113 protein-coding genes and 1 riboswitch are annotated in these 111,065 nt (G+C 72.0%); of the genes, 58 read left to right on the top strand and 55 right to left on the bottom strand.

Annotated elements, in window-relative coordinates; all coding sequences use genetic code 11:
- The 8 genes from AB0H82_RS26540 to AB0H82_RS26575 form a co-directional block, all read right to left on the bottom strand.
- Positions 1-1,263: TerD family protein (locus tag AB0H82_RS26540; RefSeq protein ID WP_362997095.1), on the bottom strand; the 1,263-nt coding region annotated here is incomplete at its 3' end.
- 92 nt (positions 1,264-1,355) lie between these two features.
- The gene (locus AB0H82_RS26545) at positions 1,356-1,577 is read right to left on the bottom strand and encodes a hypothetical protein (protein WP_362996882.1); all 222 of its coding nucleotides are present in this window, start codon (positions 1,575-1,577) and stop codon (positions 1,356-1,358) included.
- A gap of 68 nt (positions 1,578-1,645) precedes the next feature.
- Complete coding sequence (locus AB0H82_RS26550; protein ID WP_362996884.1) at positions 1,646-2,635, bottom strand: zinc-dependent alcohol dehydrogenase family protein; 990 nt, start codon at positions 2,633-2,635, stop codon at positions 1,646-1,648.
- Between the two features lie 16 nt (positions 2,636-2,651).
- Positions 2,652-3,518, bottom strand: coding sequence for a carbohydrate ABC transporter permease (locus tag AB0H82_RS26555; protein ID WP_362996886.1), 867 nt, complete (start codon positions 3,516-3,518; stop codon positions 2,652-2,654).
- Positions 3,518-4,471, bottom strand: coding sequence for a sugar ABC transporter permease (locus AB0H82_RS26560; RefSeq protein WP_362996888.1), 954 nt, complete (start codon positions 4,469-4,471; stop codon positions 3,518-3,520). Before AB0H82_RS26560 ends, AB0H82_RS26555 begins: the two co-directional genes overlap by 1 nt.
- The gene (locus AB0H82_RS26565; RefSeq protein ID WP_362996890.1) at positions 4,468-5,841 is read right to left on the bottom strand and encodes a sugar ABC transporter substrate-binding protein; all 1,374 of its coding nucleotides are present in this window, start codon (positions 5,839-5,841) and stop codon (positions 4,468-4,470) included. Before AB0H82_RS26565 ends, AB0H82_RS26560 begins: the two co-directional genes overlap by 4 nt.
- 98 nt (positions 5,842-5,939) lie before the next feature.
- Complete coding sequence (locus AB0H82_RS26570) at positions 5,940-6,710, bottom strand: DeoR/GlpR family DNA-binding transcription regulator (protein ID WP_362996892.1); 771 nt, start codon at positions 6,708-6,710, stop codon at positions 5,940-5,942.
- 216 nt (positions 6,711-6,926) lie between these two features.
- Complete coding sequence (locus AB0H82_RS26575) at positions 6,927-7,736, bottom strand: NAD(P)-dependent oxidoreductase (RefSeq protein WP_362996894.1); 810 nt, start codon at positions 7,734-7,736, stop codon at positions 6,927-6,929.
- Positions 7,737-7,956: 220 nt separating this feature from the next.
- Between AB0H82_RS26575 and AB0H82_RS26580 the strand changes: the two genes are divergently transcribed.
- The 3 genes from AB0H82_RS26580 (at position 7,957) to AB0H82_RS26590 (ending at position 11,524) form a co-directional block, all read left to right on the top strand.
- Positions 7,957-8,922, top strand: coding sequence for a 5-dehydro-4-deoxyglucarate dehydratase (locus AB0H82_RS26580; RefSeq protein WP_362996896.1), 966 nt, complete (start codon positions 7,957-7,959; stop codon positions 8,920-8,922).
- Positions 8,919-10,097: a hypothetical protein gene (locus AB0H82_RS26585; RefSeq protein WP_362996898.1), complete on the top strand. Its 1,179-nt coding sequence runs from the start codon at positions 8,919-8,921 to the stop codon at positions 10,095-10,097. The genes AB0H82_RS26580 and AB0H82_RS26585 overlap by 4 nt, the downstream gene beginning before the upstream one ends.
- 80 nt (positions 10,098-10,177) lie before the next feature.
- A complete protein-coding gene (locus AB0H82_RS26590; protein ID WP_362996900.1) occupies positions 10,178-11,524 on the top strand; it encodes a S28 family serine protease in 1,347 nt (448 codons plus the stop codon).
- On the opposite strand, the gene AB0H82_RS26595 is transcribed toward AB0H82_RS26590, so the two are convergent.
- Positions 11,499-12,719, bottom strand: a complete 1,221-nt coding sequence (locus tag AB0H82_RS26595; protein ID WP_362996902.1) for an MFS transporter — start codon at positions 12,717-12,719, stop codon at positions 11,499-11,501. The genes AB0H82_RS26590 and AB0H82_RS26595 overlap by 26 nt on opposite strands.
- 132 nt (positions 12,720-12,851) lie before the next feature.
- Here AB0H82_RS26595 and AB0H82_RS26600 point away from each other — a divergent pair, with 132 nt between their 5' ends.
- From AB0H82_RS26600 to AB0H82_RS26620, 5 genes are all read left to right on the top strand, one after another.
- The gene (locus AB0H82_RS26600) at positions 12,852-13,466 is read left to right on the top strand and encodes a TIGR03086 family metal-binding protein (protein ID WP_362996904.1); all 615 of its coding nucleotides are present in this window, start codon (positions 12,852-12,854) and stop codon (positions 13,464-13,466) included.
- A 113-nt stretch (positions 13,467-13,579) separates the two neighbouring features.
- Entirely contained in the window at positions 13,580-14,371 is a 792-nt protein-coding gene (locus tag AB0H82_RS26605; RefSeq protein WP_362996906.1) for an HAD family acid phosphatase, read from the top strand.
- A 134-nt stretch (positions 14,372-14,505) separates the two neighbouring features.
- Entirely contained in the window at positions 14,506-15,249 is a 744-nt protein-coding gene (locus AB0H82_RS26610; protein WP_362996908.1) for a CPBP family intramembrane glutamic endopeptidase, read from the top strand.
- Positions 15,250-15,263: 14 nt separating this feature from the next.
- Positions 15,264-15,608 carry a PadR family transcriptional regulator gene (locus tag AB0H82_RS26615; protein ID WP_362996910.1) on the top strand — a complete coding sequence of 115 codons (345 nt, stop codon included), beginning with the start codon at positions 15,264-15,266 and terminating at the stop codon, positions 15,606-15,608.
- Complete coding sequence (locus AB0H82_RS26620; RefSeq protein WP_362996912.1) at positions 15,605-16,384, top strand: hypothetical protein; 780 nt, start codon at positions 15,605-15,607, stop codon at positions 16,382-16,384. Before AB0H82_RS26615 ends, AB0H82_RS26620 begins: the two co-directional genes overlap by 4 nt.
- 59 nt (positions 16,385-16,443) lie before the next feature.
- Here AB0H82_RS26620 and AB0H82_RS26625 read toward each other — a convergent pair whose 3' ends face one another.
- The 5 genes from AB0H82_RS26625 to AB0H82_RS26645 all read right to left on the bottom strand — a co-directional run bounded on the left by AB0H82_RS26625 (position 16,444) and on the right by AB0H82_RS26645 (position 21,397).
- Complete coding sequence (locus tag AB0H82_RS26625; RefSeq protein WP_362996914.1) at positions 16,444-17,892, bottom strand: penicillin-binding transpeptidase domain-containing protein; 1,449 nt, start codon at positions 17,890-17,892, stop codon at positions 16,444-16,446.
- Positions 17,893-17,955: 63 nt separating this feature from the next.
- The gene (locus AB0H82_RS26630; protein ID WP_362996916.1) at positions 17,956-18,615 is read right to left on the bottom strand and encodes a response regulator transcription factor; all 660 of its coding nucleotides are present in this window, start codon (positions 18,613-18,615) and stop codon (positions 17,956-17,958) included.
- Positions 18,616-18,673: 58 nt separating this feature from the next.
- Positions 18,674-19,921 (bottom strand): histidine kinase, encoded by a 1,248-nt coding sequence (locus AB0H82_RS26635; protein WP_362996918.1) that lies wholly within the window; start codon positions 19,919-19,921, stop codon positions 18,674-18,676.
- Between the two features lie 222 nt (positions 19,922-20,143).
- Positions 20,144-20,620, bottom strand: coding sequence for a GNAT family N-acetyltransferase (locus tag AB0H82_RS26640; protein ID WP_362996920.1), 477 nt, complete (start codon positions 20,618-20,620; stop codon positions 20,144-20,146).
- 3 nt (positions 20,621-20,623) lie between these two features.
- The gene (locus AB0H82_RS26645; protein ID WP_362996922.1) at positions 20,624-21,397 is read right to left on the bottom strand and encodes an IclR family transcriptional regulator; all 774 of its coding nucleotides are present in this window, start codon (positions 21,395-21,397) and stop codon (positions 20,624-20,626) included.
- Positions 21,398-21,519: 122 nt separating this feature from the next.
- On the opposite strand from AB0H82_RS26645, the gene AB0H82_RS26650 reads away from it, so the two are divergent.
- Positions 21,520-23,052 carry an aldehyde dehydrogenase (NADP(+)) gene (locus tag AB0H82_RS26650; protein ID WP_362996924.1) on the top strand — a complete coding sequence of 511 codons (1,533 nt, stop codon included), beginning with the start codon at positions 21,520-21,522 and terminating at the stop codon, positions 23,050-23,052.
- A 4-nt stretch (positions 23,053-23,056) separates the two neighbouring features.
- Entirely contained in the window at positions 23,057-23,665 is a 609-nt protein-coding gene (locus tag AB0H82_RS26655) for a DUF1349 domain-containing protein (protein ID WP_362996926.1), read from the top strand.
- Here the strand turns inward: AB0H82_RS26655 and AB0H82_RS26660 are convergent.
- Entirely contained in the window at positions 23,662-24,789 is a 1,128-nt protein-coding gene (locus AB0H82_RS26660) for a Gfo/Idh/MocA family oxidoreductase (protein ID WP_362996928.1), read from the bottom strand. The genes AB0H82_RS26655 and AB0H82_RS26660 overlap by 4 nt on opposite strands.
- Positions 24,790-24,852: 63 nt before the next feature.
- Here AB0H82_RS26660 and AB0H82_RS26665 point away from each other — a divergent pair, with 63 nt between their 5' ends.
- The 6 genes from AB0H82_RS26665 to AB0H82_RS26690 all read left to right on the top strand — a co-directional run bounded on the left by AB0H82_RS26665 (position 24,853) and on the right by AB0H82_RS26690 (position 29,404).
- A complete protein-coding gene (locus AB0H82_RS26665; protein ID WP_362996930.1) occupies positions 24,853-25,233 on the top strand; it encodes a helix-turn-helix domain-containing protein in 381 nt (126 codons plus the stop codon).
- Between the two features lie 48 nt (positions 25,234-25,281).
- On the top strand, positions 25,282-25,563 hold the full coding sequence (locus AB0H82_RS26670; protein ID WP_362996932.1) for a peptidylprolyl isomerase: 282 nt from the start codon (positions 25,282-25,284) through the stop codon (positions 25,561-25,563).
- Positions 25,564-25,741: 178 nt separating this feature from the next.
- The gene (locus AB0H82_RS26675) at positions 25,742-26,458 is read left to right on the top strand and encodes a DsbA family oxidoreductase (protein WP_362996934.1); all 717 of its coding nucleotides are present in this window, start codon (positions 25,742-25,744) and stop codon (positions 26,456-26,458) included.
- 31 nt (positions 26,459-26,489) lie between these two features.
- On the top strand, positions 26,490-27,536 hold the full coding sequence (locus tag AB0H82_RS26680; RefSeq protein ID WP_362997097.1) for an aminotransferase class V-fold PLP-dependent enzyme: 1,047 nt from the start codon (positions 26,490-26,492) through the stop codon (positions 27,534-27,536).
- 153 nt (positions 27,537-27,689) lie between these two features.
- The gene (locus AB0H82_RS26685; protein ID WP_362997099.1) at positions 27,690-28,247 is read left to right on the top strand and encodes a sigma-70 family RNA polymerase sigma factor; all 558 of its coding nucleotides are present in this window, start codon (positions 27,690-27,692) and stop codon (positions 28,245-28,247) included.
- Entirely contained in the window at positions 28,244-29,404 is a 1,161-nt protein-coding gene (locus tag AB0H82_RS26690) for a maleylpyruvate isomerase family mycothiol-dependent enzyme (protein ID WP_362996936.1), read from the top strand. The genes AB0H82_RS26685 and AB0H82_RS26690 overlap by 4 nt, the downstream gene beginning before the upstream one ends.
- 172 nt (positions 29,405-29,576) lie before the next feature.
- Here the strand turns inward: AB0H82_RS26690 and AB0H82_RS26695 are convergent, their stop codons facing one another.
- Entirely contained in the window at positions 29,577-30,098 is a 522-nt protein-coding gene (locus AB0H82_RS26695) for a MarR family winged helix-turn-helix transcriptional regulator (RefSeq protein WP_362996938.1), read from the bottom strand.
- A 129-nt stretch (positions 30,099-30,227) separates the two neighbouring features.
- On the opposite strand from AB0H82_RS26695, the gene AB0H82_RS26700 reads away from it, so the two are divergent.
- Positions 30,228-31,289 carry an alkene reductase gene (locus AB0H82_RS26700; RefSeq protein WP_362996940.1) on the top strand — a complete coding sequence of 354 codons (1,062 nt, stop codon included), beginning with the start codon at positions 30,228-30,230 and terminating at the stop codon, positions 31,287-31,289.
- A gap of 76 nt (positions 31,290-31,365) precedes the next feature.
- Here the strand turns inward: AB0H82_RS26700 and thpD are convergent, their stop codons facing one another.
- The 6 genes from thpD to AB0H82_RS26730 form a co-directional block, all read right to left on the bottom strand.
- Complete coding sequence (gene thpD, locus AB0H82_RS26705; RefSeq protein ID WP_362996942.1) at positions 31,366-32,265, bottom strand: ectoine hydroxylase; 900 nt, start codon at positions 32,263-32,265, stop codon at positions 31,366-31,368.
- A gap of 52 nt (positions 32,266-32,317) precedes the next feature.
- Positions 32,318-32,722: an ectoine synthase gene (locus AB0H82_RS26710; RefSeq protein ID WP_362996944.1), complete on the bottom strand. Its 405-nt coding sequence runs from the start codon at positions 32,720-32,722 to the stop codon at positions 32,318-32,320.
- A gap of 52 nt (positions 32,723-32,774) precedes the next feature.
- Positions 32,775-34,046: a diaminobutyrate--2-oxoglutarate transaminase gene (gene ectB / locus AB0H82_RS26715; RefSeq protein ID WP_362996946.1), complete on the bottom strand. Its 1,272-nt coding sequence runs from the start codon at positions 34,044-34,046 to the stop codon at positions 32,775-32,777.
- 94 nt (positions 34,047-34,140) lie between these two features.
- Complete coding sequence (gene ectA / locus AB0H82_RS26720) at positions 34,141-34,692, bottom strand: diaminobutyrate acetyltransferase (RefSeq protein ID WP_362996948.1); 552 nt, start codon at positions 34,690-34,692, stop codon at positions 34,141-34,143.
- A 353-nt stretch (positions 34,693-35,045) separates the two neighbouring features.
- The gene (locus tag AB0H82_RS26725; protein ID WP_362996950.1) at positions 35,046-35,570 is read right to left on the bottom strand and encodes a DinB family protein; all 525 of its coding nucleotides are present in this window, start codon (positions 35,568-35,570) and stop codon (positions 35,046-35,048) included.
- A 238-nt stretch (positions 35,571-35,808) separates the two neighbouring features.
- Positions 35,809-36,909, bottom strand: a complete 1,101-nt coding sequence (locus AB0H82_RS26730) for an aminotransferase class V-fold PLP-dependent enzyme (RefSeq protein WP_362997101.1) — start codon at positions 36,907-36,909, stop codon at positions 35,809-35,811.
- Between the two features lie 88 nt (positions 36,910-36,997).
- Between AB0H82_RS26730 and AB0H82_RS26735 the strand changes: the two genes are divergently transcribed.
- Positions 36,998-38,095 (top strand): amidohydrolase family protein, encoded by a 1,098-nt coding sequence (locus AB0H82_RS26735; RefSeq protein ID WP_362996952.1) that lies wholly within the window; start codon positions 36,998-37,000, stop codon positions 38,093-38,095.
- A 322-nt stretch (positions 38,096-38,417) separates the two neighbouring features.
- Positions 38,418-39,365, top strand: coding sequence for an SCO1860 family LAETG-anchored protein (locus AB0H82_RS26740; RefSeq protein WP_362996954.1), 948 nt, complete (start codon positions 38,418-38,420; stop codon positions 39,363-39,365).
- 475 nt (positions 39,366-39,840) lie between these two features.
- Here AB0H82_RS26740 and cobC read toward each other — a convergent pair whose 3' ends face one another.
- A complete protein-coding gene (cobC, locus tag AB0H82_RS26745) occupies positions 39,841-41,313 on the bottom strand; it encodes an Rv2231c family pyridoxal phosphate-dependent protein CobC (RefSeq protein WP_362996956.1) in 1,473 nt (490 codons plus the stop codon).
- Between the two features lie 75 nt (positions 41,314-41,388).
- On the opposite strand from cobC, the gene AB0H82_RS26750 reads away from it, so the two are divergent.
- Positions 41,389-42,120, top strand: coding sequence for a ZIP family metal transporter (locus AB0H82_RS26750; RefSeq protein ID WP_362996958.1), 732 nt, complete (start codon positions 41,389-41,391; stop codon positions 42,118-42,120).
- Positions 42,121-42,134: 14 nt separating this feature from the next.
- Here the strand turns inward: AB0H82_RS26750 and AB0H82_RS26755 are convergent, their stop codons facing one another.
- The 7 genes from AB0H82_RS26755 to AB0H82_RS26785 form a co-directional block, all read right to left on the bottom strand.
- Positions 42,135-43,592 carry a cobyrinate a,c-diamide synthase gene (locus AB0H82_RS26755; protein WP_362996960.1) on the bottom strand — a complete coding sequence of 486 codons (1,458 nt, stop codon included), beginning with the start codon at positions 43,590-43,592 and terminating at the stop codon, positions 42,135-42,137.
- Positions 43,586-44,194: a cob(I)yrinic acid a,c-diamide adenosyltransferase gene (gene cobO, locus AB0H82_RS26760; RefSeq protein ID WP_362996962.1), complete on the bottom strand. Its 609-nt coding sequence runs from the start codon at positions 44,192-44,194 to the stop codon at positions 43,586-43,588. The genes AB0H82_RS26755 and cobO overlap by 7 nt, the downstream gene beginning before the upstream one ends.
- Positions 44,194-46,266, bottom strand: coding sequence for a putative cobaltochelatase (locus AB0H82_RS26765; protein WP_362996964.1), 2,073 nt, complete (start codon positions 46,264-46,266; stop codon positions 44,194-44,196). The genes cobO and AB0H82_RS26765 overlap by 1 nt, the downstream gene beginning before the upstream one ends.
- Before the next feature lie 34 nt (positions 46,267-46,300).
- Positions 46,301-47,809, bottom strand: coding sequence for a cobyric acid synthase (locus AB0H82_RS26770; RefSeq protein WP_362996966.1), 1,509 nt, complete (start codon positions 47,807-47,809; stop codon positions 46,301-46,303).
- On the bottom strand, positions 47,806-48,783 hold the full coding sequence (locus AB0H82_RS26775) for a cobalamin biosynthesis protein (protein ID WP_362996968.1): 978 nt from the start codon (positions 48,781-48,783) through the stop codon (positions 47,806-47,808). Before AB0H82_RS26775 ends, AB0H82_RS26770 begins: the two co-directional genes overlap by 4 nt.
- 129 nt (positions 48,784-48,912) lie before the next feature.
- A riboswitch (cobalamin riboswitch) is annotated at positions 48,913-48,989 on the bottom strand.
- A 154-nt stretch (positions 48,990-49,143) separates the two neighbouring features.
- Positions 49,144-49,368, bottom strand: coding sequence for a hypothetical protein (locus AB0H82_RS26780; RefSeq protein ID WP_362996970.1), 225 nt, complete (start codon positions 49,366-49,368; stop codon positions 49,144-49,146).
- 12 nt (positions 49,369-49,380) lie between these two features.
- Positions 49,381-50,676, bottom strand: a complete 1,296-nt coding sequence (locus AB0H82_RS26785) for an inorganic phosphate transporter (RefSeq protein WP_362996972.1) — start codon at positions 50,674-50,676, stop codon at positions 49,381-49,383.
- A 309-nt stretch (positions 50,677-50,985) separates the two neighbouring features.
- Here AB0H82_RS26785 and AB0H82_RS26790 point away from each other — a divergent pair, with 309 nt between their 5' ends.
- From AB0H82_RS26790 to AB0H82_RS26800, 3 genes are all read left to right on the top strand, one after another.
- The gene (locus tag AB0H82_RS26790) at positions 50,986-51,672 is read left to right on the top strand and encodes a class II aldolase/adducin family protein (protein ID WP_362996974.1); all 687 of its coding nucleotides are present in this window, start codon (positions 50,986-50,988) and stop codon (positions 51,670-51,672) included.
- A 66-nt stretch (positions 51,673-51,738) separates the two neighbouring features.
- A complete protein-coding gene (locus AB0H82_RS26795; RefSeq protein WP_362996976.1) occupies positions 51,739-52,875 on the top strand; it encodes a hypothetical protein in 1,137 nt (378 codons plus the stop codon).
- 55 nt (positions 52,876-52,930) lie between these two features.
- The gene (locus AB0H82_RS26800) at positions 52,931-54,403 is read left to right on the top strand and encodes a hypothetical protein (RefSeq protein ID WP_362996978.1); all 1,473 of its coding nucleotides are present in this window, start codon (positions 52,931-52,933) and stop codon (positions 54,401-54,403) included.
- A gap of 16 nt (positions 54,404-54,419) precedes the next feature.
- Here the strand turns inward: AB0H82_RS26800 and AB0H82_RS26805 are convergent, their stop codons facing one another.
- Positions 54,420-55,310: a neutral zinc metallopeptidase gene (locus AB0H82_RS26805; RefSeq protein ID WP_362996980.1), complete on the bottom strand. Its 891-nt coding sequence runs from the start codon at positions 55,308-55,310 to the stop codon at positions 54,420-54,422.
- Between the two features lie 229 nt (positions 55,311-55,539).
- Here AB0H82_RS26805 and AB0H82_RS26810 point away from each other — a divergent pair, with 229 nt between their 5' ends.
- From AB0H82_RS26810 to AB0H82_RS26825, 4 genes are all read left to right on the top strand, one after another.
- Positions 55,540-56,439, top strand: coding sequence for a hypothetical protein (locus AB0H82_RS26810; RefSeq protein WP_362996982.1), 900 nt, complete (start codon positions 55,540-55,542; stop codon positions 56,437-56,439).
- Positions 56,440-56,560: 121 nt separating this feature from the next.
- Positions 56,561-58,159: an ABC-F family ATP-binding cassette domain-containing protein gene (locus AB0H82_RS26815; protein ID WP_362996984.1), complete on the top strand. Its 1,599-nt coding sequence runs from the start codon at positions 56,561-56,563 to the stop codon at positions 58,157-58,159.
- 335 nt (positions 58,160-58,494) lie between these two features.
- Positions 58,495-58,716: a helix-turn-helix domain-containing protein gene (locus tag AB0H82_RS26820; protein WP_055550175.1), complete on the top strand. Its 222-nt coding sequence runs from the start codon at positions 58,495-58,497 to the stop codon at positions 58,714-58,716.
- 134 nt (positions 58,717-58,850) lie between these two features.
- Complete coding sequence (locus tag AB0H82_RS26825) at positions 58,851-59,654, top strand: enoyl-CoA hydratase/isomerase family protein (protein WP_362996987.1); 804 nt, start codon at positions 58,851-58,853, stop codon at positions 59,652-59,654.
- Between the two features lie 228 nt (positions 59,655-59,882).
- Here the strand turns inward: AB0H82_RS26825 and AB0H82_RS26830 are convergent, their stop codons facing one another.
- The gene (locus tag AB0H82_RS26830) at positions 59,883-60,632 is read right to left on the bottom strand and encodes a nucleopolyhedrovirus P10 family protein (RefSeq protein WP_362996989.1); all 750 of its coding nucleotides are present in this window, start codon (positions 60,630-60,632) and stop codon (positions 59,883-59,885) included.
- 109 nt (positions 60,633-60,741) lie between these two features.
- On the opposite strand from AB0H82_RS26830, the gene AB0H82_RS26835 reads away from it, so the two are divergent.
- Genes AB0H82_RS26835 through amaP form a run of 5 tightly spaced genes read left to right on the top strand, consistent with a single transcriptional unit; the run spans position 60,742 to position 63,055 of the window.
- A complete protein-coding gene (locus tag AB0H82_RS26835) occupies positions 60,742-61,227 on the top strand; it encodes an Asp23/Gls24 family envelope stress response protein (protein ID WP_362996991.1) in 486 nt (161 codons plus the stop codon).
- Between the two features lie 48 nt (positions 61,228-61,275).
- Positions 61,276-61,461 carry a hypothetical protein gene (locus tag AB0H82_RS26840; RefSeq protein WP_362996993.1) on the top strand — a complete coding sequence of 62 codons (186 nt, stop codon included), beginning with the start codon at positions 61,276-61,278 and terminating at the stop codon, positions 61,459-61,461.
- A 3-nt stretch (positions 61,462-61,464) separates the two neighbouring features.
- Positions 61,465-61,809, top strand: coding sequence for a hypothetical protein (locus tag AB0H82_RS26845; RefSeq protein ID WP_362996995.1), 345 nt, complete (start codon positions 61,465-61,467; stop codon positions 61,807-61,809).
- Positions 61,806-62,471 (top strand): DUF6286 domain-containing protein, encoded by a 666-nt coding sequence (locus AB0H82_RS26850; protein ID WP_362996997.1) that lies wholly within the window; start codon positions 61,806-61,808, stop codon positions 62,469-62,471. Before AB0H82_RS26845 ends, AB0H82_RS26850 begins: the two co-directional genes overlap by 4 nt.
- Positions 62,468-63,055 (top strand): alkaline shock response membrane anchor protein AmaP, encoded by a 588-nt coding sequence (amaP, locus tag AB0H82_RS26855; RefSeq protein WP_362997001.1) that lies wholly within the window; start codon positions 62,468-62,470, stop codon positions 63,053-63,055. Before AB0H82_RS26850 ends, amaP begins: the two co-directional genes overlap by 4 nt.
- 11 nt (positions 63,056-63,066) lie before the next feature.
- Here the strand turns inward: amaP and AB0H82_RS26860 are convergent, their stop codons facing one another.
- The 6 genes from AB0H82_RS26860 to AB0H82_RS26885 all read right to left on the bottom strand — a co-directional run bounded on the left by AB0H82_RS26860 (position 63,067) and on the right by AB0H82_RS26885 (position 68,553).
- The gene (locus AB0H82_RS26860) at positions 63,067-63,822 is read right to left on the bottom strand and encodes an SDR family oxidoreductase (RefSeq protein WP_362997003.1); all 756 of its coding nucleotides are present in this window, start codon (positions 63,820-63,822) and stop codon (positions 63,067-63,069) included.
- A 5-nt stretch (positions 63,823-63,827) separates the two neighbouring features.
- Positions 63,828-65,621 (bottom strand): glycoside hydrolase family 15 protein, encoded by a 1,794-nt coding sequence (locus AB0H82_RS26865; protein WP_362997005.1) that lies wholly within the window; start codon positions 65,619-65,621, stop codon positions 63,828-63,830.
- A 70-nt stretch (positions 65,622-65,691) separates the two neighbouring features.
- Entirely contained in the window at positions 65,692-66,480 is a 789-nt protein-coding gene (locus AB0H82_RS26870) for an SURF1 family protein (RefSeq protein WP_362997007.1), read from the bottom strand.
- A gap of 75 nt (positions 66,481-66,555) precedes the next feature.
- Entirely contained in the window at positions 66,556-66,789 is a 234-nt protein-coding gene (locus tag AB0H82_RS26875) for a hypothetical protein (RefSeq protein WP_079043687.1), read from the bottom strand.
- 86 nt (positions 66,790-66,875) lie between these two features.
- Entirely contained in the window at positions 66,876-67,871 is a 996-nt protein-coding gene (locus AB0H82_RS26880; protein ID WP_362997010.1) for a DEDDh family exonuclease, read from the bottom strand.
- 31 nt (positions 67,872-67,902) lie between these two features.
- Positions 67,903-68,553 (bottom strand): TetR family transcriptional regulator, encoded by a 651-nt coding sequence (locus tag AB0H82_RS26885; protein ID WP_362997012.1) that lies wholly within the window; start codon positions 68,551-68,553, stop codon positions 67,903-67,905.
- Positions 68,554-68,635: 82 nt separating this feature from the next.
- Here AB0H82_RS26885 and AB0H82_RS26890 point away from each other — a divergent pair, with 82 nt between their 5' ends.
- The 6 genes from AB0H82_RS26890 to AB0H82_RS26915 all read left to right on the top strand — a co-directional run bounded on the left by AB0H82_RS26890 (position 68,636) and on the right by AB0H82_RS26915 (position 74,622).
- Positions 68,636-69,433, top strand: coding sequence for an acetoacetate decarboxylase family protein (locus tag AB0H82_RS26890; RefSeq protein WP_362997014.1), 798 nt, complete (start codon positions 68,636-68,638; stop codon positions 69,431-69,433).
- 1 nt (position 69,434) lies between these two features.
- Positions 69,435-70,319: an SDR family NAD(P)-dependent oxidoreductase gene (locus tag AB0H82_RS26895; protein ID WP_362997016.1), complete on the top strand. Its 885-nt coding sequence runs from the start codon at positions 69,435-69,437 to the stop codon at positions 70,317-70,319.
- A gap of 14 nt (positions 70,320-70,333) precedes the next feature.
- On the top strand, positions 70,334-71,626 hold the full coding sequence (locus tag AB0H82_RS26900; protein ID WP_362997018.1) for an amidohydrolase family protein: 1,293 nt from the start codon (positions 70,334-70,336) through the stop codon (positions 71,624-71,626).
- Positions 71,623-72,876, top strand: coding sequence for an amidohydrolase family protein (locus AB0H82_RS26905; RefSeq protein ID WP_362997020.1), 1,254 nt, complete (start codon positions 71,623-71,625; stop codon positions 72,874-72,876). Before AB0H82_RS26900 ends, AB0H82_RS26905 begins: the two co-directional genes overlap by 4 nt.
- A gap of 160 nt (positions 72,877-73,036) precedes the next feature.
- Positions 73,037-73,942, top strand: a complete 906-nt coding sequence (locus tag AB0H82_RS26910) for a sterol desaturase family protein (RefSeq protein WP_362997022.1) — start codon at positions 73,037-73,039, stop codon at positions 73,940-73,942.
- Positions 73,939-74,622 (top strand): lysoplasmalogenase, encoded by a 684-nt coding sequence (locus AB0H82_RS26915; protein ID WP_362997024.1) that lies wholly within the window; start codon positions 73,939-73,941, stop codon positions 74,620-74,622. The genes AB0H82_RS26910 and AB0H82_RS26915 overlap by 4 nt, the downstream gene beginning before the upstream one ends.
- A 21-nt stretch (positions 74,623-74,643) precedes the next feature.
- Here AB0H82_RS26915 and AB0H82_RS26920 read toward each other — a convergent pair whose 3' ends face one another.
- A complete protein-coding gene (locus tag AB0H82_RS26920) occupies positions 74,644-76,137 on the bottom strand; it encodes a S8 family serine peptidase (protein WP_362997103.1) in 1,494 nt (497 codons plus the stop codon).
- Positions 76,138-76,235: 98 nt separating this feature from the next.
- On the bottom strand, positions 76,236-77,783 hold the full coding sequence (locus tag AB0H82_RS26925) for a S8 family serine peptidase (protein ID WP_362997026.1): 1,548 nt from the start codon (positions 77,781-77,783) through the stop codon (positions 76,236-76,238).
- A 338-nt stretch (positions 77,784-78,121) separates the two neighbouring features.
- Here AB0H82_RS26925 and AB0H82_RS26930 point away from each other — a divergent pair, with 338 nt between their 5' ends.
- The 3 genes from AB0H82_RS26930 to moaA all read left to right on the top strand — a co-directional run bounded on the left by AB0H82_RS26930 (position 78,122) and on the right by moaA (position 81,322).
- Positions 78,122-78,520, top strand: a complete 399-nt coding sequence (locus AB0H82_RS26930) for a DUF485 domain-containing protein (protein ID WP_362997028.1) — start codon at positions 78,122-78,124, stop codon at positions 78,518-78,520.
- Positions 78,517-80,154: a cation acetate symporter gene (locus tag AB0H82_RS26935; RefSeq protein ID WP_362997030.1), complete on the top strand. Its 1,638-nt coding sequence runs from the start codon at positions 78,517-78,519 to the stop codon at positions 80,152-80,154. Before AB0H82_RS26930 ends, AB0H82_RS26935 begins: the two co-directional genes overlap by 4 nt.
- A 160-nt stretch (positions 80,155-80,314) precedes the next feature.
- Positions 80,315-81,322 carry a GTP 3',8-cyclase MoaA gene (gene moaA, locus AB0H82_RS26940; RefSeq protein WP_362997032.1) on the top strand — a complete coding sequence of 336 codons (1,008 nt, stop codon included), beginning with the start codon at positions 80,315-80,317 and terminating at the stop codon, positions 81,320-81,322.
- Here the strand turns inward: moaA and AB0H82_RS26945 are convergent.
- Together AB0H82_RS26945 and AB0H82_RS26950 are read right to left on the bottom strand one after the other, a co-directional pair.
- Complete coding sequence (locus AB0H82_RS26945) at positions 81,319-81,561, bottom strand: hypothetical protein (RefSeq protein WP_362997034.1); 243 nt, start codon at positions 81,559-81,561, stop codon at positions 81,319-81,321. The genes moaA and AB0H82_RS26945 overlap by 4 nt on opposite strands.
- A gap of 186 nt (positions 81,562-81,747) precedes the next feature.
- Positions 81,748-82,134, bottom strand: coding sequence for a DUF3099 domain-containing protein (locus tag AB0H82_RS26950; RefSeq protein WP_362997036.1), 387 nt, complete (start codon positions 82,132-82,134; stop codon positions 81,748-81,750).
- Positions 82,135-82,356: 222 nt separating this feature from the next.
- On the opposite strand from AB0H82_RS26950, the gene AB0H82_RS26955 reads away from it, so the two are divergent.
- Positions 82,357-82,632 (top strand): GlsB/YeaQ/YmgE family stress response membrane protein, encoded by a 276-nt coding sequence (locus AB0H82_RS26955; RefSeq protein ID WP_150183375.1) that lies wholly within the window; start codon positions 82,357-82,359, stop codon positions 82,630-82,632.
- Between the two features lie 63 nt (positions 82,633-82,695).
- On the opposite strand, the gene tyrS is transcribed toward AB0H82_RS26955, so the two are convergent.
- From tyrS to AB0H82_RS26970, 3 genes are all read right to left on the bottom strand, one after another.
- The gene (gene tyrS, locus AB0H82_RS26960; RefSeq protein WP_362997039.1) at positions 82,696-83,964 is read right to left on the bottom strand and encodes a tyrosine--tRNA ligase; all 1,269 of its coding nucleotides are present in this window, start codon (positions 83,962-83,964) and stop codon (positions 82,696-82,698) included.
- A 70-nt stretch (positions 83,965-84,034) separates the two neighbouring features.
- On the bottom strand, positions 84,035-85,429 hold the full coding sequence (locus AB0H82_RS26965) for a metallopeptidase TldD-related protein (RefSeq protein WP_362997041.1): 1,395 nt from the start codon (positions 85,427-85,429) through the stop codon (positions 84,035-84,037).
- The gene (locus AB0H82_RS26970; protein WP_362997044.1) at positions 85,426-86,949 is read right to left on the bottom strand and encodes a TldD/PmbA family protein; all 1,524 of its coding nucleotides are present in this window, start codon (positions 86,947-86,949) and stop codon (positions 85,426-85,428) included. Before AB0H82_RS26970 ends, AB0H82_RS26965 begins: the two co-directional genes overlap by 4 nt.
- Before the next feature lie 186 nt (positions 86,950-87,135).
- Here AB0H82_RS26970 and fabG point away from each other — a divergent pair, with 186 nt between their 5' ends.
- From fabG to AB0H82_RS26985, 3 genes are all read left to right on the top strand, one after another.
- Entirely contained in the window at positions 87,136-87,855 is a 720-nt protein-coding gene (fabG, locus tag AB0H82_RS26975; protein WP_362997046.1) for a 3-oxoacyl-[acyl-carrier-protein] reductase, read from the top strand.
- 4 nt (positions 87,856-87,859) lie between these two features.
- Complete coding sequence (gene fabI / locus AB0H82_RS26980) at positions 87,860-88,630, top strand: enoyl-ACP reductase FabI (protein ID WP_362997048.1); 771 nt, start codon at positions 87,860-87,862, stop codon at positions 88,628-88,630.
- Positions 88,631-88,795: 165 nt separating this feature from the next.
- On the top strand, positions 88,796-89,131 hold the full coding sequence (locus AB0H82_RS26985) for a hypothetical protein (RefSeq protein ID WP_362997105.1): 336 nt from the start codon (positions 88,796-88,798) through the stop codon (positions 89,129-89,131).
- A gap of 9 nt (positions 89,132-89,140) precedes the next feature.
- On the opposite strand, the gene AB0H82_RS26990 is transcribed toward AB0H82_RS26985, so the two are convergent.
- Positions 89,141-89,827 carry a FadR/GntR family transcriptional regulator gene (locus tag AB0H82_RS26990; RefSeq protein WP_362997050.1) on the bottom strand — a complete coding sequence of 229 codons (687 nt, stop codon included), beginning with the start codon at positions 89,825-89,827 and terminating at the stop codon, positions 89,141-89,143.
- A 144-nt stretch (positions 89,828-89,971) separates the two neighbouring features.
- On the opposite strand from AB0H82_RS26990, the gene AB0H82_RS26995 reads away from it, so the two are divergent.
- The 4 genes from AB0H82_RS26995 to AB0H82_RS27010 all read left to right on the top strand — a co-directional run bounded on the left by AB0H82_RS26995 (position 89,972) and on the right by AB0H82_RS27010 (position 92,402).
- The gene (locus AB0H82_RS26995; RefSeq protein ID WP_362997107.1) at positions 89,972-91,252 is read left to right on the top strand and encodes an MFS transporter; all 1,281 of its coding nucleotides are present in this window, start codon (positions 89,972-89,974) and stop codon (positions 91,250-91,252) included.
- Positions 91,253-91,295: 43 nt separating this feature from the next.
- Positions 91,296-91,412, top strand: a complete 117-nt coding sequence (locus tag AB0H82_RS27000; RefSeq protein WP_107059069.1) for an SGM_5486 family transporter-associated protein — start codon at positions 91,296-91,298, stop codon at positions 91,410-91,412.
- A 167-nt stretch (positions 91,413-91,579) separates the two neighbouring features.
- Positions 91,580-91,795, top strand: coding sequence for a hypothetical protein (locus AB0H82_RS27005; RefSeq protein WP_362997053.1), 216 nt, complete (start codon positions 91,580-91,582; stop codon positions 91,793-91,795).
- Between the two features lie 88 nt (positions 91,796-91,883).
- The gene (locus AB0H82_RS27010; protein ID WP_362997055.1) at positions 91,884-92,402 is read left to right on the top strand and encodes a histidine phosphatase family protein; all 519 of its coding nucleotides are present in this window, start codon (positions 91,884-91,886) and stop codon (positions 92,400-92,402) included.
- Between the two features lie 72 nt (positions 92,403-92,474).
- On the opposite strand, the gene serB is transcribed toward AB0H82_RS27010, so the two are convergent.
- Both serB and AB0H82_RS27020 read right to left on the bottom strand, forming a co-directional pair.
- Positions 92,475-93,707 carry a phosphoserine phosphatase SerB gene (serB, locus tag AB0H82_RS27015; protein ID WP_362997057.1) on the bottom strand — a complete coding sequence of 411 codons (1,233 nt, stop codon included), beginning with the start codon at positions 93,705-93,707 and terminating at the stop codon, positions 92,475-92,477.
- 422 nt (positions 93,708-94,129) lie between these two features.
- The gene (locus AB0H82_RS27020) at positions 94,130-95,935 is read right to left on the bottom strand and encodes a streptophobe family protein (RefSeq protein ID WP_362997059.1); all 1,806 of its coding nucleotides are present in this window, start codon (positions 95,933-95,935) and stop codon (positions 94,130-94,132) included.
- A 289-nt stretch (positions 95,936-96,224) separates the two neighbouring features.
- Here AB0H82_RS27020 and AB0H82_RS27025 point away from each other — a divergent pair, with 289 nt between their 5' ends.
- On the top strand, positions 96,225-98,825 hold the full coding sequence (locus AB0H82_RS27025; protein WP_362997061.1) for an FHA domain-containing protein: 2,601 nt from the start codon (positions 96,225-96,227) through the stop codon (positions 98,823-98,825).
- 112 nt (positions 98,826-98,937) lie between these two features.
- On the opposite strand, the gene AB0H82_RS27030 is transcribed toward AB0H82_RS27025, so the two are convergent.
- From AB0H82_RS27030 to AB0H82_RS27040, 3 genes are all read right to left on the bottom strand, one after another.
- Positions 98,938-99,636 carry a transglycosylase SLT domain-containing protein gene (locus tag AB0H82_RS27030; RefSeq protein ID WP_362997063.1) on the bottom strand — a complete coding sequence of 233 codons (699 nt, stop codon included), beginning with the start codon at positions 99,634-99,636 and terminating at the stop codon, positions 98,938-98,940.
- A gap of 321 nt (positions 99,637-99,957) precedes the next feature.
- Positions 99,958-101,022: an S-adenosylmethionine:tRNA ribosyltransferase-isomerase gene (locus AB0H82_RS27035; protein WP_362997065.1), complete on the bottom strand. Its 1,065-nt coding sequence runs from the start codon at positions 101,020-101,022 to the stop codon at positions 99,958-99,960.
- The gene (locus tag AB0H82_RS27040) at positions 101,019-101,717 is read right to left on the bottom strand and encodes an SDR family oxidoreductase (protein ID WP_362997067.1); all 699 of its coding nucleotides are present in this window, start codon (positions 101,715-101,717) and stop codon (positions 101,019-101,021) included. Before AB0H82_RS27040 ends, AB0H82_RS27035 begins: the two co-directional genes overlap by 4 nt.
- 229 nt (positions 101,718-101,946) lie before the next feature.
- Here AB0H82_RS27040 and AB0H82_RS27045 point away from each other — a divergent pair, with 229 nt between their 5' ends.
- From AB0H82_RS27045 to AB0H82_RS27060, 4 genes are all read left to right on the top strand, one after another.
- A complete protein-coding gene (locus AB0H82_RS27045) occupies positions 101,947-103,092 on the top strand; it encodes a GAF domain-containing sensor histidine kinase (protein ID WP_362997069.1) in 1,146 nt (381 codons plus the stop codon).
- Complete coding sequence (locus AB0H82_RS27050; RefSeq protein ID WP_362997071.1) at positions 103,085-103,747, top strand: response regulator transcription factor; 663 nt, start codon at positions 103,085-103,087, stop codon at positions 103,745-103,747. The genes AB0H82_RS27045 and AB0H82_RS27050 overlap by 8 nt, the downstream gene beginning before the upstream one ends.
- Before the next feature lie 155 nt (positions 103,748-103,902).
- Positions 103,903-104,148 carry a chaplin gene (locus AB0H82_RS27055; RefSeq protein ID WP_362997073.1) on the top strand — a complete coding sequence of 82 codons (246 nt, stop codon included), beginning with the start codon at positions 103,903-103,905 and terminating at the stop codon, positions 104,146-104,148.
- Between the two features lie 73 nt (positions 104,149-104,221).
- Positions 104,222-104,470 (top strand): chaplin, encoded by a 249-nt coding sequence (locus AB0H82_RS27060; RefSeq protein ID WP_362997076.1) that lies wholly within the window; start codon positions 104,222-104,224, stop codon positions 104,468-104,470.
- 94 nt (positions 104,471-104,564) lie between these two features.
- On the opposite strand, the gene AB0H82_RS27065 is transcribed toward AB0H82_RS27060, so the two are convergent.
- The gene (locus tag AB0H82_RS27065; RefSeq protein ID WP_362997078.1) at positions 104,565-105,353 is read right to left on the bottom strand and encodes a hypothetical protein; all 789 of its coding nucleotides are present in this window, start codon (positions 105,351-105,353) and stop codon (positions 104,565-104,567) included.
- A 121-nt stretch (positions 105,354-105,474) separates the two neighbouring features.
- Here AB0H82_RS27065 and AB0H82_RS27070 point away from each other — a divergent pair, with 121 nt between their 5' ends.
- The 3 genes from AB0H82_RS27070 (at position 105,475) to AB0H82_RS27080 (ending at position 107,769) form a co-directional block, all read left to right on the top strand.
- Positions 105,475-106,272: an ABC transporter ATP-binding protein gene (locus AB0H82_RS27070; RefSeq protein ID WP_362997080.1), complete on the top strand. Its 798-nt coding sequence runs from the start codon at positions 105,475-105,477 to the stop codon at positions 106,270-106,272.
- A gap of 46 nt (positions 106,273-106,318) precedes the next feature.
- The gene (locus AB0H82_RS27075) at positions 106,319-106,747 is read left to right on the top strand and encodes an NfeD family protein (protein ID WP_362997082.1); all 429 of its coding nucleotides are present in this window, start codon (positions 106,319-106,321) and stop codon (positions 106,745-106,747) included.
- An 80-nt stretch (positions 106,748-106,827) separates the two neighbouring features.
- The gene (locus AB0H82_RS27080) at positions 106,828-107,769 is read left to right on the top strand and encodes an SPFH domain-containing protein (protein ID WP_362997084.1); all 942 of its coding nucleotides are present in this window, start codon (positions 106,828-106,830) and stop codon (positions 107,767-107,769) included.
- 28 nt (positions 107,770-107,797) lie between these two features.
- On the opposite strand, the gene AB0H82_RS27085 is transcribed toward AB0H82_RS27080, so the two are convergent.
- The 3 genes from AB0H82_RS27085 to AB0H82_RS27095 all read right to left on the bottom strand — a co-directional run bounded on the left by AB0H82_RS27085 (position 107,798) and on the right by AB0H82_RS27095 (position 109,830).
- Complete coding sequence (locus tag AB0H82_RS27085) at positions 107,798-108,304, bottom strand: HNH endonuclease (protein WP_362997086.1); 507 nt, start codon at positions 108,302-108,304, stop codon at positions 107,798-107,800.
- 166 nt (positions 108,305-108,470) lie between these two features.
- A complete protein-coding gene (locus AB0H82_RS27090; RefSeq protein WP_362997089.1) occupies positions 108,471-109,010 on the bottom strand; it encodes a YbhB/YbcL family Raf kinase inhibitor-like protein in 540 nt (179 codons plus the stop codon).
- 37 nt (positions 109,011-109,047) lie between these two features.
- Positions 109,048-109,830 carry a sporulation protein gene (locus AB0H82_RS27095; RefSeq protein WP_362997091.1) on the bottom strand — a complete coding sequence of 261 codons (783 nt, stop codon included), beginning with the start codon at positions 109,828-109,830 and terminating at the stop codon, positions 109,048-109,050.
- A 161-nt stretch (positions 109,831-109,991) separates the two neighbouring features.
- Here AB0H82_RS27095 and AB0H82_RS27100 point away from each other — a divergent pair, with 161 nt between their 5' ends.
- The gene (locus AB0H82_RS27100) at positions 109,992-110,633 is read left to right on the top strand and encodes a DNA-3-methyladenine glycosylase (RefSeq protein WP_362997093.1); all 642 of its coding nucleotides are present in this window, start codon (positions 109,992-109,994) and stop codon (positions 110,631-110,633) included.
- The last annotated feature ends 432 nt before the right edge of the window (positions 110,634-111,065 follow it).

Here is a 111,065-nt window from a genome sequence, read left to right on the forward strand (position 1 = left end):
CACTTGAGTGCGGTACACAGAGCCCGGCCGAGCGTGGTGCGGAGGCCTGAACGGCGGGCTCGGGCTCACTTCCTGCACCATGCCGCGCACCGTCCGGGACTTGACGAACTGCCCCATTCCGGTCATTTCCCACTCGCCGGTGAACTGCTTGATCAGCTTCGCCATCATGACGCCGGTCTGCGCCTCGGCGTTGGTCAGGTCGAAGCGGACCAGCTCCTCGCCGGTCGCCGCGTCGATCAGGCGGCAGTAGGCCTTGGCGACCTCCGTGAACTTCTGGCCGGAGAACGAGTTCACCGTGAAGACCAGGCCCGTGACGTCCTGCGGGAGGCGGCCGAGGTCCACGACGATCACCTCGTCGTCACCGCCGCCCTCGCCCGTGAGGTTGTCGCCGGAGTGCTTGATCGCGCCGTTCACGATCGAGAGCTTGCCGAAGTAGCAGCTGTCGACGTGGTTGCGCTGCGGGCCGTACGCGATGACGGAGGCGTCCAGGTCGATGTCCTTGCCGCGGAACGCCGGCTCCCAGCCGAGACCCATCTTGACCTGCGAGAGCAGCGGCTTGCCGCCCTTGACCAGGGACACCGTCTGGTTCTTCTGGAGGCTGACGCGGCCCTTGTCCAGGTTGATCTTCCCGGCGCCGGGCGCGGGGGCGGCGGGCGCGGCCGGGGCGGCGGCCGGCGGGGGCGGGCCCTGCACCGGCTGACCCACCGGGGGCGCCATCGGAGCGGCCGGAGCCGCGGGGGCGGCGGCGGGCGCGGCAGGGGCCGGGGCGGGCTCCTCCACCGAGACGCCGAAGTCCGTCGCGATGCCCGCGAGGCCGTTGGAGTACCCCTGGCCGACCGCGCGGGCCTTCCAGGCGCCGTTGCGCAGGTAGATCTCGACGATCACCAGGGCCGTCTCGGAGCCGAGCTGCGGCGGCGTGAAGGTGGCGAGGACCGAGCCGTCGTCGGCGTTGCGGATCGTGGCGGTGGGCTCGATGCCCTGGAAGGTCTGGCCCGCCGCGTCCGGGCTCGCGGTCACGACGACCTTCTCGATGCCGGGCGGCACGGCGGCCGTGTCGACGATGACCTTGTCGGGGGTCGTGCCGCCGCCCGACTGGTAGGTCACGCCGGGTCCGGAGGGCTGGTTGAAGAAGATGAAGTCGTCGTCGGAGCGCACCTTGCCGTCGGCGGTGAGCAGCAGGCCCGATACGTCGAGCCGCACCGGAGCGGCGACGTCCACCGCCACGCGGGCGGCGGTCAGGGGGATGTTCGAGCCGGGGGTCATAGCTGTCATGCCAGGGGTAACGAACGATCCCGCTTTACCGTTCCCTTACCCGGAAAGTGATTTTCCCGGTCCGGTCCGGTTCGCGGTGGGGCTCAGGCGCGGTTGCGCGGATGGGCGCGGGCGGCGCGCTCGTTGCCGCGCTTGTAGTTGCCGGTCCAGCGGGCCATCACCAGCTGCGGGTCGCCACTCGCGATCTCGGCGAGGAACTGTTCGGCGCGGGCGCCGCGGAGTGTCCCGGCGGCACGTCCGCCGTGGGTGATCACGAGCGTGCCGTCGGCGCGCTGTTCGTAGGTGAATCCATGAGGTCTCGGCATGGCCGGAGCGTACGTCCGGCCATGCCGCGCCGGTACCGAATTACGGCACCACCGTCACGGCATCCCCATCACGGCACCACGACGATCTTCCGGCCCTTCCCGGCGGCGAACCGGTCGAGTGCCTGCGGGTACTCCGCCAGCGGCAGCCGGTCGCTGATGAACACGTCGGGGTCGAGCACGCCGCCCGCGAAGAGTTCGGCGGCCCGCTCGTAGCTGTGCAGGACCGCCATCGAACCGGTGATGGTGATCTCCTGGTTGTAGATCCGGTACGGGTCGATGTTCACGCGCGTGGCGTAGTCGGCGACGCCGAACTGGAGGAACGTGCCCGCCTTGGCGACCCGTTCGAGGCCGTCCTGGATCGCGGCGGCGTTGCCCGTCGCGTCGATGACGACGTCCCAGCCCTGCGGGCGGTCCAGGTCGTCCGCGTTCGCCGCCGAACCGGAGACGCCGAGGCGCCGCGCGGTGGCGAGCCGGTCCGCGTTCAGGTCCACGACGTCGACGCTCGCCGCGCCGGTGCGCTTGGCGAGCTCCAGCATCATCAGGCCCATCGTCCCGGAGCCGTAGATCAGCACGTGCGAGCCGAGCCGCGCCCGCAGCACGTCGTAGCCGCGCACGGCGCACGACAGCGGTTCGATGAGGGCGGCGTCCTGGGTACGCACATGGTCGGGGAGGCGTACGCAGTTGGCGGCGGGCGCCACTGCGTACTGGGCGGCGCCGCCCGCGGTGGTCACGCCGATCGCCGCCCACCGCTCGCAGAGGTTGCCCCGGCCGTCGCGGCAGTAGCGGCACTCGTGGCAGTGCAGCGAGGGGTCGACGGCGACCCGGTCGCCGACGGCGAGCGTGCGGACGTCAGCGCCGAGCGCGACGACCTCCCCGGCGAACTCGTGGCCCGGCACGACCGGCAGGGTCGGCGCGAACTCGCCCTGGAGGATGTGCAGGTCGGTGCCGCACAGGCCGCACGCCGCGACTTCGACGACGACGTCGCGGGGGCCGGGGGCGGGGTCGGGCAGCTCCCCGACGACGGCCTTGCCGACGGACTCGATGATGGCGGCCTTCACTTGACGGCTCCCTGGTTCATTTGACGGCTCCCAACGACAGGCCCTGGACCAGCTTGTCCTGGGCGGCGAACCCCGCGGCGAGCACCGGCAGGGAGATCACGAGCGACGCGGCGCACACCTTCGCCAGGAACAGGCCCTGGCTGGTGATGAAGCCGGTCAGGAAGACGGGCGCGGTCTGGGCGACGACGCCGGTGAGCACCCGCGCGAAGAGGAGTTCGTTCCAGCTGAAGATGAAGCAGATCAGGGAGGTCGCGGCGATGCCGGGGAGCGCGATGGGCGCCACCACGCGCGTGAGGATCGTCGGCAGCCGTGCCCCGTCGATCTGCGCGGCCTCGATGACCGGTTTCGGCACCTCGGCGAGGAACGACTGCATCATCCACACCGCGATCGGCAGGTTCATCGAGGTGTAGAGGAGGACGAGCAGCCAGATGTTGTCCAGGAGGCCGGTGTTCTTGGCGAAGAGGTAGATCGGCAGGAGGCCCGCCACGACCGGCAGCATCTTCGTGGACAGGAAGAAGAAGAGCACGTCCGTCCACTTCTTCACGGGCCTGATGGACAGGGCGTACGCGGCCGGGAGGGCGAGGACGAGCACGCACAGGGTCGAGACGACCGACGCCACCGTCGAGTTGACGAGCGAGGGCCAGGGGCTGGCGCCGCCGCCGGAGCCGAAGAACTCCCGGTAGCCGTCGAGGGTGAGCGAGGCGGCGAGCGACGGCGGGTTGGTCGCGGCGTCCTCCTCCGAGTGGAAGGAGGTCAGCGCCATCCAGGCGATGGGCAGGAAGAACAGGATCCCGGCGAGCCAGGCGGCGAGCCCCAGGCCGGCTCCCTTGGCCCCTTTGGCTCCCTTGGTGCGTACGGTGTTCGGTGTGCGTACGGCGCTCATCAGCGGGCCGCCTCCTCACGGAACAGGGACGAGACGACGCGCAGGGCGAAGGTCGCGATGACGAGCGAGCCGATGACGACGAGCACGCCCGCCGCGGAGGCCAGGCCGTTCTCGTGGGCCTGGTAGAAGCTCTGGTAGACGGTGTAGGGCAGGTTCGCCGTGCCGAGGCCGCCCGAGGTGATGGTGAAGACGGCGTCGAAGTTCTGCACGATGTAGATCGAGCCGAGGAGTGCGCCCAGTTCGAGGTAGCGGCGCAGGTGCGGCAGCGTCAGATGGCGGAAGACCTGCCAGTTGCTCGCGCCGTCCATGCGGGCCGCCTCGATCAGTTCGGGGTCGCGGCTCTGCAGTCCCGCGAGCAGGATCAGCATCATGAAGGGCGTCCACTGCCACACCAGGGAGGCCTCGATGGCGAGGAGCGGGGTGTTGGAGATCCAGTCGGGCTGCGCCGCGGAGTCCCCGCCGACCCAGTGCAGCAGGCCGTTGAAGAGGCCGTACTCGGGGTTGTAGAGCACGTGCTTCCACAGCAGCGCGGCGGCCACGGGGACGAGCAGGAACGGCGCGATGAGGAGGGTGCGGACGAGCCCGCGCCCCTTGAACCTCCGGTTCAGGAGCAGCGCGAGCGCGAGTCCGGCGACCAGGCTCACGAGGACGACGGATGCCGTCAGGAGGACGGTGGTCAGGACGGACTTGCGCAAGTCGGGGTCGGTGAGGACCTCGGTGTAGTTGGCGAGTCCGGTGAAGCTGCGGGCGTCCGGGTAGAGGGCGTTCCAGTCGAAGAAGGAGATCACCAGGGTGGCCACGAAGGGCAGCTGGGTCACGGCGATCATGAAGATGAGGGCGGGCAGCAGGGGCGCCCTGGTGGCCCAGGCGCGCAGCCGTCCGGTTCCCGGTGGCTTCGCGGCGGGCACGCGCGCGTGCCTCACGGGGGTGGTGGTGCTCGCGGTGGCGGTCATCGTCCCTCGTACTCCTCGGAGATCTTCTCGGCGAGGTCCTGGGACTTGTCCAGGGCCGCGTCGACGGACTGGCGTCCGGCGATGGCCGCGCTGATTTCCTGGGAGACCTTGGTGCCGAGGTCGGTGAACTCGGGGATGCCGACGAACTGGATGCCGGGCGCGGGGCGGGGCTGCACGCCGGGGTCGCGGGGCCGCGCGCCCTCGATGGCGGCGCGGGTGACGTCCTGGAAGGCGGCGGCTTCCTTGCGGTAGGCGGGGTTCGCGTAGGTGGAGGCGCGCTTGCCCGCGGGGACGTTCGACCAGCCGGTCTTCTCGCCGACGAGCCTCTCGTACTCCTTGCCCGACGCCCAGGAGATGAACTTCCAGGCCTTGTCCGGGTTGTGCGAGGCCTTTTGCATGCCCCAGGCCCACGTGTACAGCCAGCCGGAGCTCTTCGTCCGTGCCACCGGTGCGGGTACGTAGCCGATCTTGCCCTTGACCGGGGACTTGGCGGACTCCAGGGAGCCCGCCGCGGCCGTCGCGTCGTACCACATGGCGGTCTTGCCCTGGGTGAGGTTGTTGAGGCACTCGGCGTAGCCGGACTGTGCGGCGCCTGACTGGCCGTGCTCCCGAACGAGGTCTACGTAGAAGCGGGTTGCCTTTTCGAACTCGGGGGAGTCCAGGCGGGCCTTCCAGTCCTTGTCGAACCAGGTGCCTCCGAAGGTGTTCACCACGGTCGTCAGCGGCGCCATCACCTCGCCCCAGCCGGGCAGTCCGCGCAGGCAGATGCCCTTCATCCCGGGTTCCTCGCCGTCCACGCGGGCGGCGAGGTCCGCCACCTGCTGCCAGGTGGGGTGGCCGGGCATGGTGAGGCCTGCCTTCTTGAAGACGTCCTTGCGGTACATCAGGAAGGACGACTCGCCGTAGAAGGGCTGTCCGTAGAGCTTGCCGTCGTCGCCGGTGAGCGACTGGCGCATGGGCGGCAGGATGTCCTTCTCGTCGTACGCCTGGTCCTTGCGCGCGTACGAACCGACCTCGTGCAGCCAGCCGTTCCTGGCGTAGATCGGTATCTCGTAGTTGCTGAGCGTCGCGACGTCGTACTGGCCCGCCTGGTTGGCGAAGTCCTGGCTGATCTTGTCGCGGACGTCGTTCTCCGGCAGGACGGTGAAGTTCACCTTGATGCCGGTCTCCTTGGTGAAGTGGTCGGCGGTGAGCCTGCGCAACTCCACCATCTGCGGGTTGTTCACCATGAGGACGTTGATGGAGTCGCCGCCTGAACCGGCCCCGCCGGCACCGGCCCAGCAGCCGGCGACCAGCGGGGCGAGCAGCGCCCCTGCGGCGGCCGCGGCGAGCGCGCGCGGCCTCGGCCTCCGTCGGCTCGGGGTTCGCATGAGTGCTCCTGGACGTAGAGGGTCATATCGGGGTGATTGGGGTGCCGCAGGGTGTGCGGAGGCCCGCACCGACCGCAAAAGTGGAGTGGGGAAGGGCGTCAGACGCGGAGGACCTGCGGCCCCAGGAGGGAGTACCGGTGCGCTTCGGAGGCGGGCAGGCGGCTGCTCGTGACGATCGTGTCGAGGTCGCCGATCCCGGCGAACCGGCAGAAGCTCGTCGCCCCGAACTTGGTGTGCACGCCCAGGAACACCGTGCGCCGCGACGCCCTGATGGCCTGCGCCTTCACCTCGCTGACCGCGGGGTCGGGCGTCGTGAGGCCGTGTTCGCGGGAGATGCCGTTGGCACCGATGTACGCCAGGTCGATGACGAACCCGGCCAGCATGCGGGTCGTCCAGTGGTCGACGGTGGCGAGGGTGCCGGGGCGCACCCGGCCGCCGAGCAGCAGGACGGTGACGTTCTCCGCCTCGGCGAGGGCGCCCGCGGTGGCCAGGGAGGCGGTCACGACGGTCAGCGGGCGGCCCGCCGCGGCCTCCGGCAGCGCCTCGGCGGTCAGCTGGGGGGTGAAGCCCTCGTCGACGAAGACGGTCTCGGCGTCGCCGAGCAGTTCGGCCGCGGCGGCCGCGACGCGCCGCTTCTCCGGGACGTGCATGGTCGTGCGGAAGGCGAGGGTGGTCTCGAAGCCCGCGCTCTCCACGGGGTAGGCGCCGCCGTGGGTGCGGCGGACCAGGCCGTGGTCCTCCAGGGCCCGCAGGTCGCGGCGGACGGTCTCCTTGGCGACGCCGAGCTCGTCGGCGAGCGCCGTCACGTCGACGGAGCCGGCGTTGCGGGCCGCGCTGACGATCCGCCGCTGACGTTCTTCCGCGGTCATCGGCGCCACCTGCTTCCCCTGGGTCTCACGGTGCCCGTTCGGGCCCTGTGGGGAAGTTCTACAGCGCGGGCATGGGGGCGACCAGGGGCGCAGCGGGCACGATGTTGCCCGTATGTGCCCGCTTGGCGGGGCGACGGCCTGTGCGGCGGGGCGCGGGCGTGCCCGTTTCCGGGGTCGGGGCCGCCCGTTCGGTGCCCGGTCGGGCGGGTGGCACGGTCAGTACGGCCAGACCGGCGGGTTCGTGCAGAAGTGGCCGCCCAGGTGCGCGTGGTCCGGGTTCGCCGGGTCCAGTTCGCCCTGCTCGGCGATCAGCTTCTCCGCGTATCGCTCGGAGTCGTCCCGCGGTTCGTAGCCGAGCGCCCGCGCCGACGAGAGGTCCCACCAGATGCGGGTGTTGGCGGACGAGCCGTAGACCACCGTGTGCCGCACGTCGTCGGCGGTGAGGGCCGCGTGGAAGAGCCGCGCCCCGTCGTCGGGGCTCATCCAGACCGACAGCATCCGCACGCTCGACGGCTCCGGGAAGCATGACCCGATGCGGACCGAGACGGTCTCGACACTGTGCTTGTCCCAGTAGAACTGGGCGAGGTCCTCGCCGAAGGACTTCGAGAGGCCGTAGAAGGTGTCGGGGCGGCGCGGGGTGTCGACGGGGATCAGCGGGTCGTCGCCCCGGGGGCGCGGGGTGAAGCCCACCGCGTGGTTGGAGGAGGCGGAGACGATCCGCCGGACGCCCTCCTCGCGGGCCGCCTCGTAGAGGTTGTACGTCCCTTCGATGTTGGCCTTGAGGATCTTGTCGAAGGTGGACTCCAGGGAGATGCCCGCGAGGTGGAGGACCGCGTCGACACCGCGCACGGCCTCGCGCAGCGCGTCCCTGTCGGCGAGGTCGGCGGTGACGGCGTCCGGCTCGTCCGGGACCGGGCGCACGTCGAGCAGGCGCAGGTCGTAGCCGTACGCGGGCAGGAGTCCGCGCATCAGCGTGCCGAGGCCGCCGGCGGCGCCGGTGAGCAGGACGGTGCGGGGAGCGGGCATGCGGGTCTCCTCGGGCGGGCGTATGTATGCACGTACAGGATTCACATTCGTGGACAAGCTAAGGATCTCGGACGTGCCGCGTCAAGGGGCCCGCGGAGGGGCTGAATCCGTTCCCGGGCGGGGAGTTCACCGGCTTGACCGGGCGCGAGAGGGCGCCTTAGCGTGGCCGTGTTCAGAAATATGGACGCCAATCAGAAACATGCACGCCAAGGGAGAGCCCGTGACGTCAGCCCCCCTCGCTTCCCGACTCCGCGTCCCCAGCGGGCCGCTGTTCTTCCCGGTCACCGCGTACGGGCCGGACGGCGCGCTCGACCCGGACACCTTCCGCGCCCATGTGCGCGGCGGCATCGAGGCGGGCGCGGCCGCGGTGTTCGCCTGCTGCGGCACGGGCGAGTTCCACGCCCTGACGCCCGAGGAGTTCCAGGAGTGCGTCGCCGCCGCGGTCGACGAGGCGGCGGGCCGGGTGCCGGTGGTCGCGGGCGCCGGATACGGCACCGCGCTCGCCGTGCGGTACGCGCGCCTGGCCGAGGAGGCGGGCGCCGACGGGCTGCTCGCCATGCCGCCCTACCTCGTCGTCGCCGAGCAGGAGGGACTGATCAGGCACTACACCGAACTGGCCGCCGCCACCTCCCTGGACGTCATCGTCTACCAGCGCGACAACGCCGTCCTCACCCCCGGGACGGTCGTCGAACTCGCGCGCACGGACGGCGTCATCGGTTTCAAGGACGGCCTCGGCGACATGGACCTGATGCAGCGCACCGTCAGCGCCGTGCGCGCCGCGGCGCCGGGCGACTTCCTGTACTTCAACGGCCTGCCGACCGCCGAGCTGACCGCCCTCGCCTACCGCGGCATCGGCGTGACCCTCTACTCCTCGGCGGTCTTCTGCTTCGCGCCCGACATCGCGCTCGCCTTCCACCGCGCGTTCAACGCCGGCACGCCGGAGGGGGACGCCACCGTCGACCGCCTCGTCGACGGCTTCTACCGTCCCTTCGTGGAGCTGCGTTCCCTCGGCCGCGGCTATGCCGTCTCCCTCGTCAAGGCGGGCGTCCGGCTCGGCGGCCTGGACGTGGGCCCCGTGCGGCCGCCGCTGCACGAACCGGCCGGTGAACACGTCAAGCGGCTCGCCGAACTCGTCGAACGCGGGCGGGAACTGATCGGCAGTGCGCACCCCGGAGCGGGCGCGTGAAGGCCGCCGCGTTCCTCTACCCCTGGGACGTCGTCGGCGACCCCGACGCGCCCGCCCGCCTCGCCGCCCTCGGCGTCCGTCAGGTCACCCTGGCCGCCGCCTACCACTCCACGCGCGCGCTGACCCCGCGCCACCCGCGCCACCGCGTCGTCACGGCCGCGCACGCCGCCGTGCTCTACCCGCCGGGCGACCACTGGCAGGGCCGTGAGCCGCGCCCGTACGCCGCCGGGGAGTGGGCGCCGGGCGATGCCTACGGAGAAGCGGCCCGGGCCCTGACCGACGCCGGGCTCGACGTGCACAGCTGGGTCGTCCTCGCCCACAACTCCCGCCTGGGCGACGACCACCCGGCGACCTCGGTGGTCAACGCCTACGGAGACCGCTATCCCTGGGCGCCCTGCATCGCGCAGCCCGCCACGCGCGCGTACCTGACCGACCTCGCCGCCGAAGCCGCCGTACGCCCCGGCACGGGGACGCGCGGCACCGAACTGGAGTCCTGCGGCTGGTACGGCCTCGCGCACCTGCACGCCCACGACAAGATCGCCGGCGTCACGCCGGGCGAGGCCGGGCAGTACCTGATGTCGCTCTGCTTCTGCGCCTCCTGCCGTGAGGGGTACGCCGGACAGGGCCTCGACCCCGACGAGCTCGCGGTCGTCGTCCGCCGCGCCCTGGAGCCTGTGTGGCGCGGTGGCGACGAGGGCCAGGACGAGGGCTGGGCGGGCGTCGAGAAGCTCATCGGCGCCGACCGGGCGGCGGCCACGCGCGCGTGGCGCGAGAAAACCGCCCGCACCTTCCAGGAGGCCGCCGTCGACGCCGTCCGCGCCGCGGCACCCCCCGGTTTCCAGGTGCTGCTCCACGCCGACCCGGTGACGTACCACTGCGGTGCGAACGCGGGCGTCGACCCGGCGCACATCCTCTCCGTGGCCGACGGCGTGGTCGTGCCCTGCACGGGCGACGCCCGCCTCCTTGAGCCGTTCGCCGCGCAGGGCCGGACCGGAGCGGTCCTCGCCGCCAACCTCACCGTGGTGAGCGGCATGGGCGGCAGCCCCGCCACCCTCGCCGCCGACGCGGCACGCGCCGCCGGCCTGGGCGCCACCGAACTGCGGCTCTACCACGCCGGATTGGCATCCGACGCAGACCTCGCGCACGTCGCGACAGCCCTGTCGCACAGGGAGTGAACGCCGGTACGATCCGCGCACCACAACCGTCGCTCCTACACCAGGGGCAGACCCCGGACCCGGGGACAGAGGGGGACAAGGTGCGCCACAAGGGGATATCCGCGCTGGTCTGTGCCGGACTGATGGCGGGTGCCGCGGTGCTCGGCGGCGCGACACCCGCCGCCGCGAGCACGCCGGCCGCCGACAGCGGCACGCCGTCCGACCTCCGCGAACGCCTGGAGCGAATACCGGGCATGACGGTGGTCTCCGTAGCGGACAAGGAGGGCCACCCCCTCTACACGCTCACGTACAAACAGCCCGTCGATCACCGCAAGCCCCACGGCGCCACCTTCACGCAGCGCGCCACGCTCTGGCACAAGGCCACGGACAAGCCGACCGTCCTCTACACCAGCGGCTACACCCTCCCCGGCGGCACCGCCTCCCTCACCCGGCTGATCGACGCCAACCAGCTCGCCGTGGAGCACCGCTACTTCGCCGAGTCGCGGCCCAAGGGCCCCGCGGGCGACGACTGGTCCAAGATGACCGTCCAGCAGGAGGCCGCCGACGAGCACCGCCTCACCCGCGCCCTGCGCACCGTCGAGAAGGGCAAGTGGCTGGGCACCGGCGCCAGCAAGGGCGGCATGACCGCGACGTACCACGAGCGCTTCTACCCCGGCGACCTCGACGCCGTCGTCGCGTTCGTCGCGCCCAACGACGCGAACAACCGCGACGACACCGGCTACGAACGCTTCTTCAAGACGGTGGGGACCAAGGAGTGCCGGGCCGCGCTGAACGCCGTGCAGCGCGAGATGCTCGTACGCCGCGACGCGCTGCTCCCCAAGTTCGAGGCGGACGCGAAGGCCAACGGCGACACCTTCGAGGAGACCCTCGGCACCACCGACCGCGCCTACGAGTTCGCGGTCCTCGACCAGGTGTGGAACTTCTGGCAGTCCGGCACCGCGGCCGACTGCCCGACCGTGCCCGACGCGAAGAAGGTCACCGACGACGAGCTCTACGACTGGTCGAAGAAGCACGGCTTCAGCGTGTACCAGGACGAGTCCCTCGGCACCAACGGCTCGGGCCCCTACTACCGCCAGGCCGCCACCCAACTCGGCTGGGCCGACCTGAGATTCAAGCACCTCAAGGGCGTCCGCAACTACCCCGACATCTACCAGCCGAACTCGGTGCTCCCCGCCGCGATGCGCGGCACGTACAACAACAGCACCATCGCCGACGTCGACCGCTGGGTGAAGAACCGGGGCCAACGCATGATGTTCATCTACGGTGAGAACGACCCGTGGAGCGCCGAGAAGTTCACCCCCAGCCGCCACGACTCCCACCGCTACGTGGTCCCCGGCGCCAACCACGGCGCCTCGATAGCCAAACTCCCCGAGCCCGAGCAGACCGAGGCCGTCAAGACCATCAAGCGCTGGGCCGACGTGAAGTAATCCGCCCTCCGGACACCGGCCCCTGGCACCTCAGCAGGGGCGCGGCGATCAGCAGCCGTGCCCCCGCGAGGGCCGGGAGGAGCACGCGGAAGTCGACGCTCTCCACGAGAGCCGCGCCCGCCGCGATGCCGAGGGCGGTCGGGGTGAACATCAGGGTGTTGGCGGTGGCCGCCACCCTGCCGACGAGTGCGTCGGGCGTCTCGCGCTGCACCGCCGTCAGGCCCGCGATCAGCGCGCAGGGCAGGCCGACGCCGTTCGTGAGGCTGCCGGCGAGGACCGCGGCATCGCTCGGCAGCGCGGTCAGCGCGGCGGCGACCCCGGTCAGGGCGATGCCCGCACCGCCGAACCGCCGCGCCCCGAACCGCCGCATCAGCGCCCCCGACGCCACGCCCACCGCGACGGAACCGACGCCCTGCGCGACGTACAGCACCCCGGAGTAGGAGGGGGAGCGGCCGAGTCCGTCGACGACCGCGTAGACCAGCGCGCCGCTGATCCCCGAGCTCAGCATCGTCAGTCCGGCGGCTACGACGAGGGGGCGCAGCCGCTCGTGGCGCCACAGGTACCGCGCCCCCTCCGCGGTCCGCGCCCGCAGGGGCGTGGGGTCGGGCACCGGTACGCCCTCCCGCACCCGCAGCAGCGCGAACATCCCCGCGGCCAGGACGAATGTCACCGCGTCCAGCGCGGCGACCCGCGCGCCCCCGTACGCGGCGAACAGGCCCGCCCCCGCGAGCGGCGCCACCAGCTTCATGCCTTCGTTCGCGGACATCCGAAGGCCGTTGAAGTCGCCCAGCAGGTCCTTGTCGACGGCCGTCGCGACCAGGGCGGCCTCCGCCGCGTCGGTGACGACGCCGCACGCCCCGTACACCACGAGGACGGCGAAGAGGATCCACAGCCGTCCCGCGCTGTCGACGGTGAACAGGGACAGGAGCAGCGCGCCGAGCGCGAGGTTGGCGGCCACGAGGAGCGGTCTGCGGCGGGTGCGGTCGGCGAGCGTGCCGAGCAGCGGGCCGACGAGGGTGGGCGCCCAGAGCACCAACTGGCAGAGCGCGGCGAGCCCGTCGGACCCGGTGAGCTCCTTCACCCAGATCCCCGAGGCCAGCCACAGCGCGGAGCTCCCGAAGCCCGAGACCACCACGGCACCCAGGTAGAGACCCGCGTCGCGGTCCCGCAGGACACGCCCGATCGTCGATGTCATGCCTGGTGATGCTGGTTCCTGAGGTCCCCGCGCCGGTATCGGGAGCTTGCCTTATCGGGCCGCGATGAGTTCGGGTCGTGCGCGGAGTCCACAAGGGGAGACGTACCGAAAGCGCCCCCTCAGGAGGACCCCATGACCGCCATCCCCGACCTGGGCCCGCAGGCCCGCCTCGTGGCACGGATCGCCGGCCGCGTCACGGACGACCGGCTCGCGGCGCCCACGCCCTGTCCCGAGTACGCGGTGCGCCATCTGCTGGGTCATGTGCTCGGCCTCTCCTCGGCCTTCGCACAGGCCGCGCGCAAGGAGTTCGGGCCCGGCCTCGACCAGGACCCGGGGAGCGTCGTGCCGGACATCGGGCCGGGCTGGCGCGACGAGCTGCCGAAGGCGCTCGACGCCCTCGCCGACGCCTGGCGCGACCCGGCGGCCCGGCAGGGCATGACCCGTGCGGGCGGCGTCGACCTGCCGGGCGAGGTCGCGGGGCTCGTCGCCCTCGACGAACTCGTCGTGCACGGCTGGGACCTGGCCCGCGCGACCGGCCAGGAGTACGCCCCCGACGAGGCGAGCCTGGAGGCCGCGAAGGCGCTGCTCACGCCGACCGGGGAGGAGGACGGGGACGGGGGAGGTCTGTTCGGGGCGGCGGTACCGGTGCCGGACGACGCGCCTCTCCTGGACCGGGTCATCGGCCTGAGCGGCCGCGACCCCGGCTGGCGCGGGCGGGAGCAGGGGGATGGACGGGGGCAGAGCTGAGCGCGGTGCAGGTATGGATCAGGTAAAGGGTCGTCCCACGGTCTCCCCACATCCGGGTCGATGCGCGTAGACAGTCCTTGACCTGCCCGAACCCTGATGCGGAGACGCAACACATGCGGAAATCCCTACGCGTGGCCGGCCTGGCCACCGCCTGCACCGTCGCCGGTGCCGCCCTCTACACCGCCGGTGCCGCCGGTGCCGACCAGGCCGCACCGCGGGCCACCGCGGAGCCCCACAACATAGGCCTCCTCGTCGGCGAGATCGACGCCTACTACGGCGCGGCGAAGGGGGCGGACGGCGTGTGGCGGTCCTCGCCCGACAGCCCGTACGCCAAGGACCTGGCCCGCATCCAGGCCAAGGCGAAGAAGGACATCAGGAAGGCCGCGCACCACGCCCGGCACGGCAAGAAGCCGGCGATCGTCCTCGACGTCGACGACACGGCGCTGCTCAGCTTCGACTACGAGAAGTCGACCAACTACACCTACGACAACGACAGTTGGTACGCCTACGTCAAGGAGGCCAAGCGCCCCGCCGTCTTCGGCATGCCGCAACTCGTGAAGTACGCCAAGAGCAAGGGCGTCGAGGTCTTCTTCCTCACCGGCCTCGCCGAGTCGCTGCGCGAGGGCGCCGTGACCAACCTCGCCGGTGCCGGGTACGACACGGAGCTCGACCGCGCGCACGTCTTCACCAAGGACAAGGCGAACCCGCCCGCCTACCTGAAGGACTGCGCGACGCCCGCCGCCTGGAACTGCACCACCGTCCAGTTCAAGGAAGGCACGCGCAAATACATCGAGTCGACCGGCTACAACATCGTCGGCAGCTTCGGCGACCAGGTGAGCGACCTCGAAGGCGGCTACGCCGACAAGACGTACAAGCTCCCGAACCCGACGTACTACGTCGGCTAGAGCCGGACGGTAAGCGTCCCGAGATAGGTTGCATTACTGACTAGATCGCCATACGGTCTAGGTAGCTCAGACGCACAGGGGTTGTGCGGCGTGCGCGTGTACGCCCGCACAACCCCCTCGGGAACGGGGATCCCATGACCATCACCACGGACTTCGCGCCGGACTTCTCGGCACCGTCCACCGCCGTCGCGGCCGCGCTCGCCGCCTATCTGCTGTTCGGCGAGGCCTGGGCAGGACGCCGCATGTACGCGTCGCTGGCCCGGCGCAGGGACACCGAGCCCCGCGCCCTCGTCCGCTACTACGGCCTCGTGCTCGCCCTGTGGTGGGCGTTGGCCGCCCTCGCCGTCGCGGCCCTGCTCCTCTCGCCCGGCACCGCCGCCGCCGACCTCGGCCTCGCGCTGCCCGAGCGGCCCGCCTACGCCGTCGCCGCGATCCTCCTCACCGGCGCGGCCGCGGTCGCCTCCGGACGGCACTTCCGCGACCTCGCCGAGCGCGGCAGGAACGTGCCGGGGCTCTCCGCCATCGAGGCGATGCTGCCCCGCACCCCCGTGGAGCGCAGGCTCGCGATCGCCGTCGCCGTGTCCGACGGCGTCTGCGCCGAACTGGTCTACCGCGGCCTGCTCATCGCCTTCGGCGTCGGAGCACTCGGCCTCGACCTCTACGCGGCCGCGGCCCTGTCCGTCCTCGTCTACGCGCTCGCCGGCTTCTACCAGGGCCGTCGGGGCGTCCTCGCCTTCGCCCTCTTCGGCGCGGTGTTCACCGGTCTCTACTTCGCCACGGGCAGTCTGCTGCTTCCCGTCGCCGTGCACGTCATCCTGTCCGTACGCGATCTGACGCTCCCCGCGCCGGAGAAGCTGCACACCGCGACCGCCGCCTGAAAGGCAGACCCGCAGTGACGACCGACCGCCGCGCCAGCTGGTTCAAAGGCGTACTCGACCTCCTCGTGCTCGCCGGTCTCACCGACGGCGAGAGCTACGGCTACGAGATCGCCAAGATGCTCGGTGCCGCCGGCTTCGGCCAGATCAAGGGCGGCACGCTCTACCCGGTGCTGAACCGCCTGGAGGAGGCGGGCCTCGTCGCCGCGGAGTTCCGCGCCGCCGAGAAGGGGCCGGGGCGCCGCTACTACCGGCTCACCGACGCCGGCCGGGAAACCCTCGGCGAGCAGGGCGGGCTGTGGCTCGCCTTCGACGGATCCGTACGAGAAGTCCTCGCGAAGGCCGGAGTGGAGACACGATGAAAGCACAGCAACCACAGCACGCACAGCAATCGACGAACGCGCGGTACGCGCAGGACGGCTATCTCATCGAGCTCGCCGAGCGGCTGCGGGCGCAGGGCCTGCCCGCCGACCGGGTCGAGGCGACCGTCACGGACCTCGCCGCCCACCTGGAGGAGTCCGGGGCCGAGGACGCGGAGGCCGAGTTCGGGCCCGTCGAGGAGTTCGCCGCGCAGCTGGTGCCCGCCACGGGGGAGCGGGCACCGCAGGCGCCGGACGAGCGGGTGGAGACCTGGCGCTGGACCGCCGACACGTACGTCGACGAGGAGCTCCTGAACCGCTTCGGCGACGAGGGCTGGGAGGTCGAGCGGGTCGACGCCCTCGGCCGCTTCGTCAGCCACCGCGATGTGGCGCAGCCGCAGCGCTGGGAGTACCGGCGCGAGCTGGTCACGCGCGGCCGCGAGGACCTGGACGAGCGGCTCGCCCCCGACGGCTGGGAGCTGTGCGGCGAGTGGATCGTCTACGCCTGGTACAAGCGCCCCAAGGCCGCGAGCATCGGCCCCGCGGCCCGTCTCACGTCCACCCCGCCGGCCCCGGCCCGCTCCCGGTTCTTCAGCCGCAAGTTCTACGCCCTGCTGGCCGTCCTCGCCGCGGCCGTGGCGGTCGCGGGCGCGGCGGTGGCGGCCGACGAGAACGACGCGGCGTCCGGCGCGGGCTTCGCTGCGGGCCTCCTGACGGGCGCGGCGGCGGTCGTGGCACTGGCGTGGGGAGTGTCGAGGTGGCGGGGGCGCCGGGGGTAGGACACGCCCGCGCCCCCCGGGGGGGGCTTTTCGTCCCCCCGGCCGCCCGTCGCCCGCCGTCAGCCCTTGAGCGCCGCCGCCATCATCGCCTTGGCGATGGGGGCCGCCAGGCCGTTGCCGCTGACCTCGTCGCGGGCCGCGCTCGACGACTCGATCATCACCGCGACCGCCACCTCCTTGCCGTCGCTGCCCTTGGCGTACGACGTGAACCAGGCGTACGGAGTCTTGCTGTTGTTCTCGCCGTGCTGGGCCGTGCCCGTCTTGCCGCCCACGACCGCGCCGCTGATCCGCGCGTTCGTGCCGGTGCCCTTCTCGACGACGGTCCGCATCGCGGACTGCAGGCCCTCCGCGGTGGACTCGTCCATGACGCGCTGGGAGTCGCCGTCGTCGTACTTCTCCAGAATGTTGCCGTCGGAGTCACTGATCTGCGAGACCATGTGCGGCTTCGCGAGCACGCCGCCGTTGGCGATGGCGGCCGACACCATCGACATCTGCAGCGGGGTCGCCGTCACGTCGAACTGGCCGATGCCGCTGAGCGCCGTCTGCGCCTTGTCCATGCCGGACGGGTAGACGCTCTTCGCCGCGCGCACCGGCACGTCCAGCTTGTCGGCGTTGAAGCCCATCTTCTCCGCCATCGCCTTCACCTTGTCCTGGCCCAGGTCGACGGCCATCTTCGCGAAGACGTTGTTGCAGGAGTACTGGAGCGCCGTGCGGATGTCGGCGTTCTCGCAGGGGGCCGACCGGTTCTCGTTCTTGAGGACGGTGCGCGTCCCGGGCAGCGTGTACGGATTCGGGCTGCTCGTCGTCGCGTCCACCGAGTCGTAGAGGCCGTCCTCAAGCGCTGCCGCCGCCACGACCAGCTTGAACGTCGAGCCGGGCGGCAGCGGCTGCCGCATCGCGCGGTTGACCATCGGCTTCTCCTTGTCGGTGGTCAGCTCCCGCCACGCCTTCGAGTCCGTGGCACCGCTGATCCTCGACGGGTCGTACGACGGGGTCGAGACCATGCCGAGGATCTTGCCGGTCTTGGGGTCCACGGCGACCGCCGCGCCCTTCGTGTCGCCCAGCGCCTTGTACCCGGCCTTCTGGACCGCCGGGTCGATCGTCGTGACGACGTCGCCGGGGTCGGCCCGCTTCCTGGTGAGCGTGTCGAGGGGGTTCTTCAGACGGTTGTCGGTGCCGTCGAGCAGGTCCTGGTAGATGCCTTCGAGCTGGGTGGCGCCGTAGACCTGGGAGCTGTAGCCCGTGACGGGTGCGTAGAGGTCGCCGTTCTTGTAGGTCCGCTTGTACGCGAGGTCTCCCCCTGTCGTCCGCTCGGAGCCGGTGATGGCCTCACCGCCCACGATGATGTCGCCCAGCGGGGCCGCGTACTGCTCTATCGCTTTGCGCCGGTTGTGCTTGTCGTCCGCGAGCGCCTTCGATTCGTGGAACTGCACCCATGTCGCCCGGACCAGCAGGGCGAGCACAAGCAGCAGTGCGAAGACCGAGGCGTGCCTAATCGTCTTGTTCATCCCGTGGGAGGACGAGCGGAGGGAGGGGTTTCGTTCCCTTGTGGCGTGCTTGCGCCCGATTTCTCATCGAGCCTTCATGAAGCCCGCCTCGTACGCGGCGATCACCGCCTGGGTGCGGTCCCGCGTGCCCGTCTTGGCGAGGACCGACGCCACGTGCGTCTTCACCGTCGCCGCGCCCACCCCCATCCGCCCGGCAATCTCCGCGTTGGTCAGGCCCGCCGCCATCAGCCGCAGCACATCGCTCTCCCGGCCGGTGAGCCGCGCCACCCAGGCGGGCGGCGCGGGCTCGGCGCGGCCGTACTCGGCGGCCAGGGCACGGACGGCCGCGGGGAAGAGCAGCGATTCACTGCGCGCCACGAGCCGGACCGCCTGGACGAGCTCGTCGGCGTCCGCCCGCTTGAGGAGGAACCCGGCGGCTCCGGCGCGCAGCGCCTCGTACACGTACGCGTCGTTCTCGAAGGTCGTCACGACGACGACGCGCGGCGGCCCGGACATCGTCCGCAGGATCTGCTCGGTCGCGCGTATCCCGTCGGTCTCCGGCATGCGGACGTCCATCAGGACCACGTCCGGCCTCAGCTCCCGTACGACGGAGACGGCCTCGGCGCCCGTCGCCGCCTCGCCCACCACCTCGATGCCGGGTTCGGCGGCGAGGATCGCGCGCAGGGCGGTGCGCACCATGCGCTCGTCGTCCGCGAGGACGACCCGGATGTCGTTCGCCGCCATGGCTGTCCCTTCGATGGAGTCGCACGTCAGGTGCAGGTCAGGTGCACGTCAGGTCGGGTCAGTTCAGGGGGAGTCGCACGTCGAGCCGCCACATCCCGTCGGCGGGGCCCGCCTCTGCCGTGCCGCCGAGCAGCCGGGCCCGGTCCGCGATGCCGCGCAGGCCGTGGCCGCCGCCGGGCCGGGAGGCGGGGGAGCGGGGCGGCAGCGGGTTCTCGGCGGTGACGGTCAGGTCGGGGCCTTCCAGGGCGATGAGCAGCGTCACGGAGGTGGCGTCGCCGCCGTGCCGCAGCGCGTTGCTCAGGGCCTCCTGCACGATGCGGTAGGCCTCGCGGGAGACCAGCGGCGGGAGGGCCGCGGGGTCGGCGGCGACGGTGGCCGTCACCCGGAGCCCGGCCGCCCCGGTGCGGTGCAGCAGGCCGTCCAGGTCGGCGGCGAGGGTGGGCGCCGGGGCCGTCGGACCCGCGCTGCCTGCCTCTCGCAGCACGCCGAGGACGGCGTCGAGTTCGCCCACCGTGCGGCGCGTGGTGTCCTCGATGGCGGCCAGCGCCTCCCGCACGAACTCCGGGTCGTGGTCCAGGACGCGGCGGGCCGCGCTCGCCTGGAGCGTGACGGCGCTCAGGGCGTGACCGACGGAGTCGTGCAGCTCGCGCGCGAGCCGGTTGCGCACGGCGAGGTCGGCGGCGCGCTGCTCGGCGGCGGCGAGCCGGTCGGCGGGCGTCGGCCCGAGCAGGCCGGGCGCCCAGTGCGCGAGGAGCCCGCCGGCCGTGGCGGCGCACGCCGCGAGCGCCACGAGCGACGCGCAGCCGATGACCGGGGAGAGGGCCAACAGCCAGGTCTCGCCGAAGACTTCGGGCATCCCGATGCGGCTGTCGGCCAGGACGGCGAAGAACGGCAGCGCGATCAGGACGCCCGCGAGCGGCGGCAGCGCGAGCGACATGCCGCTGATGACACCGCCGAAGCCGAGGTGCAGCGTGAACCACGCGGCGGCGCGGGTGCGGGCGACCCGGGTGCGCGCGGGTCCGTCGGCGAGGGAGTCGGCCGGTACCCCGCACAGCGCCCGCACGGCGGCCACCGACATCGGCCGCGTCAGCGGGAACAGCGCGGTGACCGCGGCGAGTGGCAGCCCGACCGCGAACGCGCTGAGCTGGGCGCCGAGCGAGCCCAGGATCGCCTCGTCGTCGAAGAGCGGCCCGACGGCGACGGAGCCGACGAGGACGTACGGCATGGCGAGGGCGCCGCCGAGGATCAGATGGATCCACCGGCGACGCGCCCTGCGCCCGAACAGGGTGGTGGCCGGCGCCTTCACGCGGCCGTGCCCGCCCGCCGTGCCGGGACACGGGCCATGGGTACGGTGACGATCCCCCCGATGATCATGCCCGCCAGCGTAGGTCTTGAAGGCGGGATGCGGAACGCGGGGCGGGGACGGCGGCTGCGGCATGTCCCCAAGGTCCCGCCGGGGGCCGTCGCGGCACCTCCTGCGCCGGGGCGATCCGGCTCCGCCGCGCGGCGGAGGCGGCGCCGCGCGGAATCAGGCCTCGCGCAGGACGAGGACGACCTCGTCGATCTCCTTGCCGCGCGCCGGGGCGTACCCCCGCTCCGTGGCGGAGAGGCGGAAGCCGCACTTCTCCAGGACCCGGATCGAGCCCGCGTTGTCCGCGGCCGCGCGGGCGTAGAGCGGCCGCTGCGGCTCCAGTTCGAGCAGGCCACGCAGGGCAGCGGTGGCCAGGCCCCGGCCCCAGTAGGCGCGGTCGATCCAGTACGTGACCTCCCGCTCGCCGGGCGCCCCGTACACCCCGGCGCTGCCCACCACGTCGCCGTCGGCGAGGACCGTGCGCACGGCGACGTCGGCCGAGGCCCGCATCTTCGTCCAGTGCGCGTCGAAGGCGTCCCGGTCGGCCGGGTCCTCGGGCGTGAACGCGGCCATGTGGCCGGCCACGGGATCGTTCATCTGCCGGTAGAAGACGGGCAGATCGCTGTCGTGGACTTCGCGCAGGCTGACATCCATGCGTCAGAGCCTACGAGTCGCCAGTGTCAGCCGGTCCCGGGCGTCGAAGAGCGCGTCCTTGACCATCTGTTCGTGCGCGGGCGTGAGCCGTGCCACCGGCACCGAGCAGCTGATCGCGTCGCGCGCGGGAGTGCGGTAGGGGATGGCGACGCCGAAGCAGCGCAGGCCCAGCGTGTTCTCCTCGCGGTCCACCGCGAAGCCCTGCTCGCGGACCGCGCGCAGCTCCTCGATGAGCTTCTCGCGGTCGGTGATGGTGTGCTCGGTGAGCGCGGGCAGCGTCTCCGGGAGCAGCGCGCGGACCTGGTCGTCGGTGTGCGTGGCGAGCAGCGCCTTGCCGAGCGACGTGGAGTGCGCGGGGAGGCGGCGGCCGACGCGCGTGAAGGGCCGCAGGTAGTGCTGGGACTGGCGGGTGGCGAGGTAGACGACGTTCGTGCCGTCGAGCCGGGCGAGGTGGATGGTCTCCGTGGTGTCGTCGGAGAGCCGGTCCAGGGTCGGGCGGGCGGCGGCCACGACCTCGTCGCCGTCGATGTACGAGGTGCCGACGAGCAGGGCGCGCACGCCGATGCCGTACCGCGTGCCGGTGGCGTCCGTCTCGACCCAGCCGAGCTCGACCAGCGTGCGGAGCAGCATGTACAGGCTCGACTTGGGGTAGCCGACGGCCTCCTGGACCGCGGCCAGGGAGTGCATTCCGGGGCTGCCCGCGAAGTACTCAAGCAGTTCCACCGTCCGCACGGCGGACTTGACCTGCGCACCGCCTCCGGTCTCGCCAGCCGACATCGCCCTTGACCCCTTTGAACGCCGAGAAATAGTCTCAAGTCCCCGCCGTTCATCAACGGAGACGGTGTTCAGCATATCGAACAGCCCTGGTGAGTGGCATACGTCTGGAAAGGGAATCCTCGGTGGCAGCAGCACCAGTCTGGAGTGTCGACCCCCGAACCGGGAAGCAGCGCGAGCAGGTTGCGGTGGAAGCCACAGCCGGGGAGGTCGACCGCGCGGTCCGCGCCGCCCGCGACGCCGCGCCCGCGCTCGCCGACCGCGCGGTCCGCGCCGCCTTCCTGCGCACCGCGGCCGACCTCCTCGAAGAGTCGAAGGACCATCTCGTGGAGGCCGCGGACGCGGAGACCGCGCTCGGGCCCGTCCGGCTCGCCGGCGAACTCGCCCGCACCTGCTACCAGTTGCGCACCTTCGCGGACATCGTCGACGAGGGCGCCTTCCTCGGCGTCGTCATCGACCACCCCGACGCCACGGCGACCCCGCCCATACCGGACCTGCGCCGCTACAAGATCCCGCTCGGCGTCGTCGCGGTCTACTCCGCCTCCAACTTCCCCTTCGCCTTCTCCGTGCCCGGCGGCGACACCGCGAGCGCGCTCGCCGCGGGCTGCCCGGTGGTCGTCAAGGCCCACCCGGACCACCCGGGCACCTCCGAACTCGTCGCCTCCGTGCTGCGCAGGGCCGCCGCCGCGCACGACATCCCCGAGGGCGTCCTCGGCCTCGTGCACGGCTTCGAGGCGGGCGTCGAACTGGTCAAGCACCCGCTCGTCGCCGGCGCCGGATTCACCGGCTCCATCCGCGGCGGCCGCGCCCTCTTCGACGCGGCCGCCGCCCGGCCCGTCCCGATCCCCTTCCACGGCGAGCTCGGCTCCCTCAACCCCGTCGTCGTCACCGAGGCCGCCGCCACCGAGCGCGCCGAGCAGATCGGCGCCGGGCTCGCGGGGTCGATGACGCTCGGCGTCGGCCAGTTCTGCGTCAAGCCCGGCCTGGTCCTCGCCCCCGAGGGCGCGGGCGGCGACCGGCTCGTGAAGTCCCTGACCGAAGCGGTCAGCGACACCGAGGCCGGGGTGCTCCTGGACCACCGGATGCGGGACAACTTCGTCGCCGGGGTGCGCGAGCGCGCCGAACTCCCCGACGTGGAGGCCCCCGTGACGCCCGGCGCGGGCGGCGAGCACACCGTCAGCGCGGGCTTCCTGACCGTCCCGGCCGCGCGCCTCGCCGACGAGGGGGCGTACGACCTGCTCCTGGAGGAGTGCTTCGGCCCGGTCACCGTCGTCGCGCGGTACACCGACGCGGCGGAGATCACCGCCGTCCTCTCCCGCCTCCCGGGCAACCTCACCGCCACCGTGCAGCTCTCCTCCGACGAGGCGGCGGGGGAGAGCGGCCGGGGCGCCGAACTGCTCGCCGAGCTCACCCCGCTCGCGGGGCGCGTCCTCGTCGACGGCTGGCCCACCGGTGTCGCCGTCGCCCCCGCCCAGCACCACGGCGGCCCCTACCCCGCGACGACCTCGACCTCGACGTCCGTGGGCGGCACGGCCGTCGAGCGCTGGCTGCGCCCGGTCGCGTACCAGGACACCCCCGAGGCGCTGCTCCCGCCGGAGCTGCGCGACGACAACCCGCTGGGCCTGCCGCGGCGTTACGACGGGCGCCTGGAACACTGACCGCATGGACGTCACCATCGGGCAACTCCCGTTCTCGCTGCGCACGTACGGCCCCGACGGGCACTGGTCGTACGAGGACGGGGTGCTCACCGGCTGGGCGGGCGCCCGGCAGGACCGCTTCGTGCCCCCGACGGGCGAGGCCCTTGAGCCCGCCTCCGACGCGCCCCGCCTCCTCGGCGCCCCCGAGGGCGACTTCCAGCTGATCGCCCGCGTCACGGTCGGCTTCGCCGCCGCCTTCGACGCGGGCGTGCTGTACCTCCACGTGGGCGAGCGGGAGTGGGCCAAGCTGTGCCTGGAACGCTCCCCGGACGAGCCCACCGTCTGCACGGTCGTCACCCGCGGCCGCTCCGACGACGCCAACGCCTTCGTGGTGGACGGCAGCAGCGTCTGGCTGCGCGTCAGCCGTACGGGCTCGGCGTTCGCGTTCCACGCGTCGACGGACGGCGAGCGGTGGACGTTCGTGCGGATCTTCTCGCTCGGCGACGAGGAGACGGCGGGCGCCGCACTCGTCGGCTTCATGGCGCAGTCACCCGTCGGCGAGGGCTGCGTGGTGACGTACGACCACATCGAGTTCCGCCCCAACTGGCCGCAGGGGCTGCGGGACGGCTCCTAGCTGACCCGGACACCGACGCGGGTGCCGGTGGCCGCCGCGCGTTCGATGGCGTCGAGCAGTCGCTGGCGCCGCAGCGCGTGCGCGAAGTCCGGCACCGGTGCGCCGCTTTCGGCCGGGTCGCTACCCAGCATCCGGGCGTACTGCGCCCCTACGTTGTACGCGGGGAGGCCGCGCACGTCGTCGAGCTCGGGGATGTCGAAGTACCGCTCCGGGAGAGGGAGTTCGCGGGTCGCCGTGTCCGCGCCGCGGGCGCCCCGCACGGTCAGCGCGGCCTGCTGCAGATGGCCGGAGTCCCCGGTGATCACCAGGTCGCCCTCCGTGCCGTTGATCTCCCAGTGGAAGTTCGTGCCCCGGGAGAGGCCGCCACGGAAGTGCGCCGAGACGACGGCTCCCGAGTCGAGGCGCCCGATCACCGCGATCTGGTCGTCGACGGTCATGGCGGCAGGGCGGCCCGTGCCCTCCTCGGTCACGACGGGACGCCGGGTCGCCAGGGTCGCCGAGACCTCGGTGAACTCGCCGAGCACCATGGCGACGGCGTCGACGGTGTGCCCGAAGGGGATGGTCAGCATGGACCCGCCGTTCCGCCGGTCCAGGAGGTACTGCCCGGACGGCTCGAAGACGGGGCCCCAGCGCCGCCCCGACGCGACGAGACTGGTCGACAGGACCTCACCGACGTAACCCCCGGCGACGAGATCGCGGACGAACCGCACGGCGGGCGCCGAGCGGGCCTGCAGCCCCGCGAACGTCCGCACACCCGCCCGCTCCGCGGCCGCCGACAGCTCCTCGGCCTCGGCGAGACCGTTGCCGAGCGGCCACTCCGAGAGCACCGCCTTGCCCGCGCCGAGCGCGCCGAGGATCACCTCGCGGTGCAGCGGCACCCGCACGCTCACCACGACGAGGTCGACCTCGTCGCTGCGGACGAGCTCCGCGGCCGAGCCGAAGGCCAGCGGCACCCCGTACTTCTCACCGGCGGCCCGCGCCGAGGCGTCACTGGAGGCGGCCAGGGCGCGCAGCTCGTATCCGTCGAGGCGGGCCAGCGCGGGGACGTGGGAGTGGGGTGCCCAGCCGCCGCGGGCGGAGAGGCCGACGAGACCGACGCGGACGGGTGCGGTGGTTGCGTTCATGAGCGGGACGGTAGGCGGCAGGCCCTGATCACCCGCAAGGGCGCCAACTATATTTTGGAAACCATGACTGGTCAGAACCGTGAGGACACCCGGAACCGGCACGACATCTACGGCCTGCTCTGCCCCGGCCGCGCGGTCTTCGAGCTGCTCGTCCACAAGTGGACGTCCCTCGCCGTCACCGCCCTGGCGGACGGCCCGCGCCGCTTCGGTGAGCTGCGCCGCAAGCTGGAGGGCGTGAGCCCCAAGGTGCTCACCCAGACCCTGCGCCGCCTGGAGGAGCACGGCCTCGTGACGCGCACCGTCCACGCCGAGGTCCCGCCCCGCGTCGAGTACGAACTGACCGACCTCGGCCGCGGCGCCCTGGAACCCCTCGCCCACCTGCGCACCTGGGTCAGGGCGAACACGGGAAGGTTCACGGCCGCGGAGTCCCTGGCACGGGAATGAGCCGTTTACCCTTGGCGGCGTTCATATGTACTCGAAAGGGCGTGACACATGGCTAGGGCCACTGCGCGACACATCTTGGTCGCAACCGAGGCGGAAGCGCTTCAGCTGAAGGAGCAGATCGAGGGCGGCGCGGATTTCGCCGAGCTGGCCAAGCAGCACTCCTCGTGCCCCTCGTCGAGCGCCGGCGGGAACCTCGGCTCGTTCGGCCCCGGGCAGATGGTGCCCGAGTTCGACCAGGTCGTCTTCTCGGCCCCGGTCGGCGAGGTCCAGGGCCCGGTGAAGACCCAGTTCGGCTCGCACCTCGTCGAGGTCACCAGCCGCCAGGACTGACGCGGTGCACCGGGCTGTGCCGCTGAGGCACGGCCCGGTTCCGGCGCGCCCGCGCCGGGCACTTTCCCCGGGAGTCCCGGGAGGGGAATGAGACGCTTCGGTCGTACGTTGACGGACTGAGCGGAGGCACCCTCCGCACCGAACCGCTTCGTACCGTACGACCTGGAAAGAGCCACACATGCGCGTCGAGATCTGGAGCGACATCGCCTGCCCCTGGTGCTACGTGGGCAAGGCCCGCTTCGAGAAGGCCCTCGCCGCCTTCCCGCACCGTGACGGCGTCGAGGTCGTGCACCGCTCCTTCGAGCTGGACCCCGGCCGCGCCAAGGGCGACACGGGCCTGGTGCTGCCGATGCTCATGGGGAAGTACGGCATGACCGAGGAGCAGGCCCGCGAGGGCGAGCGGCGGCTCGGGGAGAACGCGGCCGCCGAGGGCCTCGACTACCGCACCGAGGGCCGCGACCACGGCAGCACCTTCGACATGCACCGCCTCCTGCACTTCGCCAAGGAGCAGGGCAGGCAGGACGAGCTGATCGGGCTGCTCTACCGCGCGAACTTCGCCGAGGAGCGGTCCGTCTTCACGGACGACGAGCGCGTCGTCGAGCTCGCCGTCGAGGCGGGCCTGGCCGAGAGTGAGGTGCGGGCCGTCCTCGCCGACCCGGAGCGGTACGCCGACGAGGTGCGCGCCGACGAGCGCGAGGCCGCCGAACTGGGCGCCAACGGCGTGCCGTTCTTCGTCCTCGACCGCAAGTACGGCATCTCCGGCGCCCAGCCCGCCGAGGTCTTCACCCAGGCCCTGGAGCAGGCGTGGGGCGAGCGGCCGCCGCTCACCACCCTCGCGCAGGCCGACGGCGGCGACGCGTGCGGGCCCGACGGATGCGCGGTTCCGCAGGCCTGAGCCGCCGCATAGGTTGATCTCCATGGAGTCCATGGAGATCGACAACGGCACCGAATTCGCACCCACTTCGACGTACCTGAACACCGCGAGCTGCGGCCTGCTGCCCCGCCGCGCCGTCGAGGCGGTGTGCGCGCTCGCCGCCGAGAACGGTGAAGGACGGCCGGGCGGCGCGGGCGACTTCGAAGTGGTGGACGCCGCCAGAGCCACCTTCGCGCGGCTCGTCGGGGTCGCGGAGGGCCGCGTGGCGACCGGGAGTTCGGTCGCGGTGCACGCCGGGCTGATCGCCGCCTCGCTGCCGCCCGGCGCCGAAGTCCTCGCTCCCGAGGGCGAGTTCGCGTCCATCGTGAACCCCTTCGTGCTGCGCGGCGACCTCAAGCTGCGGTACGCGCCCCTGGACGAGCTCGCCGCGGCCGTCACCCCGGCCACGGCCCTCGTCTCCTTCTCCGCCGTCCAGTCGGCCGACGGCCGCACCGCCGACCTGCCGGCGGTCCGCGAGGCGGCGGCCGCCCACGGCGCGCGCACCCTCCTCGACGCGACGCAGGCGGCGGGCTGGCTGCCGTTCGACGCGGACGCGTACGACTACACCGTGACCGGCGCCTTCAAGTGGCTGCTGTGCCCGCGCGGCGTGTCGTTCCTGACGGTGCGGGAAGAGGCGCAGGAGTCCCTGCCGCCGCTGCACGGCGGCTGGCTCGCGGCGGCGGACACCTGGAACTCCACCTACGGCCCGCTCACTCGACTCGCCCCGGACGCCCGCCGCTTCGACGAACCGGCCGCCTTCCTCGCCTACCACGGGGCCGCCGCCGCGCTCACCCTCGTCGAGGAGACCGGGATCGACGCGATCCACGCCCACGACACGGCACTCGCCGCCCGCTACCGCGCCGGACTCGCCGCACTGGGCCACACCCCCGTGCCCGGCGACTCGCCCATCGTCTCGGTGCCAGGACTCGCCGACCGCGCCCCCGCACTGACCCGCGCCGGCATCCTCACCTCGGCACGGGCGGGACACCTGCGCACCGCGTTCCACCTCTACAACACCGAGGCGGATGTGGACCGGATCCTCGACGTGCTGTCCGGCTGAGGCCTGGCGCGGCGGGCCGCGGGGCGCCAGGCTTGGCAGTACTACGTGGTCGCGCGGCCGCGCGAGGTGGTGGTGCCGGTGGAGCCGTCCTTCGAGAGGCCGGACACGTCCGACCCGCCGTGCGGCCCCGGCCGCCCGCCCGCCGACGCCGAACTGCACCGGCGGCTGGTCTACGGCGACGAGGCGGCCCTCGCCGAGGTCTACGCCGCGTACGGCATGCTCGTGCACCGCGTCGCGACCCGCGTCACCCGCGACCGGAACGCCGCGGAGGACGTGGCGCAGGAGGTCTTCGCCCACCTGTGGACCAGGCCCTACGCGTTCGACGCGCGCCGCGGCAGCCTGCGCGGCTGGCTCTCGATGCTCGCCCACCGGCGCGCCGTGGACTGGGTGCGCGGCGAGGAACGGCACCGCAAGGCCGCCCACGCCGACGAGACGGCGCTGCGGGCGGTCCCCGCGCAGGGGCCCGCCCCCGACGAGGCCATCCTGGAACAGGAACGCTCCCTGCTCCTGCACTCCGCCCTCGCCCGGCTCCCGCTGCCCCAGCAGCAGGTGGTGCACCTCGCCTACTTCGCGGGCCGCACCTACCGGCAGGCCGCCGTCGAACTCGGCATCCCCGAAGGCACCGCGAAGACCCGCCTGCGCACGGCCCTGCGCACCCTGGCCGAGACCCTCGCGGACCCGCCACCGCCCCTGCGAGGTGAACACCGTTGACCGACGACCACGAAGCGGTACGCGAACTCCTCGGCGCCTGGGCCGTGGACGCCCTCATGCCCACCGACGAGCCCGCCCTCACCCGCCACCTGCGAGAGTGCACCCCCTGCGCCACCGAGGCGGCACGGCTCCGCACCACGGTGCGACACCTGGACGGACCCGCGCTGCCCGGCGGGGTGCCGGAGGGGCCTCTCGGGCGGCAGTCCGCGCCGCCCGGCCCTGCGTCGGACGGCACTCTCGGAAGGAAGCCCGCCCCGCCAGGTCCGGTGCCGGGCGAGACCCCCGGACCGAAGCCCGCCCCGCCCAGCCCGGCACCGGGTGAGGCCCCCGGGCGGCACGGGCTCTCCCTCGCCCTGCGGAGTCGCGCCCCCGCCCTGCGCACCGCCCCGCACGCCGCGCCCTACGCCGCCGCCGTCGCCGGACTCCAGGCACTCCTCGCGGAGTTGGAGGAGCGGGCCCCCTGGGGGACACCCGTCGTGCACGACTGGGACGTCCACGACACCGTCGCCCACCTCATCGCCGCCGACGAGCCGCTCGCCCGCCACCTGGGCCTGCCCGCGCGCGAGCCCGCCCCGCGCGTGCCGGACGGCAGACCGTGGCGTGCCGCATGGGAGGCGCGCACCCGCGAGGTGATCCGCCGCGAACGCACCCGTACGCCCGCGCAGACCGTCTCCGCGTGGCGGGTCCAGGCCGCCGGGCTGCTCTCCTCCCGCGCCGCCCACGACCCCGAACTCGCCGCCCGCGCCACGGTGCTGGCCGGGGTGCGCCTGCCCGTCGCCGACCACTTCCTGTCCCGCGCCTTCGAGACCTGGGTGCACGCCGACGACATAGGCGTCGCACTCGACCGCGCCGTGCCCCCACCACCCTCCCCCCACCTGTGGCAGCTGGTACGCCTCGCCGTCCGCATCCTCGGCCCGGCCCTGGGCCCCAAGTCCCCACCCGTCGCCCTCACCGTCACCGGGGACGGCGGGGAGACGGAGTGGGTACTGGGCAGCTCGGACGACCCGGTACGCGCCGAACTCGTCCTGACGCCCGTCGACTTCTGCCTCCTGGTAGGCGGCCGCCGCACCCCGGACCAGCTCCCCCGTGGCACATCGGGCGACGAATCCGCAATCCACCACATCCTGACCAGGGCGTCCTCACTGGCGTGGCTATAGCTGCGCTCCGGGAGGGGCCGGGGGGTCGTGCCCTGTCAGGGGCGCGGGGAACTGCGCGCTCAGCCCCCTCCCACCCGCAGCCGGGCCTGCGGCGACAAGCTCCACGGCGCGGGCGGCGGGACAACGGGGCTCCGGCCCGGCCGGGCAGGACCGGTCCGGAGGTCGTGCGGGGCTAGCCCCGAGCCCTGCGCTCGGGGCAGTCCTCCGTCTCCTTGCACAGGTTCGTCTCCACCTTGGCGAGCAGCCGGAGAAGGTCCGCGCACTCCGTCTCGTCCAGGCCGGCCAGCGTGTGGCCCTCCAGCTCGCCCCACGCGCGCTCCACCTGGGCGAGCAGCCCGCAGCTCGCCGCGCTGGCCTCGACGAGCACGGCCCGCCGGTCGGCCGGGTCGGGGCGCCGCCGCACGTGCCCGGCCTGCTCCAGGCGCTGCAGCATCTTCGTGACCGTGGACGGGTCGAGGTCGACCGCCTTGATCAGCTCGGACTGCCGCACCGGACCCGCGTCCCACAGGTGCATCATCACGAACTCCTGGCCGGGGTAGAGGCCGAGCCCCTTGAGGGCCTTGCCCGCGGCGATGCGGTGCAGCCGGGCCACCCGGCTGACGGCGAGACTGACGGGCCCCGCCTCGGCGACGCCCGATGCCCCGGGCGTACAGACGGGGTCGGCCGAGGGGGCCTGCACGGTGTCGGCCTTCATCACGAGCTCCTGTTGTAGACGTCTTCGAAAACTTTACCTTGGTCGGCCAAGGAATGGGCTACAGTGACTCTCGGCGCGAATCATTGGCCGACCACATAAAACACGGCACAACCCAGCCCGGGAGTTCTGATGACCACCGCATTCGACCCGATCGACCTGTCCGGCGTGCAGCTCGGCAACCGCATCGCCATGGCCCCCATGACCCGCAGCCGCGCCGGTGACGGCGGTGTCGCCACCGAGCTGACCGCCGAGTACTACGCCCAGCGCGCCTCCGCAGGCCTGATCATCACCGAGGGCATCCAGCCTTCTGTGGTCGGCCAGGGATACCCGGACACCCCGGGCCTGCACTCCACCGAGCAGGTCGCCGCCTGGCGCAAGGTGACCGACGCCGTGCACGCGGCGGGCGGCACGATCTTCGCCCAGCTCATGCACACCGGCCGCGTCGGCCACCCCGTGCTGCTGCCCGACGGCCTGACCAACGTCGCCCCGTCGCCGGTCGCCGCCGCGGGGCAGGTCTACACCGCCGAGGGCCCCAAGGACTTCATCGCCCCGCGCGAGCTGACCGGCGCCGAGATCCGCGCCACCATCGACGACTTCGTCACCGCCGCGCGCAACGCGATCGACGCGGGCTTCGACGGCGTCGAACTGCACGGTGCCAACGGCTATCTGATCCACCAGTTCCTCGCGCCCGGCTCCAACCGCCGCACCGACGAGTGGGGCGGCCCGGTCGAGAACCGCATCCGCTTCGCCGTCGAGGTCGCCTCGGCCGTCGCCGCCGAGATCGGCGCCGCCCGCACCGGCTTCCGCGTCTCGCCCGGCAACCCCTTCAACGACATCTCCGAGCCCGACCCGGAGCCGACGTACACCGCCCTGGCGAAGGAGCTGGCCGCGCTCGACCTCGCCTATCTGCACGTCGCGGAGGTGGGCGACGTCCGCGAGCTCACCGTACGGCTGCGCCGGGACTTCGGCGGCACGTTCCTCCTGAACCCGCACACCGAAGGTCCCACCAGCCACGACGCGCTCGCCCTGATCGAGGACGGCACCACGGATCTCGTCACGTTCGGGGCGCTCTTCCTCGCCAACCCCGACCTGCCGGCCCGCCTGAGGACCGGGGGCCCGTACAACACGCCGGACCGGGGCACCTTCTACGGCGGCACCGAGAAGGGCTACACGGACTACCTGCCGCTGTAGGAGCGTGGGACGCACGTACGGCGAGCCGGCCCGGCACCCACGGGGGGTACCGGGCCGGCTCGCCGTCAGCGGCGGGTCACCTCACCGGCGTGAAGTCCCGCGCCCCGATGTACTCGGGCCGGCGCACCGGCGCCGAGAACGGCTCCACCGCCGTGTTCTCCACGCTGTTGAACACGATGAAGACGTTGCTGCGCGGGTACGGGGTGATGTTGTCCCCCGAGCCGTGCATGGCGTTGCAGTCGAACCACGTCGCCGAACCGGCCTCGCCCGTGAACAGGCGGATGCCGTAGTCGGACGCGAGGTGCGTGAGCGTCTCGTTCGACGGGATGCCCGCGTCCTGCATCTGCAGCGACCGCTTGTAGTTGTCCTTCGGCGTGGCGCCCGCGCAGCCGAGGAACGTCTTGTGCGACCCCGGCATGATCATCAGGCCGCCGTTGGTGTCGTGGTTCTTCGTCAGCGCGATGGACACCGACACGGTCCGCATGTTCGGCAGGCCGTCCTCCGCGTGCCAGGTCTCGAAGTCCGAGTGCCAGTAGAACCCGGAGGCGCCGAAGCCCGGCTTCACATTGATCCGGGACTGGTGGACGTACACGTCCGAGCCGAGGATCTGCCGGGCCCTGCCGACGACCCGCGGGTCCGCCGCCAGCTTGCCGAAGAGCTCACTGATCTTGTGCACCTCGAAGATCGACCGGATCTCCTGGGAGCGCGGCTCGACGATGGAGCGCTCGTTCGCGCGCATCGCCGGGTCGTTCATCAGCCGCTCCAACTCGGCGTGGTACACGGCCACTTCGTCCGGGGTGATCAACTGGTCGATCGCCAGGAAACCGTCCCGCTCGAACCCCGCCAGGTCCCCGGGCGTGATCGGCCCTGCCGCACCCGGCTCGGACCACACCACGGGGTCCTTGCGTTCGATGAGCACCTCTTCGGCGCCTCGGGTCGGGTACAGGTCGCTGGTGCGTTCGGGTGCGGTGGTCATGGTGTTGCCTGCCTCTCCTCTCGTACGGCCCTGTTCGGGATGTAGGTCGTGGTCAGACCGCGTCCGGCTCCGTGAGCAGCGGGTACACGCCGTTCTCGTCGTGGTCCTCGCGACCGGTGACGGGCGGGTTGAAGACACACAGGCAGTGGAAGTCTTCCTTGATCCGCATGGTGTGCTTCTCGTGCCCGTCGAGCAGGTACATCGTGCCCGGCGTGATCGTGTACTTCTCGCCGGTCGTGTCGTCGGTCAGCTCCGCCTCCCCCTTGGTGCAGACGACGGCCTCGATGTGGTTGGCGTACCACATCGACGTCTCCGTACCCGCGTACAGGATGGTCTCGTGCAGCGAGAAGCCGACGCGCTCCTTGGCGAGAACGATGCGCTTGCTCTCCCAGGTGCCCGAAGCGGCCTTCACATGCCGGTCGGTGCCTTCAATGTCCTTGAACGAACGGACGATCACGGTGAGTTGGTTCCTTTTCTCTTACGGTGCCGGGGCTCGGTAGCGCGCTCGGTCAGGCGGTCTCGCGGACCGCGCGGGCCAGCGTGCGCAGCCCCTCGTCCAGCTCGTCGGGGGTGATCGTCAGCGCCGGAAGGAGCTTGACGACCTCGCCCTCGGGGCCGGAGGTCTCGATGAGCAGGCCCAGTTCGAAGGCCCGCTTCGCCACGGCGCTCGCGCGGTCCTTGTCCAGGAACTCGATGCCCCAGACGAGGCCGCGGCCGCGGAACTCCTTGATCTCGGCGCGGTTCTCCTCGACGATCGCGGTGAGCACCTGCTCGACCTGCTCGCCGCGGGCGCGGGTCTGCTTCTCCATCGCCGAGCCGTCGGCCCAGTAGGCCTCAAGGGCGGCGGCGGCCGTCACGAACGCCGGGTTGTTGCCGCGGAACGTGCCGTTGTGCTCGCCCGGCTCCCACACGTCGAGCTCCGGCTTGAACATGCAGAGCGACATGGGCAGGCCGTAGCCGCTGATGGACTTGGACACGGTCACGATGTCCGGCGTGATGCCCGCCTCCTCGAAGGAGAAGAAGGCACCGGTGCGGCCGCAGCCCATCTGGATGTCGTCGACGATCAGGAGCATGTCCCAGCGCTCGCACACGTCGGCGAGCTTGCGCAGCCACTCGGCGCGGGCGACGTTGATGCCGCCCTCGCCCTGCACCGTCTCGACGATGACGGCGGCGGGCTGGTTGAGGCCGGAGCCCTGGTCCTCAAGGAGCCGCTCGAACCAGATGAAGTCGGGGGTCTGCCCGTCGAGGTAGTTGTCGAACGGCATCGGCGTGCCGTGCACCAGCGGGATGCCGGCGCCCGCCCGCTTGAAGGCGTTGCCGGTCACGGCGAGCGAGCCGAGCGACATGCCGTGGAAGGCGTTCGTGAACGACACGATCGACTCGCGGCCCTTGACCTTGCGGGCCAGCTTCAGCGCCGACTCCACGGCGTTGGTGCCCGTCGGGCCCGGGAACATGACCTTGTACGGCAGGTCGCGCGGGCGCAGGATGATGTTCTGGAAGGTTTCGAGGAAGGCGCGCTTCGCGGTCGTCGACATGTCGAGACCGTGCGTGACGCCGTCCCGCTCGATGTAGTCGATGAGTGCGCGTTTCAGCACCGGGTTGTTGTGCCCGTAGTTGAGCGAACCGGCGCCGGCGAAGAAGTCGAGGTACTCGTGGCCGTCCTCGTCGTACATGCGGCTGCCCTGCGCGCGGTCGAAGACCGTAGGCCAACCGCGGCAGTAGCTGCGCACCTCCGACTCCAGGGTCTCGAAGACGCTCAGGTCGGGCTGGGTGATGGTCACAGCAGATCTCCTGGGAGATGGAAAGACGTGGGAGGTGGGGGGAGTTACGGGTGTTGCGTGGTGCCGGTGAAGCACGTGGGGGAGGCGAGGGGGCTCAGTAGCCGAGCGGACCGATGCGGTACAGGACCTCGGGCTCGTGCCCGCCGTCGGGGAAGAGCCCCGCGTCGAACAGGACCGTCCGCTCCAGGGACGCGCCGTGGCGTGCCGCGTAGGAGGTGAAGAGCCGTTCGGACGCGGTGTTCCCGGGCGTGATGGTCGTCTCCACCGCGGTCAGCGCACGTCCGGCGGCGACCTTCGAGGTGAGCCCGTCGAGCAGGGCGCCGGCCAGACCGCGGCCGCGCTGCGCGTGGTCGACGGCGACCTGCCAGACCACCAGGGTGTTCGGCCGCTCGGGCCGGACGTACCCGGTGATGAAGCCGACCGGCTCCCCGTCGGCGTCCCGGGCCACGACGGACGTGGCGGCGAAGTCGCGGCACCAGAGCAGATAGCTGTACGAGGAGTTGAGGTCGAGCACCTTGGAGTCACGGGCGATCCGCCAGATGGCGGCGCCGTCGGCGACAACGGGACTGTCGAGTCGCAGCCCCTCCGGCATTTTCAGGAATTTCGCTTGCAGGTCGGTCGGTAGATCGGCTTGTGCAGCGGTCATGCGGATTGAATTTACCGAGCAATTTCTGGAATTGCATCGGGGGAAGGGGTTACATGAGAGCGCTTCATGTGTTATCACGCGGGGGCGTGCGCCCGCATGAGATGGCGCCGCTTTGGGGTAGTTTGGCCCGGATTTAGGGCGCAAAACGGACGCATTGTGGAGTACGTCACACAGATGTAACCCCATGGAGACGCGTCCGAATTACGGTGGTTGGTGCTGTCGAAACCTTAGTGTTTAGGTCTCCGGAAAGCGGGCAGAAGAATACGGGAAGCTGTGCTTGACGAGTTTATAAATAATTCGTGAGAACGTGCGCGGGAATTCAAAGAGGGCGGCAAAGGAGCGGAGCGGTGGATTCACGATCCGGTGAGCCCGTCGATGCGCTCCCTGAGGAGATCGGCGTGGCCGTTGTGCCGGGCGTACTCCTCGATGAGGTGGACGAGTATCCAGCGCAGGCTGACGACGTCCTCGCCGCCCATGACGGCCGCCTCCTCCGCGCCGAGCCGCCCCGTGTCGTCGAGCGAGCGCCCCGCGCAGAGCTCCCGGGCCACGGCGACCTCGCGCTCCCACACCGCGAGCACCTCGGCGAACGTCCTCGACCGGTCGAGCACGAAACCACTGCGGTCCCCGTAGAGCGGCTCGACGTCGCGCCGCGCGAACACCCGCTGGAACCAGTGCCGTTCGACCTCGGCGAGGTGCTGCACGAGACCGAACAGCGAGAGCGACGACGGCTCGACAGCCGTGCGCAGCGCCTGCTCGTCGCCGAGCCCCGCACACTTCAGCGCCAGGGTGGCGCGGTGAATGTCGAGCCAACTCACCAGCATGGTGGGCTCGTCGGCGGTCAGAGCTGGAATGCGGCGGCCGTCCGGGAGCGTGGTCATGGCATGCACGTTGCCATGGGGCGCGTGCACATGGCCATGGGGCGTATGCGGATGGCCGCAGGGGTTTTGTGGGGTGCGGCGCGGAATGCGTCCGGCGCCGCACGGGTTCCGCGCGGGATGCGCGAGCTCCGCGCGGTGCCGGACGGGACGTGTGCGGCGCCGCGCGGGCTGCGTGCCGTGTCGCGGGGTTACGTGCTTTCGTGCGGGCGTGGGTGCGGGCCCGCCTGGGCGGGGAGCGTCAGCTCCAGGCGTCCGTCACCGCGCGGCGGGCCGCCTCCAGGTCGACCGCGAGGCCGGCCTCGCCCATCACGGCGCCCAGGGCGGCGATGCAGGCGTGCACCACACCGCGGGTCGCGTCCGGGCCGTAGTGGTTGACCCTGATCATCTCCTTGGCGAGCGCCCCGCCCCCGGCGACCAGCGGAAGCACCGGGTCCGCGGCGAGCGCCCTGGCCACCAGGTCCGAGGCGTCGACGCCCGAGGGCGCGCGCAGGGTGGTGGCGACCGGTGCCGCGTCCGCGGCCTCGTGCACGTACGGCTCCAGGCCTCCGCCCAGCGCGAGCGCCCCCGCGCGGGTGGCGGCGGCAGCGGTGGCGTGCCGCGCCATGAGGGCGTCGAGGCCCTCCGACTCGATGCGCTCCACGCACGCTTCGAGCGCGAGCATCTCCAGCTGGGCCGGCGCGTGCAGCAGCGCCTTCCTGCCGCCGTCGATCCAGCGCTCCTTCCAGTCCAGGAGCGAGAGGTAGGAGCGGCGCGGCGCCTGCGGATTGGCGGCGATGCGCTGCCAGGCCCGCTCGCTCACGGACACCGCGGAGACACCCGCGGGACCGCCCATCGCCTTCTGCGCGCCGATCACGCACAGGTCGACGCCCCACGCGTCCGGCAGCAGCGGCTCGGCGGCCACCGAGGCGACCGCGTCCAGCATGAACAGCGCGCCGTGCTCGCGCACGACCTCACCGATCTCCGCGACCGGGTTGGTGTTGCCGGTCGCCGCCTCGGCGTGCACCAGCGAGACGAAGTCGATCTCCGGGTGCTCGGCGAACGCCCGGCGCACCTGGTCGGCCGTGACGGCGGTGTGGAACGGCACGGCGAGGTCGACGACGGTCGCGCCGCAGTCCCGCAGCCAGTTCCCGAAGGTCTGACCGTACGGCCCCGTGATCACGTTCAGCGCGGTCGTGCCCGGCCGCGCGGCGCCCCTGATGCAGCCCTCCAGGGGCAGCAGCGCCTCGCCCTGCATGATCACGACGTCCTGCTCCGTGTCGAGCAGGCGGGCCACCCGCGCCTCGATGGCGGCGAAGTGCTGGGCGCTCAGCGGCGCCAGGTCCAGAAAGGGGTGCGTCACAGTACTGCTCACGTCACTGCTCACTTCGCTCACGAGTTCGTTCGGGCTGCGGTACCGAGCGTACCGGCCGCCTTTTAGGCTGCTGCTCATGAGCGATCACGCGGTGCTGCACGTGAAGGGGCGGGTGCTCGTCGGGCCCGATGACGTACGGGACGAGCTGTGGGTGGTCGGGGGGAGGGTGACGTACGACCGGCCCGTCGGGGCGGCGGCGGACGACGTCCGTACGGTCGAGGGCTGGACGCTGCCCGGCCTGGTCGACGCGCACTGCCACGTCGGCCTCGACGCGCACGGGCCCGTCGACGCGGAGACCGCCGAGAAGCAGGCACTGACCGACCGCGAGATCGGCGCCCTGCTGCTGCGCGACGCGGGCTCACCCTCGGACACCCGCTGGATCGACGACCGCGAGGACCTGCCCAAGATCATCCGGGCGGGCCGCCACATCGCGCGCACGCGCCGCTACATCCGCAACTACGCCCACGAGATCGAGCCCGAGGACCTCGTCGAGTACGTCGCACGGGAGGCGCGGCGCGGCGACGGCTGGGTCAAGCTCGTCGGCGACTGGATCGACCGCGAGGTCGGCGATCTGACGGCGTGCTGGCCCCGCGATGCGGTGGCGGCGGCGATCGCGGAGGCGCACCGGCTCGGCGCCCGCGTCACGGCCCACTGCTTCGCCGAGGACTCCCTGCGCGATCTGGTCGAGGCGGGCATCGACTGCATCGAGCACGCCACCGGCCTGACCGAGGAGACCATCCCGCTCTTCGCCGAGCGCGGCGTCGCGATCGTCCCCACGCTCGTCAACATCGCCACGTTCCCGGACCTCGCCGCGGGCGGCGAGGCGAAGTTCCCGCGCTGGTCGGGACATATGCGGCGGCTGTACGAGCGTCGCTACGACACGGTGCGCGCCGCGTACGACGCGGGCGTCCCGGTCTACGCGGGCACCGATGCCGGCGGCTCCCTCGCCCACGGTCTGGTCGCCGAGGAGATCGTCGAACTCACCCGCGCGGGCATCCCGGCGGTCGACGCGCTCTCCGCGACGACCTGGGGTGCGCGGGAGTGGCTGGGGCGCCCGGGTCTCGCGGAGGGCGCGCCGGCGGACCTGGTGGTGTACGAGGCGGATCCGCGGGCGGACGTGCGGGTGCTGGGGGCGCCGCGGAGGGTGGTGCTGAACGGGAGGGTGGTGGGTTGACCTGGGCGTTACGCGTGCTCGGGTGGCTCGTTGGAGTCGCCTCGGCGGGGCGGTCGCGTCAACTCCCGTGGGTGAGGGGTGTGGTGGGCGGGTGATGCTCGGGTGGTTCGGGGGAACGTGCGTGCCGGGAGATTCGAATGCAAGGGCGGATTGTGCCCTTTGGAGTGAACTCACGTCGGGTTGCTGTTCATTCACTCTAAGTGCGTAAAGATTCCCGCGTCGTCCCCCGTCCCAGCGGGACGACGCCATCGGCGCGCACGTGATGTCCCCATGTGGCGTGCGCCGCCGGTGGCCCGCATCCTCTTGTGGGGGTTCCACCACCTTGAACAGCAACACCTTCCGCACGCCTGCCCGCCGCCTCTCCGTCGTCGCCGTCACCACCGCGCTCGCCGCCGGGCCCGCGGCGCTCGCCGGCGCGGGAACCGCGCAGGCCACGGGCGGCGACAGCCACCGGGGCGGGCGCGCCGACGCCGTCGTGCTGCGCACCGGCCTGAACGTCTCCCTGCTCAACAAGACCCTGAACGTCCCGCTCAAGGTCGCCCTCAACGAGGTGCAGGCGCCCGCGAACGCCGAGAAGACCACGCTCACCGCCCAGCTGGACGGGGTCGACGGCGGGCGCCCCTTCAGCGTGCTCCGCGCCGACGTGGCCACGGCGAAGGCGACCGTGCGGGGCGGCACGGCGGAGGGGTACAGCAACGTCGCGCGGGCGAAGATGCATGTGCCGGGGCTGCCGCTGCTCTCCCTCGTCGAGGTCGAGAAAGTCACGTCGAAGGCGGTCTGCGCGGCGGGTAAGCGGCCGGTCGCCGAATCGAATCTGCTGGGCGGCGTGACCGTGCTCGGCAAGAAGGTCACGCTGACGGCGCGGGGGACGACCGAGGTGAAGGTGCCGGGGGTCGGCGAGGTACGGCTCGACCTGTCCAAGACCCACACGACATCACGGACCGCCGCGGCCTCCGCACTGGAACTCACGGTCTCCGTGAACCCCCTGAAGCTGAACGTCGCGGAGGTCACGGGCACGGTGCGGCTGGCCGGAGCGGGGTGCGAGACGCCGTCGCCCGTACCGCCGAAGGACGCCGGGGAGAAGCCGCAGGGTGAGCCGGGGGAGCGGGTGGAATCGGCGAAGCCGACGAAGCCGACGAAGCCGGCAACGGAAGCGAACCTGGCGGAGACGGGTGGCAGTTCCATGACGCCGTACGTGGCGGGCGGAGCGGTGGCGCTGCTGGCGGCGGGCGGAGGAGCGGTGACGTTCAGCCGCCGCAACCGGGGGTAGCGGCGCGGCGGGGCTGCGGGGGGCGCCTTGGGCGGGGGGTCCGCCTGCGGGGCCGGGGCCTGTGCCTGCGGGTCGTCGTGGGTCGGGGTCTGCGCCTATTGCTCGTCTGGGGGGCGGGGCCGCGGGGGTATGTGCGTACTCGCCATCCCTGCGCCACGCCTCAAGTCCATAGGCGCCAGAGTGTGCTCGGTGCTCCGTTCGCACATACCCCCACGTCCCCTCCGGCGCGCTTGCGGCTGCGGCCCGGTGGGGGGCGCGCGGCGCGCGAGCCCGGCAGCACGTCGCAGGGGACACCCACCCACCCCCACTCCCACTCCCACCGAGCGTCGCAGGGGGCGCCCGCCCACCCGCCCCTACCCCCGCAAGACGTCGCGGGGCAAGCGGGTGGGTGGGTGGGGAACATCCGCCGCGGAGCGGCGGGCTTGGGGGTCTACCCGGGTGGGGCGGCGCAGGGGGTGCCCGGCCGCACGGAGGGCTATGGGTGCAGGGTCGTGGTGAGGGCGGAGAGGAAGCGGTTCGAGGTGGGGCGGTCTCTGACGGCCAGACGGATCCAGTCGGGCCCCAGGCCAGGGAACGTGTCGCCACGCCGCACGGCGAACCCCAACTCCCGGAGCCGCTCCCGCACCCCGCCCGCCCCGGGCACCCGGACCAGCAGGAAGGGCCCCTCCGCGGGACCCACCGCGCGGACCCCGTAGGGGGCGAGCCCGGCGAGGCCGGCGAGGAGATGGGCCCGGTCCGCGGCAATGCGGTGCGCCGCATGGCCCGCCTCCGCCAGCGCCCGCGGCCCCACACACGCCCGCGCCGCCTCCAGAGCGGGCGACGAGACCGGCCACAGCGGCTGCGCCAGGGCGAGAGCGGAGATCGTGTCCGGTGCGGCGAGGACGTAACCGATGCGGAGGCCCGCGAGGCCCCAGGTCTTGGTGAGGCTGCGCAGGACGACCAGGCCGGGTATGTCCGTACGGCCCGCCAGCGCCTCCCGCTCACCCGGCACCGCGTCCATGAACGCCTCGTCGACGACCAGGATCCGTCCGGGGCGTGCCAGCGCGGCGACCGACGCCGCAGGGTGGAGGACGGACGTCGGGTTCGTGGGGTTGCCGACGACCACCAGGTCGGCCTCCTCGGGTACGGCGGACGTGTCGAGCCGGAAGCCGTCCTCCTCCCGCAGCAGCACTCGCCCCACCTCGTGCCCGGCGTCCCGCAGCGCCGCCTCCGGCTCGGTGAACTGCGGGTGCACCACGTAGGGGTGACGGACCTTCAGGGCGCGGGCGAGGAGGACGAAGGCCTCCGCCGCGCCGGAGGTGAGCAGTACGCGGTCGGGTGTCAGACCGTGCCGCGCCGCCACCGCATCCCGCGCAGCCCGGCCGTCCGGATAGGCAGCCAGGCCGTCGAGGGACGCGGCGATGACCTCCTTGAGCCAGGCCGGGGGAGTGTCGGAGCGTACGTTCACGGCGAGGTCCGTGAGGTCCGCGCCGTCGTCCCGCACCTCGGCGTCCCCGTGGTGGCGCAGGTCGACCGGGACGGCGGGCGTGCCGGGACGGGCCGCGACCGCGCACGTCGCCATCGGCGGGCGCCCCACGGGCGCCGACTTCCGCTTCGGTACGAGGAGTTCACCGCCGCCCCGCAGCGCCGCCGCCTCCGCCACCGACGGCGTGCCCACCGCGGCCCTGGACCTCGCGGTCGGGTTCGGCACCGAGACCTCCGCCAGGTCCCGCGCCGTGTACGTCACGAGCGGCACACCGAGCCGCGCGGCCGCCCCGACGATCCCGGGCTCCTCGCCCTTCACATCCACCGTCGCCAGCTCGGCGACCGCCGTCTCGGGAAAGCCCGCGTCGCGGACCGCGTCCCGGACCAGGCCGAGCACCTCCTCCACCGGAGCGTCCGCACAGGCGCCGACGCCGACGACGAGTACGACGTCCTCGGCGGACGTCACCTTTCCGGCACGGGCCATGGGGAGTAGGTCCTTTCGTGTGGGGCGGGGGTGGTGGATGTGCGGGACAGGGGGTCAATCGGCTAGCAAGGGGCCATGGCGGTGCTCGTGGCGCTCGGCGCCTTTCTCATGACCCTGGTGGGCGGCTGGACGGCCCGGCGGGTCACCGACCGGCGCCACCTCGTGCTGGGGCTCGCGGGCGGGCTGATGCTCGGCGTCGTCGGCCTCGACCTGCTGCCGGAGGCGCTGGACGCCGCGGGCGGGCCCGTCTTCGGCGTACCGGCGGCCCTGCTCCTCTTCGTCGCAGGATTCCTCGTCGCCCATCTGGTGGAACGTCTCCTCGCGGGCCGGCACGCCGCCCACGGCGCGGAGGAGGGCGGGCACACCAGGGTTCCCCAGGTCGGGCTCACGGCCGCCGCCGCGATGGTCGGGCACAGCGCGATGGACGGCGTCGCGATCGGCGCCGCCTTCCAGGTGGGCGGCGGCATGGGCGCGGCCGTGGCGCTGGCCGTCGTCGCCCATGACTTCGCGGACGGCTTCAACACGTACACGATCACCAGCCTGTACGGGAACGCCCGCCGCAAGGCCGTCGCCATGCTCTTCGCGGACGCGGCGGCCCCGGTGGTGGGCGCCGCGTCGACGCTGCTCCTCACCATTCCGGAGCAGCTGCTCGGCGGCTATCTGGGCTTCTTCGGCGGCGCGCTGCTGTACCTCGCGGCGGCCGAGATCCTGCCCGAGGCGCACCACGACCACCCGGCGCGCTCGACGCTGCTGTGCACGGTGGCGGGCGCGGCGTTCATCTGGCTCGTGGTGGGCATCGCGGAATGAGCGCGCCGGCCCGGTCACGGCGTGCATCTCTCGACGAACCGGCGGGCAACGCCCGGCTCCGCCGCCCAGTGCGTGTGCAGATAGCTGGCGTGCACATTCCCCTGTACGAAGCCTTCGACGCGCCGCTCGGGCCGGTGCAGGCCCCACGCGGGGGTCGCCCCCGCGCCCGGCTCGACCACCGTGCGGTGGAACTCGTGGCCCCGCATCCGCGTCCCCGCCGGTGCGAGCACGCTGTCCGACACGGCCACCGCGTCCCGGTATCCGAGCGTCAGCCGCTCCGACATCCGCGCGACGGCGTCAAGGACCCCGCACATCGGCTTCCCGTCCAGCTCGCGGGAGAGGTAGAGCAGCCCCGCGCACTCGGCGGCCACGGGCGCCCCGGAGAGCGCGAGCGCGGCCACGGCCTTCCTGAGCGGTTCGTTGGCGGACAGCTCGGGTGCGTACACCTCGGGGAAACCGCCCCCGATGACCAACCCGGCCGTCCCGGCGGGCAGTTGCTCGTCGTGGAGGGGATCGAACGGTACGACCTCCGCCCCGGCGGCCGTGAGCAGCTCCGCGTGCTCGGCGTAGGAGAAGGTGAAGGCGGCCCCACCGGCGACGGCGAAGCGCGGGTGATATCCAGCCTGTCCGGCGTTTGAGGACGAACTTGGCGAAGCCGGTGATGTACCGAGCCCCGTGCCGGGGTCCGGGGCGGAGCCCCGGTTTCGGGAAGGGGCGGGATCGGGGAGAGAAGCGCCGCAGGCCACAGCCGCAACCGGATCCCACGCGGCACCTGACAACGAAGGCGCGCTGCGCGCCAGCGCGAGCAGGGCCTCCAGATCACAACCCTCCCGTACCCGCGCGGCCAGCGCCGCCACCGACTCCAACGCCTCGGTCTGCCGCTCCGCGACCGGCACGAGCCCCAGATGCCGCGAGGGAGCGTGCACCTGCGCCGCCCGGCGAAGCACCCCGAGTACGGGAACCCCGGACTCGTCCAGCGCCTCCCGCAGCAGCGCCTCGTGCCGGTCCGAGCCGACCTTGTTGAGGATCACGCCCGCGACCCGCACCTCGGGGTCCCAGGACGCGAAGCCGTGGACCAGCGCCGCCACCGACCGCGACTGCGACGACGCGTCGACGACCAGCACGACCGGGGCCCGCAGCAGTTTCGCGACGTGGGCGGTGGAGGCCAGCTCGCCCTGGCCCGCCGCCCCGTCGTACATCCCCATCACGCCCTCGATCACGGCGAGGTCGCACCCGGCCGCGCCGTGCGCGAAGAGCGGCGCGACCAGGTCGGGCCCGCACAGGTACGCGTCGAGGTTGCGGCCGGGGCGGCCGGTCGCGAGCGCGTGGTAGCCGGGGTCGATGTAGTCGGGCCCGACCTTGTGCGGGGAGACGGCGAGCCCGGCCGCCGCGAAGGCGGCCATCAGGCCCGTCGCGACGGTCGTCTTGCCGCTGCCCGACGACGGCGCCGCGATGACGAGACGAGCTACCACTCGATGCCCCTCTGGCCCTTCTGGCCGGCGTCCATCGGGTGCTTGATCTTGGACATGTCGGTGACGAGGTCCGCGAAGTCGATCAGCTGCTGCGGGGCGTTGCGGCCGGTGATGACCACGTGCTGCGTGCCGGGGCGGTTCCGCAGCACCTCCACGACCTCGTCGGTGTCGATCCAGCCCCAGTGCATCGGGTAGGCGAACTCGTCGAGGACGTACAGCTTGTACGTCTCCTCGGCGAGGTCCCGCTTGACCTGCTCCCAGCCCTCGCGGGCCTTGTCCTCGTTGGTCAACTCGCCCTCGGCGGGGGCGCGCTGGATCCACGACCAGCCCTCGCCCATCTTGTGCCAGGCGACCGTGCCGCCCTCACCCGAGGCGCCGAGGACCTTCAGCGCGTTCTCCTCGCCGACCTTCCACTTCGCCGATTTCACGAACTGGAAGACGCCGATCGGCCACCCCTGATTCCAGGCGCGCAGCGCGAGCCCGAACGCGGCGGTCGACTTGCCCTTCCCGATGCCCGTGTGGACGAAGACCAGCGGACGGTTGCGGCGCTGACGTGTCGTCAGCCCGTCGTCCGGTACGACACTCGGCTGTCCCTGCGGCATTAAGCGGCCCTCCTAGAAGGCGAGTTCATTCCCTGTACGTCCTTGACGAGGCCGGCGATCGAGTCGGCCCGCAGCTCGTCGAGGGTCACGGCCGTGCCGCCGAGCTCGCCCGCCAACTGGCCCGCGAGACCCAGGCGTACGTAACCCGACTCGCAGTCCACGACGACCGAGGCGACCCCGTCCGCCGCGAACAGCCGGGCCGCGCGGCCCGCGCGGGCCACCGGCTCCACACCGCCCGTCGCCCGCCCGTCCGTCACCACGACCACCAGCGGCCGCCGCGCGGCGTCGCGCAGCCGCTCCACGCGCAGCACGTCGTGCGCCTTCAGCAGGCCGGCGGCCAGCGGTGTGCGGCCGCCGGTCGGCAGCGATTCGAGCCGGGCCGCGGCCGCGTCCACCGACGACGTCGGCGGCAGCGCCACCTCGGCGCCCTTGCCGCGGAACGTCACGAGCCCCACCTTGTCGCGCCGCTGGTAGGCGTCCAGGAGGAGCGAGAGCACGGCGCCCTTCACGGCGCTCATGCGCTGCCGCGCCGCCATCGACCCGGAGGCGTCCACGACGAACAGCACAAGGTTGCCCTCGCGCCCTTCGCGCGTCGCCTGCCGCAGGTCGTCACGGCGTACGACGAGACCGGCCCCCGTACGCCCGCGCGCCTTCTGGTGCGGGGCGGCGGCCTGCACCGTCGCCGCCAGGTGCAGCTTGGTGAGGGCTCCGCGAGGGCGGCGCGAGCCCGTCGTGCGGCCGTGTTCGGTGCGCGCACGCGAGCGCCGGCCCGCCGCGCCCTCGCCGATGCCGGGCACGCTCAGCATCTTCGTGCGGAACGGCTCGGCGGCGCGCACGGCCTGCTGCTCGGCGGAGGCGCCGCCCGGGGCCGGGGCGGGCTCCTGCGGGGCCGGGGCCTCCTCGGTCCCGGGACCTTGGCTCTGGGACGGCAGTTCGGGGGAGTCCGGGCCGTCCGGGCCGTCAGCGGGGGGCTGCCCGCCGCCGGGGCCGCCCCCGTCGGGGCCGCCGCCGTCCGGATCGTCGTCGCCCTCCGGCGGCTCGGGCTCCTCGGAAGCCTGGTCGTCCCGCGCCTCCTCCAGCGTCTCGTCGAGCTTGTCCTCGTCGAGGCCCGGCGCGTCGAAGGGGTTGCGGCGCCTGCGGTGCGGCAGCGCGAGCAGCGCGGCCTGCCGCACGTCCTCGCTCTGCACGTCGGTACGGCCCGCCCAGGCGGCCAGCGCCGTCGCCGTGCGCGCCATCACGATGTCCGCGCGCATCCCGTCGACCTCGAACGCCGCGCAGGTCGCCGCGATCTGCCGCAGCGCAGCGTCGCCCAGGACCACCTGGGGGAGCAGCGTGCGGGCCGCCACGACGCGGTCGCGCAGCGCCTCCTCGTCCTCGGCGAAGCGGGCGGCGAAACCCTCGGGGTCGTCGTCGTACGCGAGCCGCCGCCGTACGACCTCGACGCGCTGGTCGGTCTCCCGGGACGCGGCCACCTCGACGGTGAGACCGAACCGGTCGAGCAACTGCGGCCGCAGCTCGCCCTCTTCGGGGTTCATCGTGCCGACGAGCAGGAACCGCGCGGCGTGCCGCACGGACACGCCCTCGCGCTCGACGTACGAGGCGCCCATCGCGGCGGCGTCCAGGAGCAGGTCGACCAGGTGGTCGTGGAGGAGGTTGACCTCGTCGACGTACAGGATGCCGCGGTGGGCGTCGGCGAGCAGTCCGGGCTCGAAGGCCTTCACGCCCTCCGCGAGCGCCCGCTCGATGTCGAGGGCGCCCACGAGCCGGTCCTCGGACGCGCCGACGGGCAGCTCGACCATGCGCGCGGGGCGCGCGGTGGCGCCGCCCGCCTCGTGCGGGCCGTCGGGGCAGTTCGGGTCGGGCGCGGCCGGGTCGCACGAGAAGCGGCACCCGGCGACGACCGGGACCTCCGGGAGCAGCGCGGAGAGCGCGCGCACGGCGGTGGACTTGGCGGTGCCCTTCTCTCCCCGCACGAGTACGCCGCCGACGGCGGGCGATACGGCGTTCAGCAACAGCGCGAGCCGCAGGTCGTCCTGCCCGACGAGGGCGGTGAACGGATACGGGGTACTCACAGAGCCTCCTTGATGCGGTGGTGCGTGGCGGCGCTCACGAGGGCGCTCCGGGCGCGATGAACGGCAGGCCCTCCGGCGCGCCGTTCTCGATCAGGCGCCACAGCGCGTCCGTGTCCGCGTGTTCTTCGATCAGGTCGCCGAGCAGGTCGAGCTGTTCCTCCCGCAGGGTGGCGAAGCTGGTGTCGGGGGCCGGTACGAAGCGGCGGCCGGCCGCGCGGGCGACCTCGGTGAGGAACCGGCGGCGGAACGCGTCGCTCTCCAGCGACCCGTGCCAGTGCGTGCCCCACACCTCGCCGACCCGGCAGCCGTCCAGGAAGGGCTCCCCGCCGGCCACCTCGGCCACGCCGTGGTGGATCTCGTACCCCTCGACGGGTTCCCCGAGCGCCTCGCCCACCGGCCGGGCCAGGGTCTTCTCGCGGGCGAACCGCACCCGCACCGGCAGCAGCCCGAGCCCGTCGACGGACCCGGCCCGCGACTCCACGTCGTCCTCGATGTGCTCGCCGAGGACCTGGAAGCCGCCGCAGATGCCGAGGACGGGCCGCCCCTCGGCGGCCCGCCGCGCGAGGGCGTCCGCGAGGCCGCGCTCCCGCAGCCACCGCAGCGCCTTCACGGTCCCGCGCGTGCCCGGTACGACCACGAGGTCCGCGTCGACGAGCTCCTCCGCCCGGTCCACGAACCGCACGACGACGCCCGGCTCGGCGGCCAGCGCGTCGACGTCCGTGAAGTTGGACATCAGCGGCACCGCGCACACGGCGACCCGCAGCACGTCCTCGCCGACCGGCGGCGCCACCACGGACTCCCGCACCGCACCCCGCAGGGAGACCCGCAGGCCGTCCTCCTCGTCGATGCCGAGCCCGTGCTGGAACGGCAGCACGCCGTACGTGCGCCGCCCGGTGAGCCCGAGCAGCATGTCGAGCCCCGGTTCGAGGAGGGAGACGTCCCCGCGGAACTTGTTCACCAGATAGCCGGCGACGAGCTCCTGGTCGGCCGCGCTCAGCAGCGCCGTCGTCCCGAAGAACGACGCGAAGACCCCGCCGCGGTCGATGTCCCCGACCACCAGGACGGGGAAGCGGGCGGCGCGCGCGATGCCCATGTTCACGATGTCGGTGCGCCGCAGGTTGATCTCGGCGGGACTGCCCGCGCCCTCACAGATCACGGCGTCGTAGCTGCCCCGCAGCTCCTCCAGGCATCCCACGACCGTGTCGAGGAGCGCGGCCTGCCGGCCCCCGTGGTAGCCGCGCGCGCTCATCTCGCCCACCGGCTTGCCCATCAGGACGACCTGGCTGGAGCGGTCGCCGCCCGGCTTGAGCAGCACGGGGTTCATCAGCGCGCTCGGCTCGACGCGGGCGGCCTGCGCCTGCATGGCCTGCGCACGGCCGATCTCGGCGCCCTCGCGGGTGACGAAGGAGTTGAGGGACATGTTCTGCGCCTTGAACGGCGCGACGGACACGCCCTTGCGGGTCAGCCACCGGCAGATCCCGGCGGTGACGACGCTCTTCCCGGCGTCCGAGGTGGTCCCGGCGACGAGCAACCCGCCACTCATGCGTTTCTCCCTGATCTCCCTGACTCGGCCGGCCGCGACCTCGCCGGCCGCAGCGCCCCGCGGGCGGCGACCGCGACGCCGAGAGCCAGCCAGCTCACGCGCCGGGAGAGCCGCACGGCCCGCTCGATGTCCGCCACCCGCACGTCCCGCCCCTTCCCGTTCAGGACGGGCCGGTGCTCGACCCGCCCCGCGTACGAGAGGGTCCCCCCGAGCCGCACCCCCAACGCCCCCGCGAAGGCGGCCTCGACGGGCCCCGCGTTGGGGCTGGGGTGCTTCGCGGCGTCGGAGCGCCACGCCCTGACCGCCCCCGAGGGCGAGTCCCCGGCCAGCGCGGCCAGCGCGGCGGTGAGCCGCGCCCCCGGCCACCCGAAGACATCGTCCAGGCGGGCCGAGGCCCATCCGTAGCGCCGGTACCTCGGCGACTTGTGGCCGACCATCGCGTCCAGCGTGTTCACGGCACGGAAGGCGACGAGCCCCGGCACCCCGCCGAGGGCGCCCCACACGAGCGCCCCCACCACCGCGTCGGACGTGTTCTCGGCGACGGACTCCACGACGGCCCGCGCGATCCCGTCGGCGTCCAGCGCCTGCGGGTCGCGCCCGCACAGATGCGGCAGCCGCTCCCGCGCGACCTCGATGTCGTCGGCCTCCAGCGCCCCGCCGACGGCCCGCGCCTCACGGCCGAGGGAGGTCCCGCCGACCACGGCCCAGGTCGCGGCGGCGGTCAGCGCCACCGAGCCGGCGCGTGACCGGCGTACAAGAGAAGAGGCGAGGGCGGCGGCGCCCGCCGCGCCCCCGGCGCACACCACGGCGTGCAGCGCGCCCCACCCGCGGTGGTCGCGCCACAGCACCCGCTCGACGGCGCCCGCGGCACGTCCGAACGCGGCGACCGGATGGCCTCGGCGCGGATCGCCGAGCAGCAGGTCGCCGAGGAGTCCGGCGGCGGCGCCGTACGCGAAGTCGCGATCGGCACTCATGGGCTCAGCCCGTCGCTGCGCTGAGGAGGGAACTCGTACTCAGGGAAGGAACAGGCAACGGGCGGCCGCGCATGGCGATATGTCCTCACTCAGGGTGTCCGCGCCCTGGTTCGACGTGATCGGCGGCGAGAGTTCCTGGCTCGCGGGGAGCGTCTCTCCCCGGTGACAGTGGCGGGACCGCGCCGGATTCGCACCGGCTTCCTCTTCTGCCGCCGTAGTTGGCCCCGGCAGTCCACCACGCCCCGCGAATGCCCGTCAACTCGCCGTTGACCTGCGGTGGGAGAGTGTGCGGAGCCCCACACGCGAGAGTGGGGTGCGGGACGTACCAGCACGTCCCGCACCCCACCCGAAAACGCTTCGTCAGGCGACGATCAGATAGATCCCGTACGCCACGGCCGCCGCGCACAGCGCGAAGCAGGCGTACGCGCCGGTGCGCGCCATGGCCGCGGAACCGCCGCCCGACGCGGCCGCCGTCTCCTGCTTGGAGAGGCCGACGATGCCGAGGGTGAACAGGCCCACCAGGGCCACCGTCACCGCGAGGCTGACTCCGAAGACGGAGCCGAGAGCTGCCCAGTCGATGCTCATGGTGATCTGTCCTTATACCGTCGCGGGCCTGGCGGGGTCCGCCATGGCGCCGGTCGTGGTGGTGGTCGGGGCCGTGACGGTGGCCTTGACGGACTCGTCCGGGCCGGTCGAGGCGGCCATCGCGCTCGTCGGGGGCGGGGTGACGGCGGCGATCGCGGTGGTCACGACGCCCGCGGGCTCGGCACCGGTGGTGCCGTCGTGGCGGATCTCGTCGTCGGTCACGTTGGTGTGGTCGATGGCGTTGCGCCGCGAGAGCGCCCAGATGACGGCCGAGCCGGCGATCAGGAGCGCGGCGGTGACCGCGACACCCCAGGGGCCCTGCTTGGTGAGGAACTCGGCGCCCGCGCCGACCAGACCGGCGGCCGGCAGGGTCAGACCCCAGGCGACGAACATCCGGGTCGCGGTCGACCAGCGGACCACGCCGCCCTTGCGGCCGAGGCCCGCGCCCATCACGGCGCCGGAGCAGGACTGGGTGGTGGAGAGCGAGAAGCCCAGGTGCGAGGAGGCCAGGATGACCGTCGCGGCGCTGGTCTGGGCGGCGAAGCCCTGCTGCGGCTGGAGGTCGGTGAGGCCCTTGCCCATGGTGCGGATGATGCGCCAGCCGCCGAGGTACGTACCGAGGGCGATGGCCACACCGGCCGAGACGATGACCCACATCGGGGGGTTCGCGCCGGGGTTCAGGACGCCGCCGGTGACCAGGGCGAGCGTGATGATGCCCATGGTCTTCTGCGCGTCGTTCGTGCCGTGGGCCAGCGAGACCAGGCCCGCGGAGGCGATCTGGCCCGCGCGGTAGCCCTTGGCGGTGGCCTTGGTGTCGGTGTTGCGGCCGATCCGGTACGTCAGGCGTGTGGCCAGCGTCGCGGCGATGCCCGCCACGAGCGGCGCGGCGAGGGCCGGGATCAGGATCTTGGTGACGACGGTGCCGCCGTCGATCGACGACCAGCCCATCGACATGACCGCGGCGCCGATGAGGCCGCCGAAGAGGGCGTGGGAGGAGCTGGAGGGCAGCCCCACCAGCCAGGTCAGGAGGTTCCAGAGGATCGCGCCGACGAGCGCGGCGAAGATGACCTCGGTTTTGAGGCCGTCCTCATTGACGATCCCGCCTGAGATCGTCTTGGCGACTTCGACGGAGAGGAAGGCTCCGACGAGGTTGAGCACGGCGGACATGGCCACCGCCGTCTTGGGCTTGAGAGCGCCGGTCGAGATGGTCGTCGCCATCGCGTTGGCAGTGTCGTGGAAACCGTTCGTGAAATCGAACACGAGAGCGGTGACGATCACGATCCCGAGGAGAAGCGTGATGTGTTCCATTTACCCAGGCTTCTGTTGGACGTCAGTGGCATGTGGAACGTAGGCAACCCGGGTGAACGGAAAGTGAACTGGGCCGGGCGTTGCGGTGACCCGAAGTGGAGTGCCCTCACTCCGTATGGACCAGGTGTGCGAAGACGATCGTACGGACCGGGGGCGAGAAGCCCACAAACTGGGCGGAGTGTTGCGCTCCGCCGGGCGGCGGCCACCCCCGCGCGACCCGCCCCGACCGGCTCGGCGACCCGCGGAAGAGATCCTGATCACGCCCGGGCCACCAGCAAACCGGAATCGCCCGGCTGGCAGGATCGCCGCATGACTGAGCAGCGGCGGAACGAGAGTCGGGACGCGGCGGGCGACGCCGTGCGGAAAGCCTGGGCCGAGCTGGTCCAGACGGCCCGCAGGACGGTGGCGGACGGCCTGGTCGTCGGCACCTCGGGCAACGTCTCCGTACGCGTCGGCGGCACCGTCCTGGTCACCCCGAGCGGGGTGCCGTACGACCGGCTGCGGCCCGAGGACGCGGTCGGCGTCGACCTCGAAGGACGCCGGCTCCTCGGCGGCCTCGCGCCGACCAGCGAGCTCCCCATGCACCTCGCGATCTACCGCAACACCTCCGCGGGCGCCGTCGTCCACACCCACGCGGTGCACGCCACGGCCGTCTCGATGCTCGTGCCCGAGCTCCCGGCCGTCCACTACATGACCGGCGCCCTCGGCGGCCCGGTCCGCGTCGCCCCCTACGCCCTGTACGGCACCGACGAGCTGGCCGAGCACATGCTCCGCGCCCTGCGCGACCGCACGGGCTGCCTCCTCCAGAACCACGGAACGGTCACCTACGGAGACAACCTCTCCCAGGCGTACGACCGCACCGCCCAGCTCGAATGGATGGCCCGCCTCTGGCTCACGGCCGCCGCCGTCCCCGGGCACGCCCCGACGCTCCTCTCCCCGGCACAGCTGCGCGAAGCGGAGGAGAAACTGCGGGGCTACGGTCAGCCCGCGGACTGACCCGCCACGTCACTCCGGAGGCATCGCCCACTGGCCCCGGAGCCCCCGGCCCCGGACACTGGGACGGTGCGCCCAGCCAAAGCGACGGCAGCGGCCGTCACCGCAGTAGCAGCCGCCCTGGGGACGGCCGCGGCCGCCATCGCGGCCGGCCGTTTCGCCAGCGACGCCGCCCTCAAGGCGCCCCCTGGACGCCCGCTGCCGACCGAGCCCCGCCTCACCGTGCACGCCACGGCCGCCGGCCAGGTCAGCCTGACCCGCGCCCTCGCAAGCCGCCGCCCCGGCACGTACGGCCTGAGCGGCCCCGGCACCCACGCGATCGTCGGCCCCGTCCTGGAGTCCGCCCCGCACGAGGCCGACACGGTCGTACGCCGCCTCGAAGCGGTCACCCGCGGCTCCCTGGAACCCGGCGACCGCGTCTGGCTCACCCCCCAGGTCCACATCGGGGATCCGCGCACCGCCCTCGGCCTCGACCACGCGGACATCGACATCCCCGGCGAGCTCGGCTCCCTGCCCGCCTGGTTCGTGCCCGGCGCCCGGGACACCTGGGTCATCACCGTCCACGGCCTCGGCACCACCCGCGAACACCCCATGGTCGTCATGGACTTCCTGCACCGCCTGCGGGTCCCGGTCCTCGACCTCGCCTACCGCGGCGACCCCGGCGCGCCCCGCTCCCCGGACGGCCTCGGCCACCTCGGCGAGACGGAGTGGCGCGACCTGGACGCCGCCATCCGCCACGCCGTGCGCAACGGCGCCGAGCGCGTCGTCCTGCACGGCTGGTCCACCGGCGCCGCCATGTGCCTGCACGCCGCGGCCCACTCGGCGCTCCGCGACCGCGTCGGCGGCCTCGTCCTCGACTCCCCCGTACTGAACTGGGAGACCACCCTGCGCGCCCTCGCCGGCGCCCGGCGCACCCCTGGACCCCTCCTTCCGCTTGCGGTCCGCGCGGCCCAAGGCCGCACCGGGCTGCGCGGCGACCGGCTGCCGGCCGCGGCGAACCCCGGGGCGCTGCGGGTGCCGACCCTCGTCGTGCACGGCCCCGACGACGCCGTCGCCCCCTGGGACCTCTCCCGCAGGCTGGCCGAACAGCGCCCGGACCTGGTCACGTTGCACCCGGTGCCGGACGCGCCGCACGGCGCCATGTGGAACGCCGACCCCGCGGGCTACGAAGAGGTGCTGCGCCGCTTCCTCACCCCCTTGCTGTGACGCTGCGCCGTCATTCCGTTTGGGTTTTCGGACCGTCAACAGGAAGACTGCTCCCGTGACGTCCCGTACCCCGCGCGACTCCAGGCTCCGACTTGTCCGCGCGCCCCGCCCGAGGGCCGAAGAGCGAGGAGAGGCCCGGCGCGACGCGACACGACCCCTCTCCGCCGGGCCCGGCGCGATGAGCGACCGCCGCACGCGCCGCCCCGCGCCCCGGCCCCCCGAGGGCACACCCGCCCCCGCGGAGCTGGCCCGCAGCGCCCGCGCCGGCCTCGCCGACGCCGCCCGGGTCGCCCGCTGGGCCGACGCCGCCCTCCGCCCGGGACCCGGCCGCACCGGCGCGGCCCCCGACGGCAAGGGCACGCTCTCCGACGCCACCGCCGAACGGGCCGCCGCCGAACTGGGGCTGACCCCCGCTCAGGTCCGCGCCGACTGGGACACCGCGCGCCTCGCGGGCCTCATCGAGGTGCACGGCGACAGCGCGCGCCCCGGCTGGCGGCTGCGGGCCTGGGACCGCGACGACACCGCCGTGCTGCGCGGCTGGGTCGCCCTCTTCGACGCCTGGTCGCTGGCCCACCCGGCGCCGGACGACCTCGCCCCCGCGGCCGTCGCCGAGACCGTCGAGGCCATGCCGCAGGTCCTCTCCTTCCTCCAGCTGTCCGCGGGCCCCGTCCCCGTGCCGCAACTGCTCGACCTCCTGGACCAGCGGGTCACGGAACTGCGCACCGAACGCTGCGAGATCCCCTACGGGCCCCAGCCCGAGCCCCCGTCCGAGGCCGCCGCCCCGGCCGGACGCCCCCGGGACGAGGCCCCGCTGCCGGCCCTCCTCGACTGGGCGCTGCACGGCCTCGCCGCCGTCGGCGCGCTCACCTACGCCGACGGGCAGGCCACGCTCACCCCGCTCGGCAGCTGGGCGGTCTGGGTCAAGCTGGAGCAGATCTGCGTCGCCGCGCAGAGCCCGGCCGGGCACATCGAACAGTCCGCAGAGGACATGCTGCGCGGCTGCGCCCGGCTCCGCCCCAACGCGGCCCGCGCCGAGTACCGCGCCTGGCTGGCCGCCCGCACCGTCGGCAGCGCCGTCACCGACCTCCTCACCGCAGCCCGCGGCGAGGACGCCCTGCTGCGCGGCCTCGCCTTCGAGGCGCTCCGCGTGGTCGGCGCCCCGGCCGAGGCGGAGGTCAGGGCCGTCGTCGACGAGACCCCCCTGCGGCCCTACGCCCTGCTCTGGCTCGCCGAGCAGGAGGGCGCCGACCCCGAGGACGTCCATCTCGTGCTGACCCGCGAGGAGTCCACCTGGCTGTGGGTCGACACCGCGGCGGCCGTCGCGGACCACGGCGAGGCGCAACTCCTCGTCCGGCACCTGGAGTCGGCGGTCCAGCCCACCGTGCCCGCGCTCCTCGACGAGGTGCGCCGCGTCGGGCACCCCCGCACCGTGCAGGTCCTGGTCGCCCTCGCCGCGGCCCACCCCGACCCGGCGCTCGCCAAGGCCGTGCGCCGCGCCGCCTTCCAGGTGCACACGGGCGGCGAGTAGCCGACGGACGGACGCGTCAGCGGAAGGTGTCGCACTGGGCCATGTCGCCGGTGCGGTAGCCCTGGTAGAACCACTGCTGGCGCTGCTCGGCCGAGCCATGCGTCCAGGACTCGGGGGTGACCCGGCCCTGGAACTTCTCCTGGATCCGGTCGTCGCCCACCGCGGCCGCCGCGTCCAGGCCGTCGCGGATGTCGTTGTCGTCGAGGCTGCTGATCAGCGGCCTGCCCGTGCGGTCGTCGGGGCTGCGCGTCGCGTGCCGCGCCCAGACCCCGGCGTAGCAGTCGGCCTGCAGCTCGACCTTCACGGCGTTGCTGTCGCGGCCCGTGCGCCCGTCCTGGGAGCGTTGCAGGATCCCCGTCAGGTTCTGCACGTGGTGCCCGTACTCGTGGGCCACGACGTACGCCTGCGCGAAGGGCCCTCCGCTGGAGCCGAACTTGGTGCGCAGTTCGTCGAAGAAGCCCAGGTCCAGATAGACCTTCCGGTCGCCGGGGCAGTAGAACGGGCCGACCGCGGACGACGCGGTGCCGCAGGCGGTGCCCACGCGGCTGGTGAACAGCACGGTCTGCGCGGGGGAGTAGGAGGCCCGCCGGCGCTGGAACTCGGGGCGCCAGTAGTCCTGGAGGCTGTTGACCACCGCCACGATGCGGCAGTCCTCCTTGCTGTTCGCGTCCCGCCCCGTGCGGCAGCTCTGCTGCACCTGCGCGAGGGACGACGACGAGGCCTCAGGCTCCTCGTCGCCCGAGGAGAGCCCCAGCTGGTCGGGGCCCACTCCGAAGAAGAGCCCCAGGAGCAGGGCGATGAGCCCGGCGACGCCGCCGCCCACCGTCGCCCGGCCGCCGGGGATCCGACTGCCGCGCACATCCCGCACCTCCGAGGTGTCCAGGTCGGCGTCGTCGTCGAACTGCATGGGCGCACCCCTCTGCCGCGCATCCCGGAACGACATACGCCGCCCCGTGCCGGACCACCGGCCACTTCATCCTGATACGCCCACCCCCACCCGGCGCCGGACGGAGGTCCGAACGGGGGACACGGACCGCTCCCCGCGCCGTGTCGCCCCGCCGCACGAGGCCGTCCCCGCCCCCTCACGGCTACGCTCTGCGCCTGATCCATGGGCAGTGGTACCGAAGGGGGGCGACATGTCCGCTCCACCGCACGACCCGCCCGACCCGCGCACCGGGACCTCCGAGCCCCCGCACGAGCCGCCCGGCCAGCGTGCCGCCGCCTCCGGCCCGCGCGCCGCCGCCACCGAGTCGCACGAGCCGCCCGGCCCGCGCGCCGCCCGCTCCGAGCCACCTCCCGCGCCGCCCGCCCCGGCCCGCCGCGGCACCCGCATCGCCCTGCCCGTGGCCCTCGCCCTGCTCGCCCTGCCGCTCATCACCGCCGCCCACCACTCGCGGCCCGTCCCCTACGGAGACCACCTCACCGTCCACGCGCGCGTGGGGGACACCGCACCCGGGTCCGCCGACGAACCCGGACTGCGCACGAGGGGCCCGGCCGTCGAGGCGTACGACACGGAGAGCGGCGGCCTCCGCTGGACGTACACGCGCGCGGGACGCCGGCCCGTCACCCTCCTGCCCGCGCCGGGGCACGCCTTCACGCTCTGGAACGACGGGTTCGTCACCGACACCGCACGCGCCGACGGCGGCTCCGTGCGCTGGCACCGCGCCATCCCCGGCGCGGGCGGCTGGCTGCGCACCCCGGGCGCCCGCGGCGGCGCCGGCGTCCTGCAGCCGCTCACCCCGGGCGCCCGCATGCTGGCCGTCGTCACTCCGCACCGCATCGCCGCCTACCGCACCGCGGACGGCGACCTGCGCTGGGTGCTGCCCGCCCGCCCCGGCTGCGCCTTCGAACCTGCGCGCTCCGTGCGCCGCGGCGAGGCCCTCCTGATCGCCCAGCCCTGCGCGGGCCCGGCCGTCCCGTGGACCGCCCAGGTGGTGGCGGTGGACGACTACGGAAGGATCGTTCCCGGCCGCACCCCGCTGGGCAACGGGGATCTTGAGCGGGGCCCCGGCGGCGTCGGCGGCCCGGAAAACTAGTTGCGACGGCCCGTTAGACTGGCTGCCATGGCAGCTCCTCTCCTCAGTTGGACGGCATAGCCACCGGTCCCGAGCACCTCAGTCGTCCCACTCGCCGTCCACTCTGTTCAGGAGTACCCCCGTGATCACCGCTTCCGGCATCGAGCTGCGCGCCGGCGCCCGCATCCTCATCGAGAACGCCTCCTTCCGTATCGCGAAGGGCGACCGCATCGGCCTCGTCGGCCGCAACGGCGCGGGCAAGACCACCCTCACCAAGTGCCTGGCGGGCGAGGGCGTCCCCGCGGGCGGCACGATCTCCCGCTCCGGAGAGGTCGGCTATCTCCCGCAGGACCCCCGCACCGGCGACCTCGACGTGCTGGCCCGCGACCGGATCCTCTCTGCCCGCGGACTCGACGTACTGATCCGCAAGATGCGCGAGAACGAACAGCGCATCGCGAGCGGCCAGGGCTCCACGCGCGACAAGGCCATGAAGCAGTACGAGCGCCAGGAGACGGAGTTCCTCACCAAGGGCGGGTACGCCGCCGAGGCCGAGGCCGCCACCATCGCCGCCGCGCTCAACCTCCCTGACCGCGTGCTCGGCCAGCCCCTGCACACGCTCTCCGGCGGTCAGCGCCGCCGCATCGAGCTGGCCCGCATCCTCTTCTCGGACGCCGACACGCTCCTCCTCGACGAGCCGACCAACCATCTCGACGCCGACTCGATCGTCTGGCTGCGCGACTACCTGAAGACGTACCGCGGCGGCTTCATCGTGATCTCCCACGACGTCGACCTCGTCGAGACGGTCGTCAACAAGGTCTTCTACCTGGACGCCAACCGCTCTGCGATCGACGTCTACAACATGGGCTGGAAGCTCTACCAGCAGCAGCGCGAGTCCGACGAGAAGCGCCGCAAGCGCGAGCGGCAGAACGCCGAGAAGAAGGCCGCCGCCCTGCACTCGCAGGCCGACAAGATGCGCGCCAAGGCCACCAAGACCGTCGCCGCGCAGAACATGGCGCGCCGCGCCGACAAGCTCCTCGCCGGCCTCGACGAGGTGCGCCAGAGCGACAAGGTCGCCAAGCTCCGCTTCCCCGAGCCCGCGCCGTGCGGCAAGACGCCGCTCATGGCGGAGGGCCTGTCGAAGTCGTACGGCTCGCTGGAGATCTTCACCGACGTCGACCTCGCCATCGACAAGGGCTCGCGCGTCGTCATCCTCGGCCTCAACGGCGCGGGCAAGACCACCCTGCTGCGGCTCCTCGGCGGCGCCGAGAAGCCCGACACCGGGCAGGTCATCGAGGGCCACGGCCTCAAGCTCGGGTACTACGCCCAGGAGCACGAGACCCTCGACCCGGAGCGCACGGTCCTGGAGAACATGCGCTCGGCCGCCCCCGATCTCGACCTGGTCGAGGTCCGCAAGACGCTCGGCTCGTTCCTCTTCTCCGGAGACGACGTCGACAAGCCCGCCGGTGTGCTCTCCGGCGGTGAGAAGACCCGGCTCGCCCTCGCGACCCTGGTCGTCTCCTCGGCCAACGTCCTCCTCCTGGACGAGCCCACCAACAACCTCGACCCGGCGAGCCGCGCGGAGATCCTCGGCGCGCTGCGCACCTACAAGGGCGCGGTCGTCCTCGTCACGCACGACGAGGGCGCCGTCGAGGCGCTGCAGCCGGAGCGGATCATCCTGCTGCCGGACGGCGTCGAGGACCTGTGGGGCCAGGACTACGCGGACCTCGTCGCCCTCGCTTGATCGAACCAATGATCCACAGCGTATGGATCATTCGGCCGATCCGTGATCCCTCATCTGTGTGAGCTGTCCTCGTACCGAGGTGTGGCATACACGGATTTTCGCGCCGATCTGCGATGAGGCTCGCCTCGTCGCCCGGCACGGCGCTGACCTGGCGGTTCGCCGCGTTCGCCGTTCGATCGCGCGGAACCCGGTGTACGGAATCTTCGACTCCGCTCGTGATGGGCGCCGCCTGAGCGGCAAACCTCGACGTACGGACCTTGTCGAATGGGTGGCCAGGAAGCCCGGAAGGGGTGATCATGAGAAGTCCAGAGCGCACTTCCCATGAGGAGGCACGGGTGGCCGAGACTCTGAAGAAGGGCAGCCGGGTAACCGGCGCCGCGCGCGACAAGCTCGCGGCAGACCTGAAGAAGAAGTACGACGGCGGTGCGAGCATCCGGGCGTTGGCCGAAGAGACCGGCCGCTCGTACGGGTTCGTGCACCGCATGCTCAGCGAATCGGGCGTCACGCTGCGGGGACGCGGCGGGGCGACGCGAGGCAAGAAGGCCGCCGCCGGCTGACGGCGACGGCACGCGGTACCGGTGGTCCGATGGTGGCCACCCGGTCGGTCGGCTGATCGACCGGGTGGTTACTGTGCAGTCACTTACGGGCGCTCCAGTGCGTCCGGCCCGACCGCACACACTCGGAGGCACCCATGGCTTCGTCCGACAGCGAGCTCGCACCGGTTCTCGACAAGGACGGCGTACGCCTCACCATCGACGAGGCCGTCGCCACGGTGATGCTGACCAATCCGGCCAAGCGCAACGCCCAATCTCCCGCGCTGTGGAGGGCGTTGACGGAGGCAGGTCAGCTGCTCCCCGGCAGTGTCCGCGTCGTGGTGCTGCGCGGTGAGGGCAAGTCCTTCTCCGCGGGCCTCGACCGGCAGGCGTTCACGCCCGAGGGCTTCGACGGCGAGCCGTCCTTCATCGATCTCGCACGCGGTGAGGACGGCGTCCTCGACGCCACGATCAGTGAGTACCAAGAGGCCTTCACCTGGTGGCGGCGGAGCGACATCGTGTCCATCGCCGCCGTCCAGGGCCACGCCATCGGCGCCGGCTTCCAGCTCGCGCTCGCCTGCGACCTGCGGATCGCGGCGGACGACGTGCAGTTCGCCATGCGCGAGACCAGCCTGGGCCTCGTCCCCGACCTCACCGGCACCCACCCGTTGGTGGGGCTCGTCGGCTATGCCCGCGCTCTGGAGATCTGCGCCACCGGCCGCTTCGTGCACGCGGACGAGGCCGAGCGGGTGGGCCTCGCCAACCTCGTCGTGCCCGCCGACCAGCTCGACGCCGCCGCCAAGGACCTGGCCGCCGCGCTCGTCGCCGCGCCGCGCGACGCCGTCATCGAGACCAAGGCGCTGCTGCAGGGCGCGACGGGCCGCTCCTACGAAGAGCAGCGCGTCGCCGAGCGCGCCGCGCAGGGCCGCCGACTGCGCGACCTCGCGGGCCTCGGCGACTGACGCACCCGCACGCCTTACCCCACCTCGGTGACGAGCACGGCCACCGAAGGGCGGTCGGGCAGGGCCGGTCGCCGGACGCCGCTCGATGCGCACGGCGCTGCTCCCTCGCCCCCCCAGGCCCCTCACCCCACCTCGTGACGAGCACGACCACCGAGGATGGTCGGGCAGGGCCGGTCGACGGACGCCGCTTGATGCGCACGGCGCTGCTCCCTCGCCCCCCCAGGCCCCTCACTCCACCTCGGTGACGAGCACCGCCACCGAAGGGTGGTCCGGCAGGGCGGTGCCGACCGCCGCGCGGACCGCGAGCGCCACGTCCAGAGCACGGTGATCGCGGTCCGTGGCGAGCTCCACCGCGAGTTCCACGCGCACGTGGCGGCGCGGCAGCGTGTCCGTCGCCGGGCGCTGCTCGATGTGCACGGCCCCGCCGAGCACGCCGGTCAGCCGGGCCACCCCGGGCACCGCGAGGGCGGCCCGCCCGGCGCGCGCCTCGTCGCCGTCGCGGTCGTCGTCGGCTCGCGGCTGCGGATCCTTTTCTGGGCGTACGTCTTCGGGGTTCCTGCCCTCGTCCACGAGCTCCGTGCCCTCGTCGAGCAGGGCCACCACCTTCAGGTCCACCTCCTCGACAAGGAGGCCGAGCCGGTCCGCCGCCGCCTCCGACAGCGCGGCGCGCAGCCGGTCCGCCGCGGCGGGCAGGGGCTCGCCCGCGACGGCCGCGAACTCGCCGGTGATCCGCAGCGGCCCGGGCGGCAGCGCGCTCGGCGGCGCGGGCACGGCCGCGACGTACGCCCTGTCCGGATCGGCCGACGCGACGCGGACCGTGCCGAGACGCACACCGGCGACCCGGTCAGCCATCTGGCGCAACGCGTCCCGCGCCGCGGATTCCGTCACCCACGCGCCGTCCGCCGCACCGCCCAGCGGCAGTACCCGGCCGAGCCGCAGCTGCCGGCGTACCGCCTGGGTCCAACCTTCACCCGTCATGGCTCCACCCTGCCGCATCCCGGGCGCGCGGGCGCGGGGCCGCGCTTAATGTGAGCGGAGAAGCAGCACTCCACGGAGCAGATCCCCTTTCGAAAGGAACGGGACGACGATGAGCGACACCGGACAGCGGAACGCGTCTCAGACGCTGCAGAAGGACTCCCCGAAGGAGAGCGCGGCGAAGTCCGCGACAGGACGGGGCGGCGGTGACCCCGGCGGCCGGGGCCGCACCACCATCGCGGACGGCGTCGTCGAGAAGATCGCCGGGCTCGCCGCGCGCGACGTGGAGGGCGTGCACGCGATGGGCGGCGGCCTCGCGCGGACCTTCGGTGCCGTGCGCGACCGGGTCCCCGGCGGCTCGAAGTCCGTGTCGCGCGGCGTGAAGGCCGAGGTCGGCGAGGTGCAGACCGCGCTCGACCTGGAGATCGTCGTCGAGTACGGCGTATCGATCGCGGACGTCGCGCAGGACGTGCGGGAGAACGTGATCGCGGCGGTCGAGCGCATGACCGGGCTTGAGGTCGTCGAGGTCAACATCGCGGTGAGCGATGTGAAGCTGCCGGACGAGGAAGACGACGAGCCGCAGGGACGCCTTCAGTAGGACGTCCCGCCAAGCGGTCCACAGGCAAGCGATCCAAAGGAGCGCACGATGAGCATGGCCGTGATCGGCATGGTGGCCGGAATGGCTCTTGGCTTCGCCGGATACTTCGGCGGATTCGGGGCGTTCCTTCTGGTGGCCGCCCTGGGCGCCATCGGCTTCGTGGCCGGGCGGTTCCTGGAAGGGGACCTGGAGCCCGGCGACCTCTTCCGCGGCCGCGGCGACCGGGGGCGGTGAGCGGTGGCGGCACAGGTCGCACCCGGAGAGCGCGGCGCGACCCGGATCGCCGACCGCGTCGTCGCGAAGATCGCCGCGAGGGCGGCACGCGAGGCGGTGGACGCGGTCCCGCCCGACGGTTCGCCGCCGCGCGCCACGGTCTCCGTCCGCCATGAGTCCGCCCGTGTCCGCGTCAGCGTCGAACTGGACTACCCCTGCGACATCGGCGGTCAGTGCGGCGCCGTGCGTCGCCAAGTCGCCGAGCGGGTGAGGGAGTTGGCGGGAATGGAGGTGCCCGAGGTGGCCGTCCAGGTGGAGCGGCTGCACTCGGCGCAGGTCCGCGCGGCGGCACAGGGGAGGACACGATGAGCGAACCCGAAGGGGGCGGCACCCGACCGGTGCCGGTCCTCGAACAGTCGGAGGGCGAGCCTGACGAGACGGCCTCCGCGACCGCCTACCGGCCGCCGCCCACGCTCTCCGGCGACGAGAAGGCCTCCCGGTTCTGGTCGCGCCGACGGGTGCCCGCGGCCCTGCTCGCCCTGCTGGTCCTCGGCGCCACCGGACTGCTCCTCTACGACGTCGTCGCCGTCAGGGCCGACCACCCCGCGATGCGCTGGCGCCGCGAACTGGCCCACCAGCTCGGTCAGCGCCCCCTCGACGACACCGCCGTGCTCGCCGGGGCCGCCCTGGCCGCCCTCGTCGGGATCTGGCTCCTCGTGCTCGCCGCGACCCCCGGGCAGCGCGGCCTCCTGCCGATGCGGCGCACGCACGCGGACGTGCGCGCGGGCCTGTACCGCGGCGCCGCCGCCACCGTGCTGCGCGACCGCGCCATGGACGTACCCGGCGTGCAGTCCGTGCGGGTCTGCATGAAGCGCTCCAAGGTGGACGTGCGCGCGGTCTCGCACTTCCGCGAACTCGACGACGTACGCGGCGACCTGGACACCGCGATGGCCGACGGCATCCGTGAGCTGGGCCTCGCGCGCGCCCCCGGCCTCTCCGTCCGTGTGGCCCGGCCCGGCAGAAAGGCGTGAGCGCGATGCTGCGCACGGTCAACCGCGTACTCCTCGCCCTCGCCGGGTTCGTGCTGCTCGTCCTCGGCGGCTCCGTCCTCGCCGTCGGGCTCGGCGCGTCGCCGCCGTCGTGGTGGATCCACGACGGCCGGCACGACGTGCTGCTCAGCGCCGCCGACCGGGTGCAGTGGCGCGACGAAGGTTGGTTCTGGCCCGTGGTCATCGCCGTCCTCGCCGTCCTGCTCCTGCTCTCCCTGTGGTGGCTCTCCGCGCAGTTGCGCAGGCGCCGTCTCGCGGAGGTCCTGGTGGAGACAGGGGACGGCGAGGGCGCGCAGCTGCGCGGCGTGGCCATGGAGAACGTGCTGGCCGCCGAGGCGGAGACGCTGGACGGCGTCGAGCGCGCCCACGCCGTCCTGACCGGCCGGCGCAGCAGGCCCCAGGCCCGCGTGGACGCGGTCCTCGCCCCCCACGCCGCCCCGGCCGACGTCCTCCACGACCTCTCCACCCAGCCCGTGACCCACGCCCGCGATGCGGCGGGCCTGGCGAGCCTGCCGACGACGGTGCGCCTACGAGCCCGCAAACACCACGCGGAACGCGTGAACTGACCGGCGCCCGGTCAGAAGCCCGCCCGGGAACCGCCGTCCACCGGCACCATGATTCCCGTCAGGTAGGACGCGGCGGGGGAGAGCAGGAAGGCGGCCGTGCGGCCGAACTCCTGAGGGGTGCCGTAGCGGCGCAGGGGGATGGTCGACTCGTTCGCGGCGCGGGTGGCCTCAGGGTCGGGGGAGAGGCCGTCGAGCTGGCGCATGCGGTCGGTGCCGATGCGGCCGGGGAGCACGCCGACGACGCGGATGCCCCGCGGACCCAGCTCGTCCGCGAGGGACTTGGCGAAGCCGGCGAGCCCGGGGCGCAGGCCGTTCGAGATCGTCAGGCCCGCGATCGGCTCGTACACCGACCCGGAGAGCACGAAGCCGATGACGCCGTCCTCGCCGAGCTGTGCGGCCGCCGAGCGGGCGAGCCGCACGGCGCCCAGGAAGACCGACTCGAACGCCGCCTGCCACTGCTCGTCGGTGTTGTCCGCGACAAAGCCGGGCGCGGGCCCGCCGACGCTGATCAGCACACCGTCGAAACCGCCGAAGTGCTCGCGGGCCGCGGCGATCAGGGTGTCCGCGGCGGCGGGGTCGGCGTTGTCGGCGGCGACGCCCACCGCGTTCGGGCCGAGCTCGGCGGCCGCCTCGGCGACCGTCTTCTCGTCGCGGCCGGTGACGACGACCTTCGCGCCGTCCGCGACCAGCTCGCGCGCGGTGGCGTTGCCGAGGCCACGGGTGGCGCCGGTGACTACGTAGACACGGTCCTTCAGTCCAAGATCCATGGCCCCTATCCTCCCGCGTCCGCCCCATGGAGCGCGAGGGCTGTATTGACCAGGCCGATATGGCTGAATGCCTGCGGGAAGTTGCCCAGCTGCCGGCCGGACGCGGGATCGTACTCCTCCGCGAGCAGCCCCACGTCGTTGCGGAGCGCGAGCAGGCGGTCGAACAGATCGCGGGCCTCCTCGGTGCGGCCCGTCATGTGCAGCGCGTCGGCGAGCCAGAACGAGCAGGCGAGGAAGGTGGCCTCGCCGCCCGGCAGCCCGTCGATGCGCCGCTCGTCCGCGCTGTAACGCCGTACGAACCCGTCGCGGCCCAGCTCCTGATGGATCGCGTCCACCGTGCCGACGACGCGCGGATCGTCCGGCGGCAGGAACCCCACGCGCGGGATGAGCAGCAGGGACGCGTCGAGCTCGGCGGAGCCGTAGAACTGCGTGAACGTGTTCCGCTCGGCGTCGTACCCGCGCTCGCACACCTCCCGGTGCACCTCGTCGCGCATCTTGCGCCAGCGCTCGACGTCCCCGAGGTTGTCGGCCAGACCGGGATCCTCCTCCAGCGCCTGCACGGTCCGGTCGGCGGCGACCCACGCCATCACCTTCGAGTGCACGAAGTGCCGGCGCGGACCGCGGACCTCCCACAGGCCCTCGTCCGGTTCGCGCCACTTCTCCTCCAGGAACTCCAGCATGCACCGCTGGAGATTCCAGGCGTGCGGACGCGGGGCCAGGCCCTTCGCGCGGGCCATCGTGAGGGAGTCGATGACCTCGCCGTACACGTCGAGCTGCAGCTGGTTCACGGCGTCGTTGCCGATGCGCACCGGGGTCGAGTCCTCGTACCCGGGCAGCCACGGCACCTCGTACTCCGGAAGCCGCCGCTCACCGCATATCCCGTACATGATCTGGAGGTCGGCGGTGTTGCCCGCGACCGCGCGCAGCAGCCAGTCGCGCCACGCCTCGGCCTCCTCCAGATAGCCGGCGGCGACCAGGGCGCCCAGGGTGAGGGTGGAGTCGCGCAGCCAGGAGTAGCGGTAGTCCCAGTTGCGCACGCCGCCGATCTCCTCGGGCAGGGAGGTGGTGGGGGCGGCCACGATGCCGCCGGTCGGGGCGTAGGTGAGGGCCTTGAGGGTGATCAGGGAGCGTACGACCGCGTCGCGGTGCGGCCCGTCGTAGCGGCAGCGCGCGGTCCACTCCTCCCAGTCGGCGAGGCTGTCGCGCAGCGCCTCATAGGGCTCGACGAGGGTGGGGCGCGGCTCGTGCGAAGGATGCCAGGTGAGGACGAATGCCACCTTTTCGCCCGCCTCCACCGTGAACTCGGAGTGCGTGCTGAACCCCTCGCCCCAGGTGCGCACCTCGGGCTCGCTGCGCAGCCACACCGCGTCGGGGCCCGCGACGGCCACGCGGAGCCCGTCGATCCTGCGCATCCACGGCACGACCGAGCCGTAGTCGAAACGGAGGCGGATCGTACTGCGGACCGTCACCCGGCCCGTCAGCCCCTCGACGATGCGTACGACATCGGGGGCGCGGTCGCGCTGCGGCATGAAGTCGGTGACGCGGACGGTGCCGTCCGGCGTCTCCCACTCCGAGTCGAGCACGAGGGTTCCCGGCCGGTACGCGCGCCGGGTGCAGGGGCCCGCGTCTTCCGGCGCGATGCGCCAGTGGCCGTTCTCCTCGTCGCCGAGCAGCGCGGCGAAGCAGGCGGCCGAGTCGAATCGGGGCAGGCAGAGCCAGTCCAGAGAGCCGTCCCTGCCGACCAGGGCAGCGGTCTGGAGGTCGCCGATGAGCGCGTAGTCCTCGATGGGGTGATGCACGCAGAACGGCTTCCCGGGATGAGGCCCCGTCAATCTGACCGCGTGCCGCGGGGATGCGCGGGAGTCCGGCTCAGGCGTTCGCCGGTGTCGCCTCGGGTGCGGGGGCCGCCGCGGCGGCCGCGCGGTCGCGCCGCTCCCTGCGGACCAGCACCACCCAGCCGACGGGGACGCCCGAGGCGAACAGCCACCACTGGACCGCGTACGCCATGTGCGCGCCGATGCTGCTGTGGTCGGGCTCGCCGATCAGTTCGGGGGAGCCGTTGGCCGGCTCGGGCGAGGTCTGCTCGACGTAGCCGCCGAGGACCTGCTTGCCGAGGCTGTCGGCCTGCTGCCCGCTGCTGATCAGCATGATCTGACGGTCCGGCAGGCCGCGGACGTTCTTGATGCCGCTGGCCGCGGACGTCTCGTCGGCCTTCAGGCGGCCGGTGATGGTGAGCTCGCCCTTCGGCGGGGCGGGGATCTTGGGGAAGGCGGTCTGCGGGCCGTCGGCCGGGATCCAGCCGCGGTTGACGAGCAGGACCTTGCCGTCCGCGAGGACGAAGGGCGTCAGGACGTGGAAGCCGACCTCGTCGTCGGAGTTGGTGCGGCGCCGCACGACGACCTCGTGCTCCGTGTCGTACGTCCCCTTGGCGCTCACCCGGCGGTACAGGTCCTTCCTGGGCACCTCGTGGCCGGGAGAGGTGATCTTCTCCGCCGGGACCGGGGGGGCGGCCAGCGCGTCGGCGACCCGCTGGTTCTGCGCGACACGGTTCTGGTGACGGTGCAGCTGCCAGAAACCCAGCTCGACCATCACGGGGATGAGGACGAGGGCGATGAGGGTGAGGATCACCCACTGCCGGGTCAGGAGGAAGCGGTACACCCCACGACCGTACCTCTAGGCCCGTGGGGTGCCTGCCCGGGGGTGGGGTCGGTGCCCGCCCGGCGGCGGGGCCGGTCAGACCTTGTCGATGATGCCCACCCGCCCCTCCGCGCGCGAGCAGTGGGCGCCGCAGTACCAGTGCCCCTCCACCTCGACGCCCTGGCCGATGATGCGGCACCGGCAGTGCTCGCAGATGGGCGCCATGCGGTGGATGGCGCAGGAGAAGCAGTCGAAGACGTGCACCGCGCCCTGCGCGTGCACTTCGAAGGACATGCCGTAGTCGTTTCCGCAGACCTCGCAACGTGCCATGCGCCACAGGGTGGGTCGCCGCGGCGGTGCGGGGCGAGCGGTCGGCGGGCGAGTCGCCCGCAATCACCCGTCTGACGCCTGCTCGGTTACGACTCCGTGGCGGGCGTCACGTCCTGGAGGAGCTGTCCGAAGGCCGCCTCGTCGATCACCGGGGTGCCGAAGGAGCGCGCCTTGACGGTCTTGGAGGTGCCGGAGTCCGGGTCGTTCGTGACGAGGAGGCTCGTGAGACGGGACACACTCGTCGCGATGTGCAGGCCGGCCTCGACGGCCCGGTCCTCCAGGAGTTCGCGCTCCACGGAGGTGTCTCCGGAGAACGCCACCCGCATGCCCTGCTTGAGCGGTTTGCCCGGTTCGTAACGCCCCGGGTTCGGATACGGGCACGGCGGGCGCTTGCGCGAGGGGCGCCAACTGCCCGGCCGGTACGAGGAGGAAGGCGCAGGGCCCGTCGACTGGCGGACGACGCGCGGCGCGCCGTCGGACCACTCGGTCAGCGGGCGGCACTCCAGGAGCGGCAGCCGGACATTGCCGCCCGCCGCCGCGTGCAGGCTCGGGCGGAACGCCTCGGCGAGCACGCGGGCGTCGTCCAGCGCGTTGTGCGCGTGGCGCTGCTCGACGCCGAAGTGCGCGGCCAGGGACTCCAGCTTGTGGTTGGGCAGCGGGAGCGCCAGCTCCTTGGAGAGGGCGATGGTGCACAGGCGTTGGCGCACGGGGGCCAGGCGCTCCGCGCGCGCGTACTCCCTGGCGATCATCGACCAGTCGAAGACCGCGTTGTGCGCGACCAGGACGCGGCCGTCCAGGCGTCCCGCGAACTCCTCGGCGATGTCCTTGAAGAGCGGTGCGTCGGCGAGCATCGAACTGGTGAGCCCGTGGATCCAGACCGGGCCCGGGTCGCGCTGCGGGTTGACCAGCGTGTACCAGTGGTCCTCGATCTCGCCCTGCGCGTCCACGCGGTAGACGGCGGCCGACACTATGCGGTCGTCGCGGGCCAGGCCGGTGGTCTCCACGTCGACGACCGCGTATCCCGTTGGATACGCGGCCGGCCAGGGCACTGCGGACGCTGCGGTCGTGTGGTCTTCGAGCATGGTCCATGAGGATACGGGCCGCGACTGACAGTCAGGGTGCCGGTCCGAGAAGCCCGGCCACCAAAGCCTTGACGGAGGTGGTGAAGAGCGCCTCCGCGTCGACGGGTCCGGCCAGCGCGCGGGCGAGCGCGCCGTCCTGCTCCGCCGCCTGCGCCGTCCACAGCTCGTCCTCGCCGGGGTGCTGCTCGGGGGCGCGTTCGCGGTAGCGCTCGACCAGGACGTGGCCGACGACGTGGACCTGGACGGCGCGCACGGCCTCGGCGGCGCGGGCGCCGCGCAGGCCCGCCTCGTGGACCTCGTGGACGAGGGCCCGCTGGGCGGGCAGGAACATCCGTTCCGTCAGGCCCCGTTCGTGGACCATCGCGACGAGGTGCGGGTGGTCGAGGAGCTGGTGGCGCAGGGCGCGGGCCACGGAGGCGACGCGCTGCGCGGGGGCGCGGCCGGTGGCGCGGATCTCGCCGAGGTCGGCGAGGGTGCGCTCGACGAGGGCGTCCAGGAGCGACTCGCGGTTGCCGACGTGCCAGTAGATCGAGGTGACGGCGGTGCCGAGCTCGGCGGCGAGCGCGCGCATCGTCAGGGCGCGCGGGCCGTGCCGCTTGACGAGGCGCGCGGCCGTGTCGAGAACCTGCTCCCGGTCCAGCTGCGCACGGGACTTCTCTCTGCCCTTCTCTTTACCCTTCACGGACCCTGTTGTAACTGTGTTACAGAACCGCCGCAAGTCCCGGCCGCGGGCCCGAGTCCGCGCTGACGAAGGGTGGTACGACATGGCACGCATTCGCTACGGAGCGCGCGACGAGGCGGAGATCGCCGCCTCGCGCACCGCGAGTTCCCGGCTCCCCGACATCTGGTCCACGGGCGTGGTGGCCGTCTGGGAGAGCGATCCGGACGTGGTCGCGGCGGTCCTGCCGCCGCCGCTGAAACCCACCGGGCGGCCCCTGGTGCGGGCGAGCATCAGCAAGGTCGACCTGCCGGGCTACCCGCTGGGCGCGGGCTCCGTCGCCGTAGCCGCCGAGCACGCGGGGGTGGTGGGCTGGTATCCGCTGGTGATGCCGATGACCCACGAGCGGGCCCTGATCGGCGGGCGCGAGGTCTTCGGCGAGCCGAAGAAGCTCGGCGAGGTGGAGGTCGAGCGCGACGGCCTGGTGGTACGGGCCAGACTCGCCCGGCACGGCATCGCGTTCGTGGAGGTGCGCGGCGCGGTCAGCGGCGCCCTGCCGCTGCCCGCACCGACGCGGAAGACCGACTTCTACTTCAAGTTCCTGCCCGCGGTGGACGGTTCGGGCTTCGACGCGGACCCCGTACTCGTGCACTGCGTACGGAACGAGAAGGTCCGCAAGCTGGAGGCCGTCACCGGGGACGTCGTGCTGCGCGAGTCGATGTACGACCCGGTGGCCGATCTGCCGGTCCGCGCGCTCGTCGAGATCACCATCGGCGAGAAGACCACCGACCAGCAGGGCCGCGTCGTCGAGCGCGTCAGCGCGCAGGCCCTGCTGCCCTACATCCACCAGCGCTACGACGACCCGGCGCAGATCCTCGACGGGCCGCCCGAGGGGAGCGTCTGAGATGGAGCTGCGTGCGGGGCGGGTCGCCGTCGTCACGGGCGCGGCGAGCGGCGTCGGGCTCGCCATGGCGCGGCGGTTCGCGGCGGACGGCCTGACGGTGGTCCTCGCGGACGTCGAGACCGGCGCTCTGGAGAAGGCCGCGACGGACCTGCGGGAGGACGGTGCGACCGTGCACGCGCGCGTGGTCGACGTCGGGGTGCGTGAGCAGGTCTTCGCCCTGGCCGACGAGGCGTACGACAGGTTCGGCGCCGTCCACGTGCTGTGCAACAACGCGGGGGTCGGCTCCGGTGCCGAGGGCCGCATGTGGGAGCACGAGCCGAACGACTGGAAGTGGGCCTTCGAAGTCAACGTCTGGGGCGTCTTCCACGGCATCCAGGCCTTCGTGCCCCGGATGATCGCGGGCGGCGAACCGGGCCACGTCGTCAACACCTCCTCCGGGGACGGCGGCATCGCACCCCTGCCCACCGCCTCCGTGTACGCGGTCACCAAGGCCGCCGTGGTGACGATGACCGAGTCGCTGTACGCCCACCTGAAGGCCGAGCACGCGCGCGTGGGCGCCTCCGTGCTCTTCCCAGGACCCCACATGCTCCGCACCGGCCTGTGGGAGTCGCACCGCAACCGCCCCGACCGGTACGCCAAGTCCCGCCCCCGCAGGACCCCTTACCGCAGCCTCGACCAGTGGGAGGCCGCGATGAGGGAGGCGGGCGAGGAGGTGGAGTTCACGCCCGTCGAGGAGGTCGCGGACTTCGTGGCCGAGGGCATCGCCGCCGGCCGCTTCTGGCTGCTCCCGGCGAGCGAGCACAGCGACCGGCAGATCCGGGCGCGGTCGAGGTCGATGCTCGACCGGTCCGACCCGGCCTACCTGGAGAACTTCATCCTGGACTGAAGGGAGCGCCAGCCATGAGCGCTCAGGACCCGTACCTCATCATCTCCTCCGACTGCCACGCCGGACTCCCCACCGAGGAGTACCGGCCCTACCTCGACAGCCGCTTCCACCGGGACTTCGACGCCTTCCTCGGCGAGCGCGACGCCCGCCGCGAGGAGGCGACCCGGCTCGGCATCCGCAACGACGCGTTCGCCGCCAAGTGGTTCCAGGACAACGAAGAGGGGCTGCGCGGCGGCTGGGACAGCGCCCAGCGCCTCAAGGAACTGGACGGCGACGGAGTGGCCGGCGAGGTCGTCTTCCCCGACGCGGACGCCGTCGACAGCCGGACCGCCGCGCCCTTCGGAGTGGGCCTCGGCCTCTCCGGAGACCAGGACCCCGAGCTCGGCATGGCGGGCGCCCAGGCGCACAACCGCTGGCTGGCCGACTTCGTCGGCGGGCACGCCGAAAACGCGGCCAGGCACTGCGGTGTCGCCCTGTTGCCCATCACCGGAGAGGTCGACCGCGTCGTCGCCGAGGTGTACCGCGCCAAGGAGTCGGGGCTCGGCGCGCTGATGATCCCCTCCATGTGGGTCGACAAGGCGCCCTACCACGACCGGCGTTACGACCCCGTGTGGGCCGCGGCCGCCGAGTGCGCGATGCCCGTGGTCACCCACTCCGGAGCGGCGCCCCGCCACGAGTACGGCGACCACCTCGGGATCTACGTCTCCGAAGTGACCTGGTGGCCCGCGCGGCCGCTGTGGTTCATGCTCTGGTCCGGCGTCTTCGAACGCCACCCGGGGCTGAGGTTCGGCGTCGCCGAGTCCGGCTGCTGGTGGCTGCCGAACCTCCTCTGGTTCATGGACCGCCTCTACCTGGGCGCGCACGGCGGAAAGAAGCTCTCCCCGTTCGCGGAGCTGAAGCGCCCGCCGCACGAGTACCTGGACCGGCAGATCTTCGTCTGCGCCACCAACACCAAGCGCCGCGAGCTCGCCCAGCGGTACGAGATCGGCGTCGACAACATCCTCTGGGGCAGCGACTTCCCGCACCCCGAGGGCACCTGGCCCGACACGCGCGCGTGGCTGAGGAAGACCTTCCACGACATCCCGGTGGCGGAGACCCGCCGCATGCTGGGCCTCGCCGCCGCGGAGGTCTTCGGCTTCGACACGGCGAAACTCGCGCCGCTGGCGCGCCGCATCGGCCCGACACCCGCCGAGCTCGGCCAGGCCGACGACCAGGAAGCCGTGGCCGCCTCCTGGGCGCGCTCGCGCGAGGTGGGCCGCCACTGGCTGACCGACCACGACTTCCCGGTACTGGGGGCCGACGCATGAGCGCACAGGACGGCACCGAGGACCGCTACACCGTCATCTCCGCGGACTGCCACGCGGGCGCCGATCTCCTCGACTACAGGCCCTACTTGGAGTCGCGCCACCACGACGCGTTCGACGCGTGGGCGGCCACCTACGTCAATCCGTACGAGGACCTCCTCGCGGACACCGCCGACCGCAACTGGAACTCGGACCGCCGCGTCGCCGAGCTCGAAGCGGACGGCATCGTCGCCGAGGTCGTCTTCCCGAACACCATCCCGCCGTTCTTCCCCTCGGCGTCCCTGATGGCCCCCGCGCCGACCCGGGAGGAGTTCGAGCAGCGCTGGGCGGGGCTGCGCGCCCACAACCGGTGGCTCGCGGACTTCTGCGCCGCCGCCCCGGGACGCAGGGCGGGCGTCTTCCAGATCCTCCTGAACGACGTCGACCTGGCCGTCGAGGAGATCCACCGGTCGGTGGAGGCGGGCCTGACGGGCGGCCTCATGCTGCCCGGCACACCACCGGGTTCGGGCCTGCCGGAGCTCTACTCGTCGACGTACGACCCGATCTGGGCGGCCTGCGCCGAACGGGGCGTGCCGGTCAACCACCACGCGGGCTCGGCCTCGCCGCCGCTCGGCGAGGAGCCGGCCGCGCGCGCGGTGTTCATGGTCGAGACGACGTGGTTCTCGCACCGCGCGCTGTGGCACCTCGTCTTCGGCGGGGCCTTCCGCCGCCATCCGGACCTCAGGCTGGTCCTCACCGAGCAGGGCTCGGGCTGGATCCCCGGAGTGCTCGACATGCTGGACTACTACCACGGGCGGCTCGTCGCGGCGGCGAGGAGGGCCGGCGGCGCGGACACCGCCGAGTCGAAGTTCGGCGCGGGTCTCGCCGACGCGATGGGCAAGGGCCCCTCCGAAGTGTGGCGCGACAACTGCTTCGTGGGCGCCAGTTTCATGCGCCCCCACGAGGCGGCCCTGCGCGACCGGATCGGTCTCGACAAGATCATGTGGGGCAGCGACTACCCGCACGACGAGGGCACGTACCCCTACTCGCGCGAAGGCCTCCGCACCGCCTACGCCGGCCTCCCCAGGGACGAGATCGCGGCCATGGTCGGCGGCAACGCGGCCCGCGTCTACGGCTTCGACCTGCAACGGCTCGGACGGATCGCCGCGCGCGTGGGCCCCACGGCCGAAGAGCTGGCCGAACCCCTCAAGGAGCCCCCCACCGACGCGACGAGCCCCGTCTTCGCACCCGGAGCTTCGGTACGGGTCTGGTGAGCGAGCGGGGGCCGGGGCAGTGCCGCGCATCGGGTACCGTCCCCGGCCCCCGGTGGGCCGGTTGTTGGCGAGGATCACCAACAACCGCTCCCGTACCGCCGGTAATACTTGTCGGTAACAACCTCTAGTCGTGGGCCTGCGGCCGTTCTACCGTGCACGCATGTCCCCGAACCTGCCCGATGTCGTGCTGTGGTCCATCCCGGCTTTCGTGCTGCTGACCGTCATCGAGATCGTGAGCCACCGGATCCATCCCGATGAGGACGCCGCGGGGTACGAGACGAAGGACGCCGCCACCAGCATCACCATGGGGCTCGGCAGCCTCGTCTTCGACCTGCTGTGGAAGATCCCGATCGTCGCGATCTACTCGGGCGTCTACGCGCTGACACCGCTGCGCGTCCCCGTCCTGTGGTGGACCATCCCGCTCATGCTCCTCGCCCAGGACTTCTTCTACTACTGGTCGCACCGGGGCCACCACGTCATCCGCATCCTGTGGGCCTGCCACGTCGTGCACCACTCCAGCCGCAAGTTCAACCTCACGACGGCACTGCGCCAGCCCTGGACGAGCCTCACGGTGTGGCCGTTCTACCTGCCGCTCATCGCCTGCGGCGTCCACCCGGCGGCGCTCGCGTTCTGCTCCTCGGCCAACCTGGTCTACCAGTTCTGGATCCACACCGAGCGCATCGGGAAGCTGCCCCGCCCCATCGAGTACGTCTTCAACACGCCCTCGCACCACCGCGTGCACCACGCGTCCCAGGGCGGCTACCTGGACCGCAACTTCGGCGGCATCCTCATCGTCTGGGACCGGCTGTTCGGCTCCTGGGTCGCCGAGACCGACCGTCCCGTGTACGGACTGACGAAGAACATCGACACGTACAACCCCCTGCGTGTGGCGACCCACGAGTACGCCGCCATCGCCAAGGACCTGCGGGCGGCCGCGGGTTGGCGGGAGCGGGCCGGGCGGCTCTTCCGCGGGCCCGGCTGGCAGCCGAGCGCTCCGAAGGCTCCCGAGGCGTCCCCGGCGGCCCTGCCCGCCTCCGAGGCGCCGGTCCCGGAGCGGGCGGCGTGACGGGCCGGCCGCCGCCGGGGCTGCTCCTCGGCGCATTCGGCGTCGCCGCGCTCGGCGACCTCGTCGCGCTCCTCGCCGACTCCGGCCCCGGCCACGCCGTCTTCAAGCCGCTCCTCATGCCCCTCCTCGCGGCATACGTCGCCACACGGAAGGGCCCTCGGCTGCTGATCGCCGCCCTCCTCTTCGGCTGGGGCGGCGACACCCTCCTGCTCTTCGACGCCGAGCCCGCGTTCCTCGCCGGGATGGGGTCCTTCGCCGCCGGACACGTCTGCTATCTCGTGCTCTTCAAGCGGTACGGCGAGCGGTTCGGCGAAACCGGTGGGTACGCGCGCAGGGCGGTGCTCGTGGCCGCGTACGCCCTCGCGCTCATCGGCACCGTGGCGCTGCTCTGGCCGGACCTGCCGGCCGACATGCGCGGGCCCGTCGCGGGCTACAGCGTGCTGCTCACCGCCATGGCGCTCGGCGCGACCGCGCTCGGCGTCACGGCGGCCGCGGGCGGGGCGCTGTTCCTGCTCTCGGACACCCTGATCGCGACCGGCGTCGCCGACTGGCCGCAGCTGCCGAGGCCCGACTTCGCGATCATGCTCACCTACCTGGCGGCTCAGGCCCTGCTGACCAGGGGAGTGCTGAGGGCCGGGCGGCTCACGAGTCGCCCGGCCCTCTCCACCGCGAAGCGGTGATGTGGTGCTACTTGAGTGGTGCTACTTGCGCACGGCGTCCAGCGCGTCGGCCATGCCCACGCCGTAGAAGCCGTTCTTGTTCCGGCCGCCCTCGCACACCGCGTCGACCTTGCCGTCGCCGTCGAAGTCGTACGGGTCGGTGCAGGCCATCGCGTCGGCCTGGCGGTGGAGCAGCTCCTTGATCCGCTTGGCCGAGGCGTGCGGGTGCGTCGACTTGAGCAGCGCGGCCACGCCCGCGACGTGCGGCGAGGCCATCGACGTACCGCCCTTGTAGCCGAACTTGCCGCCCGGCAGCGTCGACAGGATCCGGCCGTCGACGGCCGGCGGGTTCGGCGCCTGGTACTTGGTGGAGTCGCCGCCCGGTGCCGTGATGTCGATGACGCCGTCGCCGTAGTTCGAGTACGACGCCTTGATGCCCTTCGCACCGGTGGCGGAGACCGTCACGACCCCCGGAAGCTGCGACGGGAGGTCGAAGCAGTCCTTGGTCTTGATGGTCCGCGGCACCGGAGTGGTGTCGTTGGGACTCGACTTGTCGATGATCTCGTCCTGGGCGAGGTCGGTCTTCGAGTTGCCCGCGGCCGCGACGTTCACCGCGCCCTTGCGCTCCGCGTACTTCGAGGCCCGCCCGACCGCGTCGACCAGCGCCTTCTGGTCGTCGTCCGTCGTGCAGTTGAACAGCCACGGGTCGGTGTAATAGCTGTTGTTGGTGACGTCGACGCCGTGGTCGGCCGCCCACACGAAGCCGCAGACCACGGCCTCCGTGTAGTACAGGCCGGTCTCGGGCTCCGCCACCTTCAGGCTCGCCACCTTCACGCCCGGCGCGACGCCCGTGACACCGGTGCCGTTCTTCGCGGCGGCGACCGTGCCCGCCACGTGCATGCCGTGGTCGCTCTCACCGGCCACCGGCCGCCACGCGTTGTCCTTCTGGACGGGCACGCCGCCCAGACAGCTCGCGGACGCCCGGCGGTCGAAGTTCGGCGCGATGTCGGGGTGCGTGTCGTCGACACCGGAGTCGAGCACGCCGACCGTGACCTTGCGGCTGCCGAGGGAGATCTCGTGCGCCTTGTCCGCCTTCATGGCGGGCAGGTCCCACTGCAGCGGCTCCAGCTCGTCCTGGCCCGCCGAGGCCTTCCCGGCCGCGGCCTTCGCCTCCGCGGCGGTCAGCGGCCGCTCCGACTCCAGGGCGTCGTCGGACTGGGCGGACAGCGGGGCCGTCCGCGTCGCGCCCGCCGAGTCGACGCCCTTCACCTCGCGGATCGTCTTCGCGAAGTCGGGGTTCGCCGAGTGGACGACGATGACGCCGATCTTGTCGTACGCGATGACGACGTCACCGCCGGCCTTGGCGATCGCCTTCTTGGCGCGCTCGGAACTCCCCTTGCCGGGGCGGACGTTCACCACGTAACTCATGGACGTGGCGTCCGTGGCGGCCGACGACGAAACCGACGCCGGAGCGTCCGGTACCGCGGCGGGCCGCGCGGCCGCCGTTCCCGGCAGGAAGGCGACGGCCGAGACCATCGCGACGCCGAGCGGCAGGGCCAGCGCGCGGCGGGAGCGCAGGAAGGCGGCGGCGGATATGTGGGACTTGGTGGACTCGCTCACGTGTCGTCTCCCCGTCACTTCTTCTTCACGGCGTCGAGCGCGTCGACGAGCCCGCTGCCGTAGAAGCCGTTCTTGTGCGCGCCGCCGCTCTCGCAGACCGCGTCGACGTCACCGTCGCCGTCGGGGTCGTACGGCGTGGTGGGGCACTCCAGACGGTCGGCCTGCTTCTTCAGGATCCGCTGCAGCTCGGCCGGGCCCGCCTTCGGGTGCGTGGACTTGATCAGCGCGGCGACACCCGAGGCGTGCGGCGCGGCCATCGACGTGCCGCGCAGCCAGCCGTACTCGCCGCCCGGCATGGTGGAGAGGATGTTGCCGTTCTTCGACGGGGTGTCCGTCGGCAGTTGGTACTTGTCGCCGCCCGGGGCCGTCACGTCGACGACACCCTTGCCGTAGCTGGAGTACGACGACTTGAGGTTCTTGACGCCCGTCGCGCTGGTCGTGACGACGCCCGGCAGCTGGGTCGGCACGTCGAGGCACTCGTGCGGGTCGATGGTGCGGGTCACCGGGGTGGAGTCGTCCGGGCTGGAGTCGTCGACGATCGCGTCCGAGTCCAGGTCGTGGTTGGAGTTGCCCGCGGAGGCGACGTTGAGGGTGCCCTTCTTATGCGCGTACAGCTGCGCGCGGTTGACCGCGTCGAGGATCGCCTTCTGGTCCGGGTCGTCCTTGCAGTTGTACAGCCACGGGTCCACGTAGTAGCTGTTGTTGGTGATCTCGACGCTGTGCTCGGCGGCGAACACGAAGGCGCAGACCACGTTCTCCGGGTAGAACAGCTCGTCGACCGGGTCGGCCACCTTGATGCCCGCGATCTTCACGCCGGGCGCGACGCCCGCGACGCCGACGCCGTTGCGCGCGGCGCCGATCTCACCGGCCACGTGCGTGCCGTGGTAGTGCTCCTTCTTCGCCGGGCGCCAGGCTCCGGGCGACGTGTCGAGCTTGCCGCCGACACAGCTCGCGGACTGCGCGGCCGAGAAGTTGGGGGCGAGATCCGGGTGGGTGTCGTCGACGCCGGTGTCGATCACGGCGACGGTGACCTTCTTGCTGCCCGGGTTGATCTTCGCGGCCTTGTCGGCGCCGATCGCCCGCAGGTCCCACTGGTCGGCTTCCATCGGCTCAGTGCCCGGAGCGGCACTCTTCTTCAGGGCCTTGGCCTCGGCGGCGGACAGCACCTTCGCCTTGCCGTCGTCCGTGGTGGCGGCCGACTTCAGCGGCGCGGTGTGGGTCGCGCCCGCGGACTGGACGCCGCGCACGCCGCGTATTCGCTTGCCGAAGTCCTGGTCCGTGGAGTGGACGACGATGACGCCGATCTTCTCGTGCGTGACGACGACGGAGCCGCCGGCCCTGGCTATCGCCTTCTTGACGTACGCGAGCGTCTTGCGGTCCGTGCGGGTGTTGACGACGTACGCGAAGACGGGGGCGTCCTTCGCGGTCTGCGCCGACACGGGGGCGGGGGACTCGTTCGGGGCCGCGGTCGCGGCGCCGGGCACGAAGCCGACCGAGGCGGCGAGCGCGAGGCCGAGCGGCACGGTGAGTGCCGTACGACGTCTGGAACGCAGATGAGCCATGGGATCTCCACATCATCCGGATACGGAACTGCCCGAACACAGCTGGTGCTCGGGCAGGTACATGACGGGCGTGCAGGGTGAAGCTATCCCCCGAACTCCCAGGCCAGCAATGCCTGTCGGCCGCGATCCGGAAGAAACCGGGCAGCCGGGGCGCGTCGTGCGCCGCCCGGGGACGTTGAGCAGACAACGGAAGCAACATCAACCCCTGTCGGATCACGTCCCGTGGCCTTAGCATCGCCATCCGTGGCTCACGTGATCCGCGTCACGCCGGATGTGAGGCCAGAGAACCCATGGAACAACTGTCCGTCCCCACCCCACCCGCACCACGAGGAGACTCCGTGGCCACCGACGCACCGCCCCCTTCGAAGGGTGGCGCAGGAAAAGAACCCGCTCCCCACGCGCCCTCCACGGAGGAGTTCATCGAGGTGCAGGAGAGCACGGAATTCGGTGAACTGCGCCGCTCGCACCGCTCGTTCGCCTTCCCGCTCACCATCGCCTTCATCGCCTGGTACCTCGTGTACGTCCTGCTCTCCAACTACGCGGGCGAGTTCATGGGCACCAAGCTCTTCGGCAACATCAACGTGGCCCTGGTCCTCGGCCTCGGGCAGTTCCTGACCACCTTCCTCATCGCCTGGTTCTACTCGCGCCACGCGGCGGCGCAGCTCGACCCGAAGGCCGAGGTCATCAAGGCCCGCATGGAGAACCGTCCGCAGAGCCGCCTGGAGGGCGACGCATGAATCCCGCGCACACCGCCGTGATCGACCTGGCGGCGGCGTCCGACGCCTCCGAGCACCGGCCGCTGATCATCAGCCTCTTCGCCGCCTTCGTCGTCGCCACTCTCTTCATCACCGTCTGGGCAGGACGGCAGACCAAGAGCGCCGCCGACTTCTACGCGGGCGGCCGCCAGTTCACCGGCTTCCAGAACGGCCTGGCGATCTCCGGCGACTACATGTCCGCCGCCTCCTTCCTCGGCATCGCCGGCGCCATCGCCCTCTTCGGATACGACGGCTTCCTGTACTCCATCGGCTTCCTGGTCGCCTGGCTCGTGGCGCTCCTCCTGGTCGCCGAGCCGCTGCGCAACTCCGGGCGCTACACGATGGGCGACGTCCTCGCCTACCGCATGCGCCAGCGCCCGGTCCGCACCGCCGCGGGCACCTCCACGATCGTCGTCTCGATCTTCTACCTGCTCGCGCAGATGGCGGGCGCGGGCGTCCTGGTCTCGCTGCTGCTCGGCATCACCAGCGACGCGGGCAAGGTCCTCATCGTGGCCCTCGTCGGCGTCCTGATGATCGTCTACGTCACCATCGGCGGCATGAAGGGCACCACCTGGGTGCAGATGGTCAAGGCCGTCCTGCTCATCACCGGCACCGTCCTCATCACCTTCCTGATCCTCCTGAAGTTTGACTTCAACGTCTCCGACCTGCTCGGCACGGCCGCCTCCAACAGCGGCAAGGGCTCGGCCTTCCTGGAGCCCGGCCTCAAGTACGGCGTCTCCGGCACCTCGAAGCTGGACTTCATCTCCCTCGGCATCGCTTTGGTCCTCGGCACCGCCGGCCTGCCGCACATCCTGATCCGCTTCTACACCGTGCCGACGTCCAAGGCCGCCCGTAAGTCCGTGAACTGGGCCATCGGCATCATCGGCGCCTTCTATCTGATGACGATCGTCCTCGGCTTCGGCGCCGCCGCCCTGCTCAAGCCCGGCGAGATCATCGCTTCCAACAAGGCCGGCAACACGGCCGCACCGCTCGCCGCCATGGAGATCGGCGGCGGTGGCGACTCGACCGGTGGCGCGATCCTGCTCGCGGTCATCTCCGCGGTCGCCTTCGCCACGATCCTCGCGGTCGTCGCGGGCCTCACCCTCGCCTCGTCGTCCTCCTTCGCGCACGACATCTACGCGAACGTCATCCGCAAGGGCAAGGCCACCGAGAAGGAGGAGATGAAGGCGGCCCGCTGGTCGACCGTCTTCATCGGCATCGTCTCCATCGCGCTGGGGGCCCTGGCCCGCGATCTGAACGTGGCGGGCCTGGTCGCCCTCGCCTTCGCGGTCGCCGCCTCCGCGAACCTGCCGACGATCCTCTACAGCCTCTTCTGGAAGAGGTTCACCACGCAGGGCGCGCTCTGGTCGATCTACGGCGGCCTCGTCGCCGCCGTCGGCCTGGTGCTGTTCTCACCCGTCGTCTCCGGAAAGCCCAGCTCGATGTTCCCCGACGCGAACTTCGACTTCTTCCCGCTGGAGAACCCGGGCCTGATCTCCATCCCGCTCGGTTTCCTGCTCGGCTGGCTCGGCTCTCTCCTCTCCAAGGAGGAGCCCGACAAGGGCAAGTACGCCGAGCTGGAGGTCAAGTCCCTCACCGGCGTCGGAGCCCACTGACCGGCATTTGTTCACACGTTCGTAGCGGCCGCGTCGTAGAGTCCTACGACGCGGCCGTACCGTTCCTCGTGGCAAATGGCCCATGGCGTTGTCAGAGGTGTCGCGTAAGGTCGAAGACAGTGGGACCCAAGAGAAGCCGACCGCCGGGGAGGGGGCCGCAGTGCTCATCGACACGTTTGGCCGCGTAGCCACTGACCTGCGCGTATCGCTGACCGACCGCTGCAATCTGCGGTGCACGTACTGCATGCCGGAAGAGGGCCTGCAGTGGCTCGCCAAGCCGGACCTGCTCACCGACGACGAGATCGTCCGGCTCATCCGCATCGCCGTCACACAGCTCGGCATCACCGAGGTCCGCTTCACCGGCGGCGAGCCCCTGCTGCGCCCCGGCCTCGTCGGCATCGTCGAGCGCTGCGCCCGGCTGGAGCCCCGCCCGAAGATGTCCCTGACGACGAACGGCATCGGACTCAAGCGCACCGCCCAGGCCCTCAAGGCCGCCGGCCTCGACCGGGTCAACGTTTCCCTGGACACCCTGCGCCCCGACGTCTTCAAGACGCTGACCCGGCGCGACCGCCACAAGGACGTCCTCGAAGGCCTCGAAGCGGCCCGCGACGCCGGCCTCACCCCCGTCAAGGTCAACACCGTCCTGATGCCGGGGCTGAACGACGACGAGGCCCCCGACCTCCTGGCCTGGGCCGTGGCGAACGACTACGAGCTCCGCTTCATCGAGCAGATGCCCCTGGACGCCCAGCACGGCTGGAAGCGTGACGGCATGATCACCGCGGGCGACATCCTGCAGTCCCTGCGCACCCGCTTCGAGCTCACCGAGGAGGGCTCGGGGGAGCGCGGCTCCGCGCCCGCCGAGCGCTGGATCGTGGACGGCGGCCCGCACCGCGTCGGCGTCATCGCCTCCGTCACCCGCCCGTTCTGCTCGGCCTGCGACCGCACCCGGCTGACGGCCGACGGCCAGGTGCGCACCTGCCTCTTCGCCACCGAGGAAACGGACCTGCGCGCGGCCCTGCGCGCCGCGCCCGACGACACGGCGGACGGCTCGGACGAGGCGATCGCCCGCATATGGAAGCTCGCGATGTGGGGCAAGAAGGCCGGCTCCGGCCTGGACGACCCATCGTTCCTGCAGCCGGACCGCCCGATGTCCGCGATCGGCGGCTAGGACACGCCCCGGCCGTCCCCGTCGGCGGCCTCGCGCGCCTGCCACTCGTCGAGCGGCACGACGTCCTTCAGCATGCCGCGCACACCGAGGAACTGGGAGAGGTGCTCGCGGTGCTCTCCGCACGCGAGCCACGTCTTGCGGCGCTCCGGCGTATGAATCTTGGGGTTGTTCCAGGCCAGTACCCAGACCGCCGAGACGCGGCAGCCCTTGGCGGAACAGATCGGGTTTTCGTCACTCACAGTCGCGTCCAAGTGCTGCGAACAAGGCGACGCCGAGCAGCCACGGGGGGAGCTGCCCGGCGTCGGTCTGTCGCTCCGACGGGGGATGCGGAGCGCGTACGAAGTATGTCATGGGGGACCCGCCGACTGGCACCGGAACTTCACGATTGATCTGAGGTTTTCTTGAGCTTGGCGCAACGTCGACGGTCAGTTCGGCCCGTGCGCGGCGCCGCGCCGCTGGTCGTGAGCGGGGCCCGGGGGATCTTCCGGGACGGATTCCGCGGCGGCGGCCGCGACGGGCGGCGCGAGCATTGGCCGAGAAGGAGCGGGCACGAACGTCGACGGCAGCGAAGGCGGCGACTCCCGGCCGGCGTTGGCGATCACGACGGAGATGTACGGCAGGAGGATTCCGAGCACCAGAGCGACGAGCGCGACGTGCCGCTCGACGTTCCACAGCACCGCGGCGGCCACCACCGACACGGTACGGACCGACATCGAGATCACATACCGTCGCTGCCTGCCCCGCACGTCCTCCGCGAGACCCTGCCGGGCCCCCGTGATCCGGAAGACCTGGCCGCTGCTCTGCTTCCGCATCACATTCCACCGCCCTGTCCGCTGTGCCGGACTCTCCGCGGTACCTGCCCCGGCCCGGCCCCTCAACGTTACGCCGCGGCTGCGCCGCCTACGAGACCGGGGCAGGCCTCTTCTCGGTGCCCCTCCTGCGTCCCGCCACGTATGGACGAGCCCGACATGCGCCGTATGGCGGACGGGTCGAGACTGGCCGTAATGCTCATCTGAGCCGACTAGGAGGCAGCTATGGGCTGGTTGTGGGCCATCATCGTGGGTTTCGTACTGGGGCTGATTGCCAAGGCGATCCTCCCCGGGAAGCAGCACAGTCCTCTCTGGCTGACCACGGTGTTCGGCATCATCGGAGCCGTTCTGGGCAACTGGCTCGCGACTCAGTTCGGCATCAACGAGACCAAGGGCATCGACTGGGGCCGACACGCGCTCCAGCTGGTCGCGGCTCTCGTGGTCGTCGGCCTCGGTGACGCGGCGTACACGATGCTCCGGGGCAACAAACGGCGGGCTTAGCCGCACACGGAGGGGCTGGTCCGCGCGGACCGGCCCCTCTCGCGCTCGCGTGGTGCGGGCGGGTCAGCCCGCCGTGACCTCCACCGCGGCCAGGTTCTTCTTGCCGCGGCGCAGGACCAGCCACCGCCCGTGCAGCAGATCCTCCCGGGCCGGCACCGCGTCCTCGGCGGTGACCTTCACGTTGTTCACGTAGGCACCGCCCTCCTTGACCGTGCGCCGGGCGGCGGACTTGCTCGCCACCAGGCCGACCTCGGCGAGCAGGTCCACGACCGGGCCGAGCTCGGCGACCTCGACGCGCGGCAGCTCGGAGAGGGCCGCGGCCAGCGTCGCCTCGTCCAGACCGGCGAGCTCGCCCTGGCCGAAGAGCGCCTTGGACGCGGCGATGACCGCGGCGCACTGGTCCGCGCCGTGCACCAGCGTGGTCAGCTCCTCGGCGAGCGCACGCTGCGCGGCGCGCGCCTGCGGACGCTCCTCCGTCTGCTTCTCGATCTCCTCCAGCTCCTCGCGGGACTTGAAGGACAGGATCCGCATGTACGTCGAGATGTCCCGGTCATCCGTGTTCAGCCAGAACTGGTAGAACGCGTACGGCGTGGTCATCGCCGGGTCGAGCCAGACCGCGCCGCCCTCGGACTTGCCGAACTTGGTGCCGTCCGACTTGAGCATCAGCGGCGTGCCCATGGCGTGCACGGCGGCGTCCGGCTCCAGGCGGTGGATCAGGTCGATGCCCGCCGTGAGGTTGCCCCACTGGTCGCTGCCGCCGGTCTGCAGGGTGCAGCCGTACCGCCGGTAGAGCTCCAGGAAGTCCATGCCCTGGAGGAGCTGGTAGCTGAACTCCGTGTACGAGATGCCTTCCTGGGACTCCAGGCGGCGGGCCACGGAGTCCTTGGTCAGCATCTTGTTCACCCGGAAGTGCTTGCCGATGTCGCGCAGGAACTCGATCGCGGACAGGCCCGCGGTCCAGTCGAGGTTGTTGACCATCGTCGCGGCGTTCTCGCCCTCGAAGGACAGGTACGGCTCGATCTGCGAGCGCAGCCTGGCCACCCAGTTCGCGACCGTCTCCGGGTCGTTCAGCGTGCGCTCGGCGGTCGGCCGCGGGTCACCGATCTGGCCGGTCGCCCCGCCCACCAGCGCCAGCGGGCGGTGCCCCGCCTGCTGGAGCCGCCGCACGGTGAGGACCTGCACGAGGTGCCCCACGTGCAGGCTCGCCGCGGTCGGGTCGAAGCCGCAATAGAACGTGACGGGACCGTCCGCGAGCGCCTTGCGCAGTGCGTCTTCATCGGTGGACAGGGCGAAGAGCCCCCGCCACTTCAGCTCGTCGACGATGTCCGTCACGGGTCTCGCGTCTCCTCGGATGTACTGGATCCATGTACTGATGGGCTGCACGGACGTGCAGGGTCCGAGGTTATACGCCCTGGCTGACCGAACTCATATTGAAATCCGGGACGCGCAGCGCGGGCATCGCGGCCCGGGTGAAGTAGTCGCCCCACTCGCGCGGCAGCGTCTTCTCCGTGCGGCCCGCCTCGGTGGCCCGGCCGAGGAGGTCCACGGGTGACTCGTTGAACCGGAAGTTGTTCACCTCGCCCACCACCTCGCCGTTCTCGACGAGGTACACGCCGTCCCTGGTAAGCCCGGTGAGCAGCAGCGTCGCCGGGTCGACCTCGCGGATGTACCAGAGGCAGGTCAGCAGCAGTCCGCGCTCGGTCGCCGCGACCATCTCGTCCAGGGAGCGGTCGCCGCCCCCGTCCAGGACGAGGTTGTCGACGGCCGGCGTCACCGGCAGCCCGGTCAGCCCCGCGCTGTGCCGGCTGGTCGTGAGGTGAGCGAGCTCACCGGCGCGGATCCACTCGGTGGCGGCCAGCGGCAGACCGTTGTCGAAGACGGAGGCGTCACCGCCCGAGGAGTGCGCGAGCACGAACGGCGCCGCCTCCAGGCCCGGCTCGTGCGGGTCGCTGCGCAGCGTCAGGGGCAGCTCGGTGAGGCGTTCGCCGAGGCGCGTGGCGCCGCCCGGCTTGGCGAACACCGTGCGGCCCTCGGCGGCGTCGCGGGCCGACGACGACCAGTACTGGTAGATCAGCAGGTCGGCGACGGCGGTCGGCGGCAGCAGCGTCTCGTACCGCCCGGCGGGCAGGTCGACGCGCCGCTGGGCCCAGCCGAGGCGCTGCGCGAGCTCCGCGTCGAGCGCCGCCGGGTCGACGTCCTTGAAGTCGCGGGTGGCCCGCCCCGCCCACGCCGACTTGGTGCGGTCCGGCGACTTGGCGTTCAGTTCCAGGGTGCCGGTGGGCTGGTCGTGCCGCAGCCGCAGCCCCGTCGACGTACCGAGATAGCTCGACACGAACTCGTGGTTCGCGAAGCCGTACAGCTCGCGACCGCCCGCACGGGCCCGTGCGAACGCCTCACCGAGTGCGGGAGCGAAGTCCGCGAAGACCGCGGACGAGGTCTCCACGGGCGCCTCCGTGAAATCGGCGGACGCGGCGGTGCCGGTCACCAGCGGCTGCGCGTCCTCGGCGGGAGCCGCCCCGCGCGCCGCCTCCTCGGCGGCCCGCACCAGCGGCTCCAGGTCGTCGGCGGTCACGGCCGAGCGCGTCACGACGCCGGAGGCGGTGCCCTCCTTGCCGTCGACGGTGGCGATGACGGTGAGGGTGCGGCCGCGGGTGACGCCGTTGGTGGTCAGCGCGTTGCGCGCCCAGCGCAGGTTCGCCGACGACTCCTCGTCGGCGATCACGACGCAGCCGTCGGCGGTGGACAGTTCGAGGGCGCGCTCGACGATCTCGTGCGGCTTGGTGGCGCTGCGGCTCATCGACCGGCCTCCTGCGTGGTGTTCAGAATGTTCACGCCCCGGAAGAGGGCGGACGGGCAGCCGTGCGAGACCGCGGCGACCTGGCCCGGCTGGGCCTTGCCGCAGTTGAAGGCGCCGCCGAGGACGTACGTCTGCGGGCCGCCGACCGCGGCCATCGAGCCCCAGAAGTCGGTGGTCGTCGCCTGGTAGGCGACATCCCGCAGCTGCCCGGCGAGCCGCCCGTTCTCGATCTTGTAGAAGCGCTGCCCGGTAAATTGAAAGTTGTACCTTTGCATGTCAATGGACCATGACCGGTCGCCGACCACATAGATGCCGCGGTCGACGCCCGCGATCAGGTCCTCCGTGGAGAGCCCGCCCGGGTCCGGCCGCAGCGACACGTTCGCCATGCGCTGCACCGGCACATGGCCGGGGGAGTCGGCGTACGCGCAGCCGTTGGACCGCTCGAAGCCGGTGAGCCTCGCGATCCGCCGGTCCAGCTGGTAGCCGACCAGCGTGCCGTCCTTGACCAGGTCCCAGGACTGCGCGGCCACGCCCTCGTCGTCGTACCCGACGGTCGCCAGCCCGTGCTCGGCGGTCCTGTCACCCGTCACGTTCATCAGCGACGAGCCGTACGCGAGCTCGCCGAGCCGGTCGAAGGTGGCGAACGACGTGCCCGCGTACGCCGCCTCGTAGCCGAGCGCGCGGTCCAGCTCGGTGGCGTGGCCGATGGACTCGTGGATCGTCAGCCAGAGGTTGGACGGGTCGACGACGAGGTCGTACGAACCCGCCTGAACGCTCGGCGCCCGCATCTTCTCCGCCAATTGCTCGGGAATGCGCGCGAGTTCGCCCTCCCAGTCCCAGCCGGTCCCCGTGAGGTACTCCCAGCCGCGGCCGGCCGGCGGCGCGATCGTCCGCATCGAGTCGAACTCGCCGGTCGCCCCGTCCACGGCCACCGCGGTCAGCTGCGGGTGCAGCCGCACGCGCTGCTGCGTCGTCACCGTGCCCGCCGTGTCCGCGTAGAACTTGTTCTCGTGCACGGTGAGCAGCGAGGCGTCGACGTGCGCGACCCCGTCGGCGGCGAGCAGCCGCGCGCTCCAGTCGGCGAGCACCCCCGCCTTCTCCTCGCCGGGCACGGAGAACGGGTCGATCTCGTACGAGGAGACCCACGTCTTGTCCGCGTGCACGGGCTCGGCCGCGAGCTCCACCCTCTCGTCGGACCCGGCGGCCTTGATGACCTGCGCCGACAGCTTCGCCATCGCCACCGCCCGCGACGCGACCCGCGCCGCCGCGTCCATCGTCATGTCCACACCCGAGGCGAAGCCCCAGGTGCCGCCGTGCACCACACGGACCGCGTACCCGAGGTCCGTGGAGTCGGACGTGCCGGACGGCCTGGCGTCGCGCAGCCGCCAGGACGCGCTGCGCACCCGCTCCAGGCGGAAGTCCGCGTGGTCGGCGCCGAGCGCCCGCGCGCGGGCCAGCGCGGCGTCGGCGAGAGCCCGCAGCGGCAGCGCCGTGAAGGCTTCATCGATGGAATGAGGCACGGATGTCTCCCTGCTGTCGGCACCGGTCAGGTCAGATCATGTCGCGCCCGACGGCCCGGGGGCCAGGGTTTTCTGTAGGGACCCGACAGCGACTCCTCCGAGCCACTGTCGGTCGTCGATTCTCCGTATCGCGGGAGGTACCGATAGGTTTTCGAGGTACCAGACCGCTATCGAAAGGGTGATCCGTTGAGCCGCTCGGTTCTCGTCACCGGAGGAAACCGGGGCATCGGCCTCGCCATCGCCAGCGCCTTCGCCGACGCCGGCGACAAGGTCGCGATCACCTACCGCTCGGGCGAGCCGCCGAAGGTCCTCACCGACGCCGGCGTCCTCGCCGTCAAGTGCGACATCACCGACGCCGAGCAGGTGGAGCAGGCCTACAAGGAGATCGAGGAGAAGCACGGGAACGTCGAGGTCCTGGTCGCCAACGCGGGCATCACCAAGGACCAGCTCCTGATGCGCATGTCCGAGGAGGACTTCACGTCCGTCCTCGACACCAACCTCACCGGCACCTTCCGCGTCGTCAAGCGCGCCAACCGCGGCATGCTGCGCGCCAAGAAGGGCCGCGTCGTCCTCATCTCCTCCGTCGTCGGCCTGCTGGGCGGCGCGGGGCAGGCGAACTACGCCGCCTCCAAGGCGGGTCTGGTCGGCTTCGCCCGCTCGCTCGCCCGCGAGCTCGGTTCGCGCAACCTCACCTTCAACGTCGTCGCCCCCGGTTTTGTCGACACCGACATGACCAAGGTGCTGACGGACGAGCAGCGCGAGGGCATCGTCTCTCAGGTGCCGCTCGGCCGTTACGCGCAGCCCGAGGAGATCGCCGCCGCGGTGAAGTTCCTCGCGTCCGACGACGCCTCGTACATCACTGGAGCCGTCATCCCCGTTGACGGCGGATTGGGCATGGGTCACTGATCACATGAGCGGAATTCTCGACGGCAAGCGCATCCTCATCACGGGTGTGCTGATGGAGTCCTCCATCGCCTTCCACGCGGCGAAGGTCGCCCAGGAGCAGGGCGCGGAGGTCATCCTGACCGCCTTCCCGCGGCCCACCCTGACCGAGCGCATCGCCAAGAAGCTCCCCAAGCCCGCCAAGGTCATCGAGCTCGACGTGACCAACCAGGAGCACCTGGACCGCCTGGAAGGCCTGGTCCGCGAGGAGCTCGGCGGCCTGGACGGCGTCGTCCACTCCATCGGCTTCGCCCCGCAGGACGCCCTCGGCGGCAACTTCCTGAACACGCCGTTCGAGTCGGTGGCCACGGCCATGCACGTCTCGGCGTACTCCCTGAAGTCGCTCACCATGGCCTGCCTGCCGCTCATGCCGGAGGAGGGCGGCTCGGTCGTCGGCCTGACCTTCGACGCGCAGTTCGCCTGGCCGCAGTACGACTGGATGGGCCCGGCCAAGGCCGCCCTGGAGGCCACCAGCCGCTACCTGGCGCGCGACCTCGGCTCCCGCGACATCCGCTGCAACCTCATCTCCGCGGGCCCGCTCGGCTCCATGGCCGCCAAGTCCATCCCGGGCTTCTCGGACCTCGCGAAGGTCTGGGACACCCGCTCCCCGCTGAACTGGGACATGGCCGACCCGGAGCCCGCCGGCCGCGGCATCGTCGCCCTGCTCTCGGACTTCTTCCCGAAGACCACCGGCGAGATCATCCACGTCGACGGCGGCGTGCACATGATGGGTGCCTGACCCTCGGTCGTACGTCTTCGAGGCCCCGTCTACCGCAGCGTGCGGGCGGCGGGGCCTCAGGCTTTCCGCCGTCACCCGTTCTTTCCGCCGTCACCCGTTCGGCCTCCGGGCCGGGCGGCCGCGGGGGAGTGTCGCGCACTCTGAAGTGTGCGTCTCTCCGGTGCGGTGCCCGTGGCTCTCGCTCTTGTGGTCGCCGCGCCGAGCGCAGCGCCGCAAGAACCTCCCCACGCGCGCGTGGGGCTGGACGCGCGGGCGGAGAAGCCCCGGCCCCGGCCCTTCGGCTCGGAGTGCCGCACCGCCGTCGTCGGCTCCCACGCCGTCGCGTACTGCCACAACCCCTATCCCGAGACCGACCGGGTCCGCCTCCACGTGGAGTGCTACCGGTGGTGGGACATCGACACCGACTCACGGCCCGTCGAGGCGGGACCCGCGATGACGGTGCGCCTCACCGGACGGTGCTGGAAAGAGGTCCGCGCGGTCTGGGTCAGCCACGAGAAGTGAGCCGCCGCGTCAGCCGCCGGAAGCGAGCCGCTCCGGGCGGCACATGAAGGGGTAGCCCGCCGCCTCCGAAGCGGCGGCCTCCGCGTCGCCCGCGCGGATCGCGTCCACCAGGCGGGCGTGGTCCATGTGGGTCTCCGGGGTCAGCTCCTCGCCGATGTCCTCGCGCAGCCAGTCCCGCAGCACCTCGCCGAGGTCCGCGTACATCGCCATCATGACGTCGTTGTGCGACGCGGCGACGACAGCCATGTGGAACGTCGCGTCGGCCGTCACGAACGCCTCCGCGTCCCCGGACGCCCAGGCCTCCTCGCGGCGTGCCAGCAGCGCGTCGAGCTGCCTGAGGTCGCGCTCGGTGCGGCGCTCGGCGGCGAGCTTCGCGGCGCTGGACTCCAGCGTGCTGCGCAGCTCGGCGATGTGGCGCGGGTCCGCGTCGGCGAACCGGCGCTGCATCACACCCGCGAGTTCGCTCGTCGCCACCACGTAGGTCCCGGAGCCCTGCCGGATGTCGAGCAGGCCGTTGTGCGCGAGGGCGCGCACCGCCTCCCTGACCGTGTTCCTGGCCACGCCCAGCTGCTCGACCAGCTCGGGCTCCGTGGGGATGCGGGAGCCGACCGGCCACTCGCCCGACGAGATCTGGTTGCGCAGCTCGGAGATGACCTGCTCCGAGAGCGCCGAACGGCGAGGGGTGGTCAGCGGCATGACGCTCCTTCGTGCGAGACCTGTGGGTGAGCGGTGCCCGCGGTGCGAGCCGTGCGCCGTGTGAGCAGTGTGACGCAAACGATTGGACAGCCAATCATCCCATGATTCTATGATGGCCTTATGGCTAGCGAGGAAACCGGGACGATGACGCCGACAGCAACACCCCCGACGCGTACGGGAGCGACCGAGAAACAGGCCCCCACGCGCGCGTGGGCGACGCGACTCGTCGTCGTGGGCATCGTCTTGGCGGCCATGAACCTCCGCCCCGCCATCACCAGCCTCGGCGCCCTCCTCGAAGAGGTGCGCGACGGCCTCGGCATGAGCGGCACCCTCGCCGGACTGCTCACCTCCGTACCGCCGCTCTGCTTCGCGTTCTTCGGCGTGATGGCGCCCCGTCTGGCCCGGCGCTTCGGGCCGAGCGCGGTGGTGTGCGTCGGCATGGCCGCCATCGCGTCGGGCCTGGTGATCAGGCCCTTCATCGGCGGCACCGCGGGCTTCCTCGCGGGCACCGCCCTCGCCCTCGCGGGCATCGCCGTCAGCAATGTCCTGATGCCGGTCATCGTCAAGCGCTGGTTCCCCGACCGGGTCGGTTCCATGACCGGCCTCTACTCGATGGCCCTCGCGTTCGGCACCTCCATCGCGGCGGCCGCCACCGTGCCCCTCACCGACGGCCTCGGCGGACACTGGCAGACCGGCCTCGCCGTGTGGGCGGTGCTCGCCGTCGTCGCCGTCGTGCCGTGGATCCCGCTCGTCCGCGACCGCGGCACGGCCGCCACCGAGGCCCCCGAGCACATCAGCCCCGCCGTACGCCAGGAGGACGCGGGACTGCGCATCACCCACAGCCGCACCGCTTGGGCGCTCGCCGTCTTCTTCGGCCTGCAGGCCACGGCCGCCTACATCACGATGGGCTGGATGCCGCAGATCTTCCGCGACGCGGGCGTCCCCGCGAGCGAGGCGGGCGTGCTGCTCGCCGTCACGATGGCCATGGGCGTGCCCCTGGCGTTCGTCATCCCGAGGGTCGCCACCCGCCTGACCAACCAGGGCCCGGTCGTGATCGTCCTCGGCGCCTGCGGACTCGCCGGCTACGCCGGCCTCTACCTCGCCCCCGCCGGCGGCGCCTGGGCCTGGGCGCTGCTGCTCGGCATCTCCAACTGCGCCTTCCCGCTCGCCCTCACGATGGTCGGCATGCGGGCCAAGAGCAGCGTCGGCGTGGCCAAGCTGTCCGCCTTCGCGCAGAGCACGGGCTATCTGATCTCGATCCCCGGACCGCTCCTCGTGGGCGTGCTCTACCAGCACAGCGGCGGCTGGGGGCTGCCGATCGCGCTCATGGCGGCCCTGATGGTGCCGCAGATCGTCATCGGTACGCTCGCGGGCCGCAACCGCACGGTCGAGGACGAGGTGGCGGCCAGGGCCGCGAAGGCCTGACCCCGGCGGCGGGCGGGCGGGCAAAGGGTGCGAGACTGGCCGTATGCCCGTCCTCGACCCGAACCCCCAGAACGGCCAGAAGAAACTGCTCATCGTGCTCGGCGCGATGCTGGCCATCACCGTGATCATCGGCATCATCGCGTCCATCGCGTCGCCGTGAACCGGCCCCCGGCGGGGTGATGGTGGGGCTGGCACCCCCATCCCCTAGGGGGCCAGTATCAGGGTCAAGTGGGTGGATCTCCGGATGGGTTGAGGGTCGCCGATGACCTAACTTCGAGTTGTGCCCGCGAAGAGCGGCACGGACCACTCGAAGAACACGGAGGCGGCATGTCGGCCCGATCGCACACCCGGCGCGACCCGGCCCAGTCGGGCAGCGTCGAGATCCAGCTCCCCTGGTGGGCCATCGCCCTCCCCGCCATCGCCTTCGCGGCCCTGCTCCTGCTCATCCTGAACCCCGTGGACGCGCACGCGGCGACCGGCGAGCCGACCGTCACCCACCTCCTGGAGCGCATACAGGCGCTGGTCCTGCGCACGGCCTCCTGACCCCTCCGCCACCGGGCCCGTCACCCGCGCCGGGGCACCACGCCAACTCCCTGCGCCCCATGGCACGTTTCATGCGAAGCTGGGATGCATGAGCGTCGCAGAACCCCGCAGGATTGTCCTCTTCCGGCATGCGAAGGCCGACTGGCCGCAGGTTTCCGACCACGAGCGGCCGCTCGCGGAGCGAGGCCGCCGGGACGCCCCCGTCGCCGGGCGCAAGCTGGCCGACAGCGGCATCGCCTTCGACCAGGCCCTCTGCTCGACCGCCACCCGGACCCGCGAGACCTGGAAGCTCGCCGTCCAGGAGCTGCCGCAGCGGCCGAAGACCGTCTACGAGGAGCGGTTGTACGAAGCCTCTCCCGGTGAGCTGATCGCCGTGCTCAACGAAACCCCGGACGACGTGCAGAACCTCGTCCTGATCGGCCACAACCCCGGAGTGCAGGGCCTGACCGACGTCCTCGCCGGGGAAGCCGAGGGCGACGCCAGAGTCCGGCTGAACCGCAGGGGCTTCCCGACCGCGGCCTTCGCCGTCCTGACGTACTCCGGTTCCTGGAAGGCGCTCGAACCGGGCGTGGCCACCCTCGTCGACTACTGGGCGCCTTCCGAGTAGTCCTCTCCCCGTCCACCGTGCAGAGGCCCGGCGCCACAGGTGCCGGGCCTCCCTCCGCGGGTCCGGACCGGATCAGTCCAGGTGCATGTCGGCCGCCTCGACCTCTTCCCGGGTGATCCCGAGGAGGTAGAGGACGGTGTCCAGGAAGGGGACGTTCACCGCGGTGTGCGCGGCCTCGCGGACCACGGGCTTGGCGTTGAAGGCGACACCGAGGCCCGCGGCGTTCAGCATGTCGAGGTCGTTCGCGCCGTCACCGATCGCGACCGTCTGCTCCAGCGGCACCCCGGCCTCCGTGGCGAACCGGCGCAGCAGCCTGGCCTTGCCCGCACGGTCGACGATCTCGCCGGTCACCTTGCCGGTCAGCTTGCCGTCGACGATCTCCAGGGTGTTGGCCTGCGCGAAGTCGAGGCCGAGACGTTCCTTCAGGTCGTCGGTGACCTGGGTGAACCCGCCCGAGACGACGCCCACTTGATAGCCGAGACGCTTGAGCGTGCGGATGAGGGTGCGGGCCCCCGGCGTGAGCCGTACCTCGGAGCGGACCTTGTCGACGACCGACGCGTCGAGCCCCGCGAGCAGCGCCACGCGGGCGTGCAGCGACTGCTCGAAGTCCAGCTCGCCGCGCATCGCGGCCGCCGTCACCTCGGCGACCTCGGCCTCGCACCCGGCGTGCGCGGCGAAGAGCTCGATGACCTCGTCCTGGATGAGCGTCGAGTCGACGTCCATCACGACCAGGCGCTGGGCGCGGCGGTGCAGGCCCGCCGAAACGACCGCGACATCCACGCCGAGCTTCGCGGCCTCTATGGCGAGGGCCGTGCGCAGCGTCTCGGTCTCGGTGCCGGACACCGCGAACTCGACGGCGGTGACCGGGTACTTGGCGAGCCGGAAGATACGGTCGATGTTGCCGCCGGTGGCCGTTATCCGGGCGGCGATCGCGGCCGTCGACTCCGACGTCAGCGGGTGGCCGAGCACGGTCACGAGCGAACGCCCGAGGCCGCGCGGCCGGTTGTCGCCGATACCCGAGATGATCTCGGCCTGCATCTTCATGGACTCCGCCCAGCTGTGGACGGTGGCCCGAAGGTCACCCTCCAAGCCGGCGGGCGGCTCGGTCACGAGCGCGCACAGCACGATCCGGCCACGGGTGACGACCTGCTCGATGTCGACGACATCGACGGAGTAGGCGGCGAGGGTGTCGAAGAGGCCGGCGGTGATGCCGGGGCGGTCCTTGCCGAAGATCTTGACGAGGAGCGTCGGGATGTCGGCGGGCGCCGGGATGTCGGCGGGCTGAGGGGGCTGCGAAGCACTCATGGTGATCCCTACGGTATCCGCCCTCTTCCCGCGCCCGCCCCACCGGTCCGCCACCCGGACAGGCCCCGCGGACGTCCGCCCGTACCGCGGCACCTCACCGTGCCGACGCATCGTCTCCTAGCCTGATCCGCCCCCGCCCGGCCTCGCCCTGGCTCGCCCGCCTCCGCCCCGCCTTCGCCCGGCCTCGCCTTCGCTCGGCCTCGCCCTGTCTCGCCTTGTCTTGCGTCCCTGGGTACGTCGTGGCTGATCCTGTCCCGCCGCTTCGCGGCGGATACCTCCCACCCACCCACCCGTTTGCCCCGCGACACCTCCTCACCGTAGGGGCCGGGTGCGGCTTGCCCGGGTGTGTCCGACCCGTTTCCGTTGTGGGCAGGCGGGCCGCGGGCGGCACGGGTGGGCACAACCCACGGTGCCGGGGGCTGTTAGTTGGGCCTGCGTGGGGTTTTCGGGGGAGGCGGAGGCGGGGGAGGCGGGGGTGGTGGGGGCCAGTCGGAGGAGTGGGAGCGGCGGCGGGGCGGTGGGGGTGGGGGGACCACCGGGCCCATGACGGTGGGGGCGCCGGAGACGTCGCGGGGTGCGGGTGGTGGTGGACGGAGGTAGGGGTTCGTGTCGGGGTTCGGCGGTCGGTGCGGAGTACCGGGGGCGTAAGGTCCGGCGCCGGCGGGAGTGCCGGCAGAAGCGCCGGCAGAAGCACCGGATGACCCGGATGCCCCGGACGACCCGGTCGTCCCAGCCGGCGTCGAAGAGACCTGGTCCGGCGACGACGACGCGAACCGCGACGCCCCACCCCCCGCCGCCCCCGCGGCCACCGCGAGCAGCGCCCCCGTCACCCCCGCCCCCGACCCCCACGCCGCCCCCAGCAGCACCGCCATCCCGAGCCGCCCGTGCAGCTCGACCCCCGCGCCGAACGCGTCGAAGCCGAGGACGGAGAGCGAGGCGTCCGCGGAGACCTGGGACAGCCACGCCAGGAGGGGCAGCCCGAGCGCCGTCACCACCCCGAGCCGCACCCCGCACAGGCCCACGAATCCCGGAGCGGACACCTTGGCGCCCCCCGCGCCCCCCTCACCCGCCTCGCGCACCCCGCGTACGCCACGCACCCCACGTATATAAGGAGTCCGCACAGCCGTCAGCACCCCCGCGAACAACATCGTCACCGCCGCCGCCACGCCCAACAGCCAGACCCTGTCGTCCAGTTCCGCCAGCCGCCCGAGCGTGAGCGCCTTGTCGGACGGGCCCGTCAGGAGGTCGTCCACCGGGTCCGGCAGGAACCGCCGGAGTTCACCCGTCGCCCTGCCGTCCCACGGCACGAAGAGGCCGACGGGCAGGCCGAGCCACACGCCGTTCGGCGCCCCGAGCAGCGCCGCGCCGGCGATCCGCTTGGGGTGGTCGTCGCCGACCATCGCGTACGCCGCCGCGGCGAGCCCCGCCGCGACCGCCACCAGCACCACCGTGACCAGCGCGGAGACGGCCGGCCGCACCACCCGGTGCAGTCCGCCGAGGGCGCGCGGCAGCGGCGTGCGCCGTGACGCGAGCAGCGCGATGAGCAGGACGCCGGTCACCCAGACCGCCCCACCGAGCAGCGTCGGCCCGGTGTCCACGGTGAAGCCGACCGAGGCCTCCGCCTCGACCAGGTCCCCGAGCCGGTCGGGGAGGAGCCCGCCGATGTCGTCCCCGAGCCCGCCGGGCAGCTTGTCGCCGATGCCGTCCGGCAGTCCGTCGATGCCCTCCTCGATCCCCTTGTCGATGCCGAGCTGCTTGCCGTCGATCGTGATGACGTCGTGCCCCGCCCAGGCGAGGCCCGCGAGCATCGCGAGGAAGAGGGCGACCACCGCGGCCGCACGCGCGGCGAGTTCGGCGGGGGCGATGACGGCCCCCGCCCCGCGCAAGGAGCGCAGGAAGAAGTGGGCGAGGAACAGCGCGCCGACCAAACCCACACCGAGTGGCGCAATATCGACTGTCGTGGTCGCCTCCGCGCCGTCCAGGCCGAACGCCGAGACGTCACCGGACGGCGTGACGGAACCTCCCGCTCCCAGCGCGACGGTCGCCGCCGTCATCGGCCCGAGCGCCCCGACCGCGTCCGCGCCGAGCAGATGAAGCCCGAGCGCGGCCGTCCCCGCCATGCCGACCAGCGCCCAGCTGACCGCGGCGATCGCGGAGAGCAGCACGTCACCCCACCGCACGCCCCGGCTCTCACCTCGGTGCTCGCCCTTGTGATCGTCGGCCTGCATCAGGACCCCCCGGACCGCGGCGCGTTGCCCTGAACGCTTGCCCTGAATGCACTTAATGCTCCCAATGAGCATGATCCGTATGCACTGATGGGCTCTGATGGGCGCTTCCTACTCTCCGGGCCGATATCTTCCCCGTCAACGGGGCAACCCGTCACGCCCGTACGCAGTCTTCACAAGGCCCGACTTTCGGTCAGAGCCCTCCTCCTGAAATAGTTCCTCCCGATGTTCGACATCCCTAGACTCCCCACCCATGGGGGCTAGCTCGGGGGACAACTCAGTGGGGCATGGAGTGCCGGAACTCGTACTGGAATTGAATGGCAGGACCTGGACGCTGGACGCGTCCAGGCCGTACACCCTCGGACGTGATCCGCAGGGGGATATCTCGCTCGACGACGCCAGGGTCTCCTGGCGGCACGCGACGATCAGCTGGAGCGGGCGCAGCTGGGTCATCGAGGATCACGGCAGTACCAATGGCACCTTCATACAGGGCCAGCGGATCCACCAGATGGAAATCGGCCCCGGTTCGGCGGTCTACCTCGGCAACGCGACCGACGGTCCGCGGGTGAACGTGTCCGGTGGCGCCCCGGGCGCGGCCGCGGCCGCCGTCTCGGCACCGCAGCAGCACGCCCAGCAGCAGGCCGCACCGCAGCACACGCCCCAGCAGCACCAGCAGGAGGCTCCCGGCTGGGCTGCGCAGGCCCAGCCGCAGGCACCCCAGCAGCAGGCCCCTTACCAGGCGCAGCAGCAGGGCTGGCAGCAACAACAGCAGCCACAACAGCACCAGCCGCACGTGCCCCAGCAGCAGGGCGGCCCGTCCGAGCAGTACGCACAGAAAACTCCCGGTACCGGCGGTGTCGCGGGGGCCCCGCCGGTCTACGGCGACCGCAGCCCGACGACGTTCCACCAGCTGGCACTCGGCCGCAAGATGCGCATCGGCCGCGCCCTGGAGAACGAGCTCGTCGTCTCCGACCTGCAGGTCTCGCGCCACCACGCCGAGTTCACCGCGACGCCCGACGGCCGCTTCGAGATCCACGACCTCGGCTCGCACAACGGCACGTACGTCAACGGCCAGCCGATCGCGAAGTCCTCGACCGTCCTGATCGGCCCGAACGACATCGTCGGCGTCGGCCACTCGACCTTCCGCCTCGTCGGCGGACAGCTCGAAGAGTTCGTCGACACCGGTGACGTCTCCTTCTCGGCCCGCCACCTCACGGTCACGGTCGACGGTGGCAAGCAGATCCTCAAGGACGTCTCCTTCGGCGTCCCCGAGAAGTCGCTCATCGCGGTCATCGGCCCCTCCGGTTCCGGCAAGTCCACCCTGCTCAAGGCGCTCACCGGCTACCGGCCCGCCAACCAGGGCGACGTCCTCTACGACAACCGGAACCTCTACAAGCAGTTCGCCGAGCTGCGGCAGCGCATCGGTCTGGTCCCGCAGGACGACATCCTGCACAAGGAGCTGACCGTCAAGAAGGCCCTCAAGTACGCGGCCAAGCTGCGCTTCCCCGCCGACACCACGGAGGCCGAGCGCGAGTCCCGCATAGACGAGGTCCTGCGCGAGCTCAAGCTGGACATCCACAAGGAGAAGAAGGTCACCTCCCTCTCCGGTGGCCAGCGCAAGCGCGTGTCGGTCGCCCTTGAGCTGCTGACCAAGCCCTCGCTGATCTTCCTGGACGAGCCGACCTCCGGCCTCGACCCGGGCATGGACCGCGACGTCATGCAGCTGCTCCGCGGCCTCGCCGACGACGGCCGCACGGTCCTCGTCGTGACGCACTCGGTCGCCGAGCTGGCGATCTGCGACAAGCTCCTGGTGATGGCGCCGGGCGGTTCTGTGGCGTACTTCGGCCCGCCGGAGGAAGCCCTGAACTTCTTCGGCTACAGCACCTGGGCCGACGTCTTCTCCGCCTTCGAGAACTACCGCGACTACGACTGGGCGGGCCGCTGGAAGGGCTCGCAGCACTACCAGATGTACGCAGCGGACATCGACGCGGTCGCCGCGCAGTCCGTAGCGATGCCGCCGCCACAGGCGATGAAGCCGCCGAAGCCGCAGGGCTGGGGATCGCAGCTGTGGACCCTGATCCGCCGCTACACCTCGGTGATCGCCTCCGACAAGGGCTTCATGGGCCTGATGGTGATCCTGCCCGCGGTCCTCGGCATCGTCAGCGTCGTGATCCCGGCCGACTTCGGCCTCGCCCCGCCGAAACCGCCGGTCAAGTTCAACGGCGACGCCGGCACGATCATGCTCATCCTCGCGGTCGGCATGTGCTTCTCGGGCGCGGCCAACTCCGTACGTGAGCTGATCAAGGAACGGGTCATCTACGAACGGGAGCGGGCCACCGGCCTCTCCCGCTCGGCGTACCTGATGTCGAAGGTCATCGTCCTCGGCGTCATCACGGCCATCCAGGGCGTCATCATCTGCGCCATCGGCTTCGCCCCGCGCGAGCTGCCGGAGGAAGGCCTGATCATGCCGCCGGCGGCGGAGATCTGCCTGACGATCATCGCGCTCGGCTTCACCTCGATGATGTTCGGCCTGGTCATCTCCTCGCTGGTGAAGACCGCCGAGAAGACCATGCCGCTCCTGGTCATGTTCGCGATCGTCCAGGTCGTGTTCACCGGCGTCCTCTTCCAGGTCTACGGCTCGCCGGGCCTGGAGCAGTTCGCCTGGCTGATGCCGTCCCGCTGGGCCATCGCCGGCGCGGGCGCCACCCTCGACCTGGCGCACCTGATGCCGCCGTGGGACCCGAAGAACCCGAACGACCTGGACCCGCTGTGGGAGCACTCGGCGAGCCAGTGGGGCATCAACATCACCATCCTGCTCGCGCTCGGCGTCATCTGCGGCATCGCGGTCGCGCGCCTGCTGCGCCGCCACGAGCCGGAGGTCATGCGCAAGTGACCGGTGCCCTCGGGCACACGAGAAGGGCGGCACCCCGTGCGGGGTGCCGCCCTTCGGCGTCTTGAGAACCTCATCTTCGGCTGAAGAGGTCCAGTGATCAGGCGATCAAGGCTCAGTAGGCGCCGTTCACGTTGTCCATCGAGCCGTACCGGTCGGCGGCGTAGTTGGCCGCGGCCGTGATGTTGGCGACCGGGTCGTAGATGTTCGTCGAGGTGCCCTCGACGTGGTACGCGTCGAACGTCGGCTTGATGACCTGCAGCAGGCCGATCGACGGGGTGCCGTTGATGGCGTTGATGTCCCAGCCGTTGATGGCCTGCGGGTTGCCCGAGGACTCACGGATGATGTTGCGGTGCAGGCCCTCGTAGGAGCCGGGGATGCCCTTGGCCTTCATGATGTCCAGGGACTGGCGGATCCAGCCGTCGAGGTTGTTGGCGTAGACGGGCTTGCGGGCGGCGGCGCGGCTCGCGGCCTCCTTGGCCTTCCGCTCGTCCTCGGCCTTCTTCTTCGCGGCGGCCTCGTCGGCGGCCTTCTTCTCCTCGGCGGCCTTCGCGGCGGCGTCCTTGGCCTTCTTGTCGGCGCTGCTGTGCTGCTTGATGACACCGGCGCGGACGGCCTGCTCGGCCTCGACGCTCTGCTTGAAGGCCACCGGGGCGGCATCGAGGCTCTGGGTCTCGGTTCCCGCGTCGGCGCTGCCCGGCACGAGGGAGAACGCGAGGGCAGCGGCGCCGAGCGTGGCGACACCGGCGATCGAGAACTTCTGGGCCTTGGTCACGGTGGCGCGACTATGGCCGCGGGTGTTGTGCTGGGACATGCGAGTTGGACCTCTTCGAATAGCGGAGGTCGCTCCGGCCGGCGGGGACATGGTGCTGTCCGGCAAAACGCCGCGGTCGGGAAGACCGCGGCGCCGAGCGACGGAAGCAATTCTTAGCGGCCGCAAAAATGTGTGGCAAAGGTGTGACGTACGATGCCGGGTAGTGGATCAGGGGGCACACAGACTCCCAAAGCGGGCAACTACCCCGTCCGCTTTAAGGGATTCCTATCAACTAGGGGTCTTCGTACGTGACGTGCGCCCTATGCGCGGGCTCACATCAGCGACGTAACGGTCTCACCAGGAGTTGCCGCCGCAACGCTCTCAGTGAGGGGCCTCATCCGGGAGGAGGAGGTGCACGTCGCCGAACTCGTGCCACAGGTAGAGACGGCGTACCGCCTCCGTATAACCCCGCTCGATTGCCGCCCGTCCCGCGACGGCCTCCAGCATCAGCAGATGTGACGCCTCCGGCTCGTGGAGCCCGGTCAGCAGGCCGTCCACCACCCGCACCCCACGCTTCGGAGTCACCACGAGATCGGTCCGGCCCGCCGCCGCCCGCACCACCCCGTCGGGCCCCGCGGCGGACTCCACGGCGCGCACGGCCGTCGTACCGACCGCCACGACCCGCCCGCCGGCCGCCCGCGCCGCGTTGATCAGCCGCGCCGACGTCTCCGGCACCTCGAAGAGCTCCGGATACGGCGGCTCGTGCGCCTCCTGCGAGGCGACACCGGTGTGCAGCACCACGGGCGCGAACTGCACACCCCTGCTCACCAGCTCCGCCACCATCGACGCGGTGAACGGCCGCCCCGCACTCGGCATCTCCGCACTCCCCGCCCCGTCCGCCGACGGCAGCGCGAACACGGTCTGGTACGCGGAGAGCGGCTGGTCCCGCTCCGTATAGGAGTAACGAATGGGACGCCCGTGCTGCCGCAGCAGCCCGGGCACGTCCCCCGACACCCGCACCCACCACAGCCGCCGGCTCTCCACCGCCACCTGCTCCTCATATACGAGGCGTACGCCTCCGGGGAGCCGCACGACCGAGCCCGCCGGACCACCGGCACGCGCGCGTGTAGTGCCCTTCCCGTCCGGATCCCGCAGCTCCACGGCCCACCGCCCGTCCCCGCCCCGGGTGGAGAAATGCACCACCACGCGCGCGTGCCCGTGTCTCCCGTCCACCGCCGCGGGCAGGGTCCGGGACGTGTTGACCACCAGCAGGTCCCCGGCCCGCAGCAGCGCGGGCAGCTCCGCGAACGCGTGGTGCGTGACCTCCGTGCCGTGCGACACCAGCAGCCGCACCGAGTCCCTGCCGAGTCCCGGACCCCGCTGCTCGGCCGGCACCCGGGCCGAGAGCGAGGCCGGCACGCACAGCGGCGCCCCGAGCACGCTCATCGCGCACCCGCCAGCAGCGCGGGCGCCGAGTAGCGGCCACTGGCGGGCCGCTCGGCGAGCATCCGAAGGAACGCGGGCGCAACGGTCCCCGGCAGCGGCCGCACGGACTGATCGTCGACGGGCACCGCCGCCTGATACAGATCCGTCCGCATGTCCCCGGGATCCACCGCCCACACCCGCACCCCGGGCTCCTCCTCGGCGAGGACCGCGGAGAGGTGGTCGAGGGCGGCCTTGGAAGCGCCGTACCCGCCCCACGTCTCGTACGCCTCCACCGCCGCGTCGGAGCTGAGGTTGAACACCGCGCCCGCCGACTCCCGCAGCAGCGGCAAGGCCTCCTGCACCAGCCCCAGGGCCGCCACCACATTCGTCTCCAGCGCCGCCCGCAGACCGTCGAGCGTGAGCCCGTCCAGCCGTACGAGAGGCTCGGCACCCAGCGCGCTCGCGTTGTTCACCAGCAGATCGAGCCCGCCGAGCCGCCGTGCCGCGGCCACCAGGTCCGCCCGGTGTCCCGCGTCGGTGACGTCCCCGGCGAGCGCCTCCACGCGCGTGCCGTACTCGCTCAGCTCGCGCGCCGACTCCGCGAGGACCGCGGCGGTCCTCGCGTCGAGCACGAGATCCCAGCCGGACTCCGCGAGAGCCGCGCCCAGCGCGCGCCCCAGCCCCTTCGAAGCCCCCGTGATGATCGCTACCGGCATGACATCCGTCCCCTCGTACTTTCCCTCGGTCCGTTCCGTTCCCTCGGTCCGTCAGGCCACCACCGTAGGAACGGCCCCGCCCCGGGCACCTCGTGCGAGAGCCGCAACTCCCCGAGGCCCTTCGCCCTAGTCCCGGACCATGGACCGACGGACCTAGGCCCCGGGACGTAGGCGGGGGCCACCACAGGTCGGATACGCACTGTCACACCCCGCCGGTACGGTTGTGACCATGAGTCAAGGACCCCGATCCGGCCTGACCGCGGTGAGTTCCGCGCTCCTCGCCATGAGCAGGCACCTGGAGGTGCGCGATGTCCTCAAGACGATCGTCGCCTCGGCCCGTGAGCTGCTCGACGCGGAGTACGCCGCGCTCGGAGTCCCCGACGACCACGGCGGCTTCGCCCAGTTCGTCGTCGACGGTGTCAGTGAGGACCAGTGGAAGGCCATCGGCCCCCTGCCCCGGCAGCACGGCATCCTCGCCTCGATGCTGCAGAAGGGCGAGACCGTCCGCCTCGGCGACGTGCGCGAGGACCCGCGCTTCGGAGGCTGGCCCTCCGCCCACCCGGACATGTCCGACTTCCTCGGTGTGCCCATCCACTCCGACGACGAGACGCTCGGGGCACTCTTCCTCGCCAACAAGAACTGCCCCAAGCCCCAAGGCGGTTGCGGCTTCACCGAGGACGACGCGGACCTCCTCGCCATCCTCGCCCAGCACGCCGCCATCGCCCTCACCAACGCCCGGCTGTACGAGCGCAGCCGCGAGCTGACCATCGCCGAGGAGCGCTCGCGCCTCGCCCACGAACTGCACGACGCGGTGAGCCAGAAGCTCTTCTCGCTGCGCCTGACGGCCCAGGCGGCCACCGCCCTGGTGGACCGCGACCCGTCCCGCGCCAAGGGCGAACTGCAGCAGGTGGCGGTGCTGGCGGCCGAGGCGGCGGACGAACTGCGCGCGGCCGTCGTGGAGTTGCGACCCGCCGCTCTCGACGAGGACGGCCTGGTGGCCACCTTGCGCACCCACACGCACGTGCTGGACCGCGCGCACTCCGCACACGTCACCTTCGAGAGCAACGGCGTGCGGGCACTGCCGGCCTCGCAGGAGGAAGCCATGCTGCGGGTCGCCCAGGAGGCCCTGCACAACGCGCTGCGCCACTCCGGCGCGGAGCACGTCGCCGTGCTGCTGGACAAGCGCGGCACCGGAGCCGTCCTGCGCGTCGTCGACGACGGTTCGGGCTTCGACCCGAAGTCGACACGGCGCGCGGGGCGACACCTGGGCCTGGTCTCCATGCGGGACCGGGCGAGCGGGGTCGGCGGACGGCTGACCGTGGAATCGGAGCCCGGCAAGGGCACAACCATCGAGATGGAGGTCCCCGGTGGCTGACGCTGTGGTCAACACGAAGACAGGGATCCGGGTACTGCTGGTCGACGACCACCAAGTGGTCCGCCGCGGTCTGCGCACGTTCCTGGAGATCCAGGAGGACATCGACGTCGTCGGCGAGGCGTCGGACGGCGCCGAAGGAGTCGCCCAGGCCGAGGAGTTGAAGCCGGACGTCGTCCTGATGGACGTCAAGATGCCCGGCATGGACGGCGTCGAGGCGCTCCGCAAGCTCCGCGAGCTCGCCAACCCCGCGCGCGTGCTCATCGTCACCAGCTTCACCGAGCAGCGCACGGTCGTCCCGGCCCTGCGCGCCGGCGCCGCCGGATATGTGTACAAGGACGTCGACCCGGACGCCCTCGCCGGCGCCATCCGCTCCGTGCACGCGGGGCACGTCCTGCTCCAGCCGGAGGTGGCGGGCGCGCTGCTCTCGCAGGAGGAGACGGGCGGCGGCCAGGGCAGGGGCGGCACCCTCACCGAGCGCGAGCGCGAGGTCCTCGGCCTGATCGCCGACGGCCGTTCGAACCGCGAGATCGCCCGCGCCCTCGTCCTCTCCGAGAAGACCGTCAAGACACACGTCTCGAACATCCTGATGAAGCTGGACCTGGCCGACCGCACCCAGGCCGCCCTCTGGGCCGTGCGGCACGGCGTGGCCGGCTGAGCAGCCGATATGCCCGGAGTGGCCGTCGACTTCCGGACTGAGATTCATACCGTCGTGTAGATGTCCCCCGATTGGCGTATCCAGTGTGACGGTCGGACGTTCTCCAGTGCGTGCTGCGGCGGCTGGCCGCAGCTTCTGCTCAGGAGGATGTAGAAGTGAAGAACCTGAAGAAGGCCGCCGCTGTCACGATGGTGGCCGGTGGCCTGGTCGCGGCCGGCGCCGGCATGGCCTCCGCCCACGGCGGCGCGCACGCCGACGGTGTCGCGAAGAACTCCCCCGGCGTCCTCTCGGGCAACCTGGTCCAGGCCCCGGTCCACGTCCCTGTGAACGTCTGCGGCAACACCGTCACCGTCATCGGCGGCCTCAACCCGGTGTTCGGCAACGTCTGCAAGAACCTCTGATCGCATCCTGCGAGCCGCACATCCCCCGACCCCGCCACCGGGATCGCCCATGTCAGCAGGAGGAGCACGTCCCATGAACAGCATCGCCAAGAAGGCCGCTCTGGCCGTCGTCACCGCCGGTCTCGCCGCGGGCGCGTCCGCCGGAGCCGCGTCCGCCACCACGGACGCCCAGGCCAACGGCGTCGCCAAGAACTCCCCGGGCGTCGGCTCCGGCAACCTCGTCCAGGTGCCGGTCCACGTCCCGGTCAACGCCACCGGCAACAGCGTGAACGTCATCGGTGTCCTCAACCCCGCGTTCGCCAACGCGACGGTGAACCACTGAGGCACAGCCCTCGGCATGGGCCCCGCGGACCGGTCGGGTCCGCGGGGCCCGCGGCGTCACACCCGACGCCCCCACGGCACGGAGGGCGCGGGGCTCAGTGCCCGCCCCGCTCCCGCTCCTCGACGTACGAGTTGAACGCGGCCACCTGCGCCCGCCGCGCCGTCCGCTCCACGGGCCGCAGCGCCTGCACCCGGGCGGCCATCTCCGAAGCGCTCACGGCCCCACCGTGCCCGTTCTCGTACGCCAGCGAGATCAGCAGGCCGACCCGCTGCGCCAGCTCCAGGACCCGCACCGCACGCGGCGGATAGCCCGGCGCGAGCAGCTCACGCCCCCGCTCGGCCCGCGCCCGGTACGCGTCGAGCGCGGCCTCAGCGACCGGCCCCGACCCCGCGACGTCGAGCCGGGACAGCACCTGCGTCGCCTCCCGCAGCGCCTCCGCGAGCTCACGCTCCGCCTCGCCCAGCGACGGCACGTCGGCGGGCGGCGCCTCCCGCACGGGCAGGCAGTGCCAGACGACCTCCACATGGACATCGCCGTCGGGCCCCGCCTCGTACACCTCGGGAACGAGCCCGTACGGCGCGCCGAAACCGACGACGGCCTCCTCCGCCTCCAGGGCGCGCGCGTTGAACTCGGGCGGCCCGCTCAGCCCGAGCGGATGCCCCGGCGCGGGCAGCGCCACCCGCAGTCCGGTCACGCCCAGCGAGCGCAGCCGCCCCATGGCGAGCGTGAGCCCGACCGGGCCCGACTCGCCGGGGAGTCCTTCGACCCGGTGCACCGCGTCCTCGCCGACCATCGCGAGCACCGCGTCATCCGGGGAAACAAGTCCGGCCAATAGGGCATTTCCCCATGCGGCCAGGCGTCCTGAGCGTGGTTCCGAGAGCATGCACACAGCCTAAGGACCGGCCTCACGACAGGAACGGTCGGCCGGTGGCGTAGGTTTTATCCGGGGGCCGCGTCCACAGGCGCGAGCGACGACCGAGACTGCAATGGGAGACAGCGCGCTCATGAGCGATGTACTGGAGCTTGAGGACGTATCTGTGGTCCGCGAGGGCCGGGCTCTGGTGGACCAGGTCTCCTGGTCGGTCAAGGAGGGGGAGCGCTGGGTCATCCTCGGCCCGAACGGCGCCGGCAAGACCACCCTCCTCAATGTCGCGTCCAGCTACCTCTTCCCGAGCACCGGAACCGCCACCGTCCTCGGCGAGACCCTCGGCAAGCCCGGCACGGACGTCTTCGAGCTCCGCCCGCGCATCGGCATCGCAGGCATGGCCATGGCGGACAAGCTCCCCAAGCGCCAGACCGTCCTCCAGACGGTCCTCACCGCCGCGTACGGCATGACCGCGGGCTGGCACGAGAACTACGAGGACGTCGACGAGCAGCGCGCCCGCGCCTTCCTCGACCGCCTCGGCATGAGCGGGTACCTGGACCGCAAGTTCGGCACGCTCTCCGAGGGCGAGCGCAAGCGCACCCTGATCGCCCGCGCCCTGATGACCGACCCCGAGCTGCTGCTCCTCGACGAGCCCGCCGCGGGACTCGACCTCGGCGGCCGCGAAGACCTCGTCCGCCGCCTCGGCCGCCTCGCCCGCGACCCGATCGCCCCCTCGATGATCATGGTCACGCACCACGTCGAGGAGATCGCCCCCGGCTTCACGCACGTCCTGATGATCCGCCAGGGCAAGGTGCTCGCCGCGGGCCCGCTGGAGCTGGAGCTCACCTCCCGCAACCTCTCCCTCTGCTTCGGCCTCCCGCTGGTCGTCGAGCAGCGGAACGACCGCTGGACCGCCACGGGGCTTCCGCTCGGCTGATCGGGCGCCCTGTCCCCGAAGGGACCCGCGGTCCTACCATGACCGGGTGGACATCGACGCATGGGTGTGGTGGCTGATCGGCGCCGCCGCGCTCGGAATCCCGCTCGTACTGACCGCGATGCCGGAGCTCGGCATGCTCGCCGTGGGCGCCGTCGCCGCCGCCGTGACCGCGGGCCTCGGCGGCGGCATGGTCGCGCAGGTCGTGGTCTTCGCCGCGGTCTCGGTCGCGCTCATCGCGGTCGTACGCCCGGTCGCGGCCCGGCACCGCGCCCAGCGACCCGAACTGACCACCGGCGTAGAGGCGTTGAAGGGCAGAACGGCCGTCGTCCTCGAACGGGTCGACGGCTCCGGCGGACGCATCAAGCTCGCGGGCGAGGTCTGGTCGGCCCGCGCACTCGACACGGACCGCATCTTCGAAGCGGGCCAGGCCGTGGACGTCGTCGAGATCGACGGAGCGACGGCCGTCGTCATGTGAATGCCCCACGGGCCGGATGACGGTCTGACAGACTCGACCAGCAAGATCTTCGCCGAGGCAAGAGGGGTACGGGGAAACCGATGCAACCAATCATCATCGTCCTGGTCATTCTGGTGGTGCTGGTCTTCATCGCCCTGATCAAGACCATCCAGGTCATCCCGCAGGCGAGCGCCGCCATCGTCGAGCGCTTCGGCCGCTACACCCGCACGCTGAACGCGGGCCTGAACATCGTCGTCCCGTTCATCGACTCGATCCGCAACCGCATCGACCTCCGTGAACAGGTCGTCCCCTTCCCGCCCCAGCCGGTGATCACCCAGGACAACCTGGTGGTGAACATCGACACCGTCATCTACTACCAGGTGACCGACGCCCGCGCCGCGACCTACGAGGTCGCCAGCTACATCCAGGCGATCGAGCAGCTCACCGTCACCACGCTGCGCAACATCATCGGCGGCATGGACCTGGAGCGGACCCTCACCTCCCGCGAGGAGATCAACGCGGCGCTGCGCGGCGTCCTCGACGAGGCCACCGGCAAGTGGGGCATCCGCGTCAACCGCGTCGAGCTCAAGGCGATCGAGCCGCCGACCTCCATCCAGGACTCGATGGAGAAGCAGATGCGCGCCGACCGCGACAAGCGCGCCGCGATCCTCCAGGCCGAAGGTGTACGGCAGTCGGAGATCCTCCGCGCCGAAGGTGAGAAGCAGTCCGCGATCCTGCGCGCCGAGGGCGAGGCCAAGGCCGCGGCCCTGCGCGCCGAGGGCGAGGCCCAGGCGATCCGCACGGTCTTCGAGTCCATCCACGCCGGCGACCCGGACCAGAAGCTCCTTTCGTACCAGTACCTCCAGATGCTGCCGAAGATCGCCGAGGGCGACGCCAACAAGCTCTGGATCGTGCCCAGCGAGATCGGCGACGCCCTCAAGGGCCTCGGCGGCGCACTCGGCAACTTCGGCCCGCTGGGGGGCGGCGGCGGTTCGGTCCCCGCACAGGGCAAGGAGCGCCGCGAACAGCCGCCGATCGACTGACGGGCCCCGAAGGGCCGCCGGCGCGGTACTAGGCGGCGGGCTGCGCCAGCCACCCGGGCAGCGAGGCCAACTCGTCCTTGCCCAGCGACAACAGCATCGCGTCGGCGGGCGTCGGCTCGAACGGCTGCCGCAGCAACGGCATACCGGCCTCCTCGGGGGTCCGGTTCGCCTTGCGGTGATTGTCCATCGCGCACGACGCCACCGTGTTCAGCCAGGAGTCGGCACCGCCCTGCGACCGGGGGACCACGTGGTCCACCGTCGTGGCACGCCTGCCGCAGTACGCGCACCGGTGCTGGTCACGGACCAGCACACCCCGCCGCGACCAGGGAGCCTGTCTTCGGAACGGCACTCGCACGTATCTGCACAGCCTGATGACGCGGGGCACGGGAATGTCGATCGCCGCCGCGCGCACGCGCAGTCCGGGGTGGGCGTGCTCGACCACGGCCTTGTCCTGTAGCACCAGAACGACGGCCCGGTTGAGCGACACCGTCGAGAGCGGCTCGAAGCTCGCGTTCAGCACCAGCGTGTCCCGCATCAACCTGCCCACCTCCCGTATGCACCGGCCCACCCCCTGGCGGGCTTGGATCAACTCTGGCCGGGCACGCCGAGATGGACAACGCAATAAAAAATGCCCGCCTCTGATCACTTCCATGACCAGAGGCGGGCAAACAATCGGTGAACGCTCAGTATCTGAGGGTCACTCAGCTCTCCGCGGGAGCCGCGTACTCCGCGATCACCTGAGCACGCGCCAGCGTGTGGAACCGGAGGTTGAAGCCGACGACCGCGGGCGTGGCGTCCGAGTCGGGCCCGAGCTTCTCCTGGTCCACCGCGTACACGGTGAACACGTAGCGGTGCGCCGGGTCGCCGGGCGGCGGCGCCGCACCCACGAACTCCTTCGCCCCGTAGTCGTTGCGCACCTGCACGGCGCCCTCGGGCAGTCCCTCGAACTTCCCGCTGCCCGCACCACCCGGCAGCTCGGTCACCGAGACCGGGATGTCGAAGACGGTCCAGTGCCAGAACCCGCTCCCCGTGGGGGCGTCCGGGTCGAAGCACGTCACGGCGAAGCTCTTGGTCTCCGGCGGGAAGCCCTCCCACCGCAGCTGCGGCGAGGTGTTCCCGGCCGCCTGGACCTGAGCATCCTTGAGGACCGCCCCCGGTTCGAAGTCCTCGCTCACGACCGTGAACGACGGCACGGACGGATGGAAGTCATGGGGAAGCGGCGGCCTCTTGAGCTCGCTCACGTAGGCACCTCCTGGTCGATTGCTGTCCCTTCCGAGCCTAGAACCAGTTGCGCTTGCTGCCGACCTGGGACAGCCACTCGTTCAGGTACGCCGCCCAGTCGGTGCCGTGGAAGTCGTTCAGCCCGACCTTGAACGAACGGAACGAGTCGCTGCTCTCGCTGAACAGACCAGGCTTCTTGTCCATCTCCAGTACGACGTCCATCTCGCGGTCGTCGGCGACGAAGCTCAGCTCGACCTGGTTGAGCCCGCGGTACTGCTGCGGCGGGTAGAACTCGATCTCCTGGTAGAACGGCAGCTTCTGCCGCGTGCCGCGGATGTGACCGCGCTCCATGTCCGCGTTCTTGAAGCGGAAGCCCAGCTGGATGAAGGCGTCCAGGATGGCCTGCTGTGCCGGCAGCGGGTGCACGATGATCGGGTCCAGGTCGCTGGAGTCCACGGCGCGCGCGATCTCCAGCTCGGTGGTCACACCGATGTCCATGCCGCGCAGCTGCTGCCCGTCGATGCTCGTGACCGGGGTCTCCCACGGGATCTCCAGGCTGAACTGCACGGCGTGCACCTGGTTGGCCCGCAGCGTGAAGGCGCCACCGAGCCGCTGCTTGATGAACTCGATGTCCTGCTTGGTCTCCTGGTCGTTGCCCTCGACCTCGACCCGGGCCTGCAGACCGACGGAGAGCCCCTCGATCTCCTGGTCCACGGACCCGCCCTGGATCCGCACCTCACCCTGGACCACGCCGCCCGGGACCACGTTGACCTCGGTCAGCACGGTCTCCACCGAGGCACCACCGGCCCCGAGACTCGCGAGCAGCTTCTTGAACCCCATGACACTCCATCCCCAGGCCGCCGCCTGTGGCTCGTCCCGACTTGGATACTTGATCGATAGAAACGCGAGGGGACCGCGCGCGGTTCCGCACCTCACCCCGGCGACCGGGCGGCCGGAGGACCACCCGTGAATCAGGACCAGGTGCAGTACGCTCGTACGGCATGATCGCGACCCCTGACCGTACGCCTCTCACCCGCGACTTCTTCGACCGCCCGGTCCTGGAGGTCGCCCCGGACCTGCTCGGCCGCATCCTCGTGCGCGACTCCGCGGCCGGCCCGATCGAAGTCCGCCTGACGGAGGTGGAGGCCTACGCGGGGGAGGTCGACCCCGGCTCGCACGCGTACCGCGGCCGCACGGCCCGAAACAGCGTGATGTTCGGGCAGCCCGGACACATGTACGTCTACTTCACCTACGGCATGTGGCACTGCATGAACCTGGTGTGCGGCCCCGAGGGCATGGCGAGCGCGGTGCTGCTGCGCGCGGGCGAGATCACCGAGGGCCTGGAACTGGCCCGCAAGCGTCGACTCTCGGCCCGAAACGACAAGGAACTGGCCAAAGGCCCGGCACGCCTGGCCACCGCTCTTGATGTGGACCGCCAGCTGGACGGCACCGACGTCTGCGGGGACCCGTCCTCCCCCTTCTCCGTACTGACCGGCACCCCGGTCCCGTCCGACCAGGTCAGCAGCGGACCTCGTACAGGAGTCTCGGGTGAGGGCGGCGTCCACCCGTGGCGCTTCTGGGTGGCCAACGACCCTACGGTGAGCCCTTATCGGGCCCATACGCCCCGACGCCGCCGGACTTGACGCGGGTTCGGTGCCTCCGTAAGGTAGTCCGAGTCGCATGAACCGGGTACGGCAATCTGCCAGCAGCCGGAAGCGACCAACCACTACCTTAACGACTTCCCCTCGGCGGGGTCTTATTCAGCATGCCTGCATGCCCGAATTCGAACTCGCGAGACTCGATTATGAGTTGCGGAGGGAATCCGCTAACGTAGTGAACACGCCGAAAGGCAAAGGCCCTCCAACGGCCACCGGAAATGAAATCCGAACCGGGAACGGAACGGAAAACGGATCTGGTAAGGTTGGAAACACGAAATACCGAAGGGAAGCGCCCGGAGGAAAGCCCCAGAGAACGCTCTGCGGGTGAGTACAAAGGAAGCGTCCGTTCCTTGAGAACTCAACAGCGTGCCAAAAGTCAACGCCAGATATGTTGATAACCCCGTCTCCAGCCGATCG

This window comes from Streptomyces sp. NPDC050732 (assembly GCF_040654255.1).
Lineage (GTDB): Bacteria > Actinomycetota > Actinomycetes > Streptomycetales > Streptomycetaceae > Streptomyces.

Coding starts and splice junctions, on each gene's coding strand:
- AB0H82_RS26895 (WP_362997016.1), top strand. CDS start 69,435: ATGGAGCTGCGTGCGGGGCGGGTCGCCGTCGTCACGGGCGCGGCGAGC.
- AB0H82_RS26850 (WP_362996997.1), top strand. CDS start 61,806: ATGAGCGAACCCGAAGGGGGCGGCACCCGACCGGTGCCGGTCCTCGAA.
- AB0H82_RS26890 (WP_362997014.1), top strand. CDS start 68,636: ATGGCACGCATTCGCTACGGAGCGCGCGACGAGGCGGAGATCGCCGCC.
- AB0H82_RS26995 (WP_362997107.1), top strand. CDS start 89,972: ATGACGCCGACAGCAACACCCCCGACGCGTACGGGAGCGACCGAGAAA.
- AB0H82_RS26700 (WP_362996940.1), top strand. CDS start 30,228: ATGACCACCGCATTCGACCCGATCGACCTGTCCGGCGTGCAGCTCGGC.
- AB0H82_RS26900 (WP_362997018.1), top strand. CDS start 70,334: ATGAGCGCTCAGGACCCGTACCTCATCATCTCCTCCGACTGCCACGCC.
- AB0H82_RS26725 (WP_362996950.1), bottom strand. CDS start 35,570: ATGACCACGCTCCCGGACGGCCGCCGCATTCCAGCTCTGACCGCCGAC.
- AB0H82_RS26600 (WP_362996904.1), top strand. CDS start 12,852: ATGACCGCCATCCCCGACCTGGGCCCGCAGGCCCGCCTCGTGGCACGG.
- AB0H82_RS26660 (WP_362996928.1), bottom strand. CDS start 24,789: ATGAACGCAACCACCGCACCCGTCCGCGTCGGTCTCGTCGGCCTCTCC.
- AB0H82_RS26680 (WP_362997097.1), top strand. CDS start 26,490: ATGGAGATCGACAACGGCACCGAATTCGCACCCACTTCGACGTACCTG.
- AB0H82_RS26625 (WP_362996914.1), bottom strand. CDS start 17,892: ATGAACAAGACGATTAGGCACGCCTCGGTCTTCGCACTGCTGCTTGTG.
- AB0H82_RS26670 (WP_362996932.1), top strand. CDS start 25,282: ATGGCTAGGGCCACTGCGCGACACATCTTGGTCGCAACCGAGGCGGAA.
- AB0H82_RS27085 (WP_362997086.1), bottom strand. CDS start 108,304: ATGCGGGACACGCTGGTGCTGAACGCGAGCTTCGAGCCGCTCTCGACG.
- AB0H82_RS27000 (WP_107059069.1), top strand. CDS start 91,296: ATGCCCGTCCTCGACCCGAACCCCCAGAACGGCCAGAAGAAACTGCTC.
- cobC (WP_362996956.1), bottom strand. CDS start 41,313: ATGGCCCGTGCCGGAAAGGTGACGTCCGCCGAGGACGTCGTACTCGTC.
- AB0H82_RS26805 (WP_362996980.1), bottom strand. CDS start 55,310: ATGCAGTTCGACGACGACGCCGACCTGGACACCTCGGAGGTGCGGGAT.
- AB0H82_RS26655 (WP_362996926.1), top strand. CDS start 23,057: ATGGACGTCACCATCGGGCAACTCCCGTTCTCGCTGCGCACGTACGGC.
- ectA (WP_362996948.1), bottom strand. CDS start 34,692: ATGACCGCTGCACAAGCCGATCTACCGACCGACCTGCAAGCGAAATTC.
- AB0H82_RS26955 (WP_150183375.1), top strand. CDS start 82,357: ATGGGCTGGTTGTGGGCCATCATCGTGGGTTTCGTACTGGGGCTGATT.
- AB0H82_RS26595 (WP_362996902.1), bottom strand. CDS start 12,719: ATGACATCGACGATCGGGCGTGTCCTGCGGGACCGCGACGCGGGTCTC.
- AB0H82_RS26575 (WP_362996894.1), bottom strand. CDS start 7,736: ATGCCCGCTCCCCGCACCGTCCTGCTCACCGGCGCCGCCGGCGGCCTC.
- AB0H82_RS27040 (WP_362997067.1), bottom strand. CDS start 101,717: ATGCCGGTAGCGATCATCACGGGGGCTTCGAAGGGGCTGGGGCGCGCG.
- AB0H82_RS26965 (WP_362997041.1), bottom strand. CDS start 85,429: ATGAGCCGCAGCGCCACCAAGCCGCACGAGATCGTCGAGCGCGCCCTC.
- AB0H82_RS26770 (WP_362996966.1), bottom strand. CDS start 47,809: ATGAGTGGCGGGTTGCTCGTCGCCGGGACCACCTCGGACGCCGGGAAG.
- AB0H82_RS26840 (WP_362996993.1), top strand. CDS start 61,276: ATGAGCATGGCCGTGATCGGCATGGTGGCCGGAATGGCTCTTGGCTTC.
- AB0H82_RS27060 (WP_362997076.1), top strand. CDS start 104,222: ATGAACAGCATCGCCAAGAAGGCCGCTCTGGCCGTCGTCACCGCCGGT.
- AB0H82_RS26675 (WP_362996934.1), top strand. CDS start 25,742: ATGCGCGTCGAGATCTGGAGCGACATCGCCTGCCCCTGGTGCTACGTG.
- AB0H82_RS26610 (WP_362996908.1), top strand. CDS start 14,506: ATGACCATCACCACGGACTTCGCGCCGGACTTCTCGGCACCGTCCACC.
- AB0H82_RS27020 (WP_362997059.1), bottom strand. CDS start 95,935: ATGCAGGCCGACGATCACAAGGGCGAGCACCGAGGTGAGAGCCGGGGC.
- AB0H82_RS26560 (WP_362996888.1), bottom strand. CDS start 4,471: ATGACCGCCACCGCGAGCACCACCACCCCCGTGAGGCACGCGCGCGTG.
- AB0H82_RS26640 (WP_362996920.1), bottom strand. CDS start 20,620: ATGGATGTCAGCCTGCGCGAAGTCCACGACAGCGATCTGCCCGTCTTC.
- thpD (WP_362996942.1), bottom strand. CDS start 32,265: ATGACCACCGCACCCGAACGCACCAGCGACCTGTACCCGACCCGAGGC.
- AB0H82_RS26775 (WP_362996968.1), bottom strand. CDS start 48,783: ATGAGTGCCGATCGCGACTTCGCGTACGGCGCCGCCGCCGGACTCCTC.
- AB0H82_RS26565 (WP_362996890.1), bottom strand. CDS start 5,841: ATGCGAACCCCGAGCCGACGGAGGCCGAGGCCGCGCGCGCTCGCCGCG.
- AB0H82_RS26950 (WP_362997036.1), bottom strand. CDS start 82,134: ATGCGGAAGCAGAGCAGCGGCCAGGTCTTCCGGATCACGGGGGCCCGG.
- AB0H82_RS26545 (WP_362996882.1), bottom strand. CDS start 1,577: ATGCCGAGACCTCATGGATTCACCTACGAACAGCGCGCCGACGGCACG.
- serB (WP_362997057.1), bottom strand. CDS start 93,707: ATGAGTGCTTCGCAGCCCCCTCAGCCCGCCGACATCCCGGCGCCCGCC.
- AB0H82_RS26905 (WP_362997020.1), top strand. CDS start 71,623: ATGAGCGCACAGGACGGCACCGAGGACCGCTACACCGTCATCTCCGCG.
- AB0H82_RS26830 (WP_362996989.1), bottom strand. CDS start 60,632: ATGACGGGTGAAGGTTGGACCCAGGCGGTACGCCGGCAGCTGCGGCTC.
- AB0H82_RS27035 (WP_362997065.1), bottom strand. CDS start 101,022: ATGAGCGTGCTCGGGGCGCCGCTGTGCGTGCCGGCCTCGCTCTCGGCC.
- AB0H82_RS26735 (WP_362996952.1), top strand. CDS start 36,998: ATGAGCGATCACGCGGTGCTGCACGTGAAGGGGCGGGTGCTCGTCGGG.
- AB0H82_RS26860 (WP_362997003.1), bottom strand. CDS start 63,822: ATGGATCTTGGACTGAAGGACCGTGTCTACGTAGTCACCGGCGCCACC.
- cobO (WP_362996962.1), bottom strand. CDS start 44,194: ATGCCGCAGGGACAGCCGAGTGTCGTACCGGACGACGGGCTGACGACA.
- AB0H82_RS26750 (WP_362996958.1), top strand. CDS start 41,389: ATGGCGGTGCTCGTGGCGCTCGGCGCCTTTCTCATGACCCTGGTGGGC.
- AB0H82_RS26835 (WP_362996991.1), top strand. CDS start 60,742: ATGAGCGACACCGGACAGCGGAACGCGTCTCAGACGCTGCAGAAGGAC.
- AB0H82_RS26630 (WP_362996916.1), bottom strand. CDS start 18,615: ATGGCGGCGAACGACATCCGGGTCGTCCTCGCGGACGACGAGCGCATG.
- AB0H82_RS27010 (WP_362997055.1), top strand. CDS start 91,884: ATGAGCGTCGCAGAACCCCGCAGGATTGTCCTCTTCCGGCATGCGAAG.
- AB0H82_RS27030 (WP_362997063.1), bottom strand. CDS start 99,636: ATGTCCCAGCACAACACCCGCGGCCATAGTCGCGCCACCGTGACCAAG.
- AB0H82_RS27100 (WP_362997093.1), top strand. CDS start 109,992: ATGATCGCGACCCCTGACCGTACGCCTCTCACCCGCGACTTCTTCGAC.
- AB0H82_RS26790 (WP_362996974.1), top strand. CDS start 50,986: ATGACTGAGCAGCGGCGGAACGAGAGTCGGGACGCGGCGGGCGACGCC.
- AB0H82_RS27070 (WP_362997080.1), top strand. CDS start 105,475: ATGAGCGATGTACTGGAGCTTGAGGACGTATCTGTGGTCCGCGAGGGC.
- AB0H82_RS26920 (WP_362997103.1), bottom strand. CDS start 76,137: ATGGTCTCGGCCGTCGCCTTCCTGCCGGGAACGGCGGCCGCGCGGCCC.
- AB0H82_RS26935 (WP_362997030.1), top strand. CDS start 78,517: ATGAATCCCGCGCACACCGCCGTGATCGACCTGGCGGCGGCGTCCGAC.
- AB0H82_RS26810 (WP_362996982.1), top strand. CDS start 55,540: ATGTCCGCTCCACCGCACGACCCGCCCGACCCGCGCACCGGGACCTCC.
- AB0H82_RS26925 (WP_362997026.1), bottom strand. CDS start 77,783: ATGGCTCATCTGCGTTCCAGACGTCGTACGGCACTCACCGTGCCGCTC.
- AB0H82_RS27005 (WP_362997053.1), top strand. CDS start 91,580: ATGTCGGCCCGATCGCACACCCGGCGCGACCCGGCCCAGTCGGGCAGC.
- AB0H82_RS26780 (WP_362996970.1), bottom strand. CDS start 49,368: ATGAGCATCGACTGGGCAGCTCTCGGCTCCGTCTTCGGAGTCAGCCTC.
- AB0H82_RS26570 (WP_362996892.1), bottom strand. CDS start 6,710: ATGACCGCGGAAGAACGTCAGCGGCGGATCGTCAGCGCGGCCCGCAAC.
- AB0H82_RS26825 (WP_362996987.1), top strand. CDS start 58,851: ATGGCTTCGTCCGACAGCGAGCTCGCACCGGTTCTCGACAAGGACGGC.
- AB0H82_RS26880 (WP_362997010.1), bottom strand. CDS start 67,871: ATGCTCGAAGACCACACGACCGCAGCGTCCGCAGTGCCCTGGCCGGCC.
- AB0H82_RS26605 (WP_362996906.1), top strand. CDS start 13,580: ATGCGGAAATCCCTACGCGTGGCCGGCCTGGCCACCGCCTGCACCGTC.
- AB0H82_RS26990 (WP_362997050.1), bottom strand. CDS start 89,827: ATGCCGCTGACCACCCCTCGCCGTTCGGCGCTCTCGGAGCAGGTCATC.
- AB0H82_RS27045 (WP_362997069.1), top strand. CDS start 101,947: ATGAGTCAAGGACCCCGATCCGGCCTGACCGCGGTGAGTTCCGCGCTC.
- AB0H82_RS27095 (WP_362997091.1), bottom strand. CDS start 109,830: ATGGGGTTCAAGAAGCTGCTCGCGAGTCTCGGGGCCGGTGGTGCCTCG.
- AB0H82_RS26620 (WP_362996912.1), top strand. CDS start 15,605: ATGAAAGCACAGCAACCACAGCACGCACAGCAATCGACGAACGCGCGG.
- fabI (WP_362997048.1), top strand. CDS start 87,860: ATGAGCGGAATTCTCGACGGCAAGCGCATCCTCATCACGGGTGTGCTG.
- AB0H82_RS26910 (WP_362997022.1), top strand. CDS start 73,037: ATGTCCCCGAACCTGCCCGATGTCGTGCTGTGGTCCATCCCGGCTTTC.
- AB0H82_RS26555 (WP_362996886.1), bottom strand. CDS start 3,518: ATGAGCGCCGTACGCACACCGAACACCGTACGCACCAAGGGAGCCAAA.
- AB0H82_RS26695 (WP_362996938.1), bottom strand. CDS start 30,098: ATGAAGGCCGACACCGTGCAGGCCCCCTCGGCCGACCCCGTCTGTACG.
- AB0H82_RS26785 (WP_362996972.1), bottom strand. CDS start 50,676: ATGGAACACATCACGCTTCTCCTCGGGATCGTGATCGTCACCGCTCTC.
- AB0H82_RS26645 (WP_362996922.1), bottom strand. CDS start 21,397: ATGTCGGCTGGCGAGACCGGAGGCGGTGCGCAGGTCAAGTCCGCCGTG.
- AB0H82_RS27080 (WP_362997084.1), top strand. CDS start 106,828: ATGCAACCAATCATCATCGTCCTGGTCATTCTGGTGGTGCTGGTCTTC.
- AB0H82_RS26875 (WP_079043687.1), bottom strand. CDS start 66,789: ATGGCACGTTGCGAGGTCTGCGGAAACGACTACGGCATGTCCTTCGAA.
- AB0H82_RS27065 (WP_362997078.1), bottom strand. CDS start 105,353: ATGCTCTCGGAACCACGCTCAGGACGCCTGGCCGCATGGGGAAATGCC.
- AB0H82_RS26665 (WP_362996930.1), top strand. CDS start 24,853: ATGACTGGTCAGAACCGTGAGGACACCCGGAACCGGCACGACATCTAC.